Origin of the sequence: Cellulomonas sp. RIT-PI-Y (assembly GCF_025642745.1) — a bacterium.
Taxonomy (GTDB): Bacteria; Actinomycetota; Actinomycetes; order Actinomycetales; family Cellulomonadaceae; genus Cellulomonas.
In genome coordinates, this window is record NZ_JANZKP010000008.1 from 1 (window position 1) to 84763 (window position 84763).

Genomic DNA, 84763 nt, shown 5'->3' on the forward strand with positions numbered 1-84763 from the left:
CGGGCTTGCCGGAGAAGGCCTCGCGGTAGTAGCTGGCGAGCTGCAGGCGGCTGGCGGCGGCGGCGTCGACCAGGACGGTGACGTGCGGGTGGTGCTGCAGGACGGTGCCGGGCCACATCGCGCTGACCGGGCCCTCGGCGAGCTGGTGCACCGCCTCGGCCTTGCCCTTGCCGATGGCCAGCAGGACCAGGTGGCGGGCGGACATGATGGTGGCCAGTCCCTGGGTGAGGCAGTGCTCGGGCACCTGGTCGATGTCGCCGTCGAAGAACCGGGCGTTGTCCTCGCGGGTCTGCCGGGTCAGGGTCTTGATCCGGGTCCGGGACGCGAGTGAGGACCCGGGCTCGTTGAAGGCGACGTGGCCGTCGGTGCCGATGCCGAGGATCTGCACGTCGACGCCGCCCGCGTCCAGGATGGCCTGCTCGTAGGCGGCGCAGGCGGCGGGGATGTCCTCGGCCAGGCCGTCGGGTCCGTGCACGTCGGCGGGGTCGATGTCGATCCGGGAGGCGATCTCCTTGTCGATCACGTTCCGGTACCGCTCCGGGTGGTCGGCGGGCAGTCCGACGTACTCGTCGAGCATGAACGCCTGCACCCCGGCGAAGGAGAGCCCCTCCTCGGTGTGCCGTCGCGCCAGCTCGTCGTAGACGGCCAGCGGGCTGGACCCGGTCGCCAGTCCGATCACCGGGTGGTCCGCGGCGCGCACCACCCGTTCCACCGCATCGGCCGCGATCCGCGCCAGTTCCGGCACGGGGGCGATGATGACCTCCATCAGGGTTCCTTCCGTCCGACCAGCGCTGCGCCGACGGCACCCACCGGTACTCCACGCGGGGCGAGGTCGACCCGCTCCGCCATCCGCATCGAGGCCAGGAACCGTGAGGTCCCGGCCGCGTGGTCCAGCCTGGCACGCACCACCTGGAGCAGGGGAGCCCCCAGTTCGCTCACCCCGCCGCCGATCACCACGTGGGCGACGTCGGTGGTCAGCAGCAGCACCCGCACCGCGGTCGCCACCGCCTCGGCGAAGTCCTGCTGCACACCCAGGGCTGCCGGGTCGCCCGCGGCCGCCGCCTCGAACAGCGCGACCGGTGCGGGGCGGTCCCCCGGGCCGGGCCAGGCCGCTCGCAGCGCGGATCCGGAGGCGTACTGCTCCAGGCAGCCGTGCTGGCCACAGGGGCAGGGTCGTCCCCCGGGCAGGTAGATCAGGTGGCCGATCTCGCCCGCGGCGCCGCCAGCCCCACGGTGCAGGCGGCCGTCCAGCACCAGTCCGGCGGCCAGGCCGGTGCCGAGCGCAAGGAACGCCAAGTCGCCGTCGTCGTCACCGCGCAGGTGCGCCGCGCCGAGCGCCGCGGCGTTCAGGTCGTTCTCCAGCCGGACCGGGACCGGCCCCGAGCCGCGTCGCCCGTTCAGCCGGCCGTCCAGGGCCCGGGAGACCAGGTCGGCCAGCGGGACGCCCGCGGCGATGCCCAGGTTGACCGCGTGCTCGACCCGTCCGGTGCCGGGGTCCACGATGCCGGGCAGACCGATCCCGATCCCGGTGAGCTGGTCGGCTCCCAGGTCGGCCCGGGCCAGCAGGTCGGCGGCGGCGGTCGCGGCGGTGTCCACCACGGCGTCCGCACCCCGCTCGGTGGGCAGCCGGACCTGGGCGCCGGGGGCGCCGGTGGGGTCGAGGAGCACCGCGAGGGTCTTGGTCCCCCCGATGTCCAGCCCCACCGACCAGCCGGTGTCGTCGGTTCTCACGTTCAGCCCTTCACCGCTCCGGAGACCATGCCCGAGGTCATCCGCCCCTGGACGACGAGGAAGAAGATCACGATCGGGATCGAGATCAGCGTCGAGCCCGCCATCACCGTGCCCCAGTCCGTGCCCTTGGTCGCTTCCTGCAGGGCGCGCAGCCAGATCGGCAACGTCTTGTTGCTTTCCATCACGACCAGGGCGAGCACGAACTCGTTCCAGGCCTGGATGAACGCGAACACACCGGTCGAGATCAGACCGGGCGCCACCAACGGGAAGGTGACCCGTACGAAGGCGCCGATCTTCGAGCAGCCGTCGATCTGCGCGGCCTCCTCCAACTCTGCCGGGACACCGGCGACGAAGCCCCGCAGCGTCCAGATCGTGAACGGCAGCACCGACGCGGTGTAGACCAGGATCAGGCCGAACAACTGGTCGAGCAGGTTCCAATCCCGCAGCATGGAGTACAGCGAGATGATCATCGCCTCGCCCGGGATCATCTGGACCGCGAGGATCGTCACGATGAAGACCTTGCGGCCACGCCAGCGGAACCGGGTGGCCGCGAGGGCGGCGAGGAAGCCGAACACGAGCGCGGCGACCAGGACGGCGAGCACGACCAGCAGGCTGACCCGCAGCGCCGGGGCGAACAGGTAGTTGGTCTCCCCGGCGAAGATCTTCCGGTAGTTCTCGAACGTGCCGTCGACCGGGAAGAACGTCGGCGTGGTGCTGCGGATCCGGTTGGTCGGCAGGAAGGAGCTGTTGACCATCCAGTAGACCGGGAAGATCGAGCACAGGAAGACCACGACGGCCGAGAGGGTCAGGAACCAGCCCGGGCGCTCGCGGCGCGACCGGTTGCCGCGCGTGGTGCGGCCGGCCTTGCGGGCGGCCCCGGCGTCGGTGGCGGTGGACCGGCGGGTGCCGAGCGGGGCGGTGGTGTCGACGGTGCTCATCACACGTCCTCGTTCCGGAGCAGCGAACGGATGTAGAAGAAGGCGAGGCCGAGCATGATGAGCGCGAAGATCACCGCGATCGCGCTGGCCTCGGAGTAGTTCCCCTGGGCCACGCCGTAGCGGTAGATGTAGGTCCCGATCACGTCGGTGTTCGCCGCCGCCGACGACTGGCGCAGCGCGTACACCTGGGTGAACACCCGCAGGTCCCAGATGACCTGGAGCATGAGCACCACGGCGATCACCGGCTTGATGAACGGCACGATGACGTGCCGGAAGCGCTGCACCGGGCCGGCGCCGTCCAGCTCCGCGGCCTCCAGCACCTCGCCGGGCACCTGGGTCAGCCCCGCGAACAGGGTGAAGGCGACGAACGGGACGGACTGCCAGGTGACCAGGAAGACCACGACCATGAAGAAGGTCAGCGGCTGGCTGAGCCAGGCGTAGCGGTCGAAGTCCAGCCCGATCGTGGTCAGGACGTAGTTCACGACGCCGTAGGAGGTGTCGAACATCCACTGGAAGATCACGGTGGAGGTCAGGGCGGGCATCGCCCAGGCCAGCAGCAGGCCCACGCTGACCAGCAGTCGCATGCCCTTGCCGAGCCGGTTCATCAGCAGCGCGATCAGCATGCCCAGGGTCATGGTGGCCACGACCAGGACGACCATCAGCGCGAAGGACCGGCCCATCAGCGCCCAGAACTGACCGTCGGTCAGCACCTTCTGGTACTGGTCGAACCCGACCCAGTTCGGCGCCTTGCCGGAGAACAGGTTGTTCTGCCGGGAGAAGTCCTGGAAGGAGAAGATCAGCATCCGCACCAGCGGGTACCCGACGAACACGGCGAGCACGGCGACGGCGGGGACGAGCAGGGCCAGCGCGGACCAGGAGACGCCGCGGTCGCGGGTGTCACGGATCCTGCGCTTCTTGGGGGCCCGGGGTGGCGCCGGCGGCGGCGCGGTGGAGACAGACATCGGCGGTCCTTGGGGCGAGGTACGGCGAGCGGCGGGGGTGCCGCGGGGCCGTCGACGTCGCGACGGCCCCGCGGTACCGGTGATCAGCGGTTCAGTGCGTCCGTGATCTGGTCGTTCGCGGTATCGGCCGCCTCCTGGACGTCCTTGCCCTGCGCGAGCTCGGTGAACAGGGTCTCCATGATCAGGTCGGACTCCACGTTCGACCAGCCCGGTGCGACCGGGGTGAGCTTCACGTTCTCCGCGGCCTTGGCAGCGGCCTGGGCCACCGGGGTGTCACCCATCTCCGAGGCCAGCGAGACCTTGGCCGGGGTCAGACCGGCCTTGGCCAGGATGGTCTGGTACTCGTCGGAGAGCATGATCTGCATCGCCTTGTAGGCCAGGTCCTGGTTCGCGGCCTGGGCCGGGATGGCGATGTTCGAGCCGCCGAGGAACACCGGAGCGGTCTCGTCGGCGGAGGCACCCGGCAGGGCGTAGACGCCGATGTCGGACTCGGAGTCCGGGCAGCCGCCGTTGTCCGCGCTGATCAGGGAGCCCTGCACCCAGCCCGGAGCGGACAGGGTGGCGACCTCACCGGCGCACCACGGGATCTGCGGGTCGGTCTCCTTGGCGTCCGGCGCGGCGCCGTTCGCGTTCAGCATGATGTCCTGGACCTTCTCCAGGCCGGCGACCGACTCGGGGGTGTTGATCGCCCCGACCCACTGACCGTCCTCCTCGACCGCGAGGTCGCCGCCCTCGGACCAGATGAACGGCAGGCCGTTGCGCCAGTCCTGTCCGGGGTACCAGATGCCCGAGTAGTTGGCGGTGTCCGCGTTCGCGGCCTTGAGCGTCTTGCCGTCCTCGATGTACTCGTCGAGGGTGGTCGGGACCTCGACCCCGGCGGCCTCGTAGGCGGACTTCGAGTAGAAGACCAGCCGGGATCCCGCGTAGTAGGGCACGGCGTACAGGGTGTCGTCGTAGGTGCCGATGTCCACGAAGCCGGAGAGCAGGTCGTCGCCGCCCAGCTCCTCGTACTTGTCGTCCAGCGGGGTGAACGCGCCGGCGGAGGTGAAGGTCGTCGACTGGGTGTTGCCGACCTCCACGATCTGCGGCGAGGTCTTCTCGCTGGTCATCGCCTGGGACAGCTTGTCCACCAGGCCGTCCCACTGCTGCTCCTCGATGACGAGCGTGGAGCCCGGGTTCTCGTCCTCGAAGGTGGTCTTCAGGTAGTCACGGGCCTCGTCGGGGGTGTCCGAGCCGACGAGCCACACCTTGACCGTGGCGCCATCGCCACTCGAGGTGCTCTCGCCGCCACCCGATCCACCGGACGAGCATGCGGTCAGCGCGAGCGCCGCCGCCGCACCGACGGCCGCCATACGTACGATCTTCACGTTGGTGTTCCTCCCAGATGCGAGGCGAGCGCCGGTTGGCGTCGCCGGGTTGAAACCAGCACTGCACAAGGCCGGCTCGGAGTGGTCACGTCACTCCGAGCTGGCCGTTCAGGACCAGGGCGGCGGCGCCGGACAGCGCCCCGTCCTCGTCCAACGAGCCCGTCCGGATGATCAGGTCCTGCCCGATCAGGGGCATGGTCCGGTCCCGGACGGTGGCGAGCGCGGCGTCCCTCAGCGGTCCGTCGAGCAGCTCCGGGGGGCCGGAGAGCAGGACCTCGGAGAGGTTCAGCGCACTGACGACGGGGGCCAGGGCCACGCCCAGCTTCCGTCCCACCGACGCCAGCACGGCGTCGGAGTCCTCGATCGCGCGGCCGGTGGTGGCCCGGCGCAGCGCGGACAGGGAGAGCAGCGTCTCCAGGCAGCCGTGCCGCCCGCAGGCGCACAGCAGCGGTTCGGGGTCGCCGGCCCGCAGATCGCGGTCGTCGACCACGGTGACGTGGCCGATCTCCCCGGCGGCGCTGTTCGGGCCACGGACCAGCACGCCGTCCAGCACGATGCCGGCACCGACGCCCTGTCCGACCGTGACCACCATCAGCCCCGCTCCCCCCGCACCGCCGTAGGTGTACTCCCCCAGCGCGCGGGTGTTGGCGTCGTTGGCCACGTAGACCGGCACGCCCAGGGTGGCGGTCAGGTCCGCGGCCAGCGGCAGGTCGTACCAGGCCCGGTTCGGCGCGGAGATCACCACGCCGCGCGGGTCGATCACGCCCGGCGACCCGATCCCGATCCCGATCACGGGCCGGCTCGCGCCGTCGGACAGCAGGTCGCGGCAGAGGTCCTCGAGCACGGTGACCGCGGCGGTGCCGGTGCGGCCGTCCAGCGAGGCGGACCGGCGGGCGACCACGGTGCCGGTCAGAGTCATCACCGCGCCGCGCAGCCTGGCGTCGTCGGCCAGGTCGACCGCCAGCACGTGGAAGTCCTCGGTCCGCATCCCGACCAGCGTGGCGGGCTTGCCGACCCGGCCCTCCGGACGGATGCCGAGCTCGGCGACCAACCCCTCGGAGATCAGCACGGACACCAGGTCGGAGATCGTCACCCGGGTCAGCCCGGTGCTCCGGGCGAGGTCGGCACGGGACGACGGGCCGTTGTGGAAGAGGTGTTGCAGGACCAGCGAGCGGTTGTGCGCGCGGCCGTGCTCCGGGAGCACTTTGCCGGTGGGTCGCAGGGTCCGCCCGACTCCCCGAGGAGCAGGGCGGTCGGCCGACCGCGTCGCTGTGGTCATGTTTGTTAGTGAAGCTTCCTTACAAACTACGACGCAAGGGGTTCAGGCAACCGTGACCGAAGCGTGACCGGGGATTCACCGGGCCGACATCTGACCCCGGGACCTCGTTTCGCGCGCGTTTCCGCAGGTCGTGGCTCCGAGCTGGGCAACGGTGCCCCCGGTGCCCGCCGCACGCTCCCTGAGTGCTCCGCGACCGCCCCCCGGGTGCATCGCGCGACGAACTGGGTGGTGGACCCGGCTCTCAGGCTCGCGTCCACCCCCGCGCGCCGGGGTACCGCACCGATCGCGTCGCCACCTCGACCCCGGCGCGGAGCGCGTCGGCGATCCCGCTCCCCCGGGCCAGTCCGGCCGCCACCGCGCCGTGCAGGACGTCGCCGGCACCGAGGGTGTCCACCACCTCCCGGACCGTGTCGACCGCCACCACCACCGGCGGACCCTCCCGTCCTCGCAGCCGGACGGGGCCGGCGCCCGCCGACCGCGCCGCCGACACCACCGGCCAGCGCACGAGCACGTCGTCCAGCACGTCCCCGTCCGGGTCCGGGTCCGGCAGCGCGAAGTCCGCCGACAGCACCGCGTGGTCGACCTGGGCGAGCAACTCCCCCAGTCCCGGCTTCCACGACCCGCCGTCCAGCACCACCGGGATCCCCCGCCGCCGGGCCCCGGCCGCCAACGGCACCGCCGCACCCAGGTGGTGCCCGTCCACCAGCAGCGCGCTCACCCCGTCCAGCACCGCCCGGTCCGGTGCCGTGAGACCCGGCATCCCGACCGCGTTCACCGACGCGACCGCGCGCTGCCCCGTGGACCGGGTGACCAGCACCGTCGACACCGGCGGCCGGGCGTCCAGCCCCTCGGCCAGGTCCACCGCGGCGACGTCCGCGCCGCGCAGTTCGGCCCGTACCAGGTCGGCCACCGCACCGGTGCCGATCGCGGTCACCAGCCGGGTGGGCACGCCCAGCGCCACCGCCGTCGCCGCCGCGTTCGCCGCCGGGCCGCCGAAGGTCACCTCCAGCCCGTCCGCGACCACCTTCTGGTCCGGGCCGGGCACGGCCTCCACCACCTGCGTCACGTCCAGGGTGACCAATCCGCAGCACAGCAGCATCGCGTCCACCCGCCCAGCCTGCCGTGTCCGGGCGCCAGCGCGCACCGAGGCCGGCTTCTGGGGCTCCGCGGCCGCCGTCGTGCGCCTCGCCCGCCCCGCAGCCCGGGATCGGTCCCGGGCACACCGCACCCGGGCGCGACTACGGTTGACCCCGACGCACTGTGCACTCGAGAGGGACAACTGTGAGCACACCCATCGACGCGACCACCACCGGCGCGTGGACCGCCCTGGCCGCGCACCGCGACGGGCTGACCCCGGATCTGCGCGGCTGGTTCGCCGCCGACGCCGAGCGAGCCGCCCGCTTCAGCCGCCAGGTCGGCGACCTGCACGTCGACCTGTCCAAGAACCTGATCACGGACGAGACGCTGGAGCTGCTGACCCGGCTCGCGGACGAGGTGGACCTGTCCGGTCGCCTGGCCGCGATGTTCGCCGGTGAGCACATCAACGTGACCGAGGACCGCGCGGTGCTGCACACGGCGCTGCGCCGTCCGGCGGACGCGACCCCGGGGCTGGTCGTGGACGGCCAGGACGTCGACCACGACGTGCACGAGGTGCTGGCCAAGGTCTACGCCTTCGCGGACAAGGTGCGCTCCGGCGAGTGGACCGGCGTGACCGGCGAGCGGGTCGCCACCGTGGTGAACATCGGCATCGGCGGGTCCGACCTCGGCCCCGTGATGGCCTACGAGGCGCTCAAGCCCTCCGTCCAGGACGGCCTGGAGCTGCGGTTCGTGTCGAACATCGACCCGACCGACCTGGCGGAGAAGGTCAAGGACCTGGACCCGGCCACCACGCTGTTCATCGTGGCCTCCAAGACGTTCGGCACGCTGGAGACCCTGACGAACGCCCGGCTGGCCCGGGACTGGCTGTGGCGCGAGCTCGCCGCCGCCGGGGCGATCGAGGACACCGAGGACGCCCGCACCGGCGCCGTGGCGAAGCACTTCGTCGCGGTGTCGACCGCGCTGGACAAGGTCGCCGCCTTCGGGATCGATCCCGAGAACGCGTTCGGCTTCTGGGACTGGGTCGGCGGTCGCTACTCGGTGGACTCGGCGATCGGCACCTCGCTGGCGATCGCGATCGGCCCGGAGGGCTTCGCGGACTTCCTGGCCGGCTTCCACGCTGTCGACGAGCACGTCCGCACCACCCCGTTCGCGCAGAACGTGCCGGTGCTGATGGGCCTGCTGAACGTCTGGTACGTCAACTTCCTGGACGCGCACACCCACGCGGTGCTGCCCTACGCCCAGTACCTGCACCGGTTCCCGGCGTACCTGCAGCAGCTGACCATGGAGTCGAACGGCAAGTCGGTCCGCTGGGACGGCACCCCGGTCACCACCGAGACCGGTGAGGTGTTCTGGGGCGAGCCCGGCACGAACGGCCAGCACGCGTTCTACCAGCTGATCCACCAGGGCACCCGGCTGATCCCGGCGGACTTCATCGCGGTGGCCACCCCGGCCCACCCGCTGAAGGACGACGGCACCGACGTGCACGCCCTGTTCCTGGCGAACTACTTCGCGCAGACCAAGGCGCTGGCCTTCGGCAAGACCGCCGACGAGGTCCGGGCCGAGGGCACCCCGGAGGAGATCGTCCCGGCCCGGGTGTTCTCCGGCAACCGACCGACCACCTCGATCCTGGCCCCGGCGCTGACCCCGTCGGTGCTGGGCCAGCTGATCGCGCTCTACGAGCACATCACGTTCGTGCAGGGCGTGGTCTGGGGGATCGACTCCTTCGACCAGTGGGGCGTCGAGCTGGGCAAGAAGCTCGCGCTGGAGATCGCCCCGGCGGTCGAGGGCGACACCGACGCGCTGGCCGGTCAGGACCCGTCCACCCGGGCGCTGATCGCGAAGTACCTGGAGCTGCGCGGCTGAGTCCCGCACCCGCGAGGGGCCCGACCGGACGTCCGGTCGGGCCCCTCGGTCGTCTCAGCGGCTGAACGCCAGGGTGGAGAACGACACCGCGGGCAGGTCGAGCGAGACCACCCCGTCGACCAGCGTCACGTCGTCACGACCCACCGGGACCACGCGCTCCGGGTCGTCCGCGGTGTTGCTGGTGTAGGGGTCGTCGGCATGCAGCGTGGTGGCCGCGGTGATCCGCACGTCGCCGAACCGGGACAGGTCGACGCTCAGCCCGGTGGCCTGCTCCGGGTGCCGGTTGACCACCAGCACCGACCCGGTGCCGGCGGCCTCGTCCCAGGTCGCGACCGCGTCGACCGCGGCGACCTCCCCGTGCTGGGCGGTCGGGAAGGTGATCGAGGTCGGGCGCACGTCCAGCACCTCGCCGGTGGCCAGGGCGGCGATCTGGGCGAACGGGTGGAAGATCGTCTGCTTCCAGGCCCGGCCGCCGGGCTCGGTCATGATCGGGGCGATCACGTTCACCAGCTGAGCCTGGCAGGCGGCGTGCACCCGGTCGTTGTGCCGGAGCAGGCTGATCAGCAGGTTGGCCACCACGACCGCGTCGGCGGCGTTGTACTGGTCCTCCAGCAGCGGCGGGGCGACCGGCCAGTCGTCGCCGGAGGGCACGATCGACTCGGCGCGGGACTGGTACCAGACGTTCCACTCGTCGAAGGACAGCTGGATCCGCTTCTCCCGCTTGAGCGCGGCGCGCACGCCGTCGGCGGTGGCCACCACGTCCTCGATGAAGGCGTCCATGTCGACCGCCGAGCCGAGGAAGCTGGCCAAGTCGCCGTCGGTCTCCTCGTAGTAACGGTGGATCGAGATGTAGTCGACCTGGTCGTAGCACTCGGTGAGCACCTGGCGTTCCCACTCGCCGAAGGTGTCCATGGTCGGGCCCGAGGAGCCGCAGGCGACCAGTTCCAGCCCCGGATCCACCTGGCGCATCGCGCGACCGGCCTCGGCGGCGATCCGGCCGTACTCGTGGGCGGTCTTGTGCCCGGTCTGCCAGGGACCGTCCATCTCGTTCCCGAGGCACCACATCCGCACGCCGTAGGGCTGCTCGCCGCCGTTGGCCCGGCGCTGCTCGGCCAGGGCGGTCGGGGCGGTGCCGTTGCAGTAGTCGAGGAGGTCGACCGCCTCCAGCACGCCCCTGGTGCCCAGGTTCACCGCCATCATCGGCTCGACCCCCGCCTTGGCCGCCCAGCGCATGAACTCGTCGGTGCCGACCCGGTTGGGCTCCATCGAGTGCCACGCCAGGTCGAGCCGGGCCGGACGGTCCTCCTGCGGCCCGACACCGTCCTCCCAGCGATAGCCGGAGACGAAGTTGCCGCCCGGGTACCGGACGGTGGTGACACCCAGCTCGCGGACCAGGTCGATCACGTCCTGGCGGAAGCCGTCGGCGTCGGCGGAGGGATGGGCCGGGTCGTGGATGCCGGTGTAGACGCAGCGCCCCAGGTGCTCGACGAAGGAGCCGAAGGTGCGCGGGCGGACCGGCGAGACGATCAGGGCGGGGTCGACGGTGAGACGTGCGGTGGGTGCGGACACGCTGGGTCCTTCCGTGGTGAAGCCGCGCCGCGACGGTGCGGGGCGGGGGCCGGGGCTCCCGGCGACTTCACTGTGCCGCAGTTCTACATCGATGTAAAGCACTCTGCCGACACGAGGCCGGAGGACGAGGGAGGACCCCGCACCCGGGGGCTGGGTGCGGGGTCCGACGGACGGACGGCGTGGGGAGGGAGGTCGCCCGGCGCCGGCCGGCCGACTCAGGCGGCGGGGCCCTCGATCAGGGTCACCGTCGCGGTCTGGGTGGCACCGGCCGCCGTGGTCCAGGTCAGCGTCACCTGGTCGCCGGGGGCGTACTCGGCCAGCGCGGCGCTCAGCTCGTCGCCGGAGGTCACCGTGGTGCCGTCCACCGCGGTGATGGTGTCACCGGCGACCAGACCGGCCTCCGCGGCCGGGGTGTCCTCGATCACGCCGCCGAGCACGGCACCCGTCCCGGTCGCACCGGGCAGGCCGGTGCTGGACGTCGACAGCTGCACGCCCAGGAAGGCCGGCAGGCCGATGGTGACGGTGTCGGAGGCCTCGCCGGAGACGATCTGCTTGGCCACCGTCAGCGCGTCCTCGATCGGGATCGCGTACCCGGTGATGTCCGAGGAGCCGGAGGACGCCGCGGTGGTGATGCCGACGACCTCGCCCTCGTCGTCCAGCAGCGCGCCGCCGGAGTCACCGGAGACCACGTCGGCGTCCACCTGGATCAGGTTGGTCAGCGACTCGCCCGCGGACACGCCCTCGGACTGGGTGGTGATCGACTGCTCCAGCGCGGTGACCGCGCCGCTGGCGGCCATCAGGGTGCCGCCGCCCTCGGCGTTGCCCACCGCGGTGACGGTGTCGCCCACCGCGGGGTCGCCGTCGTCGTCCACCGTGGCGGTGGTCAGACCGGAGGCGTCCTGCAACTGCAGCACCGCGATGTCCGCGGTGGCGTCGGTGCCGACCACCGTGGCGGTGTAGGTCGCGCCGGTCTCCGGCACGGTGACGGTGATCTCGGTCGAGCCCTCGATCACGTGGTTGTTGGTCAGGATCAGGCCGTCCGAGGTCATCACGATGCCCGAGCCCGCGGCCTCCGCGGAGGCGTAGCCCAGCACCGTGTTGATCAGGACGACGCCCTGGGACTGCTCGGCGGTTGCCTCGGTCACGTCCAGCGAGCTGCTGCCGGAGGTGGAGCCCTGGGACTGCTGGTCCTGCTGCCCCTGCTGGCCGGGCGCCGTCTGCTGACCGAAGGAGCCGTAGCTCGGCAGCTGGTCCTGGGTGGTGCCCTGCTGGGTGTCGGTCCCGGTGTCGGTGCTGGGCGCCACGGTGAGGTCGGTGCCGTTGTGGGCCAGGGCGGCGCCGAGGCCCATCCCGCCGCCGATCAGCCCGAGGGACAGCACGCCGGAGGCGAAGAGCGCGACGGCGGTGCGGCGACGACGCGGCCGGGTGGTCTCCAGGACGGCGACCGGCTGCGGCGCGGCAGAGGGCTGCTGCGGGGCGTACGGCTGCTGCGGGTTGTGCTGCTGCGGCTCCTGCGGCTGCTGCTCCATGGTTCCTACCTCCTGCGGAACGGCGCCCCAGTGGCGTCGACGGCATTCAGTAGACGGCGCGTACCCGAAGAAGCGCTGGGGCTTTCCTGGGAGTCGCCCATGAACGTGAGCGGGGCGGCACAGGATCGCTCCCGCACCGCCCCGCCGCTCCCGGACCGCTCAGCCGGCGAAGCGCTCCGACCGCTCCACGGTGCGTGCGCCCTCGGCCTCGGACCAGGTGAAGACCGTCCGGCCCTCGATCAGCACGTGCTCGGCGCGGGCGTGCACGTCCAGCGGGTCGGTCGACCACACCACGACGTCGCCGTCCCGGCCCGGCTCCAGTGCGCCGATCCGGCCGTCCAGGCCCAGGAACGACGCCGGGTTCACGGTCAGCGCCTCGATCGCCACCTCCGGCGCCAGCCCGTCCTTCACCGCGAGCGTGGCCTGGTGGATCAGGAAGTTGATCGGCACCACCGGGTGGTCGGTGGTGATCGCGACCCGGACGCCGGCCTTGACCATGTCGACCAGGTTCGTGACCGCACGGTCCTTCAGCTCGACCTTGGACCGGGAGGTGAAGGTCGGTCCGTAGATCACCGGGATGTCCTTCTCCGCCAACACGTCGGCGATCTTGTTGCCCTCGGTGCCGTGGTTGACGACCAGCCGGTAGCCGAACTCCTCCGACAGCCGGATCGCCGTGGCGATGTCGTCGTGGCGGTGGGTGTGCTGGTCCCAGACCAGCTCGCCGTCCAGCACCCGGGCCAGGGTGTCCAGGGTCAGGTCCTCCTTGAACGGCTCCCCCTTCGCCTCGGCCGCGGCCTTGGCGGCGCGGTAGTGCTGCGCCTCGGTGAACGCCTGCCGGATGACGTAGGCCACGCCCAGCCGGGTGGAGGGGGTCTGCTTCTTGTCCCCGTACACCCGCTTCGGGTTCTCGCCCAGCGCCGCCTTCACGCTGACCGCGGCCGAGATCACCTGCTCGTCGACCGTCCGGCCGCCCCAGGTCTTGATCGCCACGGTCTGCCCGCCGATCGGGTTGCCCGAGCCCGGCTTCACCACCACCGAGGTGATGCCGCCGGACAGCGCGTCCCGGAAGCCCTCGTCCTCGATGTCGATCGCGTCCAGCGCACGGACCCCGGCCATGTTCGGCCCGGTCATCTCGTTGGTGTCGTTCCCGGCCCAGCCCAGGCCCTCCTCGTGGATGCCGACGTGCCCGTGCGACTCGATGAAGCCGGGCAGCACCCACTTCCCGGTGGCGTCGACCACCCGGGCGTCGGCGGGGACAGCGACGTCGGCGCCGACCGCCTCGATCTTCCCGTCCCGGATCAGGACGGTGCCGCCCTCGATCACGGGTGCGGACACGGGGACGACGCGGCCGCCGGTGACGGCGACGAGGGAGGTGTGAGTCATGGGACCACCGTAGGCCGTCATCCGGGATCGTGATCGCCGCACGACTGTCCTGCGGTCCGGCGCTGTGGCACCGTGACCTGCGTGCGATACGTGATCATCGGCGCCGGCGCGGTCGGCGGGACCATCGGCGGGCTGCTGCACGAGGCGGGACAGGAGGTGCTCCTGGTCGCCCGGGGGGCGCACCTGGCCGCGCTGCGCGAGCAGGGCCTGCACCTGACCACACCGTCCGGCGCCCGGGTGCTGCACGCCCCGACCGCGGGCGGGCCGCAGGAGCTGGAGCTCCGGACCGGCGACGTGCTGGTCCTGGCGGTGAAGAGCCAGGACACGGCGGCGACGCTGGCGGACTGGGCGGACCGGCCGGTGGACGGCGACCCGGAGCGGACGGCGGCGCGGGAGCTGCTGCTGGTGCTGGCGCAGAACGGTGTGGACAACGAGCGGACCGCGCTGCGGCGGTTCGACCGGGTGGCGGGGATGTGCGTCTGGCTGCCCGCGACGTTCCTGGAGCCGGGCCGGGTCTCCGCGGCCGGTGCGCCGGTCGCCGGGGTGCTGACGCTCGGGACGGTGCCGGTGGGCGATCCCACCGACGGCGATCTCGCAACGGTCTCGGAGGACCTGACCGCCGCGGGGTTCCGGGCGCCGGTGGTGCCGGACGTGCTGGCCTGGAAGTACGCCAAGCTGCTGTCGAACCTGGGGAACGCGGTCGAGGCGCTGTGCGGTCCGCTGCGCGGCAACGACGCCGCGCGTGAGCTGCTGACGGCCGCCACCGGGGAGGCGGAGCGGGTGCTGACCGCCGCCGGGATCGCCTGGACCGGTGAGGACGAGCAGGCCGCCGCCCGGGAGGGCTACACGCTGGTGGACCTGCCGGGGCAGCCGCGCGGCGGCGGGTCGACCTGGCAGTCGTTGCAGCGCGGCGCGGGCTCGGTGGAGGTGAACTGGCTGAACGGCGAGGTCGTGCTGCTGGGTCGGTTGCACGGGGTGCCGACCCCGGTGAACGCGGTGCTGCTGCGCCGGGTCGAGCAGGCGGCGGCCTCCGGCGCCGGAGCGGGTGGCCACGACGCGGCGGAGCTGCTGGCCGAGGCCCGATGACCCAGAGCACACCGCCCGTCCCCGCCGTGCCGCCGGGACCGCCCAGCACCCGGGTGGACCGGTGGGTGTGGGCGGTGCGGCTGACCAGGACCCGGGCGGCCGCGGCGAGCGCGTGCCGTGCCGGGCACGTCAAGGTCAACGGGGAGCGCGCCAAACCCGCCACCGGGGTCAAGGTCGGGGACGAGGTCCGGGTCCGCGGTGACGGCCCGGAGCGGATCGTGGTGGTGCGCGCGGTGATCGAGCGCCGGGTCGGTCCGGCGGTGGCGGTGCAGTGCTTCCGCGACGACACCCCGCCCCCGCCGCCCCGGGAGCAGGTGGCGGTGGCGGCACAGCGCGACCGGGGTGCGGGGCGGCCGACCAAGCGCGAGCGCCGGGAGATCGACCGGCTGCGGGGCCGCGAGCGCTAGCGTCCCGCCCGGTCGATCAGTGCCATGGCGTCCCGGGGCGCGCGGACCTTGGTGTCGTTGTCGAAGAACGCCCAGACGTCCAGCCCCTGCCCGGACCACGACCGCACCCGCTCCGCCCAGCGGTCCAGCGCCGGGTCGTCGTAGCCGGAGGCGTACAGCTCGGTGTCGCCGTGCAGCCGGACGTAGACCAGGTCGGCGGTGACGTCCTCCAGGTAGGGCCACCGTCCGGCGGTGTCGGCGACCACGAGCCCGAGACCGAGCTCCCGCAGCAGGGCAGGGAACTCCAGTGTCCGGAACGAGTCGTGCCGGACCTCGATCACGTGCCGCAGCGGCCGGTCCGCCTCGGTCTCGATCCACGCACGGCCCTCGCCGTCGAGCCGCTCGTCGTGCTCCCGGGCCAGGGCGGCGGCCTCGACGGTGGTCCGGGGCAGGTCGGCCGCGAAGGCGCGCAGCCGCTCCGGGTGGTAGCCCAGACTCGGCGGAAGCTGCCAGAGCACCGGCCCGAGGGCGGGTCCGAGCGCGAGCACCCCGGAGGCGAAGAAGTTGGCCAGCGGGGTGCGCGCGTCCGCCAGCTTCTTCAGGTGGGTGATGAAGCGCGGGCCCTTGACGCTGAACCGGAAGCCCGGCGGCACCTGGGTCAGCCACTGCCGGTAGGACGCGGGCTTCTGCAGGGCGTAGAACGAGCCGTTGATCTCGATCGCGGTCATCCGCTCGGCGGCGTACGCCAGCTCGGCGCGCTGTGGCAGCCCGGGCGGGTAGAACTCGCCGCGCCACGGCGCATACCGCCAGCCGGAGATGCCGATGCGGACCTGGCCTGCCATGATCGCCGACGCTAGGCAGCGCAGCCTGGCCCAGCAACCGCACCGGTCAGCCATCCGCTGTTCACCGGCCGGACGGACGGAGGCGGTACACCATGGCCGTGTCCCCTGAAGCAGCAGTCGCCGACGCCCCCGCCATCCCCCGCCGCCGGGTCGCGGCCTGGGCCGCCTGGGACTGGGGGTCCGCGGCGTTCAACGCGGTGGTGACCACCTTCGTCTTCACCCGCTGGCTGACCAGCGACGCCTTCGCCGCACCGGGACTGTCCGGGGACGCGCTGGACCGTGAGCTGGCCCGGCACTCGTCCTGGCTGGGCTGGGGGCTGACCGCGGCCGGCGTCCTGGTCGCGGTGCTGGCCCCCGCGCTGGGCCGCCGGGCGGACGGCACCGGACACCGGCGGCGGGCGCTCGCCTGGCACACCGGCCTGACCGTGCTGGCCTGCGCGGCGATGGCGCTGATCGTGCCGGACCCCGACGCCCTGACCGCGAACCTGCTGGCCGGGATCGCCCTGCTCGCGGTGGGCACCGTGACCTTCGAGCTGGCGTCGGTGCACTACAACGCGCTGCTGTCCACCGTGTCCACCCCGGCGACGGTCGGCCGGGTCAGCGGCCTGGGCTGGGGCGCGGGGTACCTGGGCGGGATCGTGCTGCTGGCGGTGCTGCTGGTCGGGTTCGTGCAGCCGGAGGTCGGCTGGTTCGGGGTGACCGCGGAGGGCGGCGCGAACATCCGGGCGGCCGTGCTGGCGTCGGCGGTCTGGTTCGGCGTGTTCGCGGTGCCGGTCCTGATCGCGGTGCCGGAGCCCGGCGTGGTGGCCGGGGCGCCGAGGGTCGGGCTGATCGAGAGCTACCGCCGGGTGGCCGGGGATCTGCGCGCGCTGTGGCGGGAGGCGGGCGGCCTGCGCGGGACGGTCGGCTTCCTGCTGGCGAGCGCGGTGTACCGGGACGGGCTGACCGGCGTGTTCACCTTCGGCGCGGTGATCGCCTCCGGGACGTTCGGGTTCAGCGCCTCCGGGGTGCTGGTCTTCGCGGTGGCGGCGAACGTGGTGGCGGGGGTCGCGACGCTGGCCTGCGGGCGGTGGGACGACGTGCTGGGCTCGCGCCGGATCGTGCTGGCCGCCCTGGTCGGCCTGGTGCTCACCGGGATCGCGACCTTCGCGCTGGCGGACGTCGGCCAGTCGGCGTTCTGGGTGTGCGGCCTGCTGCTCTGCCTGTTCGTCGGACCGGCGCAGTCCGCGAGCCGGAGCCTGCTGCTGCGGGTCACCCCGGCGGGGCGGGAGAGCGCGATGTTCGGGTTGTACGCCACCACCGGGCGGGCGGCGAGCTTCCTGTCCCCGCTGGCGTTCTCGGTGGCGGTGGGTGTGTCCGGCAGTCAGCGGTGGGGCATCCTGGGCATCGTGCTGGTGATCGCGATCGGGTGCGGGCTGCTGCTCGCGGTGCGTCCCCGGGCCGCCGCGTGAGCCTGGAGTGGCGGCCGGACCCGCTCGGCGACGGGTGGCAGCAGGCCACCCTGCCCGTCTCGGTCCGCGATCCGGAGCTGGTGGCCACCCTGGTCCGGCACGGTGCGCAGGACGCCGGGGCGGCGATGCTGCACGTGCACGGCTTCAACGACTACTTCTTCCAGACCCACCTGGCCCGGGCCGCGGCCGACACGGGGCTGGCGTTCTACGCGCTGGACCTGCGGCGCTGCGGCCGGTCCTGGCGTCCGGGCCAGCTGGCGCACGTGGTGGACGACCTGGCCGAGTACCGGGTGGACCTGGCCCTGGCGACCCGGTGGCTGCGCTCGCTGGGCCACGACCGCGTGGTGCTGCACGGGCACTCCACCGGCGGGTTGACCGCCGCCTTGTGGTCGGCCAGCCCCGCGGGACGGGAGGCGGTGGACGCGCTGGTGCTGGACAGCCCGTGGTTCGACCTGAACGCCCGCTGGTTCCAGCGGGTGGTCTCGACCTGGGTGCTGGACACCCTGGGGCCGCTGGACCGGGACCGGGTGATCGCGGACGGCCCGTCGGCGTACTCGTACCACCTGCATCGTGACCACGGCGGTCGCTGGGACTACGACCTGGGCCTCAAGCCGCCGGACGGGTTCCCGGTCCGCGCGGGCTGGCTGCGGGCGGTCCGGCGTGGCCAGGCACGACTCGCCCGCGGACTCGGGATCGACGCGCCGGTGCTGGTCGCCACCGCGGCGGAGTCCGGCCCGAACCGGTTGGACAACCCGCTGCTGGACGCGCAGGACACCGTGCTGGACGTGCGCCAGATCTGGGCGCGCAGCCCCCGGCTCGGGCCCGACGTGACCGAGCTCCGCGTCCCCGGCGGGATCCACGACCTGACCCTGTCCGCGGACGCCCCGCGCGAGCTCTACCTGACCCGGATGTTCGGCTGGGTGCGGCAGAACCTGGCCGAGCGGGCCGCCTGACCTGCGCGATGTCCCCGGTGTGGGCGGCGTCCGGCATCCTGGCCCCGTGTCCGTGTCATCCGGGGGACCGCTGTCCCGCCGTCACCGGCCGGAGGGTCCGCTCGACCTCCGGCTGACGCTGCTCGCCCTGCGCCGTGGCGGCGGCGACCCGGCGTTCCAGCGCACCGCCGACGGCGCGATCTGGCGCACCGTGCGCACCACGGACGGCCCGGCCACCCTGCGACTGACCGCGGTCCCGGACGAGGTCACCGGCACCGCCTGGGGCCCCGGCGCCGCCCGGGTGCTGGACACCCTGCCCGACCTGCTCGGCCGGCACGACGACCCGCGCACCTTCGACCCGGCCGGTCACCTGGGCCTGCACCGTGCCGCGCGGAGCATGCCGGGCCTGCGGATGACCCGCAGCCTGGACCTGTTCGGTGCGTTGGTGCCCGCCGTCCTGGAGCAGCGCGTGGTCTCCGTCGACGCCCACTCCGCCTGGCGGTTCCTCGTCCGGCGGCACGGGACGATCGCGCCCGGACCGGCGCCGGAGGGGATGCGGGTGCCGCCGGACGCCGCGGGCTGGCGGGAGGTCCCGGTCTGGGACTGGCGGCGTGCCGGGGTGGACGGCGCCCGGACCGGTGCGATCCGCCGGGTCGCCTCGGTGGCGGCCCGGCTGGAGCAGGCGGTGGACCTGGGGTCGACCGCGGAGCTGACCCGCCGGATGTGCGTGGTCCCGGGGATCGGGGTCTGGACCGCCGCGGAGGTCGCCCGCCGGGTGCTCGGCGACCCGGACGCGGTGTCGGTCGGAGACCTGCACCTGCCACGACTCGTCGGCGCGGCGGTCGGTCGCCGGGTCGAGCAGGACGAGGTGCTGGCCGCCCTGTCGCCGTGGGCGCCGCACCGGGGCCGGGTGGTCCGGCTGCTGGAGCTGGTCGAGCACCGGACGGGCGGCCGCGACCGGCCCCGGCCCCGACGGGCGGCGCGGTTCGGCTGATCGGGCGCACGCATGGGGCTGATCGGGCACGCGCATGGACCGGGAATGCCGCCGCAGGTCCGCACGCTGCACAATGGATCGGTCAGTCCCGAGCAGAGGAATCCCACCGTGAACCAGCCCCGCATGAACGTCGAGTCGTTCAACCTGGACCACCGCACCGTCGTCGCGCCGTACATCCGGCTCGCGGACAAGAAGGTGCTGCCGGCCGGTGACGTGATCAGCAAGTTCGACGTGCGCTTCGCGCAGCCGAACCAGGCCCACCTGGAGATGCCGGTGGTGCACTCCCTGGAGCACATGTTCGCCGAGCACTCCCGCAACCACTCCGACCGGGTGATCGACTTCTCCCCGATGGGCTGCCAGACCGGGTTCTACCTGATCCTGCAGGGCGAGTGGGCCCAGGAGGAGGTCGAGGAGCTGGTCGCGTCGACCCTCCAGGACATCACCACCGCCACCGAGGTCCCCGCCGCCAACGAGGTCCAGTGCGGCTGGGGCGCGAACCACACCCTGACCGGCGCGCAGGAGGCGGCGACGACCTTCCTCGCCCACCGCGGCGAGTGGAGCCAGGTCACCGCATGAGCCTGACCCATGTGCGCGCCGTAGTCGCGGTCGCGATGCCGGACGAGGCCGCCCCGTTCCTGGAACGGGCGGACCACATCGCCGAGCCGGTCACCGTCGGCGGTGCCGAGCACCACGAGATCGAGCTCGGCGGCGTGCCGGTGCTGCTGGTGCGCGGCGGGATCGGCCTGGCGAACGCCGCCTCGGCCGCCTCCGCCGCCCTGGTGCTGGTGAACGCGGCCGGGAACCAGGACGCCGTGCTGCTCTCCGCCGGGACCGCCGGCGGAGTGCAGGCCGGGGTGCACGTCGGCGAGGTCGTGATCGGCACCGAGCACCTGTTCACCGGGGCGGACGCCCGGGCGTTCGGCTACGCGCTCGGCCAGGTGCCGGGCATGCCCGCGGTCTACACCGGGGACCCGGAGCTGCGCCGCGCCGCCCTGGCCGCCGAGGTCGGCGACCTGACCCTGCGGACCGGGCTGATGCTCTCCGGGGACCAGTTCGTGGACGCGTCGCTGGTCGGACCGGTGCGGGAGCAGTTCCCGTCCGGGCTGTCCACCGACATGGAGACCACCGCCCTGGCGCAGGTCGCGCACGTCTACGGCGTGCCCTTCCTGGCGGTGCGCGGGATCTCCGACCTGTGCGGCCCCGCGGGCGCGGACGACTTCCTCACCCACGTCGACGACGCCGCGGACCGTTCCGCGACCGTGGTCGCCGGGCTGCTCGCGCGCCTCGCGGAGCGGAGCCCGGTCGCGGGCTGACCCCCGTCGGCGACCGCCCCGGAACCCCGATCGGGAGTTCGGGGCGGTCGCCTCCGGTCACTCCTCGCTGGAGCCCAGGTCCGGCCCGGCCACGAAAGCGACCCGCGGTGCCGCCGTCCCGTGCAGCTCCACCAGCACGATCTCGTTCCCCTCGGCCCGCAGCAGCGGCCCGGGCACGTACATCGTCCCGGTCGGGGAGGCGGACCAGTACCGTCCGAGCAGGAACCCGTTCACCCAGACCAGCCCCTTCCCCCACCCGTCGGTGCGCAGGAAGTGATCCGCCCCGGCGACGGTGTCGAAGACGCCCCGGACCAGGACCGGCCCGGCGAGGGGCGCGTCCGGGACCGGAGCGAGGCCGCCCAGCAGCTCGGGGCTCAACGAGTCCAGCCGCAACGACACCGTCAGCCAGTCGGTCAGCTCCCGGACCGCGGTGCGCGCTCCGCCGATCAGCCCCTTGGGCTCCCCGATCCGGGGTCCGTAGTTGACCCGGCCCTGGTCCTCGACCAGGACGGTGAGCTCCCCCGCCCGGCGGGGCAGTGGCAGCGTGCGGTCGTGCGCGGTCCGGGACAGCACCCCGACCGGTTCCCCGTCCAGCAGCACCAGCGCGCGGTCGCGGACCTCGCCCACGGTGAGGACGGCGTCCTCGGCGGTGATCGTGGTGCGGTAGGCGATCAGGCCGTCCCACTGCTCGGCGTCGTCCATGGTCGGCAGCCGGTCCCAGACCCGCTGCTCCCCCAACGACCCGGCGTCCAGTGCGTCCAGCAGGGACTGTGCGGTGTCCAGTCGCACCACCAGCTCGGGGGCGGCGGGTGCGGGCTCCGGCAGTTCGTCCGGCACCGGTGCGTACCGGGCGATCACCTCCCGCATCGCGTGGTACTTGGCGGTCGGCGCACCGTGCTCGGCCAGCGGGGCGTCGTAGTCGTAGCTGGTGGTGATCGGCAGGTAGGTGCCCTTGTCGTTGGCACCGTTGGTGAAGCCGAAGTTCGTGCCGCCGTGGAACATGTAGAGGTTCACCGACGCGCCCTGGGCCAACAGGTCGTCCAGGTCCTGCGCGTTGGTCTCCGGCGGCGCGACGTGGTGGTGCTGGCCCCAGGAGTCGAACCAGCCGTTCCAGAACTCCATGCACATCAGCGGGCCGGTCGGCTGGTGGCGCCGGAGCAGCGCGAGCCGCTCGGTCGCCCGGGAGCCGAAGGTGATGGTGCGGTGCAGCTCCGGGAGCGACCCGCGCTGCTGCATGACGTCGTCGGCCTGGTCGCAGCTGAGCAGCGGCACCGTGATCCCGTGGCCCTGGACCAGCTTGATCAGCGCGCGCAGGTACTCGGCGTCCTCGCCGTAGGCGCCGTACTCGTTCTCCACCTGGACCGCGATCACCGGACCGCCGCGGGTGATCTGCCGGCCGGCGACCAACGGCAGATGCTGGTCGTAGTACTCCGCGATGGCGGTCAGGTAGCGCGGCTCGTGCCGCCGGACCCCGACCTCCGGGTCCGCCAGCAGCCAGCCGGGCAGCCCGCCGCCGGTCCACTCCGCGCAGATGTACGGGCCCGGCCGGACGATGGCGTACAGCCCCTCGGCGGCGACCAGGTCGAGGAACCGGCCCAGGTCGCGCTGCCCGGTCAGGTCGAACTCCCCCGGCCGCGGCGCGTGGAAGTTCCAGGCGACGTAGGTCTCGATCGTGTTCAGGCCCATCAACCGGGCCTTCCGGATCCGGTCCGCCCACTGGTCGGGGTGGATCCGGAAGTAGTGCAGCGCACCGGAGATGACCTGGAACGGCTCGCCGTCCAGCAGGAAGTCCCGCTCGCCGATCTCGAACCTGCTGCCCATCGGTGTCTCGCTCCTCGGTGTGGCTGGGGTGGGGCCGGCCGCCGTTCCCCGGGCGGCCGGCCCCCTGGGCGTCAGCGGTCAGTCGACCGTGAAGCCCTGCTCGTTGCCGTAGTCGATGGTCTTCTGCTGCCAGTCGGCCAGCCCCTCGCTCAGCGTGGTGCCGGAGACGTAGGCCTGACCGACGGTGTCGTTGAAGATGCTGTTCGCGTACACCTGGTACGGCAGGTACTGCCAGCCCTCGACCACGTCCGCGGCCGACTGGGACAGCACCTCGTTGATCTTCTGGCCGCCGAAGTAGTCGAACTCCTTGTTCAGGAACTCGTCGGACTGCAGGTCGGCGGTGGTGGCCGGGAAGCCGCCCATCTCGATCCGGGTGGCCACGCCGTCGCCGACCGTGGCGTAGTGCAGGAAGTCGTAGGCGAGTTCCTTGTTCGCCGACGCCTCGGTCACCGACAGGCCGGAGCCGCCGTTCTCGGCGGTGGCCGAGTCCCCGGCCTCCCACTGCGGCATCGGGGCCACCCGCCACTGCCCGGAGGCCTGCGCCACGCCGGACTCCAGGTTGCCGGGCATCCAGGCGCCGATGGTCAGGGTGGCGATCGTGCCGTTGCCCAGGCCCTGGTACCACTCGTCGGACCAGGAGCTGATCGGGGCGAGCAGGTCGTCGTCGATCAGCTGCTGCCACAGGTCGGCGAACTTCTGCGAGCCGTCGTCGCTGAAGTCCACCGTGACGTCGGTGTCGTCCACGGTGTACGGCTGACCGCCGGCCTGCCAGATCATGCTGGTGGTGAAGCCCGCGTCGCCGGTGTCGTTGGTGATGTAGACGTTCGGGTCGGCCGCGTGCAGGGCCTGCGCGGCCGCGACGTACTCGTCCCAGGTGGTCGGGATCTCGATGCCGTACTTCTCGAACACCGTGGTGTTGTAGAACAGCGCCATCGGCCCGGAGTCGGCCGGCAGACCGTAGATCCCGCCGCCGGACTGCACCGCGTTCCACGGGCCGGGGCTGAAGGTGCCGTCCAGGTCGGAGGCGCCCAGGTCGGACAGGTCGGCGAGCGCGCCGCCGAGCGCGAACTGCGGCAGCGCGTAGTACTCGATCTGCGCGATGTCCGGCACTCCGGATCCCGCGGCGACCGCGTTCTGCAGCGCGGTGTACTGGTCGTTGCCGGTCCCGGCGTTCACCACGTCGATCGTGACGTCCGGGTTCTCCGCCATGTACTGCTCGGCGATCGGCTCGACCGTGTTGTCCCAGGCCCAGACGGTCAGCGAGCCGCCGTCGGCCGAGTCGCTGGAGTCGCCGCCGGAGTCGGAGCCGCCGGAGCAGGCGGTGAGGCCGAGCGCGAGCGCGCCGACCACGGCGGCGCTGCGCCAGAGAGTGGAAAGGGTCATGACAGGGGTCCTCTCACATCGTTGTCAGAAAGGGGGCAGTGCGGGTGGGGTGTCATTCCTTGACGGACCCGGCCGCCAGGCCGGACTGCCAGTACCGCTGCAGCAGCAGGAAGGCGGCGATCAGCGGCAGGATCGTGAGCAGCGCACCGGTGATCACCAGGTTGAAGATCGCCTGGCCACCGGCGGTGGTGGCCTGCGCGTTCCACGCGTTCAGGCCGAGGGTGAGCGGATACCAGTCCGGGTCCTTGAGCATGATCAGCGGCAGGAAGTAGTTGTTCCAGGTCGCGACCATGGTGAACAGCAGCACCGTGACGATGCCGGGGCCGAGCAGCGGCAGGCTGATCTGGCCGAAGGTCCGGGCCTCGCTGGCGCCGTCGACCCGAGCGGCCTCCATCAGCTCGGTCGGGATCGCCTCTGCCGCGAAGGTCCACATCAGGTACAGCCCGAACGGGGAGATCAGCGAGGGGATGATCACCGACCACGGGGTGTTGGTGATCCCCATCTTGCTGAACATCAGGAAGGTCGGGACCGCCAGAGCGGTGCCGGGCACGGCGACCGCGCCGATCACGGTCGCGAACACCGCCTTCTTGCCCGGGAACCGGAACTTGGCCAGTCCGTAGCCGCCCAGCACGGCGAGCAGGGTGGCTCCCCCGGCGCCGACCACCACGTACAGGATCGTGTTGAGCAGCCAGCGGACGAAGATGCCGCCGGAGTAGGTGAGCGTGTCCGCGATGTTGCTGAACAGCGCGAAGTCGCCGCTGAACCACAGGCCGAACGAGTCGAAGAGCGCGTTCTGGGACTTGGTCGCGTTGATCAGCAGCCACGCCAGCGGGACCAGGCTGTAGAGCAGCACGATCGCGGTGAGCACGGTCAGCAGCGGGCTGCGCCGGGCGCGAGGCTTGTCCGGGCGGAGCTTGGGGGTGCGCAGGGCGGTGGCGCTCATCGTCACGCTTCCTTCCGCATGCCGCGGAGCTGGACGACGTAGGCGATGACCATCGTGAGCAGGCCCATGATGATCGCCACGGTCGCCGAGTAGTTGTACTGCTGGCCGGAGAAGCCCAGCGAGTAGGCGTAGAGGTTCGGGGTGAAGGAGGTCGTGATCGCGTTGGGCGCCAGCGACTGCAGGATGCTCGGCTCGTTGAACAGCTGGAACGACCCGATGATCGAGAAGATGGTCGCGATCACCAGCGCGCCGCGGATCGCCGGGAGCTTGATCGCGGAGATGATCCGCCACTGCCCGGCGCCGTCGATCTCCGCCGCCTCGTACAGGCTGTGCGGGATGACCCGGAGCGCCGAGTAGAAGATCAGCATGTTGTAGCCGACGAACTCCCAGGTCACGATGTTGCCGATCGAGGCCAGCACCAGGTCCGGTGACAGCGGGTTCGGCAGGCTGATCCCGAACGCGTCGTTGATGTTCCCGATCAGGCCGAACCGGGTGCCGTACATGAAGCCCCACATCAGAGTGGCGACCACGGCGGGGACCGCGTAGGGCAGGAAGATCGAGATCCGGAAGAACCCGCTGCCGTACAACCGCCCGGAGTCGATGGCCAGGGCCACCAGCAGCGCGATGCCGAGCATGATCGGCACCTGCACCACGAGGAACAGGGACACCCGCCCGGCCGCCGACCAGAGCTGCGGGTCGCTGAGCGCCCGGCTGTAGTTCTCCAGTCCGACGAACGCGTTGCCGCCGACCAGCTGCTGCCGGAACAGGCTGAGGTAGATCGAATAGGCGATCGGCGCCAGGAAGACCAGCGCGAACACGATCATGAACGGCCCGACGAACCCCCAACCGGTCCAGCGTCGGGCCACGCCGCGACGCCGGGGGCCGGGACGTGTCGAGGCCGCCACGGCGGGGTCCGCCAGGGCGGATGGGACGGTCTGCGTCACGTGAGCCACTCCTTCGGGGCAGATGTTGACGTCAACATCCGGCGCGGCGTCACGCTGCCACAGCCCGCCGAACGGCGTCAACAGCACCGCCGGGATCCACAGGTCACGAAATGATGACGTCACCATTCGGTCGGGGACGCTCGGATGGTGACGTCACCACGGCTACCATCGCCCCATGTCCACCGCCGTGCCCGAGCCGAGCGCCTCCCCGCGCCCGAAGCCCTCCATCGCCGACGTCGCCCGGGTGGCAGGGGTCTCGGCGCAGACCGTCTCCCGGGTCTCCACCGGGGCGGACAACGTCCGCCCCGCCACCCGCGACCGGGTGCTCGCCGCGATGGACCAGCTCGGGTACTCGCCCAACCACGCCGCCCGGGCCCTGCGTTCCGGCAGCTTCGGCACCATCGGGATGATCGCGCACCGACTCGCCCGCACCGGCGAGTCCCGCACCGTCGAGGCCGTGGTCGAGGCCGCGCGCGCCGAGGGGTACACCGTCAGCCTGGTCGACGTGCAGTCCCCGTCCTCCGACGAGGTGACCGAGGCCGCCGCCCGGCTCTCGCACCAGTCCATCGACGGGCTGGTGATCATCCGCGCCGAGACCGCGACCCCCACCAACCTGGCCCTGCCCCCGCGGCTGCCGGTGGTGGTCTCGGACAGCCGGTTCGCCGGACACCACCCGGCGGTGGGCGCCGACCAGGTCACCGGCACCCACCTGGCCGTCCAGCACCTGCTCGACCTCGGGCACCGCACCGTGCACCACCTGGCCGGCCCGGTCAGCTCCGCCCCCGCCGAGATCCGCGTCGAGACCTGGCGCGAGCACCTGACCGGCGCCGGACGCCCGGTGCCCGCCCCCCTGCGCGGCGACTGGTCGGCCCGCTCCGGCTACGACCAGGGCCGGCGGATCGCGGAGTCCGCCCTGCGCGAGGGCATCACCGCCGTGTTCACCGCCAACGACGAGATGGCCGCCGGACTGATCCGTGCCCTGTCCGAGGCGGGCCTCCGGGTGCCGCAGGACGTCTCCGTGGTCGGGTTCGACGACATCCCGCTCGCCGAGTTCCTCTGGCCCCCGCTGACCACCGTCCAGCAGGACTTCCACCTGATCGGGCGGCAACTGATGGACCTGCTGCTGCGCCAGATCCGGGACCGGGAGGTGCTGGCCGACCAGCGGATCGTGGTGCCGACCCGGTTGATCGGACGGGGCAGCACCGCCGCACCGCGCGCGTCGGGGTCCTGACCTAGCGCCGCACGCTCTCCCGCTCGCCGTCGCGCTGGCTCGGCACCACCGCCATCGCGCCGACCGCACGGTGCACCGCCTCCGGGTCCCGGGTGACCAGCACCGGGCAGTGCCCGCGGTGCACCACCGCCCGGCTCACGGACCCCAGCACCAGACTCACGAACCCGCCGCGGCCCCGGGTGCCCACCACCACCAGCGCCGCGTCCGCCGACCGCCGGACCAGCACGTCCTTGGCTCGGCCCTCGACCAGCCGGACCACCGTCCGCAGCTCCGGCCGGGTCTGGCACCACCGGCGCGCCCGGTCCGCCACCTGTGCCGCCGCGAGCCGTGCACCGTCCGCCGTGGACGGGGCTCGCAGCCCGTGCGGGCGCGGCGTCGGCGCCTGCACGGTCGGAGTCCAGGCCACCAGCACCTGCAGTTCCACCCCGAGCGTCTCCGCCGCGGACCGGCCCTCCTCCACCGCCACGAACGACGCCGGCGACCCGTCGAACCCCACCACCACGGGTGCGCGGGTCGACCCCGTCGTCTCCGGCACCACCGCGACCGCCGTCGGCGCGTTCTGCAGCACCCCCGACGTCACCGACCCGATCAGCGGCCCGCCGCTGCGTCCGGCGCCGTGCCGCCCCAGCACGACCAGCGGTGCGTGGATCCCGCGCGCGGCCAGCACCGCCACCGGCGACCCGTGCTCCAGCACCGGCCGCACCTCGACCCCGGGGGCCGCCTCCGCCGCGAGCCGGGCACCCTCCGCGGGCACCTGCCGGACCTGCTCCAGCACCGTGTCCCCGAGCCAGGTCTCCCCCGCACCGCCGTTCGGCCGGCCCGCGAGCCCCCAGGCATGCACCACGTCCAGCGGCCGGCCCTGGACCCGGGCCCGTTCCGCCGCCCACCGCACCGCCGCCACCGCCTGCGGCGACCCGTCGTACCCGACCACGATCGCGCTGCGCATCACGTCCTCCTCGACGTCGCCGTAGTCCAGACTGCGCCGGGATCGCGGCGACACGCCAGGGCCTTGGGTCCCGGGTCAACGCCCGGTCGTCGAGAAGTGCTGCAGATCCACCGGGGAGCTCCAGGCGCCGCCCCACCGCCAGCCCTGCGCCGCGAACGCCGCCACCTGCGCATCCTGCACGACCCCCGGTTCCTGGGGGCGGTCCGCGTAGGGTGCTCCCTCCGGCGGCAGCACCACCGTGCCGCGCAGGTACGGGTTCTCCCGCGGGTTCAGGTCGACCGCCCGCCCATAGGCGTGCTCCGACCACCCCGTGCCGCCCGCCACCGGACGGCAGTTGAACGCGGAGGTGTTGTCCGCCGCCATCGACGCGTCGTCGCTGCCGCCGAACTCGTCCACCAGCCGCATCGAACGGATCGGGAAGCCCTGGTCGTACAGCGCCGCGAACACCGCGACCGCGCTGTCGGCGACCTCGGCGTGCAGGACCAGCTCCCCGGTCGCCTCCGTGCCCTCGAACGTCCAGTGCGTCACGGTCACGGACCGCAGGTCGGACACCGGCACCGGGCAGCCCGGCCGCCAGGAGCTGGTCAGCCGCGCCGCGTCGACCGGTGCCACACTCGACCGGAACCCCGTGATCACCGGCTCCCCCTCCACCGCGTGCAGATCCGGCCAGACCAGGTCGACACTCGTGGTCACCGGAGCCGCGGTCACCAGGGGCGCGGTCACGTGGGCCTCGCCCGACGTGCCGGTGACATCCGGTGACGGGGCCGGGGAAGGCGCCGGGACGGCCGGACCGCACGCCGCCAGCACCCAGCCGGCGGCGACCACCCCGGCCACCCCGATCCCGCGTCCTCGCCCCCGACCGCGCATGCCGCCACGCTAGGCCCCGCGCAGGACGCCCGCCCGGCACCGGCCTATCGTGGGTGGCTCCCGTCCGGTCCCGACCGCCGATCGAGAGGACCCGTGTGTGCGCCGTACGGCCCTGATCCTCGGAGCTGTCGCCCTCGCCGCCGTCGTCGCCGTCCTGCTGGTGCTCGTCCTGCGCGATCCCACGCGCCCCGAGCCCGCGCCCGGCCCCAGCCCGTCCGCGACCGCCCCCGCCGACCTCACCACCGTGCTGTCCACCGGATTCGACGATCCCGAGGAGGGCGTCGCCGGGTGGGAGCCGCTCGGCGACGGCGTCGAGGTCGCACGCTCCGAGGACGTCCCGCACGCCGGCTCCGGATCGCTCCTGGTCACCGGACGCACCGAACCGTGGCACGGCGCCCAGGTGGACGTCACCGGCATGATCTCCCCCGGCGTCGAGCACACCGTCAGCGCCTGGGCCCGGCTCGGTCAGGGCGGCGGCGAGGACACCGGGGCCGACCGCTCCGGCGAGGTCCGGCTCACCCTGCAACGCACCGGCGACGACGAGCAGTTCTGGCACCTCGCCACCGCCCGGGTCACCGCCGACGGGTGGACCGCGCTCACCGGCACCGTCGACCTGCCCGCCGACACCGCCGACGGCGAGTGGCGGCTCTACCTGGAGAGCACCGGCACCCTCGCCGACCTCCGGCTCGACGACGTGCAGGTCGCGCGCCCCACCCCGCCGGTCCAGACCGACATCGCCTCGCTCGCCGACGCCACCGACATCCCGATCGGCACCGCCGTGGCCGAGCAGGACCTCACCGGTCGCCCCGCGGAACTCCTGCTGCGGCACTTCGACCAGCTCACCGCCGAGAACGCGATGAAGCCCGCCGTCGTCCAGCCCGCCGAGGGCGAGTTCGACTTCGCCCCGATGGACGCGATCCTCGACTTCGCGGTCGCGCACGGGCTCACCGTGCACGGCCACACCCTGGTCTGGCACAAGTCGACCCCCGAGTGGTTCTTCACCGCGCCCGACGGGCGCCCGCTCACCGACTCCCCCGCCGACCAGCAGCTGCTCCGCGACCGGATGCGCACCCACATGCAGGCCATCGCCGACCACCTCGCCGAGCGGTACGGCACCGACCAGCCGGTCAGCTCCTGGGACGTGGTGAACGAGCCCCTCGACCCCACCTCGTCCGACGGCCTGCGGCACTCGCCGTGGTACGACGTCCTCGGTCCCGACTACATCGCTCAGGCCTTCACTACCGCCCGCGAGGTCTTCGGCCCGGACATCACCCTGTACCTCAACGACTACGACACCGACGCCCCCGACCGCCGACGCGGACTCGTCTCCCTGCTGACCTCGCTGCAGTCCGCCGGGGTCCCGATCGACGCGGTCGGCCACCAGATGCACCTCCGGCTGGGCTCGTCGGTCGAGCGCGTCGCCGCCACTCTGGACGCCGTGGCCGCCCTGGGCCTGCGCCAGGCCGTCACCGAGCTCGACGTAGCCCTGACCGCGTCCGACCAGCACCTGGACTCGGTCTCCACGGACCAGCTCACCGAACAGGGCGATCTGGTCCGGCAGCTGGTCGAGGTCTTCGTGGCCCACGACCCGGAGTTCCTCAGCGTGTGGGGACTGTACGACACCCGGTCCTGGCTGCGGTCCTGGCCGCGGGAACGTCCGCTGGAGTCGCCGCTGCTGTTCGACGACGACCTCCAGGCGAAGCCGGCGTACCAGGGATTCCTCGCCGGGCTCACCGCGGGTTAGCGGCGCACCGACGCCGTCACGGTGAACTTGCTGTTGCGGGCGATCTGCCGGGTCGGCCCGACGATGCCCTGCAACCGCGGCCGGTAGCCCAGCCCGGAGTTCCACACGCTCCACAGCTCGCCACCGGGCCGCAGCACCCGCGCCGCCGCCGCGAACAGCTCCGGCGCCACCCGGTCCTCCACCGCCGCCCCGACGTGGAACGGCGGGTTCAGCACCACCAGATCCACGGACGCCTCCTCGATCCCGGCGGTGCCGAGGGCCCGCCGCACGCGCACCCGGTCGTCCAGCCCGTTCGCCGCGACCGTCGCCCACGCCGACTCCACCGCCGCCCACGACTCGTCCGTGGCCAGCACGGACAGCTCCGGTCGGCGGGACGCCAGCGTGGCGGCCAGGATGCCGGTGCCGCAGCCCAGGTCCACCGCGGTCCGCGCCTCCGGCAGGGCGGCGTCCAGGTGCTCGACCAGGAACCGGGTCCCGATGTCGACCTTGGTCCCCGCGAACGCCGCGCCGTGCGCGCACACCGTCAGCCCCAGCTCCGGGTGCGTCACCCGCCGCGGCCACTCCGGCCCCGGGGCCGGGACGCCCCGCACCCCGCTCGCGTGCAGCACCCGGGACTTCTGCCGGCCCCGGCTCGCGCGGACCTCGGTGAAGGACCGACCCAGGACCTCGTTCATCGCCCGGGTCAGGTGCTTCTCCCGGCCGCCGGCGACCACCGCGACCTCGGGCGAGGCGTGCCGCGCGATCAGGGCGGCGATCTCGTCCAGCGCGTCCAGGGACCGCGGCAGCCGCAGCAGGACCGCCCTCGCCCCCGTCATCAGCTCCGCGTCGAGACCCCGCACCCGGAATCGACCCGGCACCGTGTCCTCCGGGTCCGCCGGACCGGCGCCGTCCAGTCGGGCCGCGTTGGCGAGCAGCGCCGACTCCCCGGTCAACCGGTCGGTGTGCACCCGCACGTCCCGCAGGCCGTGCCGTCGCACCGCGCCCAGCGTCAGCGCCCCGTAGCGGTCACCGACGACCGCCACCGAGCCCGGCGCCGTACCGGACAGCAGCGGTCCGGCCTCGTCCAGGATCAGCCGGTCGGCGGCGTCCACCGCCACCAGGTCCGGCGACGCGATCTCCGGCTCGCAGCGCAGGGCGGCGAACAGGTCCTCGGTCATCGGTCTCACTCTCGGACGGCGGCAGCTGACCCGTCATTATCGCAGCGGCCGGGGTCGGAGCCGGCCCGCGCCCGGCACCGCTCAGCCCAGGATCGCCCTGGTCACCGCGACCTGCTCGGTCAGCACCCCACCGATGGTCTGCTGGGTCTCGTTGATCCGCTCGACCACCCCGCCGATCTTGGCGAGCGAGTCGATCACGCCGTCGACCTGGAGCTGGATGGTGCGCACCTTCTCGCCGACCTGGGTGGTGGCCTGTGCGGTCTCGGTGGCCAGCTCCTTGACCTCGTGCGCGACCACGGCGAAGCCCCGTCCGGCCTCACCGGCGCGGGCGGCCTCGATGGTGGCGTTCAACGCGAGCAGGTTGGTCTGCGCCGCGATGCCCTGGATCACCGTCACGACCTGGCCGATCTGCGCACTGGACTCACCGAGCCCGGCGACGTCCCGGTTGGCGTCCTGCGCGAGCCGCTGGCCGTCCCCGGCCACCGTGGTCGCCGCGAGGACGTTGCGCTCGACCTCCTGGATCGACATCACCAGCTCCTCACCCGCGGTGCGGAGCTTCCCGGCGGCGTCGTGGCGCTCCAGCGCCTGACCGACCAGGAAGGCCGTGTTGCGCAGGGCCTCCCGGCGACCGTCGGACAGGTCGAGCGTCTCGGTGGCGAAGAAGTCCATGGTGCCGATGACCTGGCCGTCGACGACGATCGGCAGGCAGACCCCGGACTTCACCCCGGCCCGCTGGGCGGCGGGCGCGCGGACGCAGTCGGTGAGCTCCCCGAGGTCCTGAACGAACACCAGGTCGCGGGCACGCCAGGCACGCCCGGCGAGGCCGACCCCCTCGGCGAAGGTGGCGGTGCGGGTGACCTCGCGGAACTCCTCGCCGGCGCTGCCGGACTCCTGGACGAAGCGGAGCACGCCCTGCTGGGGATCGACCCGCCAGAACGAGGCGTACGTCCAGTCGAAACCCTCCCGGATCGCCACCAGCGCGTGGTCCAGGGCCCGGTCGGCCGACGGCGCGCTGGTGACGTCGTGGATCACCCGGTGCACGGCCTCGATGTCGAGCGCCGCATCGGCCTGGTGCTCGGCGGTCGCGATCCGCTCGATGGCCTGGGAGACCAGGACGCCGATGCTGCGCAGGGTCTCGAGCCGCTGCGGGGACGGCGCCAGCGTCTGGGTGGTGAAGAAGTCCAGGGTGCCGGTGATCCGGCCGTTCTCGGCCAACGGGAAGCAGATGCCGGACCGGATCCCGGCCCGCTGGGCCGCCGGGGCGCGCACGCAGTCGGTGAGCTCGCCGAGGTCCTCGACGAACACCAGCCCGCGGCTGTGCCAGGCGCGACCGGACAGGCCCACCCCCTCCGCGAACGACGCCTCCCGGGTGATCCGGCGGAACTCCTCGCCCGCCTCACCCGCCTCGACCACGAAGTGCAGTCGTTGGTCCGGGCCGATCCGCCAGTACGAGCCGTACGCCCAGTCGAAGCGCTCGCGCACCACGTCCAGCGCGATCCGGACCGCCTCCTGCGAGGTCCTCGCCCCGGCGAGCGCGGCGACGACGGCCGTGACGGCCTCCACGTTCTCCCGGGCCTCGGACAGCGCCCGGGGCAGCTCATCGGCGCCGGAGCGCAAGCGGTTCAGCACGGTGGTCCCCCTCGACACTTCTGGACGTGACCCCTCCGATCGGCCGCCGGGCCGCCGAACTGAGCGACCCGGCGGGGCGATCATCCGACGATCGCCTCGGTGACGCCGACCTGCTCGGTCAGCACGTCGCCGATCGCCCGCTGGGTCTCGTTGATCCGGTCCACCGCGGCGCCGATCTCACCGAGGGAGGCGATCACGCCGTTGACCTGCTCCTGGATCAGCTCCACCTTCTCCCCGACGCGGGTGGTGGCCGCGGCGGTCTCGGTGGCCAGCTCTTTGACCTCGTGCGCGACCACGGCGAAGCCCTTGCCGGCCTCCCCGGCCCGCGCCGCCTCGATGGTGGCGTTCAAGGCGAGCAGGTTGGTCTGCGCCGCGATCGACTGGATCACGGTGACGACCTGTCCGATCTCCGCGCTGGATCCGCCGAGCGCCGCGACCTCGCGGTTGGCGCCCTGGGCGAGTCGACGGCCGTCGTCGGCGACCTGGCCGGCCGCGGTGACCTGCCGCTCCACCTCACGGATCGAGCCGAGCAGGTCCCGGCCGGCCGAGCGGAGGCGATCCGCCGCCTCGTGGCGTTCGAGCGCCTGGCCGACCAGGAAGGCCGTGTTGCACAGGGCGTCCCGCCGGCCCGCCGACAGCTCGAGGGTCTCGGTGGCGAAGAAGTCCATCGTGCCGGTGACCCGCCCGTCGACGACGATCGGCAGGCACACCCCGGACCGCACGCCCGCGCGCTGGGCGGCCGGGGCGCGCACGCAGTCGGTCAGCTCGCCGAGGTCGGCGACGAACACCAGGTCCCGCGCACGCCAGGCACGCCCGGCGAGGCCGACCCCCTCGGCGAAGGACGCCGTGTGGGTCACCTCGCGGAACTCGTCGCCCGCGTCCCCCGACTCCTGCACGAAGGTCAGTGCGCGGAGCCCGTCGTCCACCGCCCAGTAGGACGAGTACGCCCAGTCGAAGCCCTGCCGGATCGCCTGCTGCGCCCGAGCCAGCGCCTGCTGAGAGGTCGGGGCCTCGGACACCTCCCGGATCACGCGGTTCACGGCCTCCACGTCCCGGCCCGCCTCGGCCTGATGATCGGCCGCGGTGATCCGCTCGAGCGTCTGCGAGACCAGCACTCCGATGCTCCGCAGCGCGTCCAGCCGCTCGGAAGACGGGTCGAGGGTGTGGGTGGTGAAGAAGTCCATCGTGCCGGTCACCCGACCGCCCTCGATCAGGGGGAAGCAGATCCCGGACCGGACGCCGACCCGCTGGGCGGCCGGGGCGCGCACGCAGTCGGTCAGCTCGCCGAGATCCGGGACGAACACCAGGTCCCGCGCCCGCCATGCGCGTCCGGACAGCCCGACGCCCTCCGCGAACGTCGCCGTCCGCGTCACCTCGCGGAACTCCGCACCCGCACTGCCGGACTCCTGGGCGAAGTGCAGCGCGCGGTCGGGTCCGACCCGCCAGTGCGAGCCGTAGGCCCAGCCGAACCGCTCCCGCACCTCGTCCAGGGCGGTGCCGACCGCCTCAGCGGTGGAGGTCACACCCGCCAGCGCGAGCGCGACGGCCGAGACGGCGTCAAGATTGGCGCGCGACTCGGCGAGATCGGCGGTCACCGCGGCCAGCGCGGTCCGGGCACGAACGCCCATCAGGTCTCCTCCGGGGATTGGCTGTAGCCCATCCGATCGTCCGGCGTCCAGACCCTCTGAGGTTTTTGTCGCGATGATCCCGGTTTCTCACCCGATCAGACCACGCAGGGCGTCCGCGGAGACGTCGGTCTGCTCGGCGATCACCCGGCGGGCGGCGTCCGTGGCGTCCCAGACGTTCCAGAGCAGCACCCCGGCCACCCCCGAGCCGTCCTCGGCCAGGTAGTAGACCACGCCCTCCTCGAACGGGGTCGTCCAGTCCTCGACCGTCGCGAGCGACGAGTCCAGGGCGCCGACCGCCTCGTAGCCCAGCTCGAACAGATCGGAGTAGTAGTACGGGGTGTGGGTGTACGGCTCCCCCGCCCCGGCCAGGTTCCGGCCCGCCACGGTCCCGGACTCCTGGGCGTGGTCGACGTGCTCCACCCGGCGCCGTCCGAGGATCCGGTCCGGGTACTCCGCGGCGTCACCCGCGACCCAGATCCGCTCGTCGGAGCTCCGCAATTGGTCGTCGACCCGGATGCCCGAGTCGCCCAGGGTCAACCCGGCGGCCTCGGCCAGGCCGGTCTCCACGGTGATCCCGGTCCCGATCACCGCGGCGTCGGCCTCGATCACGCGGCCGTCCTCGAGCTCGACCCGCACCCCGTCGGCGGTGGACTCCCCGCCGGAGACCCGGGCACCGGGCAGCAGCTCCACGCCGGCCTCGGTGAACCGGCGCTCGACCCGCTCGGCCAGGGCGGCCGGGAAGGTCGACGCGGTGAGGACCTCGTCCGGGAACACCAGCGTGACCCGGGTGTCGTTCTGCACCAGAGCGGCGGCCAGCTCGGTGCCGATGTATCCGCCGCCGACCACCACCACGTGCCGCCCCTGACCGGACAGCTCCCGCAGCCGCTCGTAGTCGCGGTAGGTGCGGTAGTACAGCACCCGGCCCGACTCGGGCAGCCCCAGCGGCGTCGGGTGCCCGCTGGTGGCGAGCAGCAGCCGGTCGTAGCCGATCACCGCACCGGTGTCGGTGGTGACGGTGCCGGCGTCCCGGTCGATCGCGGTGACGGAGGTGCCCAGGATCAGGTCGGCCCCGGTGTCCGCGGTCGGCAGCCAGATCTGGTCCTCGGTGAACTCCGGGTCGGTCCAGAGCTTCTTGCTCAGCGCGGGCCGGGTGACCGGGGCGGTGGGCTCGCGGCCGATCACCCCGATCGTGCCGTCCGGGTCCCGCTCACGGATGCCGTGGGCGGCGGCGTCGCCCGCCATGCCCGCGCCGACGATCAGATACCGGTAGTGATCACGCATGCCTTCACCGTCGCACCGGGCGGGGCGCCCCGCACCCCGGGATCAGGGCTGCGGCTGCACGGACCAGGAGCCGTCGGTGTCCAGGGCGATCAGCGCCGGGGTGGTGATCGGCATCACCTGGTCGATCGCGGTGTCGGCGCCGGAGGTGGTCGCGGTGCCGTCCGCCTCGGACACCACCCGCAGGACCAGCTCGTCGCCGGTGGCGGCGGGGGTGTAGGTGACCCGCACGTGACTGCCGCCCTCGGTCAGCCGCAGCACGACCGGCCCGGTCCCGGTCTGGTCCCCGGTGACGGCGGTCAGGTCCTCGGAGCTGCTCAGGGTCAGGGTCCAGTCCCCCTCGGCGGCGACGTCGACCCGGTCCGGGACGGCGGGACCGGTCAGGTCGACCAGGTAGGTCGCGGTGAGCGGCGCCGTGCCGGTCCCCCAGGCGGAGCCGCGGTCCGGGCTGCTGAGCGCGATGTCCCCCGTGCAGGCCGAGCAGTCCAGGGTCGCGATCAGCGCGACGTCCTCCGGGGCGTCGAAGCCGACCGAGGCCGATCCGGACTCCCGGGCGGTGACCGGGGCCCCGGTCCCGACGGTGCCGAGGTCCAGATCCGGCGCGGGCAGGTCGAGGGCGCCCGCGGCGGGCAGGGTCGGCAGTGCGGTGTCGACGGGTTCGTCGGCGGCGGGACCGGCACAGGCGGCGAGGAGCAGGACGGCGAGCGACGCGGGAAGAGCGACGCCGCGGAGGGAGCGGCGGGGTGTCACCCGTCCATTGTCACCGACGCGGGACCCGGCTCCGCCCGCCGGACGTCCCGGGCGGGTGCTGCCACCCGTGCCGTCGGTCAGCCGGGCAGTTCCCCGGCGATCAGCACCCCGCGGGACACCACGGCGACGATGTTCTCCACCCGCAGGGCGTCGACGTCCTCCCACGGACGACCGCGCAGCACCACGAAGTCGCTGCCCAGGCCGGCCCGCAGCCGGCCGGTGACCGCCCCCAGACCGATCGCGTCGGCGGCGTCGGACGTCGCGGACGTGAGGGTGCGCTCGGCGGACCACCCGAACATCGAGGCCATCGCGCGCACCTCCTCCATCTGATCGCCGAACTGCACGAACTGCCCGGAGGCGTCGGTGCCGAGCACGAACCGGACCCCGGCCTCGGCAGCGGCGGCGAATCCGGCGTCCCGGATCGCGACCACCTCCTGCGCCTTGGCCTGGGCCTCGGCGGAGACCGGCCGCCGGGCCTCGGCGATGATGTCGTTGATCAGCAGGGTCGGCGCCACCGGCAGGTTCCGCTCGACCAGGGTGGCCAGGTGCCGCTCCTCGATGGCGGTGCCGTGCTCGATCGAGTCGACGCCCTCGGCCAGCGCGATGTCCAGTCCCTCGGCGGAGTGCGTGTGCGCGGCGACCAGCAGGTGGAGCGCATGCGCCTCGTCGACGGTGGTGGCGATCTCCTCGCGGGTCTGATTCCGCCAGCCGACCTTGTCGCCCATCGAGAGCACGCCGCCGGAGGTGTAGATCTTCACCCCGCTCGCCCCGGCCCGGGCCCAGGTGCGCACCAGCTTGCGGCACTCGTCCGGGCTGTCGGCGGTCGGCGGGCGGTGCGGGTAGTGCGGCGGGACGAACAGGTCGCCGTGCCCGGCGGTCATCCCGACCTGGCCGTGCGACAGCAGCCGCGGACCGGTGAGGATCCCGGCGTCGAACGCCCGGCCGACCGCGAGCTGGATCGAGTCGGCGGCCAGGTCGCGCAGGGTGGTCACGCCGCCACGGGCACAGCGCAGCGCGTTCGCGGCCAGGTGCAGCGAGCGCTCCTCCGCCGGGGTGATCAGCGGCCAGGTGGAGGCGTCCTTCGCGGGCTCGCCGGCCGGGTAGCCGAGGTGCACATGGGTGTCGATCAGCCCGGGGATCACCGCCAGGTCGGTGTGCCGCCCGGCCGACTCCTCGACCGCCATGATCCGGTCGCCGGACCAGGTCAGGCGGCTCGGGCCGTGCAGGCGCTCGCCGTCCCAGAGCGGGAGTCCGTCCAGGTGCTGCTCGATGGTCATGCGGGGAGTCTCCCAGGGTCGTGGCATGCGGGCGGGCTACAGGTCGGGATGCACCGTGGCGAGCACGGTGCCGTCCTCGGCCAGGACGGGGATCTCCCGCCAGCGGTCGAAGGCGCCGCACGGATGGCTGATCCCGAACCGCAGCACGGTGCCGGGATCGAGGCGGACACCGGCGGGCAGGCGCAGGAACGCGTGATGGTCGTTGACGCCGGTGATCTCCCAGTCGTCGTGGTCGATCACCACCGGCAGCCGGTCGTCGGTGGGCACCTCGCGGCGGCCGAAGCCCACGATCGCCAGGCCGTCCTCCGGCTGGGACAGCACGCTGGCGCGCAGTTCCAGGGCGGCCCGGAACTCGTGCCGGAGCGGCGAGGTGCGACGGTACACACCGTGGTCGTGGGTCAGGTAGCAGCCGGAGCGCAGCACGACGGTGGTGTCCAGGTCCCCCAGCGCGGCCACCACCTCGTCGAAGTACGACGACCCCCCGGCGGTGACCAACGGCGCCGCGGTGTCCTCGACCAGCGCGCGCACCCGTCGCAGCAGGGCGGCCCGCGGCTCCGGGTCGTGGGTCAGCCCCTCGAAGGCGGCGACCCCGGCCAGCTCGACCAGGTCGCTCGCCCGGACCCGGGCGGCCAGCCGCCGGGCGGCCGCGTCGTCCCGCATCCCGGTGCGACCGCCGGGCGAGCCGAGCTCCAGCAGCAGCTGCAGCGGACGTTCGGGACGGCGCCGGGCCAGCCGGTCCAGCAGCAGGTCCAGGCCGGCGTCCGAGTCGACGTAGGTCAGCAGCTCCGGCGCGCCGGGCACCAGCAGGCGGGTGGCGACCCAGTCGATCGCGTCGGCGTCGACCAGCAGGTTGGCGTGCAGGATCCGCGGCACGCCCCAGGCGGCCAGCGACCGGATCTGCCGGGGGGTGGCGGCGGTGAATCCCCAGGCCCCGGCGGCGATCTGCCGGGCCACCAGCTCCGGGGACATGTGCGTCTTGGCGTGCGGCGCCAGCTCGACCCCGGCGGCGGCGCAGTAGTCCGCCATCACCGCGAGGTTGTGGGCCAGCGCCGACTCGTGCAGCACCAGGGCGGGCAGGATCACTCCGCACGCCCCGCGCGCAGCACCCGGCCGGCCCGCTCGCCGGTGAACTCGCCGTCCACCACCACCGGGACCCCGGCCAGCACGGTCCAGCGCACCCCGGTCGGTCGCAGCCACGGCTGCTGCACGGTGCCGTCGTGACCGACGGTCGCCGGGTCGATCACCGCCAGGTCCGCCACCGCGCCGGGGGCGAGGTAGCCGCGGCCGGGCAGTCCCAGCGCCCGGGCGGGCAGCGAGGTCATCTTGCGCACGGCCTCCGGCCAGGTCAGCACACCGAGCTCGCGGACGTAGCGGCCCAGGACGGTCGGGAAGCAGCCCCAGCCACGCTGGTGCGCATGGCCCACCGGGACCGAGTTGTCCGACCCGATCGCGATCAGCGGATCGGCCAGGATCGCCCGGACGTCGTCCTCGGCCATCAGGCGGTACACCATCATGGCGGCCGGGTCCGCCACGATCAGGTCGCAGAGGGTGTCCCAGGCGTCGCCGCCGGTGGCCGTGAGCTCGGCCAGCGAGCGACCGAGCGTCGCGGTGTCCCGGTGCATCGAGACGTGCACCCCGTCCGGGCTGGTCTGGGACCAGGAACCGGAGCCCGGCCCCCCGGCGGCGCCGCGCTCGGCCAGCGCCCGTCGGCCCTCGGGGGTGGACAACCGCTCGACCAGTGCCTCCCGGCCGCCGATCTGCGCGGCGGCGGGCAGCAGCGCGGTCAGGAAGCTCTCCCCCGTGGTGTACGGGTAGGCGTCGCCCAGCACCTCGACCCCGCGCCCGCGCGCCTCGTGCAGAGTGGCCAGCAGCTCGGCGGACCGGCCGTGGTTCGCCCGGCCCGCAGCCTTGCAGTGCGAGACCTGCACCCGGACCCCGGTCCGCCGTGCGACCTCCAGGGTCTCGGCCAGCGACGCGGTCAGCCCGTCGCCCTCGTCGCGCATGTGCGTGGCGTAGGGGCGGCCCCAGCGCGCGGCGACCGCGGCCAGTGCGGCGACCTCGTCGGTGTCGGCGTAGACGCCCGGGGCGTAGATCAGCCCGGTGGAGAACCCGAAGGCCCCCTCGGCGAACGCCCGGTCGGCGAGCTCGACCATCCGGTCCAGCGCACCGGGTTCCAGCCGCTCGGCCATGCCGTTCGCGCTGATCCGCAGGGTGTGATGGCCGACCAGCGAGGCGACGTGCGTCGTCGGTCCGTGGGCCTGCACCGCGTCCAGGTACTCGCCGAACCCGCGGGGACCGTTCCAGACCGCGTCCACCCCGGCCGCAGCCGTCGAGCTGATCGGCCGGTGCAGTTCCACCGCTCGGTCGTCGACCAGCGGCGCCGCGGAGTTGCCGCAGTTGCCGACCACCTCCGTGGTGACGCCCTGCAGCAGCTTGAACGGTTGCGGCTCGGACATGAACGGCACCACGTCGGAGTGGGTGTGCGGGTCGATGAACCCGGGGGTGACCAGCAGCCCGTCCGCGTCGACGGTCCGGGTCCCGGCCGGGGCGTCCAGACCGGTGCCGATCGCGGTCACCCGGTCACCGGTCACCAGGACGTCGGCGCGCACGCCCTCGGACCCGGTCCCGTCCAGCACCGTCCCGCCACGGATCAGCAGGTTCACGACAGCTGACCCATCCGGTCCAGCACCAGGGTGTCCGCGACGGACACCACCGCGTAGGCCAGCATGGTGACCGCGGCGATCGTGATCGCGGCCGCCCACATCTGGTCGTACCCGAAGGAACCGGCCGCGCGGGAGATCGCGCCGCCCAGCCCCTCGCCGGTGGACAGCCACTCGGCGATCATCGCGCCGGTCACCGCCGCGGGCACCGAGACCCGTGCCGAGGCCAGGGTCGCCGGGATCGCCGCGGGGAGCGCCACCTTGCGCAGCACCGTCCAGGACGAGCCGCCGTAGGCCAGCACCAGGTCGCGGTGGTCGCCGGTCACCGAGCGCAGGCCGAACAGGATGTTCGCCAGCGCGGGCAGGAAGACCACGATCAGCACGATCACGGTGACCCCGGTGACGTCCCGGCCGAAGATCAACGTGATCAGCGGGGTCATCACCACCAGCGGGATGGACCGCAGCACCATCGCGGTGGGCATCACGATCCGCTCCGCCACCGGGGAGATGCAGAACAGCACCGCGAGCACGAAGGCGCCGGCCAGACCGACCAGGTAGCCGATCCCGGCGTCCCGGACCGTGACGGCCAGGTTCTCCGCGATCAGCGCGCGGTTCTCCGCCGCACCGTCGGTGGTGAACAGCCAGTCGGCGACCTGCCAGGGCTGGCGGGCGATCAGCGGGTTCACGTCGAAGGCGAACAGCACCAGGGACCAGATCGCCAGCGCGACCACGACCGCGATCGCCAACGTGCCGATCCGGCGGAGCAGGAAGGTGGTCATCCGCGCTGCTCCTTCGCCCAGGGGGTGGCCAACCGGCCGAGCAGGCCCACCAGGCCGTACCCCGCCAACGAGATCAGACCGGTGAGGATGCTCAGCGCCCACACCCGGTCCGGCATGATCTGCCGCTGCGCCGCGTTCAGCGCCACGCCGATCCCGGAATCGATCCCGCCCAGGTACTCGCCGACGATCGCGCCGAGCAGCGCACCGGGCACCGCGACCTGCAGGGCGGTGGCCAGCGCGGGGAGCGCGGCGATCAGGCGCACCTTGCGGATCTGGGTCCAGCGGCCGCCGCCGTACGCCGCGACCAGGTCCAGCGAGCTGCGGGAGGCCGACGTCATCCCGAGCAGCGCACCGACCAGGGTGGTGAAGAACACCAGCAGCGCGCCGAGGAAGATCGCCGACGCCCGGCCGCCGAACATCGCCATGATGATCGGGCCGATCGCGGTCAGCGGCAGGCAGGAGCTGATCACGCCGACCTGGGTGACCACGCCCTCCAGCTTCGGCGCCACGAGGACCAGGGCGGCGACCACCAGCGCGGCCAGGTTGCCCCACAGGTAGCCCTGTCCGGCCCGGCTCAGGGTGGGCGCGATGTTCGCGGAGTAGAACGACCAGCCGTCCCGGCCGACCGACCGCAGCACGGCGTCCGGGGTCGGGAAGCTGGTGGAGTCGGTCAGCCCGGCGGTCATCGCCCACCACAGGGCGATCAACAGCACGATGCCGACGGTGCCGCCGACCCAGGGCCGGGCCAGCGCGGAGCGGAACGCCGACACCTAGTGCTCCCCGAACAGCAGTCCGGACAGGTGGTCGACCACCTCGTGGAACTCGGGCGTGCGCATCAGCTCCGGCGTGCGCGGCCGCTCGAACGGGATCTCGACGATCTCCACGATCCGGCCCGGACGCGCGGACATCACCGCGACGTAGTCGGACAGCAGCGCGGCCTCGGAGATGCCGTGCGTGACCATCAGCGTGGTGGCCGAGCGCTCGGTCCAGATCCGCTGCAGCTCGAAGTTCAACCGCTGCCGGGTCATGTCGTCCAGCGCGCCGAACGGCTCGTCCAGCAGCAGGAAGTCCGGGTGCACCGCCAGCGCCCGGGCGATGGAGGCCCGCTGGCGCATGCCGCCGGACAGGTGGGCCGGGCGGGCGTTCTCGAACCCGGTCAGACCGACCAGCTCGATCAGCTCGTCCACGATGCCGTCGTCCTTGCGCCCCTGGATCTCCAGCGGCAGCTGGATGTTCTTGCGCACCGAGCGCCACGGCAGCAGCGCAGGGTCCTGGAACGCGATGCCCATCCCGGGTGCGCGCTTCCCGGCGGCGACCGGGGTGCCGTTCACCGCGACGGTCCCGGCGGTCGCGGTCTCCAACCCGGCCAGGATCCGCAGCACGGTCGACTTGCCGCAGCCGGAGGGCCCGAGCAGCGACAGGAAGGACCCGCGCGGGGTGCTCAGGCTGACGTCCGCCAGCGCGTGCACCTCACGACGGCCGGTGCGGAACAGCTTGTCCAGGCCGGTGATCTCGATGCCGGGACGGGAAACGGGCGCACCCGCCCCCGCGTCCGCCGAGGGGGGCGGGGACGCGGAGACGGGTGCGGTCTGGGGGCCGTCGGTCACTTGACGTCCGGGTTCTCGCTGAGGACCTCGTCCAGCAGGCTGAGGTCGAAGAGCTCGTCGGCGGTGATGTCGATCCCGGCGAAGGCCAGCGAGTCGATGGTGCCCTGCTGCAGCTCGTCGGTGATGGTCAGCAGGCCGTTGGCCTCGGTGTCCTCGGTCGAGATCAGCTCGGCCTGCCGGTCGAAGGCCAGGGTCATCGCGTCGCGGTCGTACTCCTGGTCCTTGCCGTACTTGTCGACGGTCAGGGACACGGCGCGCTCCGGGTCGTCCAGCGCACCCTGCCAGCCCTGCACGGTGGCGAGCAGGAAGGCCTTGAGCTCGTCCGGCCGGTCGTCGATGTCCTGCTGGGAGGCGACCAGCACCTCGCCGACGATCGGCAGGCCCTCGTCGGCGAGCAGGAACTCCACCGCGTCGAAGCCCGCCTGCACCAGCGTGGTGGCGCCGGAGGTGGTGTAGCCGATGTAGCCGTCGACCTGGCCGGTGGTCAGCATCGAGGTGTCGGACAGCGGCACGGTGGTGACGTCGGCGGCGTCGATGTCGTTCGCGGCCAGGAACGCGTTCCAGACCAGGGTGTTGGAGTCGGAGACCGCGATCGTCTTGCCGGCCAGGTCGTCCGGGCCCTCGATCGGGGCGGAGGCGGCCGACACCAGCGCGAACGGGTTGCGCTGGTAGGTGGCGCCGATGATCTTCACGTCCGCACCGGCCTGGATCGCCGGGGCGGTGATCAGCGGGGAGGACAGGCCGACCAGCGCCTGCCCGCCGGCGACGGCGGCCTCGGCGGAGGTGGCGGAGGACCCGCCCGCGGTCAGGGTCACGTCCTCGAACCCGGCGTCGGTGTAGAGACCGTCCTCGACGGCGACGTACTCGCCCGCGAACTGGGTGTTCTTCAGCCAGGACAGCTGCACGCTGACGGCGGGGAAACCGCTGTCGCCACTGCCCCCGGTGGCGGACTCGGTGGTGTCGTCGGAGCTGGAGCACGCGGTCAGCAGAAGGCCGGCTGCGGCCACAGCGGAGACCAGACCGGTGAACCGGCGGGCACGGGAGGTGCGGGTCACGTCTACCTCGGATCGGGTTCGGGTGGCCGTCGGACGGGCCACGGGGCGACGGGAATCATGCAACCCTCCGGCGCCGGTGCGCCGCCATGTGGGATCGTCCGAAGTCCACCCCCTCGGATGGTGCGATCCGTTGTGCGACCCACCGAGACCGGTCACATGCCGGACACCTGAGGGCACCGCGCGGGCCGGTCGCTGGCCGATCCTCCAGCGCCCGGGCACCGGCTCCCGGGTGGTCGTTGGGCGATCGTCCGATGATGCGTCCGAGGGCGCTGTGGTGGAGTTGCGGACAACCCGATCCCCGAGCCGAGAGGACCCACACCGCCGTGTGGCCGACCGCTGAACTGCATGTGCACATCGAGGGCACGCTCGAGGCGCCCCTGATCCGCACCCTGGCGCAGCGCAACGGACTGCCCGTCCCGGCCGGGATCGACGACCGTGCGCCCTACGCCGACCTGCAGGCGTTCCTGGACGTCTACTACGCGAACCTCGCCGTGCTGCGCACCGAGCGGGACTTCGCCGATCTCACCACCGCGTATCTGGAGCGGGCGGCCGCCGCCGGGGTCCGGCACGCGGAGATCTTCGTCGACCCGCAGTCGCACACCGATCGTGGCGTGCCGCTGGCCGCGGTGCTGGACGGCGTTCTCGGCGCCCTGGACGCCGGGCGTGAGCGGTTCGGGATCAGCTCCGGTCTGATCGTCTGCTTCCTGCGGCACCTCGGCCCCGAGGCCGCGGCCGAGACCCTGGAGTCGGTGCTGCCCTGGCGGAGCCGGCTGCTGGGCGTCGGGCTGGACTCCTCCGAGGTGGGCTTCCCGCCGTCGCTGTTCCGCGCCGTGTTCGCCCGGGCCGCCGAGCTCGGCCTGCGCCGGGTCGCCCACGCCGGGGAGGAGGGCGGCCCGGACTACGTCTGGGAGGCCCTGGACGTGCTCGGCGCCGAGCGGATCGACCACGGCAACCGTGCCCTGGAGGACGCCGAGCTGGTCGCGGTGCTCCGCGAGCGCCGGATCCCGCTCACCGTCTGCCCGCTGTCCAACCTGGCACTGCGCACCGCCGGCCCCGATCTGGCCGACCACCCGCTGGCCGTGATGCTGGACGAGGGACTGCTCGCCTCCGTGCACTCGGACGACCCGGCCTACTTCGGCGGCTACCTGGACGACAACGTGCGCGCCCTGGTCGCCGCGAACGGCGTGGCCGAGGCCGTGCTCGGGCGCCTCGCGGTGAACGCGGTCCGCTCGGCCTTCGTCGACGAGGGCCGTCGTGCCGAGCTGCTGGCCGCGATCAGCGCGCATGCCACGGAGATCGGCGCCCCCGACCCGGTCGGGGTGGCCGCCTGATGCGCGCCGCCGAGCTCACCGTCGGCCGCCGGTTCGCGGTCGTCCTGGACCCCGGCGACGAGGTGCTGGAGGCCCTGACCAAGCTCTGCGCGGAGCACGGCATCCGCCAGGCGACCATCCCGGTGTTCTCCGGCGCGTTCCGCTCCGCGCGGTTCATCGCGGCCCACACCCCGGTCGACGACCAGGAGCCTCCGCTGCCGCAGGAGGTCACCGTCACGTACACCGAGGGCATCGGCTCCGGCACCGTGATGTGGGACGCCGACGCGGGGCGCGCCGTGCCGCACCTGCACGTGGCCCTCGGTGTGAAGAACACCGGCGCCACCGGCTACGCGGGCCATCTGCTGGGCGGGGAGGTGCACTACACGGCGGAGGTCGTGATCGAGGAGGTGCTGTCCCCCGCCCTGCTCCGGGTGTCCGACCCCCGCGCCTTCGGCATCCCGACGCTGCACTTCAGCTGACCGCCCGGACGCCCACATTCCCCGGCGTGGCCCTCCCCCGACAGGAGGCTCGGCGCGACGGCGTCGAGGCGCGCCGCGGGTTCAGCGGACGGTGAGGGCGTTCGCCTTCGCCTGGGCACCGAGCCACGCCAGGCTCGGCTTCGGCTGCCGGGCGAAGGTCTCGCGGTCCCAGCCGATCAGGCCGAAGGTCGGGCGGTAGCCGCTGGCCCACTCGTAGTTGTCCAGCAGGCTCCAGTGCAGGTAGCCCTCGACCGTGATCCCGTCGGCGATCGCGGCGTGCAGCTCGGCCAGGGCGGCCTCGGTGTAGTCGATCCGGCGCGGGTCGTCGGCGGTGGCGATGCCGTTCTCGGTGACGAACACCGGCACGCCCCCGCTCAGCTCCCAGGCGGAACGGACGCCCTCGGCCATCGCCGCCGGGTAGTACTCCCAGCCGGTCAGCGTGGTCTCGATGCCGTCCGGCACCTGACGCGGGCCGTCGGGGCCGATGATCGTGCGGGTGTAGGCCTGGACGCCGACCCAGTCGTCGCCCCGGGACATCTCCAGGTACCAGTCGTCGCGCGGGTGGCCGTACTCGCGCTTGACGTCCTCGCAGCCGGGCTCGGCCTGGAACGCCTGGGTGGCGATGGTCCAGCCGGAGCGGACGCCGTCGAGGCCGGACAGGATCTCCTGCGCCCGGTGGTGGCAGTCGAGCAGGGTGTCGGCCACCGCCAGGTCGGGGGCGGGCAGACCGTAGGCGACGAGGTTGGCCGGGTCCTCGCCCCCGGCGATCATCGCGGCGATGTTCGGCTCGTTGATGGTGCAGACCCAGGTCACGTCGTCACCGAGCACCGGCAGTGCGGTCTCGACGTAGCGGGCGAACCGGTCCGTGGCGTCGGGGCTGCGCCACATGCCCTCCTGCGCGAACCAGCGCGGCACGGTGAAGTGCATCAGCGTGACCATCGGGGTGATGCCGAGCTCCAGGGCGGTGTCGACCATCCGGCGGTAGTGGGCCAGCTCGGCGCGGGACACGAAGCCCTTCTCCGGCTCGATCCGGGCCCACTCGATGCTGAACCGGTAGGTGTCCAGCCCGGAGTCCTTGAGCAGGCGCATGTCCTCGGCGAACCGGTGGTAGCTGTCCGCCGCGTCGCCCGAGGGCTCGACGATGCTGGTCCCGGCCGCGTGCTCCCGCGGCCACCAGTCGGAGTTGATGTTGTTGCCCTCGATCTGGTGGGCGGCGGTCGCCGCGCCCCAGAGGAAGCCGTCGGGGAACTGCAGAGTGTGTGCCACGGTGTGTCCTCAATCAGTGGGGGGAGGTCCAGAAGTCGGCCAGCAGGTCCGCGGTCGCTTCCGGGGTCTCGAGATTCGGTGAGTGCGCCGCGCCGGGCAGCACCGCGTACCGGCCACCGAGCTGATCGGCGGTGCGGCGCTGCCAGGACTGCGGCCAGGCGGTCAGGTCCAGCTCTCCGTGCGCGACCAGCACCGGCAGCCCGGTGGCGGCCAGCGCGGGGGTGACGTCCGCCGGGTCGGCCAGGATGTCGATCGCGGCGATTAGCTGGGCGGTGCTGGTGGCCAGCGACCGCTGCCGGTGGAACTCGGCCTCGGGGTCGAGTTCCACCGGTTCGCCCTGCGCCAGCGCCCAGGCCAGCGCGGGGTTGTCCAGGCTCCACAGGTCCGCGGCGCCACCGGCGGCCAGCAGCCGTGCCCGGAGGTCGTCCTTGCGTCCGGGCCAGCCGTGCGGCCCGGAGCAGAGCAGGGTCAGTGAGGCGAAGGCCGCCGGCTCGTGCACCGCGGCGGCGGCCGCCACCGTGCCGCCGAACGAGTGCCCGAGCAGGTGCACCGGGCCCCCGACCAGGGCGGCGACCTCGTGCACGTCCTCGGCCAGCAGGTCCAGGGCGTAGTCCTCGACCCGGGGCAGCGACTGCGAGTCGCCCTGTCCGCGCTGGGAGATCGCCCAGGCGTCGATCCCCCGCTCGGCGAGCAGGGGCAGCAGCACCCGGTGGTCCTCCTTGGACCCGGTGAAACCCGGCACCAGCAACGCGGTCGCCCGGGCCTCCCCGGCGGGCCGGGCACGCAACGCGGTCAGCTCCACCGCGGACAGCAGGAGCCGGGACGCCTCGACGCCGTCGGGCAGCGCGAGGCCGCCGAACGGGCTCATGACGCCTCGAACCGGCGCGAGGGCTGCGGCACGGCGGCCAGCAGCTCGGTGGTGTACGCGTCCTCCGGGAACCGGAGCACCTGCACGGTCTCGCCGCGTTCGACCACCCGCCCGTGGTGCAGCACCATGATCTGGTCCGCGATCACCCGGGCCGACAGCAGGTCGTGCGTGATGTAGAGCAGCGACACCCCGGTCTCCCGGCGCAGCTCCTGCAGCAGGGCCAGCACCCCGGCCCGCAGCGACACGTCCAGCATGGACACCGGCTCATCCGCGACCAGCACCTGCGGGTTCGACGCCAGGGCGCGGGCGATGACCACCCGTTGCCGCTGACCGCCGGACAGCTGGTGCGGCAGCTTGGCCGCGAACTGCTCGACCGGGGTCAGCCCCACGGTCTCCAGCAGCTCCAGCACCCGGGCCCGGGCGGCCTCCCCGCGCAGACCGGTGAAGTTCTCCACCGGCCGGGTCAGGGTGTACTCGACCGTGCTCAACGGGTTGAGCGCCGAGTACGGGTCCTGGAAGACCATCTGCATGTCGGCGTGCAGCCCGCGCAGCTTCCGTCGGCTGAGCTTGTCGACCTGCCGGTCACCGAACCGCACCGTCCCGCTGGTCGGCTTCTCCACGCCGGTCAGCATCTTGGCGATCGTCGACTTGCCCGATCCGGACTGCCCGACCAGCGCCAGCGCGCCACCGGGCTCCAGGGTGAACGACACGTCGTCCACCGCCGTGACCGGCTGCTCGCCGCGGCGCGGGGCCGGGTACACCTTGGTCACGTGCTCGACCACCACCGCGTCGTGCGCGGCCTTGGTGTCGGTGACCTCCGGGGCGTCCACGCTGCGCGAGCTCAGGCCCGGCAGCTCGACGACCTCGGCCCGCGGGTCCGCGTAGTGCGAGAGCAGCATCCGGGTGTACTCGTGCCGGGGCCGCAGGAACAGCTCACGGGACGGCGCGTCCTCGACGATCCGGCCGTCGTGCATCACCGCGACCCGCTCGGCCGACTCCAGCACCACACCGAGGTCGTGCGAGATGAGCACCGCGGTGAAGCCCTCCGCCTTCTGCAGCTCCCGGATGGTGTCCATCACGGCGTGCTGCACCAGCACGTCCAGCGCGGTGGTCGGCTCGTCGAAGACCATCAGCCGGGGCTCCAGCGACAGCGCCAGCGCGATCGACACCCGCTGCCGCATCCCACCGGAGAGCTCCCCGGGGAACCGGTCCAGCACGGTGGCGGGCAGCTGCACCTTGTCCAGCAGCTCGATCGCCCGGGCGCGGCGCCTCGGCTTCGGCACGTGCCGGTGCGCCGCGAAGATGTCGCCGAAGTGGTTCCCGATCGACCGCACCGGGTTCAGCGCGTTCATCCCGGACTGCAGCACCATCGCGAAGCCGCCCCGGCGCTGCTCGCGCAGTTCCTCGGCGCCCATCCGCGCGATGTCCACGCCGTCGAACACGATCCGGCCGGAGGCGATCCGGGCCGGCGCCTTGGCCAGCCGGGTCACCGCGAAGCCGAGCGTCGACTTCCCGGAGCCGGACTCCCCGACCAGGCCGATGAACTCGCCCTGCTCCAGGCTCAGGCTCACCCGGTCGACCGCGGTGGTCGGTTCCGCGCCCCGGGGCTCGTAGACGACGGTCAGGTCCTCGATCTGCAGCAGGCTCATCGGCCGGTCCCTTCCCGCAGGCGCGGATTGGACAGACCGTCCACGCCGAAGTTCACCAGGGTCATGGAGGTGGCGAGCAGGGCGATGCACAGGCCGGGGGCGAACAGCAGCACCCACTGACCGGTCAGGATCGCCATCGAGTTCTGGGCCCAGAAGATCATCGAGCCCCAGCTCACGGTCGCCATGTCGCCGAGGCCCAGGAACGACAGCCCGGACTCGGCCAGGATCGCGGAGGTGGCCGCCCCGAAGAACGCCGCCGCGATCATCGAGGTCATGTTCGGCAGGATCTCCCGGAACACCACCCGGGCCGGCCTCTCCCCGGAGAAGACCGCCGCGGTGATGAAGTCCCGGCTGCGCAGCGACTGGGTCTGCGCTCGCAGCACACGGGCGCCCCAGGCCCAGCCGGTGATGACCACCACCAGGATGATCATCGGCAGCCCGCCGTTCTGCAGGTAGGCGGCGATGATGATCATCAGCGGCAGGCCGGGCACCACCAGGAACAGGTTGACCAGGAAGTTGACGACGTCGTTCCCCCAGCCGCGCAGATAGCCCCAGGACAGGCCGATGAGCACGGCGACCACGGTCGACAGCCCACCGGCGATGAAGCCGACCAGCAGCGAGATCCGCGAGCCGTAGATCACCTGGGACAGCACGTCCTCCCCGTTGCCGGTGGTGCCGAGCCAGTGCGCGGAGGACCCGGGCTCGTTGCGGCCGAAGGAGTCGTCGTGCGGGGCGTAGGGCGCCAGCACGGGGGCGAAGACCGCCATGAGGATGAACAGGCCGAGCAGGATCAGTCCGACCCGGGCCTTGGGGTTGGCCCAGACGGTGCCGAACGCGCGGCCGAGCACCTGGAAGGCCCGGCCGATCGTGGTACGGCTCGCGCGGGTGGCCGGCTTCAGCACGACCTCGCGATCGGGCATGGGTGTGGATTCAGTCATGAGTCACCGCCTCGTCCGCGGGTCGAGGACGCCGTAGAGGATCTCGACAAGGAAGTTCGCCACCAGGACGCTGACCGTGATCATCAGGAACACCGCCTGCATCAGCGGGAAGTCCTGATTGGTCACGCCGTTGTAGAGCAGATAGCCGACTCCCGGGTAGGCGAAGACCTGCTCCACCAGGAGCGAGCCGCCGACCACTCCGCCGAGCGCCATCCCGAAGCCGGTCAGGTTCGGCAGGATCGCGTTCCGGGCGGCGTAGCGGATCGCCACGGTCCGGCCGTGCAGACCGTTGGCCTCGGCGAAGGTCACGTAGTCCTCGCCCAGGGTGTTGATCATCGTGTTGCGCATCCCGAGGATCCAGCCGCCGAGTGAGGTGAGGAAGATCGTGATCGCGGGCAGCGCGGCGTGGTAGAGCGCGTCGCCGATGAACTCCAGGGAGAAGTTCGGTGTGGCGGTCGCGGAGTACGCCCCCGAGGTCGGGAACCAGCCGGCCACGTACCCGGTGAAGAACACGATCAGCAGACCGGTCCAGAAGTACGGGAAGGCGGACAGGAAGCTGCCGGTCATGGTCGGCAGGGAGTCGAGCCAGGTGCCGCGCCGCCACGCCGCGCCGATCCCGATCAGGGTGCCGACCGCGAACGAGATGATCGTGACCATCCCGACCATGATCAGCGTCCAGGGCAGCGCGTTGGCCACCAGGTCCGACACCTTCATCGGGAAGAACGTGTAGGAGACCCCGAAGTCCAGGGTGACCACGCTGTGCAGGTAGCTGACGTACTGGTCCCACAGGCTGCCGTCCGGCAGTCCGAGCTGGACCTCGATCGCGCGCTGCACCGCCGGCGAGACCGGCCCGTTCTGGGCCAGGCGGGCGATCGCAGCGTCGGCCGGCGATCCGGGCATCAGGCGGGGCAGGACGAAGTTCATCGTCACCGCCGCCCAGAGGGTCAGCAGGAGCAGACCGAGTTTGCGCAGGGCATAGCGCACCGGGGCCTCCTTCGGTGTGAGGGGTGCCGCCCGGGCCGTCGCCGGCCCGGGCGGCCGGGGATCAGGAAGCGACCGAGAGACTGGTCAGGATGAGCAGCGGGGTCTGGTCCCAGGTCTTGGGCGACGCGTACGGGTCGTCGGCGCTGGGCCACCCGGTGAACGACTTGGTGGAGAACAGGCCCCAGGACCCGCCGTAGAACAGCGAGATCATCGGCATCTGGTCGTAGGTGATCTGCTGCAGTTCCTGCGCGATCTCCACCTGACGGTCCTCGTCGACCGTGGTCTTCAGCTCGGCCAGCAGCGCGTCCGCCTCCGCGGACTGGAAGCGCCCAAAGTTGCCCGAGGCGGTGGTGCCGATCTCGGCGTAGAACTGCTCGCCCATCATCGCCCCGAAGTCCTGGTACGGCTGGCCGGTGCCGCCGACGGTGCCCATCACCATGTCGAAGTCGCCGGAGCGCATCTGCTGCTGGTACGCGGCGGGCTGCGGCTGCACGACCTCGACGTTGATGCCGATCGCGTTCAGCTGGGTCTTCACCTGCTGCACGCCCTGGAGCCAGTCGGACCAGCCGTTCGGGGTGGTGATGTTGATGCTCAGCTGCTGACCGCCGGCGTCCACCAGCTTGCCGCCGGACTGGGTGTACCCGGCCTTGGCGAACGCCGCCAGCGCCGCGTCGGTGTCCTGCTCGACGATGCCCTGGTTCGGCAGGTCGGCGTTCAGGATCTTCTCCTGCGCCGGGAGCATCAGACCGGACTGGCTGGCCTGGTCGACGTAGCCCTGCTCCGCCTTGTCCGCGATCTGCTGCTTGTCCAGCGCGAGCGAGATGCCCTGGCGGAAGTCCAGGTTGTTGTACGGCTCCTTGGTCATGTTCGGGATCAGCGCGATCGTGGCGCCGGCCGGGAACCAGTAGGTGTTGTCGTCCGGGTTCGCGGCGACCCAGGTGTCCTCGACGTCGCTCATGAACGCGTAGGCCCAGTCGTAGCCGTTGTTCACGATGTCCAGCTCGGAGTTGGCGGCGGGCTGGATCAGCTCGTCGGCGGCGACCTTGTCGGCCTGCCAGTAGCTCTCGTTCTTCACCAGGGTGTACTGGTTCGGCGTGAAGTCGCCCAGCGTGTAGGGGCCGGTGCCGATCGGGTCCTCGTTGGTGAACGTGACCGGGTCGTCCACGTCCTTCCAGAGGTGCTCGGGCACGATCATGGTCTGCGCGATGATCACCGCGGCGGGCACGTCCTCGCTCGACAGGTGCACGATCACGTCATCGCCGTCCGCCTCGGTGGACTCGATGTGCTCGCCGATCCCCTTGAGGTCGAGCTGCGGGTTCTGCATCAGCAGGTCGAAGGTGTAGACCACGTCGTCCGCGGTGAAGTCCTCGCCGTCGGACCAGGTCACGCCGTCGCGCAGGTGGAAGACCACCGTGCTGGCGTCGGGCTGCTCGTAGGACTCGGCGAGCCAGGGGGTCTCCTCCCCGGACATCTCGTTCACGATCACCAGCGGCTCGTAGATGTACGACGCGGTGTTGCGCTTGCTCGAGGAGTACGGGTTGAAGTTGCGTTCGAACGTCGGGGACCCGTTGTCCGCGGCGATCAGCATCGAGGTGGTGCCGTCGGCGGCATTGCCACCGCCGGAGGTCTGGACCGGGGCCGCACAGGCCGTGGTCACCAGCACTGCAGCGACGAAGGCGGCAGTCGCGGCACCCGTCTTCCAGCGCGAGCGCGTCATGAGTTGTTCTCCTCCACGTTGAGGCGGCCCGATCGGGCCTGGCGGGTTGACTGTATGCGCATACATCCATGCAGGGCAATCCCGGACCCGGGGCTGTGCGGTGCCTACGCCCCGGCGGTGCAGCCGCAGGAGTGTCGCAGCAGCACCCTGACCGGCAGGTTGATCGTCGCGGGCGGCAACGTGCGGTCGGCCATCCGCCGTCGCAGCCGCTCCACCGCGGCCCGGCCCAATTCCAGCATCGGCTGACGCACCGTGGTCAGCGTCGGCTGCGCGGCCAGTCCCGCGTCGATCCCGTCGAACCCGGTCAGCGCGACCCGGCCCGGCACGTCGATCCCGGCCGCGGTCAGCTCGTCCAGGAAGCCCAGCGCGGTCTGGTCGTTCGAGCACACCAGCGCGCGCGGCAGCTCCCCCGCGGCCAGCATGGTGCGGGCCAGCTCCCGCGCGGTGTCCCGGGTGAAGTCGCCACGCACCGCCGGCCCGGCCGGCACCGGCAGCCCGGCCTCCGCCAGCGCCGCGCAGTAGCCCAGGAATCGCTCCGCGTCGTCGGGCGCGTCCGACGGGCCGCCGATGAACGCCAACTCCCGCAGGCCGTGCTCCGCGATCAGGTGTGCGGTCAGCGCCCGCATCCCGGCCGCGTTGTCCACGCTGATGTGGTCGTGTGCATCGCCCTCGATCCGCGGACCCGCCATCACCACCACGGGGATACGCCGCGCGATGTGGGCCAGCACGTCGTCCGGCACCGTCGCCGACAGCACCGCCAGCCCGTCCACCCGGCCCGCCAGGTCCGAGACCAGCGCCGCGGGCTCCGTCCCCCGGGCCACCGCGATCATCACGGCCAGGCCGGTGCGCCAGGCCTCCAGCTCCGCGCCGCGCATCACCTCGCCCATGTAGAGGTTCCCGGGATGCACCGCGGGCAGCTCGCCCAGGTCGCTGATCACCTCCACGGTCTGGCCCACCGACACCGGGTCGGGCAGATCCGCCGGATCGTCGATGCCGTCCACGTCCGGGAAACAGAGGCCGAGCACGCCGGTCTGCCGCGCGGCGAGCCCGCGGGCGGCCCCGGAGGGCACGTACCCCAGCTCCTGGATCGCGGCGTGCACCAGCGCACGGGTCTCCGCGCGGACCTCGTCCGGTCGGCGCAGCACCCGCGACACCGTGGCGATCGACGTGCCCGCCCGGGCGGCCACGTCGTACACCGTGGGGGTCTTCGGCACCGGTCCTCCCTTGCACTGGCTGCTCGCGACCGTCGGATACCGTAGCCCGCGATCCGCGCCACCTGCGAGTCACCCTCCTCGGCGAGAAGCCACGACGTGTCGCCCCGCGGGCGAATTGTCCGACGCAGATCGGCTTCTCGGTGCGCGCTAGGCCTCGGGGTCCTCCTCGTCGAGGCAGACCATCGCCAGGAACAGGTCGACGCGGTCGGCCATGGTGCTCATGTCGCGGTTGGTGAGCTCCTCGATCCGCGCGATCCGGTAGCGCAGCGTGTTCGTGTGCAGGTGCAGGGTGCGGGCGGTCTCCTGCCAGGCGCCGCCGCCGTCCAGGAACGCGCGCAGGGTGCCGACCAGGTCGGCGTTGTGCCGCTGGTCGTAGGACAGCAGCGGGGCCAGGACCTCCCGGGCGTAGCCGTGCCGGGTGCTCTCGCCCAGCATCCGCAGCAGGGCCCGATGACCCTGCACGTGCAGCGCGGTGGAGACCAGCACCGGCTCGGTGCCCGCCGCGTTCTGGGCCCGCTCCAACGCGGTCGCGAGTGCCGAGTTGAGCCGGCTCACGCCGGACACCGGGTCGCTGATCCCGATCCGCAGCTGCCGGCCCGCCAGCAGCGAGCCGTGTTCGGCGGTCAACTGGTCGGCCAGCGGGAGCTCCCGCTCATCCGCGCCGTTGACCAGCAGGAACACCGTGTCGTCGATCGGCGCGCCCATCACCTTGTGCCCGCGGGCCGCGAGCGTGCGCTGCACCATGTCCTGCACCGCCGCGACCGGGAACCGCGGGTCGTCGACCCGCGCGACCAGCACGGTCTTGTCGTCCTGCGGGGCCAGACCCTCCAGCCGCATCCGGGCCGAGATCGCACCCGGGGACGCCTCCTGGTCCCGGATCGACCGCACCAGCTCCGCCACCTGCGCGTTGCGGGTCTGCCGCCATCGGCTGGTCAGCTCCATCTCCACCCGGAGCGCACCGGCCAGCGCGTCCACCGCCAGGCCCATCTCCTCGGAGAAGCCCCGGTGATCGCCCCAGCACCCGAAGAACCCGGTGCGATCCCGTCCGCCGATCCGGGTGATCGTCGCCGGGCCTCGCTCCCCCGCCACGATCAGCCGCTGCTCGTCCTCCCGGCGCAGCATCGTGTTCCACTGCTCGGCGACCTGGGACCGCTCCGGCACCTGGCCGGAGGACGCCAGCGTGCTCCCGGTCTCGTCGATCACCCAGCAGCCGACCGAGAACTCCGCGCTGAACAGCGCGAGCAGCTCGCTCACCCCGCCGCCGCGGGACACCGTGTCCGCCAGCCGACGGCTGAACCTCATCGACCGCTCGGCCATCCCGCTCGCCGATCCGGGCTGACTGCCCGCGATCACCTCGGAGATCCGCCGGAACGACACCCCCGGGGAGACGGTCAGCAGGGTCAGGCCCGCCTCCCGGCAGCGGGCGATCACCTCGTCCGGGATGACCCCGATCTCGATCAGCCCGAGCACCACCGCCGGCACCTGCTGGCGGGCCAGCGCGGTCAGGAAGGTCTCCGCGCCGTCCTCGCGGCCCAGCCAGAGCCCGCTGGTCAGCACCAGGTCCCCGGTGGACAGGAAGCGCGAGGGATCCGGCAGATCGGTGATGTACGCCGCCGTCACCGGGCGGTCCAGCGCGTCGGGCTCCGCGGTCACCAGGCTCAGACCGAGCTCCGGCGTCGCGAGCAGCTCACGGACGTCCAAGGGTCACCAGCTTCCGTGCGCGCATCGCCCCATCGTAGGTCGCCGCCCTGCCAGACTTCATCGATGACCACCGAGGACCGGGCCGGCATCCGCGACTACTACGACCGGCTCGGTGCCGCGGAGTACGACCGTCTCACCACCGACCCCGCCGGCCGGGTGTCCTACGAGGTGCATCGCCGGTTCCTCACCCGTGCGCTGCGGCCCGGCGACCGGGTGCTGGAGATCGGTGCCGGTCCGGGCCGGTTCACCGAGCTGCTCGCCGACCTGGGGGCTCACGTCGTGGTCACCGACCTGTCCCCCGGGCAGCTGGCCGCCCACCGGGACCGGCTCGGCGACCACCCGGCGATCGAGCGCCGCGAACTGCTCGACGTCTGCGACACCGGCCGCTACGAGGACAGCGAGTTCGACCTGGTGCTCGCCTACGGCGGCCCGCTGTCCTACGCCTTCGAGTCCGACGTCGACGCCCTGCGCGGGCTGCTCCGGATCGTGGCCCCCGGTCGCCCGGTGCTGGCCTCGGTGATGTCCGCGCTCGGCACCTGGCGGCACTCGCTGCCCGGCGTGCTGCGGCTCGCGGAGTCGATCGGTGAGCAGGCCAACGACCTGGTCCTGCGCACCGGGGATCTGCGGCACGTGCCCGGCGCCGCGCACGTCTGCCGGATGTACCGCTCCGCGGAGCTCGCACCGTGGATCGAACGGGCCGGCGGTCGGCTGGTGGCCGTCAGCGCCTCGCACTGGGCCGGACTCGCCGACCCCGCGGTGCTGGAGCCGGTCGAGGCCGACCCGGAGCGGTGGGCGTCGTTCCTCGACCAGGAGGAGCGCGCCTGCGCCGAACCCGGAGCCTGGGACGGCGGCACGCACCTGCTGTTCGCGGCGGTCGCCGCCTAGTCGGCGGCGCCCGCGATGTTCACCAGCCAGGTGACGCCGAACCGGTCGGTGAGCATCCCGAAGGCATCGCCCCAGGGGGCCACCGTCAGCGGCTCGATCGGCGTACTGCCCTGGGAGAGCTTCTCCCAGTAGCCACGCAGCTCAGCGTCGGAGTCGGCGTCCCCGCTCAGCGACACCGAGATCGCGCCGCCCGGGGCGTAGTCCATCGAGTTCGGGGTGTCCGCGGCCATCAGGACCAGGCCGTTCGCCCCGATCAGCTGCGAGTGCATGATCTTGTCCTGCTCGTCCGGGTCCTGGCTGGCACCGAACTCCCCGAACGTGCTCCGGGTCAGCTCGCCGCCGAAGACCGACTGGTAGAAGTCCATCGCCTCGCGAGCGTCGTCGCGGAAGTTCAGATACGGGTTCAGACGGGTGGGCATCGTCGACTCCTCGGTGGACATGTGACCTGGATCACTGTCCTGCGCGGCGCGCACGCTCGTCAAGTGGTCAGACCAGATCGAGCCCGGACGCCGCCGCGAGCAGCTCGTCCACCACCGCCGACACCGCCGGACCGGGCTCGCGGCGGGTCGCCCGGTGCCGCGCCACCAGTCGCCGCGACCCCAGACCCGGCACCGTCGCCACCGTCACCTGCTCCGGCAGATCGCCCTGCAACGCCAGCGCCGGCAGCATGCCGATCCCCTGCCCCGCGGCGACCAGCGCCAGCGCCACGTCGAAGTCGTAGTACACGTGCCGCACCGTCATCGGGCCGAGCGCCCCCGCGATCCGGCCCAGCGCCCGCGCCGCCGCCGTCCCCGGTTCCGCCCCCAGCCAGGTCGCACCGGCCAGGTCGGACAGCTGGGTCGGCGTCGCCACCGTCGGCGGCAGCACCGCGCGCCACGGCTCCTCCAGCAGCACCACGTCCCGCTGCCCGCGCGGCACGTGGCTGTCCGCGTCCTCGTCCCGCTCCAGCAGCACGATGTCCGCGTCCCCCTCGCGCAGCCGCCGCAACGACTCCGCGGGCTCGCGTTCCTCGATCACCAGGTCCAGGCCGGGGTGGTGCTCCGCGATCATCCCCATCGCCGGGGCGATCACCGCTCGGATCGCGGTCTGGAAGCCCGCCACCGTCACCCGGCCGGAGAGCTCGCCCTCCATCGCCGCCAGCGACTTGCGCGCCTCGACCAGCTCCGCCTCGATCCGCTCCGCCGCCTCGGCCAGGATCCGGCCCGCGGCGGTCAGCGTGGCCCCCCGCGGCCCGCGGTCCAGCACCGCGACGCCTTCCTCGGCCTCGAGTCGCTGAATCTGCTGTGACACGGCCGAGGCCGTCACATGCAGCAGATCGGCCGCCGCGAGCACCCCTCCTGCCCGGTGCACGGCCAGCAGCACAGCGAGTCTTCGCGGGTCCGTTGCCAACGCTTTACCTCTTTAGCTCCACTACATCCCTGGTCCAACTTTGTTCGATTGTGCTGAAGGACGCAAACGCGCAGACTGAGGGGGTCGCACCGGCCCCGACCGGCGACAACCCCACCCCCTCGCCCGCCTTCGTCATGCCCGGAGTACGCCCATGTCCGCAGTCATCACCGCCCTCGGTTGGGTCGGCGCGGTCACCTGCCTCATCGCCTATGTGTTCGTCACCCGTGGGAAGTGGGCACCCACCTCCGGGCGCTACCAGCTGGCCAACGTGATCAGCGGCCTGTTCATGGGCCTGGTCGCGGCATCCTCCGGCGTGTGGCCGTCGGTGCTGACCAACCTGGTGTGGATGGTCGTCGGGGCGCACGCGGTGATGGTGGTGCTGCGGGCGCGTCGTCAGCGGGCGCGGGACCGCGTGCCGGCCGCGGCGGCTGCCGTGCTGCCGACCCAGGCCGGGTCACCCGCGCTGGAGTCCGCGCCGGTCTCGCTCGCCGCCTAGAGCTCCACCACGCGCAGGGCGACCTGCACCGGGCTGTGCAGCGTCAGCCCCTCCGCGTCCCGGACCGCGCGCTTGATCGGCAGCGAGTAGCCGTCCTCGCCGGGGAAGATCGACGTCCGCCACGTGGTGCCGCCGACCGTGACCTCCACCCGGACCGACCCGAAGCCGTGGGTGTAGGCGGCGGCGCGGTCGAGGATCTCGTCGGAGATCGCGGCGGGCACGCTGACGAAGGTCCACAGGTCGGGGCGGGAGGACCACTGCCAGAGCGGGGCCTCGAAGGTGACGCGCATGGAGGCATCGTGGCGCACGGCGCCGACACCGGCCCGCTCGGAGCGGTCTACCGCCGCCGCCGTCCGGCCAGCACCGCATGGCCCAGCGGCAGCACCGACGCGACCATCAACCCGGCCCCCAGCGCCCCGTCGTCCGCCCGCAGCAGCGCCCCCGCGATCACCAACCCCGCGAACAGCACCGCCGACACCACGCGTCCCACCGCCCGCTCGACCGCGGCCAGCCGTCGCTCGGTCCCGGGCGAGGCCACCGCCAGCCGCCCGTGCTCGATCTGGGTCAGCACGCCGTCGATCCGTCGCGGCATCCCGGCCAGCGACGCCACGGTCGACATCGCCTGCCGGCCGAGGTCCTGCACGGTGCGCCCGCCCTCGCTGCGCACCAGCGATCCGGCGTAGGGCTCGACGGCCTGCCACATGTTGAAGGCCGGGTTCAGCGTGCTGCACACCCCGGACACCAGCGAGATCGCCCGGATGATCAGCAGGAAGTTCTCCGGCAGCTGCACCGGCAGCGTGCGCAGGGTCTCGCCGAACTCGTCCGCGAAGTCGACCATCTCCCGGCGGTCGACCGCCGCCAGCTCGGAGACGGCCATCCCGCCGAACCGGTCGAAGAGCTCGGTCATCGCCCGTTCCAGCCCCGCGGTGTCCGCGCTGGGCAGCAGGACGCCGATCCGCTGGATCCCGGCCACCATGCCGCGCGCGTCCCGGCCCACGATCGCGATCACCACGTCCCGCAGGCCCGCGCGCAGGTCGTCCGGGATCTGCCCCATCATCCCGAAGTCGACGAACGTCAGCGTCCAGTCGTCCCCGCCCGGGGTCACGAAGATGTTGCCCGGGTGCGGGTCCGCGTGGAAGAAGCCGTGCACGAACAGCTGCTCGAAGGTGACCCGCGCCAGCTCGTCCGCGACCGCGTCCGGGTCCACCCCGGCCGCCCGCAGCGACTCGACGTCGGAGATCTTGATCGCGCTGACGTCCTCCAGGGTGAGCACCCGCCCGGCGGTCCGCTCCCAGGCCACCCGCGGCGTCGCCACCCGCGCGTCCTCGGCGAACCCCTCGGCGAACCGTTCCGCGCTGCCCGCCTCGTGCAGGTAGTCGATCTCCAGCAGGCTGGTGGCGGCGAACTCCTCGACGATGGCCGGCGCGTCCACCCGCGAGGACACGAACCGGACCCGGCTCAGCCAGCCCGCGATCCGGCGCAGCGCCGCCAGGTCGATCCGGACGATCGTGTCGATCCCCGGCCGCTGCACCTTGACCACGACGTCGGCGAAGCCGGCGTCCTCCGCCAGACCCGTCGACAGCCGCGCCCGGTGCGCCTGGCCCAACGACGCCGCGGCGACCGGCACCGGGTCGAAGGACGCGAACGCCCGCTCCAGCGTGACACCCAGGTCGGCCTCGGCCACGGTCCGGATCCCGTCGAAGGGCACCGCGGGCACCTCGTCCTGCAGCCCGTCCAGCTCGGCGGTGATCTCCGGCGGCAGGACGTCCAGCCGGGTCGACATGAACTGACCGACCTTGATCATCAGCCCGCCGAGCTCCAGCGCCAGACCGTGGAAGCGCCGCGCGAACCGCCGCAGCCGTTCGGTCCGCCCCCGGTCCGACACCCCGCCGAGCCCGAACCGGGGCAGCACCAGCTCGAACCACCACTCGACCACCATGAACCGCGCGGCGAACCGCACGATCCGCCGGTACCGGGCCCGCGCCTCCCGCGCGGTCAGCTCGCGGTGCCCAGCCGCCACGCCCTAGCCCTCGGCCAGGATCGTGTAGATCTTGCGGCGGGCGTCGTTCACCACCTGCACCGCCTGGTCGATCTGCTCCGGGGTCGCGTCCCGCCCGAGCTGCGCCAACGCCTGGGCGAGCTTGACCCCCGCCTTCGGCAGCGCGGACGACCGCTCGGTGTCGTGGTGGCGTGTGGACTCCCACGGCAGCGCGTCCAGCGCCTCCGCCGCCTCGGCACCAGCCTCGGTCAGCACGTAGGTCTTCTTCTCCCCCGCGGTCTCGACCCGGACCAGGCCCTCGTCGGCGAGCAGCTGCAGCGTCGGGTACACCGACCCCGGGCTGGGCCGCCAGGTGCCGGCGCTGCGCTTCTCGATCTCGTTGATCAGCTGGTAGCCGTGCATCGGCTCCTCGGCGAGCAGCGCGAGGATCGCGGCCCGGACGTCACCGCGCGGGCGACGGGGCGGACCGGGGTGGCGGTCGAGCATCTCGCGGGCTCCCTCGACCAGGTCACGGAGGCCGGCACCGAGCCGGTCGCCGCTTCGCAGTCCTTCGGTGCTGAATCCGGTGTGCATGGCGATCTCCCGTCGTGAGCGATAGGTAGCGATATATCGTAACGCCGCTCGGGGGTGGAGGCCCGGCGTCGCTCCGCGCGTGGTGCGTCCCGGGACGACGACGCCCCGACCTGCACGGGGCAGGCCGGGGCGTGGCGATCACAGAAGTGGAGGTGGCGGGAATCGAACCCGCGTCCGATGACGAAAAACCAGGGCTTCTCCGGGCGCAGTCCGCAGCTGCTTTTCTCGGCCCCCACCATCACACGGACAAGTAGTGGACGGGCCCAGTCACGTGAAAGTCCCCGCAGCCCCCGTGACCAAGGCTACGAGCAGTGGCTTCCTAGATGACGCCAGGAACTGAGACGGAAGCTAGCTCAGGCTGACGGACTTCGGGACTCGCTCAGGCGGCGAGGGCGAAGTCGGTGCGCTTGGAATCGGCACCTATAGGTTTGCATGGAGCGTTGACGAGATGACCATGCATCCTCGGCCCGCTTCCCCTGGATCGACGATCACCGTCGAAACCGATCACCCCCTGTGAAGTTGTCAAGCACCACGCGAACGTGGCTCGACCAGTCTACCGGTCCAACCGCGCCGGCCGCACCGTGATTCCCGTCGACGCCGGACGACCGCACCGACCATGCTGGGCGGCATGCGCCTGCGCCCCGCCACCGCCGCCGATCGCCCGCTGCTGCTCGCCTGCACGGTCGAGGCGGTGAACTGGACCGGAGAGGACCGCGCCGACCCCACCGACCCGCTGCTGACGACGTACGTGACCGACTTCCCGGACCGTCCCGGGGACGCCGGGATCGTGGCGGAGGACGACGACGGACCGCTCGGCGCGGCGTGGCTGCGGCTGCTGCCCGGCGGATGGGGCCACGTCGCGGACGACGTCCCGGAACTGAGCCTGGCGGTCCTGCCGCGCGGACGGGGCCGGGGCGTGGGCTCCGCGCTGCTGGCCGGCATCCTGGCCGATCCGCCCCGGGTGAGCCTGTCCGTCGAGGACGGCAACGACCGCGCCCGTGGCATGTACGAGCGGGCCGGCTTCACAGTGGTGGGCCGGGTCGGCGGATCGGACACCATGCTGCGGGTGCGGGACGACTCCCCCGGCGGCACGATGCCGCGATGACCGATGTGGACCCCACCGACGGCCGGGACGAGACGCTCACCGAGCGGATGGACCGGAACTGGAACGAGCTGCTGCAGGAGCTGCGGGTCGCCCAGACCGGGGTGCAGATCCTCACCGGGTTCCTGCTGACCGTGCCGTTCCAGTCCCGGTTCACCGAGCTGGACGACTACCAGCGGGCGGTCTACCTGGTCCTGGTGGTGCTGGCGATCACCGCGACCGGACTGATCGTCGCGCCGGTCTCGCTGCACCGGGTGCTGTTCCGGCGGCACCGCAAGGAGTCGCTGGTGTCGCATGCGGACCGGCTGGCCCGGGCGGGGCTGGGCGTGCTGGCACTGGTGCTGGGCGGGTCGGCGCTGCTGTTGTTCGACCTGGTGTGGAACCGGGCGGCGGGGGTCGTCGCGGGGGTGGCCGTGCTGGTGCTGCTGGCCGTGGTGTGGGTGGCGATACCGGTCCGGCTGGCGCGCCGGGCGGAGTGACTCACCCCCGCCGCGACGACCGCAGCCCGGTCAGCTCCACGGCCAGGTCGTGGTCCACGATCAGGTCCGTCACCGCGTGCGCCAGCAGCGCCGCGTGCACGGCGGGGACTTTCGCATGCCCGGTGGCGACCAGGATCCGGCGCGGGATGCGGCGCAGCTGCGGCAGCGGCATCCCGGAGGACCGCTCGTTCAGGTCGATCCCGGTGGTCGTGCCGTCCGAGCGCAGGAAGATCGAGCCGACGTCGCCGACCACGCCCTGTTCCGCGAGCCGTTCGACGTCGGCGCGCTCCAGGTAGCCCGAGCGGTAGAGGTGCCCGGGGACCTCGCTGCCGAGGCTGCCGACCGAGCTGAGCGAGACGTCCGCGTGCCGTTGCATCTGGAGCACCCGCTGCACGGAGCGCTCGCGCCACATCGCCCGGCGGGTGGCCGCGTCGTCGAAGAACGCCGGCACCGGGAAGTGGTGCACCGAGGCGTCGAAGGCCGCGCCGAACAGGTCGATGATGCTGGAGGCGTAGGCGATGCCGGAGCTGTAGGTGTTGCCGGAGCCGTTGAGCTGGACGACCCGGGAGCCGGTGGTGCGGCGCGGGATCAGGTGCCGGGCGACCGCGGCGACGGTGGTGCCCCACGGGATGACCAGGGTCATGTCGCTGCCGAACACCGCCCGGACGTGCTCGGCGCCGCGGAGGGCGACCTGTTCCAGCCGGTCGACCTCGCTGGTGCCGGTCGCCACCGGGACGACCTCGGCGTGCACGCCGTACTGCTCCTCCAGGGTGCGGGCGACCTCGGAGGACCGGCGTTCGCTGTGGTGGACGGCGATCTCGACCACACCCCGCTCGCGGGCCTGGGTGAGCATCCGGGAGACGGTGGACCGGGACACGTGCCGCCGTTCGGCGATCTCCCGCATGGACAGCCCGTCCAGGTGGTACATCTCGGCCACGGCCGCCAGGGCTGCGCGTCGGTCGCGGTGCACGGTCCCCTCCTCAGGTCAGCAGGCGCCGCTCTCGTAGGAGCTGATCGCGTCCACCTTGGCCGCCGACGCCGACGCCGGGTCGAAACGGTAGTCCAGCCACTCGTCGACCAGCTTCTTGGCCAGCTCCAACCCGATCACCCGCTGGCCCATGGTGAGCACCTGGGCGTTGTTCGACTTCACGGCGCGCTCGACGGAGTAGGAGTCGTGGGCGGTGACGGCGCGGATCCCGGCGACCTTGTTGGCGCTGATCGCGACACCGAGGCCGGTGCCGCAGAACAGCAGCGCGCGGTCGGCCTGCCCGGCGACGATCTTCTCCGCGGCGGTCACGGCGACGTGCGGGTAGGCGGTGTCCTCGCCGGCGTGCACCCCCACGTCCTGCACCGAGGCGACCCGCGGGTCGGCGGCCAGCAGGTCGCGCAGGGCGTCCTTGTACTGCAGGCCCGCCTCGTCGCTGCCGACGATGATCCGCAGGGTGTCGCTCATCAGGAGTCCTCTCCGGCGCGCACGGTGCGCGCCATCTCGTCCAGCACGTCCGCCAGGGCGGCGGGGTCGTGCGCGCGGCGGCCCAGGAACAGGCCGTCGACGTGCGGGTGCAGCGCCGCGAAGGTGCCGGGTCCCGCGGTGCCGCCGTACAACAGCCGCACGGTGCGGCCGCGGTGCTGCGCCCAGCGGCGCAACCGGTCGGCGACCTCGGTGACGTGGGTGGCGGGGGCGGGGTCCTCGGCGCCGATCGCCCAGACCGGCTCGTAGGCGACGACCACCGGGACGCTGGGCGCCACGCCGGCCAGCACCGCGTCGAGCTGACGCACGCAGCGCACCGCCGCGTCCACCGGGTCGGTGCGCGGGTCCTCGCCGACGCAGATCAGCGGCTCGACGCCGACGCCCACCGCGGCGCGGGCCTGCGCGGCGAACAGGTCGTCGCTCTCCCCCGCGGCCCGGCGCTCGGCGTGGCCGATCTCCCCGTACCGGACCCCGAGCTCGGCGAGCACCGCCGCGGGGACCTCGCCGGTCGCGGCGCCGGGGTCGGCGACCGAGACGGACTGGGCGCCGACCGCGCAGACGTCTCCGAGCACGGCCACCGCCTCCGGCACCGAGGTGAGCTGCGGCAGCACCGCGACCTCGACCGCGGGCCGGGCGGCGGCGACCGGGCGCACCACGGCCAGCCAGCGGGCGGTCTCGGCATGACCGAGATACGCCTTCAGGCTGACCGCGGCGAGCGGCCTGGCGGCCTGGGTCACAGGTCCACCCCGAGGATCAGGGCCAGGGACACCGCACCGGGGTCCGGGTGTCCGACGCTGCGCTCGGCGAGCGGACGGGCACGGCCGATCCTCGGCGTGAGCTCGGCGGTGGCCCGCGCGGCCTCGTCGGCGACGACGGCCGCGGCGGACCAGGCGTCCCGGAGGCCGTCACCGGCGGCGACCCGGGCGTCGAGCGCGTCGGCGAACGGCGCCAGCGCGTCGATCAGCGTCTTGTCCCCGACGTGCGCCTTGCCGAAGCCGAGCACGTGGTCCAGACCGGCCCGCACGGCGGCGGCCACGTCCTGCGCGCCCGGCGCCGTGGTGTCGGAGAGCCGATCGGCCACCGCCCGCAGCCCGGTGCCCCACAGGGCGCCGGAGGTGCCGCCGGCTCGTTCGCCCCAGGCGTCGCCGGCGTGCCCCAGCGCGGAGGACACCCCGGCTCCGGCCTCGACGGCGGCGCGCAGGGCGGTCAGCGCGGCGGTCATCCCGGCGCTCATCCCCCGGCCGTGGTCCCCATCGCCGGCGATCGCGTCCAGGTGGCCGAGGTCGTCGACCGCCGCCTCCAGCGCCACGTCCGCCCGCTCCGCGAGTGCCAGCAGCCCGGCCGCGGCGGCCCGGGACTCCGGTGCCGCCTCGGCGAATCCGGCCGGACCCGACTCCTCGACCACCCGGCGCTGCCGGTGCGCACCGGTCTCGGTGTGCCCGCGCCGGAACGCCGGGGTGGTGGCCGGCGCGGTCCAGAACCGCTCCAGCTCCTCGTCCAGCCAGGTCAGGGTGAGCGAGCAGCCGGCCATGTCCAGGCTGGTGATCAGCTCGCCCACCTCGGGGGCGACCACCTGCAGGTCGGCCTTGCCGAGCAGACCGGCCACGTCGTTCCAGAGCACGAACAGCTCCTCGTACTTGGTGCCGCCCAGGCCGTTGAGCAGGGCGATCACCCGGCCGTCATGGTCGGCGGGTCGCTCGGCGAGCAGCTTCTCGACCAGCATCGACGCCAGCTCGGCCGACGGCAGCACGTCCTGCTCGGCGATGCCCGGCTCGCCGTGCACCCCCATGCCGACGCCCATCCGCCCCTCGGGGACGGTGAACAGCGGGCCGTCGGCGCCGGGGAGCGTGCACCCGGCGAACGCGATGCCGAAGGACACCGTCCGGGCGTTGGCCCGGCGGGCGACCTCGGTGACCGCGTCCAGGTCGTAGCCCGCCTCGGCGGCTGCCCCGGCGATCTTGAACACCACCAGGTCCCCGGCGGTGCCGCGGCGGCGACCGGCGTCGTCGGCCGGGGCGCTGGTCACGTCGTCCGTGACCGGGATCGAGTGCGCCGGGACGCCCGCCGCCCGGAGCCGGTCCTGCGCCAGGTCGAAGTTCAGCACGTCACCGGCGTAGTTGCCGTAGCTGAACAGCACCCCACCGCCGTTCTCCGCGGCCCGGGCCACCGACTCGATCTGCTGGGTGGACGGGGAGGCGAAGACGTCCCCGCACACCGCGCCGTCGGCCAGCCCGGGGCCGACCCATCCCGCGAAGGCCGGGTAGTGCCCGGAGCCGCCGCCGATCACGACCGCGACCTTGCCGGGTGCGGTCTCGGTGGCCCGGACCACGCCGCCGTGGACCTTCTCCACCAGGTCGGCGTGCAGCCGGGTGAATCCGGAGAGCATGTCGTCCGCGAACCGGGTCGCGTCGTTGAACACCGTGGTCATGGAACTTCTCCTTCGAAGTGGGGGGTCACCAGGCGGCGGAGGCGAGACCGGCGATCGCGCCGCCGACCAGCGGACCGAGCACCGGCGGCCACCAGTACGACCAGTCCGCGGAGCCCTTGCCCTTGATCGGCAGGATGCTGAACGCGATCCTCGCGGACAGGTCACGCGCCGAGTTCAGCGACCAGTTGGTGTTGCCGCCGAGGGTGATGCCGACGCCGATCACGACCAGGCCGACCGCCAGCGGTCCGAGCCCGCTCGGGGTGTCGCCCTGGGACAGGATCACGAACACCAGCACGAAGGTGGCGATGACCTCCACCAGGAAGTTGTGCCCGTGCCGGCGGATCGCCGGGTAGGTCACCATCGACTTCAGCTGGACCGTCTGGTCCTCGGTCTGGTCGAAGTGGTCGCGGTAGACGAACCAGGCCAGCACCGAGCCGACGAACGCGCCCAGGAACTGCGCACCGAGGTAGAGAGCCACCGAGCCGACCGTGGTGGCCACCCCCGGTGCGAGCTCCCCGCTGCCCTCGACGACCTTGCCGATCGTCACCGCGGGGTTGATGTGAGCGCCGGAGACCCCGGCGATGTAGATGGCGCAGAACACGCCGAGACCCCAGCCGAACGCACCCATCAGTGTGGTTCCGCTGCCCCCGTAGGTCCGGACGAGCTGCAGGTTCATGGCCACTCCGAGCCCCATCAGCAGCAGCAGTGCCGTGCCGAAGAACTCCGAGAGGAAGATCGTGCCCAGCGAGACGCCCATGTCCGCCCTGTCTTCCAGGCCCGGGCTGCGTCACCCGGGCGATCCGATCGTGTGTGTCCGAGGTGGACGGCACCGATCGTCGGCGCGGGCCGGAGCCGGTGTCCACGAGAACGCACGGATGCGGCACTGTTCCGCACCCGTGGACCGGGTCGCCCCCGAGGTCACCTGCACGGATGCAGCAACCTGGCGCGTCACCCCAGCTGAGGGCGTTGCCCGGGCGCGACCGGGCGGGCCGGAGCACGATGTGCGCCATGGACCTCCCTGTGCAGCCCCCGGTCAAGCCGATGCTGGCCAAGGCGGTCAGCGCGATCCCGCCCGGTCATGTCGAACCGAAGTGGGACGGCTTCCGCACCATCGTGTTCCGGGACGGCGACGAGGTCGTGCTGGGCAGCCGGAACGAGAAGCCGATGACCCGGTACTTCCCGGAGCTGGTCGAGGCGATCAGGGCGAACACGCCGCAGCGGTGCGTGCTCGACGGGGAGATCGTGCTGGTCTCCGGCGACCGGCTGGACTTCGACGCGCTCCAGCAGCGCATCCATCCCGCCGCCAGCCGGGTGACGCTGCTCAGCGAGCAGACCCCGGTGTCCTTCGTCGGCTTCGACCTGCTGGCGCTCGGCGACGAGGACCTGATGTCCACTCCGTTCGGGGAGCGCCGGTCCCGCCTGCTGGACGCGCTGGGCGACGCGGCGGACCCGATTTTCCTCACCCCCGCGACCACCGACCCGGAACTGGCGCAGGACTGGTTCACCCGGTTCGAGGGCGCCGGGCTGGACGGCGTGGTGGCCAAGCCGCTGGACGGGACGTACCAGCCGGACAAGCGCGCGATGTCCAAGATCAAGCACCAGCGCACCGCGGACTGCGTGGTCGCCGGGTTCCGCTGGCACAAGTCCGGCGACGTGCTCGGGTCGCTGCTGCTCGGCCTGTGGACCGACGACGGTCGGCTGCAGCACGTCGGCGTCGCCGCCTCGTTCCCGATGGCGCGCCGTGCCGCCCTGGTCGAGGAGCTCGCCCCGCTGCGCAGCGACGTGGACGACCACCCGTGGGCGCAGTGGTCCGACCAGGCGGCGCACGAGGGCCAGCGGATGCCGGGCGCGGTCAGTCGGTGGAGCGGCGGCAAGGACCTGTCCTTCGTCCCCCTGCGCCCGGAGCTGGTGGTCGAGGTGTCCTACGACCACATGGAGGGCGACCGGTTCCGGCACACCGCGCAGTTCCAGCGGTGGCGCCCGGACCGTGACCCGGCGAGCTGCACCTACGCCCAGCTGGAGGAGCCGGTGCGCTTCGACCTGGGAGAGATCCTGGGTCGGCGGTGAGCGCATGCTGATCCGCACCCTCACCGCAGACGACGCCGACGCGGTGCGGGACATCTTCACCGCCGGGATCGCGTCCGGGAACGCCACCTTCGAGGTCGAGCCGCCGAGCTGGACCGCCTGGGACGCCGCGCACCACCCCGGCCTGCGCTACCTGGCTGCCGCCGACGACGGCACCGCGCTCGGCTGGGTCTCCGGGACGCCGGTCTCCGCCCGGGCGGTCTACGCCGGCGTGCAGGAGCTCGGGCTGTACGTCGCCGAGCAGGCCCGCGGTCGCGGGGTGGGCACCGCGCTGCTGACCGCCGCGGTGGACCGCGCTCCCGGGCTGGGGCTGTGGACCCTGCAGTCCACGATCTTCCCGGAGAACGCCGGCAGCCTGGCCGTGCACCGGCGGCTGGGCTTCCGCGAGGTCGGCCGTCGCGAGCGGATCGCCCGGATGACGGTCGGCCCGATGGCCGGGCGGTGGCGGGACACCCTGCTGCTGGAGCGGCGGCTGTAGAACGCGCGCGCCGGTCGATGCGCTCCTAGGGTCGAACGCGTCCGTCCCCCGCCCCGGAGGTGCTCTCCCCATGACCCGCACCCGCCCGCACGACGTGGTCGTCATCGGTTCCGGCTTCGGTGGCCTGTTCGCCACCCGCGCCCTGGACGGTGAACCGGACCTGCGCGTCACCGTGATCGACGGCACCGCGCAGCACCTGTTCCAGCCGCTGCTCTACCAGGTCGCCACCGGCGTGCTGTCGATGGGCGAGATCTCCCCCGCCACCCGCGAGGTGCTCAAGCGCCAGCGCAACGCCCGGGTGCTGATGGGCACGGTGACCGACATCGACGTCGAGGCCCGCGAGGTGGTCTCGACCTCCCCGATCGGCGAGCGGCGCACGCCCTACGACAGCCTGATCGTCGCTGCCGGTGCCGGGCAGTCGTACTTCGGCAACGACCGGTTCGCCGACCACGCACCCGGGCTGAAGAGCATCGACGACGCCCTGGAGCTGCGTGGCCGGATCTTCGGCGCCTTCGAGCTGGCCGAGCTGTCCGCCGACCCGGCCGAGCGGGCCATGCTCACCACGTTCGTGGTGGTGGGCGCGGGCCCGACCGGGGTGGAGATGGCCGGGCAGCTGGCCGAGCTCGCGCACCGTTCGCTCCGGCACAACTTCCGCGGGCTCGACCCGGCGCAGGCGCGCATCCTGCTGGTCGATCCGGTGCCCGCGGTGCTGCCCGGCTACCCGCGCGGCCTCCAGCAGGCCGCTGCCCGGACCCTGGAGGGGCTGGGTGTGGAGCTGCTGATGGGCCACAAGGTCGTCGACGTCACCGAGGACGCGGTCGAGGTCGAGGACGGCGACGGGCGGCGCAGCCGGATCGCTAGCCGGGCCAAGGTGTGGGCCGCCGGGGTCGCCGCCTCCCCCCTGGGCAAAGTCCTGGGCGAGCGCACCGGTGCGGAGGTCGACAAGGCCGGCCGGGTGATCGTGGAGCCCAACGGCTCGCTGCCCGGCCACCCCGAGGTGTTCGTGGTCGGCGACCTGGCCTCGCACCAGGACGTCCCGGGCGTCGCCCCCGCCGCCATGCAGACCGGGACCTACGCCGCCGAGGAGATCCTCCGTGCCCACCGCGGCGAGCCCAGCGCCGGACCGTTTGAGTACCACGACAAGGGCAGCCTGGCGACGGTCTCCCGCTTCCAGGCGGTGGCGTCGATCGGGCCGATCCGCACCTCCGGTTTCCTCGCCTGGCTGCTCTGGCTCGGCGTGCACCTGTTCTACCTGGTCGGGTTCAAGAACCGGCTGACCACGCTGCTGCACTGGGCGGTGAGCTTCGTCGGGCGCGGTCGGTCCGAGCGGACGTCGACCTGGCAGCAGGTGGTCGGGCGCACCGCTCTGCGGCAACGGGACGCGGACCGGCCCACCGAGCACGCGGCCGAGCGGACCACGACCTAGCGGTCGCGCTGCTCCCGCATCGCCCGCTGCGCCTCCAGGTTGTCCTGGCGCTCGCGCAGCGACTGCCGCTTGTCCCAGTCCTTCTTGCCCCGGGCCAGCGCGATCTCGACCTTGGCCCGGCCGTCCAGGAAGTACAGCGACAGCGGGACGATGGTCTGACCCTTCTCCCGGGTCTTCGCCTCCCAGCGGTCGATCTCCTGGCGGTGCAGCAGCAGCTTGCGCTTGCGCCGCGGGGCGTGGTTCGTCCAGGTGCCCTGGGCGTACTCGGGGATGTGCACGCCCTCCAGCCACATCTCCCCGCCGTCGATCGTGCACCAGCCGTCGACCAGGGAAGCCCGCCCGGCGCGCAGTGCCTTGACCTCGGTGCCGCTCAGCACGACGCCCGCCTCCATCACGTCCTCGATGAAGTAGTCGTGCCGGGCCTTCTTGTTGGAGGCGACCAGCGCCCGTCCGGTCTGCTTGGCCATCGGCCCCTCCTTCCGCTCGTGGGTCGATCAGCGACGCGACAGCCTATCCGGCCACGTCCGGCGGGGCCGAGCGAATTCGCTACAGGCCGAGCAGCGGCCGCGGGTTGACCGTCGCGCCGTTCACGTACACCTCGAAGTGCAGGTGGCACGCCGCGGACGTCCCGGTGTTGCCCGAGTAGCCGAGCAGCTGCCCCTGGGACACCGCCTGGCCCCCGCTCACCACGAACGAGGTCATGTGGTTGTACGAGGTCATCAAGGAGGACCCGTTGTACAGGCCGTGGTCGACCATCACCTGGTTGCCGAAGCCGTTGCGCCATTGCGCCCACTGCACGGTGCCCGCCTTGGCGGCGTAGATCGGCGTGCCGCAGTACGTGCGCAGGTCGATGCCCGCGTGCAGCCGGTAGTAGCCCAGGATCGGGTGCAGTCGCATCCCGTACTCGCTGGTGACGTGGATCGGGTTGATCGAGGTCGGGTTGCCGAAGATCGCGCCGTTCACCGGTCCGGCGGCGGGGGCGGGCTGCCCGGCGGCGGCCGCCGCGGCCGCCGCACGCTTCTGCTGCTCGGCGCCGATCGCCGCGAGCTGGTCCTCGATCTTCTTGGCCTCGGCGTCGATCGCGGCGATCTGCGACTCGACCGCGGACTTCTGCGACGCGAGCTGGTCCTGCTTCTCCTGCTCCTGGTCGATCAGGTCCTCGACCTCGGCCTTGCGGTCGGCGGCGTCCTGCCGCGCGGTCTCGGCCTGGGCGACCTTGGCGTCGGCCTCGGCCTTGAGCTGGGTGATCCGGTCCTGCACCGCGGTGAGCCGGGCCTGGCTGTTCCGGTTGTTCGCGTCGACGGCGATCAGCTCGTCCAGCACCTGGCTCTGCACCCGCTGGGCGGTGCTGGCCGCCGTGTAGCTCTCGGTCAGCTCCTCGACGCTCTGCGCGCCGATCACCAGGCTCAGCGTGCTGGAGTCGCTGTCGCCGCCCTGGTAGGCCTGGCGGGCCATCTGGGCGACCTGGCTGCGGATCTCGTCCGAGCGCGCCGAGTCCTGCTCGATGGTGGCGTTGATCGTCACCTCCTGGTCCTCGGCGTCCTGGAGCTGGCTGGCGATCAGCGCCTGTTCGCGCTCGTACCCGGCCAGGGTGGACTCGGCGGCGGTCAGCGCCTGCTGCGCCGCCGGCAACTGCTGCTGGACCTGCTGCAGGGCGATCGCGGTGTCCGCGTACTCCGCGTTCAGCCCCTCGAGCGCGGCCTCCGCGTCCGCCTTCTCCTGCGCGTTCGCCGCCTGCTGCCCCTCCGCGGTCGACTTCTGGTCGTCCAGGTCGTCACCGGCGGCAGGACCGGCCAGCACCAGCCCGGCGAGCAGCGCCAGGGTCGCGGCGAACGCGGCCGAGACGGACCGACGGGTGCGGGTCACCGGGCGACCGGCACGACCGCTGCGGAACAGGCGGAGATCGGGCATCGGATCAGACCTTCGTGTAGCGGCTGAGGGTGACCAGGGAGGAGATCGCGGCCAGCAGGATGGCGACGCCGACCAGCACCGGGGCGATCTGCCACACCTCCTGCGTGGTGACGTAGGGCACCCACTGCAGGGTGCCCCCCAACCAGTCGCCGATCACGAACTTCACTGTCGCCCACAGGCCGGCGACCGACAGCACCGCACCGATGGTCGCCGCGATGGCGCCCTCCAGCATGAACGGCAGCTGGATGAACAGGTTGGAGGCACCGACCATCCGCATGATCCCGGTCTCGCGCTTCCGGCTCATCGCGGACAACCGGATGGTCGTGGTGATCAGCAGCACCGCGGCCAGCAGCATCACCCCGGCCAGTCCGACCGACAGCAGCGTGGCCCGGTTGAGCACCAGGAAGAGGGTGTCGTAGATCTGCCGCTGGTCCTGGACCTTCTCCACGCCCTGCCGCCCGGACAGCACGTCCGCGACGACCTGGTACTGCTCGGGGTCGGTCAGCTTGATCCGGAGCGACTCGTTCATGTCCTCCGGGGACTGGACCACCTGCGACCAGAAGCTGCCGGAGAACCGCTCCTGGAACGAGTCGAAGGCCTGCTGCTTGGTCTCGGTGTAGATGTGCTCGATGTACGGCTTGATGTCCGGGGCGTCCAGCGCCTCGGTGATCGCGTCCTTCTGCTCCTGGGTGACCTCGCCGCCGGCACAGGTCGGCTCCGGCGACTCGCCGGCCGGGCAGAGGAAGACCGAGACCTCGACCTTGTCGTACCAGTCGTCCTTCATCTTGCCGATCTGCATCTGCAGCAGCGCGGCCGAGCCGACGAAGGTGAGCGACACGAAGGTCACCAGCACCACGGAGATCGCCATCGACAGGTTCCGGCGCAGGCCGATGCCCATCTCGGAGAGGATGAACTGCAGTCTCATGATCGTCCCCTCACCGGTCCGAGCCGTAGACGCCACGGGACTGGTCGCGGACCAGCTCACCGCCGGACAGCTCGATCACGCGCTTGCGCATCTGGTCCACGATCTCGTCGTCGTGGGTGGCCATCAGTACCGTGGTGCCGGTCCGGTTGATCCGGTCGAGCAGTCGCATGATGCCCAGGGACGTGGTCGGGTCCAGGTTCCCGGTGGGCTCGTCGGCCAGCAGGATCGCCGGGCGGTTCACGAACGCGCGGGCGATCGCCACCCGCTGCTGCTCACCGCCGGACAGCTCGTGCGGGCGCCGCTTCTCCTTGCCGGCCAGGCCGACCATCTCCAGCACGTCCGGGACGGTGGACAGGATGTGGTGCCGCGGCTTGCCGATCACCTGCAGCGCGAAGGCCACGTTCTCGAACACGGTCTTGTTGTGCAGCAGGCGGAAGTCCTGGAACACCGCACCGATCTGGCGGCGCAGCTGGGGCACCTTCCAGTTCGACAGCGTGGTCAGGTCCTTGCCCGCGACGAAGACCTTGCCGCCGGTGGGCCGTTCCTCGCGCAGCACGAGCCGCAGGAAGGTCGACTTCCCGGAGCCGGAGGCCCCGACCAGGAAGACGAACTCCCCGCGTTCGACCTCGAGCGAGATCTGGTCCAGCGCGGGACGGGCGCCCCGGGCGTAGACCTTGGTGACGTTCTCAAGTCTGATCACAAGCGTGGCGGCCGGTTGTCGGGGACGGGAGGGAGGTCATGCGGTCTTCACCAGCCTTCCGGCACGGTACGCAGCCCGGGGCCGTGACCCGACCGTGACACGCCGCCCGGTCCCTGTGAAGCCGGGCACCCGCGCCCGGAATGCCCGGTGTGTCAGTCGACGGCGGCCGAACGGCGCCAGCGGATGCCCGCCTCGATGAAGCCGTCGATGTCCCCGTCGAACACCGCGGAGGTGTTGCCCACCTCGTGCTCGGTGCGCAGGTCCTTGACCATCTGGTACGGGTGCAGGACGTAGGACCGCATCTGGTCGCCCCAGGACGCCTTGATGTCCCCGGCGAGCTCCTTCTTCTTCGCGTCCTCCTCGGCCTTGCGGACCAGGAGGAGGCGGGACTGGAGCACGCGCAGCGCGGCGGCCCGGTTCTGGATCTGCGACTTCTCGTTCTGCATCGAGACCACGATGCCGGTCGGGATGTGGGTCATCCGGACCGCGGAGTCCGTGGTGTTGACCGACTGACCGCCCGGACCGGAGGAGCGGAAGACGTCGACCTTGATCTCCGACTCGGGGATCTCGATGTTGTCGTCGCTCTGCTCGATCAGCGGGATCACCTCGACCGCGGCGAAGGAGGTCTGGCGCCGGCCCTGGTTGTCGAAGGGCGAGATCCGCACCAGGCGGTGGGTGCCGGCCTCGACCGACAGGTGGCCGAAGGCGTACGGCGCCTTCACCTCGAAGGTCGCCGACTTCAGGCCGGCCTCCTCCGCGTAGGAGGTGTCCAGCACCGTGGTCGGGTAGCCGTGCCGCTCCGCCCAGCGCAGGTACATCCGCATCAGCATCTCGGCGAAGTCGGCGGCGTCGACGCCGCCGGCCCCGGCGCGGATGGTCACGACCGCCTCGCGCTGGTCGTACTCGCCGTTCAGCAGGGTGCGGACCTCGAGCTCGCCCAGGTCCTTGGAGATCGCGGCCAGCTCGGCCTCGGCCTCGGCCAGGGTGTCGGCGTCGTCCTCCTCGCCCGCGAGCTCGACCAGGGTCTCCAGGTCGTCGATCCGGGCGCCCAGCTTGTCCACCCGGTCCAGCTCGGACTGCGTGGCCGACAGGGCGCTGGTGACCTTCTGCGCGGCCTCGGGGTCGTCCCAGAGGTCGGGCGCGGAGGCCTGCTCGGTCAGGACGGCGATCTTGGCCTGGAGGGCGGTGGGGTCGGAGACCGCCTGGATCGTGCCCAGCGTGGAACGCAGGTCGCGGATCTCGGCGGGAAAGTCGGTGGCTGCCACGACGGACCAGGCTACCGTCCCGGGGCCGCCCTCGCGGACGGACTACCGTGTGAGCGTGAACATCCCCTTTCCCTCCGGGACTCAGCACACCCTGGCCCTCGGCGATCAGCGGGCCGTCATCGCCGAGGTCGGCGCCAGCGTCCGCGAGTACGCCGTGGGCGGCCGGGACGTGGTGCTGCCGTTCCCCGCCGAGCAGATCCCGCCCGCCTTCTCCGGCGCCGTGCTCGCACCCTGGCCCAACCGCCTGGCCGACGGCCAGTACACCTGGCTCGGCGTCGAGCATCAGGTGCCGCTGACCGAGCCGGACCGCCGCAACGCCCTGCACGGCCTGGCCGCCCAGGTGCGGTGGTCCCCGATCGAGGCCGACGCCTCCTCGGTGAGCCTGCGGCACGATCTGGTGCCGACCTCCGGCTACCCGTTCCCGCTGCGGCTGGAGGCGACCTACACGCTCACCGCCGACCGCGGCCTCACCCTCCGGGTCAGCGCGACCAACCTCGGCGACCGGCCCGCGCCCTACGGCATCGGCTTCCACCCGTGGCTGTCCCCCGGCGACGCCGCCGTCGACGACTGCACCCTGCGGGTGGACGCCGCCACGATCGTCACCGTCGACGACCGCCTGCTGCCCACCGGCACCGCTCCGTTGACCGGTGCCGCGGACCGCCGCACCCCGCAGCCGCTGGCCGGTGTCGCCCTGGACGACGCGTTCCTGGACGTGAACCGGGACGCCGACGGGCTGGCCTGGATCGTGCTGGGCTCCCCCGACGGCCACGGGTCCGCGATCTGGATGGACTCCTCGATGGACACCTGGCAGGTGTGCACCGGCAACGGCATCCCGTCGATCGACCGTCGCGGCGTGGCCGCCGAGCCGATGAGCTGCATCGCCGACGCGTTCCGCACCGGCGAGCGACTGGTCCGGATCGAACCCGGCGCCTCGCACACGGTGACCTGGGGTATGACCTTGGTCTGACCCACCCCGCTCAGCGGAAAGGCCCCCTGGTGATCCAGGGGGCCTTTCCGGTGTCGGGGGCGATCACTCGCCGTAGTAGAACCCGTCGGTCTGCACCTTGGTGTACTCCCAGTGCCAGCGCTCGTACGGTCCCGAGCCGCCGGGCTGCGCCCAGGCCGGGTTCTCCCAGCCGAAGGTGGCCGCGTTCTCGTTCAGCCACTCCCACTGCACGCCGCTGGTCAGGCCGGAGCAGAAGTCGACCGCGAGGCCGAAGCCGTGGTTGGACTTGCCGGTGGCGGCGGCCAGGCTGCCGCGGGCGGCCTTGACGGCGCTCTGCTGGGCCAGGGTGCGGTAGCCCGAGGACAGGCACATGTCCGAACCGAACTTGGCGACGTACATCGCGTTCAGCTCGGCCAGTGCCTCGGCGGCGTCGGCGCGCAGCTGGGTGCCACCGTCCCAGAGGGTGCACAGGTCGGCGGACGGCAGCTGGCCGTTCGACGCGTTGGGGGTGCTGACCTCGCCGGAGCAGCCGGGCAGGATCTCGCGGTCCTCGCTGCGGCTGGCCGCGACCTCGCTGCGGACCGCGGAGGCGTCGGTGGAGAGCAGGGAGGACGGCGGCACCAGCGTGGAGCTGGGCGTGCCGGTCAGGGCCTCGACCGTGCTGGGCAGCACCGCGTCGTCCGCGGCGGACTCCCCGGTGGCGGCCACCGAACGGTCCTCCTGCTGGGTGAGCGGGACGGCGACGGTGACGGCGGCGAGGGTGACGAGCACACCGGTCCGGATGCCCCAGCGGGCGGCGGGGTGGCCGGAGCGGGCCGACTCGGCGACGGCGGTGCCCCCGGCGGCCTGAGGGGTGGGTCGACGACGGGAGCGCCGGTTGCCGGCCTGCTCCGCCTCTCGCAGCTGCCGACGGCTCGCCACGGGGGCGATGTCGGCGGGCGCGATGTGCGACGCCACGGGACCTCCGATGTTCTACGGACAGGGGGCACCCCGGGGGCCCGGACACAGGTCGACCCTGTGGGAGGGATCCGGGGGAACGATCACGGAACAATAACGGCTCCGCGGCCCGCATTCCAAGACCCTCAGGTCCCTTCCGTTCTCAGGGATCTGTGCTAGGCGCCCGGGTGCGCCACGTCTCACCGACGCGGGATGCCCAGGTGACCGCGCTGCATGGCGTCCCGCACCTCGCCGACCAGCTCTTCCAGGATGTCCTCCAGGAAGACCGCGCCGACGATCGCCTTGTGACCGGATTCACCCGTCTGCTCCACCCGGGCGACGTGCACCCCGGAGCGCTGCATCGCCGCGAGGGCCTCCTCGACCTCGTCCCCGGGGGCCACCACCGCGGTGGTGCGCACCCGCCAGGCCGGCACCGGCAGCCGCCGGGACTCCCCGTCGGCGTAGAGCACGTCCTTGACGTGCAGGTACCCGGTCGGCGCGCCGGAACGGTCGAGCACCGGGAACCGGCTGAAGCCGGTCTTGGCGACCAGGCGCTCCACCTCCTCCGGGGTGACGTCCTGCGGCACGGTGACCAGCTGGTCGCGCGGGATCATCACCTCGGCGGCGGTGCGGTCGGAGAACTCCAGCGCACCGGACAGCAGGCCCTGCTCGTCCTCCAGCAGCCCCTCGGCCTGGGACTGCTCGACGATGGACTGCACCTCCTGCGCGGTGAACGCCGAGGCGACCTCGTCCCGGGGATCGACCCGGAACAGCCGGAGCACGTGGTTCGCCAGCCAGTTCAGCGCGGTGATGATCGGCTTGACCACCCGGCCGAGCCAGACCAGCGGCGGGCCGAAGATCAGCACCGCGCGGTCCGGGCCGGAGACCGACAGGTTCTTCGGCACCATCTCGCCCAGCACGACGTGCAGGTAGACCACCAGCAGCAGCGCGACCACGAACCCGATCGGGTGGGTCAGCTCGCTGCCCACGCCGAGCGCGTGCAACGGGGCCTCGATCAGGTGCGCGATCGCCGGTTCGGCCACCACACCGAGGGTGGTGGAGCAGATGGTCACGCCGAGCTGCGCGCAGGCCAGCATCAGCGACACGTGCTCCATCGCCCACAGCACGGTCTGCGCCCGGCGGTCCCCCGCGGCGGCGAGCGGCTCGATGGCGGAACGTCGCGCGGAGATGATCGCGAACTCGGCCGCGACGAAGAACGCGTTCCCGGCCAGCAGCAGGACCGCCAGCACCAGGGCCAGAGTGGCGTTCACCCGGCCACCTCCTCGGCCCGCGGCAGCACGACGACCCGGTCGACCCTGCGGCGCTGCATGGATTCGACGGTCAGGTCGATCCCCGGCAGCCGCACCGAGTCGCCTGCCTCCGGCACCCGGCCCAGCTCGGCCATCACCAGGCCGCCCAGCGTCTCGTAGCGGGCGTCGTCCGGGACGACCAGGCCGGTCTGCTCGGTCAGCTCGTCCGGCCGGAGCAGGCCGGAGACCACCCAGGCGCCGTCCCCCCGCCGGGAGGCCGCGGTCCGGCGCCGGTCGTGCTCGTCCGCGACGTCCCCGACCAGCTCCTCGACCACGTCCTCCAGGGTGACCACGCCGGAGGTGCCGCCGTACTCGTCCACCACCACCGCCATCTGCAGTCCTTGCTCGCGCAGCTCGACCAGCAGCGGACCCAGGTGCACGGTCTCCGGCACCCGGGGCGCCTCGATCATCAGCGCTGCCGCCGGGACCTCGCCGCGGCGCTCGTAGGGCACCGCGATCGCCCGGCGCAGGTGCACCAGGCCGATGATGTCGTCCGAGTCCTCGCCCAGCACCGGGAACCGGGAGTGGCCGGTCTCCCGGGCCAGCCGGATCACCTCGGTGGCGGGGTCCTCACGGTCGACGGTGACCATCCGCTGCCGATCGGTCATCACGTCCACCGCGGAGAGCTCGGAGAACTCGATCGAGTTCGTCAGCAGCGTCGCTGTCGACTCGTCGAGGGTGCCCACCTGCGCGGACCGCTTCACCAGCGCGGCCAGCTCCTGCGGCGAGCGCGCCCCGGACAGCTCCTCGCGCGGCTCGACGCCGAACCGGCGCAGGATCGCGTTCGCGGAAGAGTTGAACAGGCCGATCAGCGGCCGCAGCCCGGTGGTGAACCCGTGCTGCAACGGCGCGACGAACCGCGCGGTGCCCAGCGGCCGGCTGATCGCGAAGTTCTTGGGCACCAGCTCGCCGAACAGCATGGAGAACCCGTTCACCAGGACGACCGTGATCACCCCGGCCACCGCGATCCCGGCGCCACGTCCGAGCGGCCCGGTCAGCGCGCCCCCCAGCAGGCGGCTGACCGCGGGCTGCGTGGTGTAGCCGAGCAGGACGGTGGTCAGCGTGATGCCGACCTGGGCGCCGGAGAGCTCGGTGGACAGCCGGCGCAGCGCCTTTAGGACGGTGTTGCCCCGGCGGTCGTCGGGCCGGGTCTCCTTGGCCACCACCCCGGGGTCGAGCGTCACCAGGGAGAACTCACTGGCGACGAACAGGGCGGTGCCCGCCGTGAGCAGGACGCCGAAGGCGATCAGCAACCACTCGGTCAGCACCGGTCACCACCGGTCGTCGTGCGGGAAGGGGAAGAACGGAGGGGGCCGACTCTGCTCGCACAGGGTCGGCCACGACTTGAGCTGGGCATGGTCGCAGCATCATACGAAAACCTCCACACCCGTGTGCCACGCTGGGCCCATGACCTTTGCCACTCGCCCCGGCTCCCCCGCCGGTCCCACCGGCCAGGGGGCCGTGACCGCCACGGTGCTCGTCGTGGAGGACGAGCCCGCCATCGCCACCGCGGTGGCCCGCCGGCTCGCCGCCGAGGGCTATCAGGTGGAGACCGTCGGCGACGGCCTGGCCGCCGTGGACGCCGCGGCGCGGATCCGGCCGGACGCCGTGGTGCTGGACGTGATGCTGCCCGGGATCGACGGCCTGGAGGTCTGCCGCCGGATCCAGGCCGAGCGCCCGGTGCCGGTGCTGATGCTCACCGCCCGCGACGACGAGACCGACATGCTGATCGGGCTGGGGGTCGGCGCGGACGACTACATGACCAAGCCCTTCTCCATGCGGGAACTGGTCGCCCGGGTGAAGGCGCTGCTGCGCCGTCAGCAGCGCGCCGCCCTGGCCGCCGAGCAGGCCACCACCGCCAGCGGCGCCGAGCCGCCGGTGACGATCGGCGACCTGGTGATCGACCGGGCGCAGCGCCGGGTGCACCGGGCCGGCACCGAGGTGCACCTGACCCCGACGGAGTTCGACCTGCTGCTGGCCCTGGCCGCCAGCCCGCGCACCGTGCTCACCCGCGAGCGCCTGCTGGCCGAGGTCTGGGACTGGGTCGACGCCTCGGGCACCCGGACCGTCGACTCGCACGTCAAGGCGCTGCGGCGCAAGCTCGGCGCCGACCTGATCCGCACCGTGCACGGTGTGGGCTACGCGCTGGAGCCCGCCACCGGCACCGACACCGCGGAGGCGGGCCAGGAGTGACCAGCTCCCCTCGCCGGGACCGCGAACGACCCCTCGCCTCGGCGACCTCCCTGCCCCGCCTGCCGGACGTCCGGCCGCTGGACCGGTTCAAGTCGCTCAAGATCAAACTCGGCGTGCTGGTCGCGGCGTCCTCCGGCGTGGCGGCCCTGCTCACCTGGTTCGGGCTGAACAACACCCTGGGACCGACCCGGACCTTCCCGGTCGTCCTGGTGATCGTGCTGGTCTTCACCCAGCTGCTGGCCCGGGGCATGACCTCCCCGCTGCGGGAGATGACCTCCGCGGTGCGCTCGATGGCCGCGGGCGACTACACCCGGCGGGTCCGGGCGACCTCCCGCGACGAGGTCGGTCAGCTGGCCGAGGCGTTCAACCGGATGGCCGACGAGCTGGAGCAGACCGACACCATCCGGCGCGAGCTGGTCGCGAACGTCTCGCACGAGCTGCGCACGCCGGTGACCGCACTGCAGGCCTCGCTGGAGAACATCGTGGACGGGGTGGACGACCCCGACCCGGAGACCATGAAGGCCGCCCTGGCCCAGACCCAGCGGCTGAGCCGTCTGGTGTCCACACTGCTCGACCTGTCCCGGCTGGAGGCCGGAGCGGTGGAGCTGAACCTGACCGACGTGCCGCTCAGGGAGTTCCTGGAGGAGGCGGCCAGCGAGGGACGACTGGTCGGCGCCAGCAAGGGGCTGACCTTCCCGGTGGTGGTCGAGCCGGAGAACCTGGTGATCCCCGCGGACCGCGAGCGCCTGCACCAGATCCTGGCGAACCTGGTGCAGAACGCCGTGCGGCACTCCCCCGTGGGGGCGCCGGTCCGGCTGGAGGCGCACCGCTCCGGCGGCTGGGTCCGGCTGGACGTGGTGGACCAGGGCCCGGGCATCCAGCCGGATCAGCGCGAGCGGGTGTTCGAACGGTTCGCGCGCGGCAACACCCCGGCGATCACCGGGCAGATCTCCACCGGCGGCACCGGGCTGGGCCTGTCCATCGTCCGGTGGGCGGTCAATCTGCACGGCGGCACGGTCGGGGTGGCGGACACCCCGGCGGGCTGCACGATGCGGGTGATGCTGCCCTCGCGGCGGCAGAGTCGCCGGACCGCGCCGTCCTCCGCGGGCTAGTTCGACTCCTGGGCCTTCGCCACCGCCTCCGGGTAGCCCTCGTCGAGCTGCTCGAAGAAGCTCAGCGAGGTCCCGATCGCCACGTTGAGGTGGTCGGTGAGCTGGTCGTCGGTGACGCCCGAGCGGTAGTTCACGCTCAGCTCCGCGAACACGCCCAGCGTGCCGTCGTCGAACGCGCGCACCACGACCTTGGGCCAGTGGGTGTCGGCGTGCCAGTCGTTCACCCGGATCAGCAGACCGGGCTGCGCGTCGATCGGCAGGTCACGCGCCCAGCGGGCCCGGACGTACAGCGTCTCGCCGTCCTTGCCGGACGTGCTGAACGTGAACGGGTGGTCGTCCCAGGTGCCGTAGGCCTCGGTCCGCTCGTCGTCGGTGCCGTAGTTCCACTCGTTGGCGTCGAGCGCGGCGGTGAGCCGGTCGAAGGTGAAGGCCGCGGGGGCCGCGTTCGGGGTGACGTCCTTGGTGAAGAAGCCCATGGACACAGCCTGCCAGACCCCTTGTTCTATCCAAGGTAGAACAGTTACGGTCGAGGGCATGACCGCTCCCGCGATCGAGATCCGGCACCTGTCCAAGAGCTTCGGACCCGTCCGCGCCGTCGACGACCTGAGCTTCACGGTCGCTCCGGGCCGGGTCACCGGATTCCTCGGCCCGAACGGCGCAGGCAAGACCACGACGTTGCGGATGCTGCTCGGCCTGATCGCCCCCACCTCGGGCACCGCGACCATCGGCGGCCGGCGCTATGCGGACCTGGACCGCCCGCTGCGCACGGTCGGCGCCGCACTGGAGGCGGCCGACTTCCACCCCGGCCGGACCGCTCGGGACCACCTGCGGGTCTCGGCGCCCAAGGCGGGGGCGCCCGACTCCCGGGCGGACGAGCTGCTGGAGCTGGTCGGCCTGCGCGAGGCGGCGAACCGGCGGGTCGGCGGCTTCTCGCTCGGGATGCGTCAGCGACTCGGCCTCGCGGCCACCCTGCTCGGCGATCCGCCCGTCCTGCTGCTGGACGAACCCGCGAACGGTCTCGACCCGGAGGGCATCCGCTGGCTGCGCGACCTGCTCCGCAGCCTGGCCGCGGAGGGCCGGACGGTCCTGGTGTCCAGCCACGTGCTGGCCGAGGTGCAACAGACGGTGGACGACATCGTGGTGATCTCCCGCGGCCGACTGGTGCACTCCTCACCCCTGTCCGAGCTGGTCGCGCTGGCCGAGCACCGGGTGCGGGTCACCACCCCGGACCGCGCCGGACTACTCGCCCTCGCCGAGCGTGCGGGGTGGTCCCTGACGGCAGGGCCGGACGGGAGCGCGGAGCTCAGCGGGGTCGACGCCGCCACCGTCGGTCACGCCGCCTTCACCGCCGGACTGGAACTGCACGAGCTGAGCGCCCGGGGCGCGTCGTTGGAGGACGTATTCCTCCGCCTGACGGCAGTCACCGAGGGAGCGACCCGATGACCGACACGCTGCGCGCCGAGTACCGCAAGCTGGTCACCACCCGGATCTGGTGGGTGCTGCTGCTCGCGATGGCCGGCTACATGCTCTTCATCGCCGCGATCATGGCGTTCGCCCTCACCGTGGACCCGTCCTCCGGCGTGGAGACCGACCTGCCCGCCACCACGATGGACGACGCGACGATCGCGATCACGATCTACACGCTGTCCGCCTCGCTGGGCTTCGTGTTCCCGCTGCTGGTCGGGGTGATGTCCGTGACCGGCGAGTTCCGGCACCACACGATCACGCCGACCCTGCTGGCCGAGCCGGACCGCACCCGGCTGATCGTGGCCAAACTGCTCGCCAGCGTGCCGTTGGGCCTGGTGTTCGGGCTGGTCGGCGCCGTGGCCACCACCGGCACCGGCGCCGCGGTGCTCGCGATGATGGACCACCCCACGCTGCTGACCGACCCGGCGGTGCTGGGCACCGTCGGACGGACCGTCCTGGCCCTGACCGTGTGGTGCGTGCTCGGGGTCGGGCTGGGCTGCGTGCTGACCAACCAGGTGCTCGCGATCGTCGCGGTGCTGGCCTTCACCCAGTTCGTCGAGCCGCTGGCCCGGCTGCTGCTCGGCCAGGTCGAGGCGCTGTCCGGCGTGGGCGCCTATCTCCCCGCGGCCGCCGGGGAGG

At 72.6% G+C, this 84763-nt stretch carries 80 protein-coding genes and 1 other RNA gene; 24 read left to right on the forward strand and 57 right to left on the reverse strand.

Translation table 11 applies throughout. The features are described 5' to 3' along the window. From nagB to OGL89_RS04455, 7 genes are all read right to left on the reverse strand, one after another. Positions 1-766: glucosamine-6-phosphate deaminase (nagB, locus tag OGL89_RS04425; protein ID WP_263118669.1), on the reverse strand; the 766-nt coding region annotated here is incomplete at its 3' end. Further along, complete coding sequence (locus tag OGL89_RS04430; protein ID WP_346770675.1) at positions 766-1731, reverse strand: ROK family protein; 966 nt, start codon at positions 1729-1731, stop codon at positions 766-768. The genes nagB and OGL89_RS04430, both read right to left, overlap by 1 nt. Before the next feature lie 2 nt (positions 1732-1733). After that, positions 1734-2669 carry a carbohydrate ABC transporter permease gene (locus tag OGL89_RS04435; RefSeq protein ID WP_263118670.1) on the reverse strand — a complete coding sequence of 312 codons (936 nt, stop codon included), beginning with the start codon at positions 2667-2669 and terminating at the stop codon, positions 1734-1736. Beyond that, positions 2669-3631 carry a sugar ABC transporter permease gene (locus tag OGL89_RS04440; RefSeq protein WP_263118671.1) on the reverse strand — a complete coding sequence of 321 codons (963 nt, stop codon included), beginning with the start codon at positions 3629-3631 and terminating at the stop codon, positions 2669-2671. Before OGL89_RS04440 ends, OGL89_RS04435 begins: the two co-directional genes overlap by 1 nt. An 83-nt stretch (positions 3632-3714) precedes the next feature. Continuing rightward, complete coding sequence (locus tag OGL89_RS04445; RefSeq protein ID WP_263118672.1) at positions 3715-4998, reverse strand: extracellular solute-binding protein; 1284 nt, start codon at positions 4996-4998, stop codon at positions 3715-3717. 85 nt (positions 4999-5083) lie between these two features. After that, complete coding sequence (locus OGL89_RS04450) at positions 5084-6277, reverse strand: ROK family transcriptional regulator (protein WP_263118673.1); 1194 nt, start codon at positions 6275-6277, stop codon at positions 5084-5086. Positions 6278-6518: 241 nt separating this feature from the next. Continuing rightward, positions 6519-7376: a PfkB family carbohydrate kinase gene (locus OGL89_RS04455; protein WP_263118743.1), complete on the reverse strand. Its 858-nt coding sequence runs from the start codon at positions 7374-7376 to the stop codon at positions 6519-6521. 182 nt (positions 7377-7558) lie between these two features. Between OGL89_RS04455 and pgi the strand changes: the two genes are divergently transcribed. Then, positions 7559-9238, forward strand: a complete 1680-nt coding sequence (gene pgi, locus OGL89_RS04460) for a glucose-6-phosphate isomerase (RefSeq protein WP_263118674.1) — start codon at positions 7559-7561, stop codon at positions 9236-9238. A 54-nt stretch (positions 9239-9292) separates the two neighbouring features. Here pgi and OGL89_RS04465 read toward each other — a convergent pair whose 3' ends face one another. The 3 genes from OGL89_RS04465 to OGL89_RS04475 all read right to left on the reverse strand — a co-directional run bounded on the left by OGL89_RS04465 (position 9293) and on the right by OGL89_RS04475 (position 13719). After that, a complete protein-coding gene (locus tag OGL89_RS04465; RefSeq protein WP_263118675.1) occupies positions 9293-10807 on the reverse strand; it encodes an alpha-N-arabinofuranosidase in 1515 nt (504 codons plus the stop codon). 215 nt (positions 10808-11022) lie between these two features. Beyond that, on the reverse strand, positions 11023-12336 hold the full coding sequence (locus OGL89_RS04470) for a S1C family serine protease (RefSeq protein ID WP_263118676.1): 1314 nt from the start codon (positions 12334-12336) through the stop codon (positions 11023-11025). A 159-nt stretch (positions 12337-12495) separates the two neighbouring features. Then, positions 12496-13719 (reverse strand): amidohydrolase, encoded by a 1224-nt coding sequence (locus OGL89_RS04475; protein WP_263118677.1) that lies wholly within the window; start codon positions 13717-13719, stop codon positions 12496-12498. 81 nt (positions 13720-13800) lie between these two features. Here OGL89_RS04475 and OGL89_RS17110 point away from each other — a divergent pair, with 81 nt between their 5' ends. Both OGL89_RS17110 and OGL89_RS04485 read left to right on the forward strand, forming a co-directional pair. Further along, entirely contained in the window at positions 13801-14805 is a 1005-nt protein-coding gene (locus OGL89_RS17110; RefSeq protein ID WP_263118678.1) for a 2-dehydropantoate 2-reductase N-terminal domain-containing protein, read from the forward strand. Next, the gene (locus OGL89_RS04485; protein WP_263118679.1) at positions 14802-15212 is read left to right on the forward strand and encodes a S4 domain-containing protein; all 411 of its coding nucleotides are present in this window, start codon (positions 14802-14804) and stop codon (positions 15210-15212) included. The genes OGL89_RS17110 and OGL89_RS04485 overlap by 4 nt, the downstream gene beginning before the upstream one ends. Here the strand turns inward: OGL89_RS04485 and OGL89_RS04490 are convergent. Then, a complete protein-coding gene (locus OGL89_RS04490) occupies positions 15209-16033 on the reverse strand; it encodes a DUF72 domain-containing protein (protein ID WP_263118680.1) in 825 nt (274 codons plus the stop codon). The two genes, OGL89_RS04485 and OGL89_RS04490, sit on opposite strands and share 4 nt — an antisense overlap. A 92-nt stretch (positions 16034-16125) precedes the next feature. Between OGL89_RS04490 and OGL89_RS04495 the strand changes: the two genes are divergently transcribed. From OGL89_RS04495 to mtnN, 5 genes are all read left to right on the forward strand, one after another. Then, positions 16126-17484, forward strand: coding sequence for an MFS transporter (locus tag OGL89_RS04495; RefSeq protein ID WP_263118681.1), 1359 nt, complete (start codon positions 16126-16128; stop codon positions 17482-17484). Next, entirely contained in the window at positions 17481-18437 is a 957-nt protein-coding gene (locus OGL89_RS04500) for an alpha/beta hydrolase (RefSeq protein WP_263118682.1), read from the forward strand. The genes OGL89_RS04495 and OGL89_RS04500 overlap by 4 nt, the downstream gene beginning before the upstream one ends. Positions 18438-18483: 46 nt before the next feature. After that, a complete protein-coding gene (locus OGL89_RS04505) occupies positions 18484-19410 on the forward strand; it encodes a DNA-3-methyladenine glycosylase 2 family protein (protein WP_263118684.1) in 927 nt (308 codons plus the stop codon). 123 nt (positions 19411-19533) lie between these two features. Next, positions 19534-19986, forward strand: a complete 453-nt coding sequence (locus OGL89_RS04510; protein WP_263118744.1) for an S-ribosylhomocysteine lyase — start codon at positions 19534-19536, stop codon at positions 19984-19986. Beyond that, positions 19983-20723 (forward strand): 5'-methylthioadenosine/S-adenosylhomocysteine nucleosidase, encoded by a 741-nt coding sequence (gene mtnN, locus OGL89_RS04515; RefSeq protein ID WP_263118685.1) that lies wholly within the window; start codon positions 19983-19985, stop codon positions 20721-20723. Before OGL89_RS04510 ends, mtnN begins: the two co-directional genes overlap by 4 nt. 57 nt (positions 20724-20780) lie before the next feature. On the opposite strand, the gene OGL89_RS04520 is transcribed toward mtnN, so the two are convergent. From OGL89_RS04520 to OGL89_RS04535, 4 genes are all read right to left on the reverse strand, one after another. Further along, positions 20781-22544: a beta-galactosidase family protein gene (locus OGL89_RS04520; RefSeq protein WP_263118686.1), complete on the reverse strand. Its 1764-nt coding sequence runs from the start codon at positions 22542-22544 to the stop codon at positions 20781-20783. Between the two features lie 78 nt (positions 22545-22622). Next, entirely contained in the window at positions 22623-23927 is a 1305-nt protein-coding gene (locus tag OGL89_RS04525; RefSeq protein ID WP_263118687.1) for a sugar ABC transporter substrate-binding protein, read from the reverse strand. Between the two features lie 52 nt (positions 23928-23979). Continuing rightward, entirely contained in the window at positions 23980-24870 is an 891-nt protein-coding gene (locus tag OGL89_RS04530; protein WP_263118688.1) for a carbohydrate ABC transporter permease, read from the reverse strand. A 2-nt stretch (positions 24871-24872) separates the two neighbouring features. Further along, positions 24873-25775 carry a sugar ABC transporter permease gene (locus tag OGL89_RS04535; protein WP_263118745.1) on the reverse strand — a complete coding sequence of 301 codons (903 nt, stop codon included), beginning with the start codon at positions 25773-25775 and terminating at the stop codon, positions 24873-24875. Positions 25776-25989: 214 nt separating this feature from the next. Between OGL89_RS04535 and OGL89_RS04540 the strand changes: the two genes are divergently transcribed. Then, a complete protein-coding gene (locus tag OGL89_RS04540) occupies positions 25990-27045 on the forward strand; it encodes a LacI family DNA-binding transcriptional regulator (protein ID WP_263118689.1) in 1056 nt (351 codons plus the stop codon). 1 nt (position 27046) lies between these two features. Here the strand turns inward: OGL89_RS04540 and OGL89_RS04545 are convergent, their stop codons facing one another. Together OGL89_RS04545 and OGL89_RS04550 are read right to left on the reverse strand one after the other, a co-directional pair. Continuing rightward, positions 27047-28045, reverse strand: a complete 999-nt coding sequence (locus OGL89_RS04545; protein WP_263118690.1) for a universal stress protein — start codon at positions 28043-28045, stop codon at positions 27047-27049. Positions 28046-28066: 21 nt separating this feature from the next. Further along, positions 28067-28858, reverse strand: a complete 792-nt coding sequence (locus tag OGL89_RS04550) for a M15 family metallopeptidase (RefSeq protein WP_263118691.1) — start codon at positions 28856-28858, stop codon at positions 28067-28069. Positions 28859-28955: 97 nt separating this feature from the next. Here OGL89_RS04550 and OGL89_RS04555 point away from each other — a divergent pair, with 97 nt between their 5' ends. After that, complete coding sequence (locus OGL89_RS04555; RefSeq protein ID WP_263118692.1) at positions 28956-30602, forward strand: endo-1,4-beta-xylanase; 1647 nt, start codon at positions 28956-28958, stop codon at positions 30600-30602. Here the strand turns inward: OGL89_RS04555 and OGL89_RS04560 are convergent. The 12 genes from OGL89_RS04560 to OGL89_RS04625 all read right to left on the reverse strand — a co-directional run bounded on the left by OGL89_RS04560 (position 30599) and on the right by OGL89_RS04625 (position 44422). Beyond that, on the reverse strand, positions 30599-31759 hold the full coding sequence (locus OGL89_RS04560) for a class I SAM-dependent methyltransferase (RefSeq protein WP_263118693.1): 1161 nt from the start codon (positions 31757-31759) through the stop codon (positions 30599-30601). The genes OGL89_RS04555 and OGL89_RS04560 overlap by 4 nt on opposite strands. Before the next feature lie 81 nt (positions 31760-31840). Next, the gene (locus OGL89_RS16845; RefSeq protein ID WP_346770676.1) at positions 31841-33388 is read right to left on the reverse strand and encodes a GAF domain-containing protein; all 1548 of its coding nucleotides are present in this window, start codon (positions 33386-33388) and stop codon (positions 31841-31843) included. Positions 33389-33468: 80 nt separating this feature from the next. Next, entirely contained in the window at positions 33469-35016 is a 1548-nt protein-coding gene (locus OGL89_RS04580; RefSeq protein ID WP_276581985.1) for a GAF domain-containing protein, read from the reverse strand. A gap of 87 nt (positions 35017-35103) precedes the next feature. After that, complete coding sequence (locus OGL89_RS04585) at positions 35104-36297, reverse strand: FAD-dependent oxidoreductase (RefSeq protein ID WP_263118694.1); 1194 nt, start codon at positions 36295-36297, stop codon at positions 35104-35106. Positions 36298-36339: 42 nt separating this feature from the next. Then, positions 36340-37044 (reverse strand): hypothetical protein, encoded by a 705-nt coding sequence (locus tag OGL89_RS04590; protein WP_263118695.1) that lies wholly within the window; start codon positions 37042-37044, stop codon positions 36340-36342. A 77-nt stretch (positions 37045-37121) separates the two neighbouring features. Beyond that, positions 37122-38321 carry an amidohydrolase family protein gene (locus OGL89_RS04595; RefSeq protein WP_263118696.1) on the reverse strand — a complete coding sequence of 400 codons (1200 nt, stop codon included), beginning with the start codon at positions 38319-38321 and terminating at the stop codon, positions 37122-37124. Positions 38322-38357: 36 nt separating this feature from the next. After that, positions 38358-39404 carry an alanine racemase gene (locus tag OGL89_RS04600; protein ID WP_263118697.1) on the reverse strand — a complete coding sequence of 349 codons (1047 nt, stop codon included), beginning with the start codon at positions 39402-39404 and terminating at the stop codon, positions 38358-38360. Further along, positions 39401-40984, reverse strand: a complete 1584-nt coding sequence (locus tag OGL89_RS04605; RefSeq protein ID WP_346770677.1) for an amidohydrolase family protein — start codon at positions 40982-40984, stop codon at positions 39401-39403. Before OGL89_RS04605 ends, OGL89_RS04600 begins: the two co-directional genes overlap by 4 nt. Then, positions 40981-41760 carry an ABC transporter permease subunit gene (locus OGL89_RS04610; protein WP_263118698.1) on the reverse strand — a complete coding sequence of 260 codons (780 nt, stop codon included), beginning with the start codon at positions 41758-41760 and terminating at the stop codon, positions 40981-40983. Before OGL89_RS04610 ends, OGL89_RS04605 begins: the two co-directional genes overlap by 4 nt. After that, positions 41757-42530, reverse strand: coding sequence for an ABC transporter permease subunit (locus OGL89_RS04615; RefSeq protein ID WP_263118699.1), 774 nt, complete (start codon positions 42528-42530; stop codon positions 41757-41759). The genes OGL89_RS04610 and OGL89_RS04615 overlap by 4 nt, the downstream gene beginning before the upstream one ends. Further along, a complete protein-coding gene (locus tag OGL89_RS04620) occupies positions 42531-43367 on the reverse strand; it encodes an ABC transporter ATP-binding protein (RefSeq protein WP_263118700.1) in 837 nt (278 codons plus the stop codon). Further along, positions 43364-44422, reverse strand: coding sequence for an ABC transporter substrate-binding protein (locus tag OGL89_RS04625; RefSeq protein ID WP_263118701.1), 1059 nt, complete (start codon positions 44420-44422; stop codon positions 43364-43366). The genes OGL89_RS04620 and OGL89_RS04625 overlap by 4 nt, the downstream gene beginning before the upstream one ends. A 323-nt stretch (positions 44423-44745) precedes the next feature. On the opposite strand from OGL89_RS04625, the gene OGL89_RS04630 reads away from it, so the two are divergent. Together OGL89_RS04630 and OGL89_RS04635 are read left to right on the forward strand one after the other, a co-directional pair. Beyond that, a complete protein-coding gene (locus tag OGL89_RS04630) occupies positions 44746-45753 on the forward strand; it encodes an adenosine deaminase (RefSeq protein WP_263118702.1) in 1008 nt (335 codons plus the stop codon). After that, positions 45753-46211, forward strand: coding sequence for a PPC domain-containing DNA-binding protein (locus tag OGL89_RS04635; protein WP_263118703.1), 459 nt, complete (start codon positions 45753-45755; stop codon positions 46209-46211). Before OGL89_RS04630 ends, OGL89_RS04635 begins: the two co-directional genes overlap by 1 nt. Before the next feature lie 81 nt (positions 46212-46292). Here OGL89_RS04635 and OGL89_RS04640 read toward each other — a convergent pair whose 3' ends face one another. From OGL89_RS04640 to OGL89_RS04675, 8 genes are all read right to left on the reverse strand, one after another. Further along, on the reverse strand, positions 46293-47477 hold the full coding sequence (locus OGL89_RS04640; RefSeq protein WP_263118704.1) for a family 1 glycosylhydrolase: 1185 nt from the start codon (positions 47475-47477) through the stop codon (positions 46293-46295). Positions 47478-47490: 13 nt separating this feature from the next. Continuing rightward, entirely contained in the window at positions 47491-48345 is an 855-nt protein-coding gene (locus OGL89_RS04645) for an alpha/beta hydrolase (protein ID WP_263118705.1), read from the reverse strand. Then, entirely contained in the window at positions 48342-49994 is a 1653-nt protein-coding gene (locus tag OGL89_RS04650) for an ABC transporter ATP-binding protein (RefSeq protein WP_263118706.1), read from the reverse strand. The genes OGL89_RS04645 and OGL89_RS04650 overlap by 4 nt, the downstream gene beginning before the upstream one ends. Beyond that, positions 49991-50914 carry an ABC transporter permease gene (locus tag OGL89_RS04655; protein ID WP_263118707.1) on the reverse strand — a complete coding sequence of 308 codons (924 nt, stop codon included), beginning with the start codon at positions 50912-50914 and terminating at the stop codon, positions 49991-49993. The genes OGL89_RS04650 and OGL89_RS04655 overlap by 4 nt, the downstream gene beginning before the upstream one ends. 21 nt (positions 50915-50935) lie before the next feature. Continuing rightward, positions 50936-51916, reverse strand: a complete 981-nt coding sequence (locus OGL89_RS04660) for an ABC transporter permease (RefSeq protein WP_263118708.1) — start codon at positions 51914-51916, stop codon at positions 50936-50938. A 61-nt stretch (positions 51917-51977) separates the two neighbouring features. Beyond that, a complete protein-coding gene (locus OGL89_RS04665; protein WP_263118709.1) occupies positions 51978-53633 on the reverse strand; it encodes an ABC transporter substrate-binding protein in 1656 nt (551 codons plus the stop codon). Between the two features lie 104 nt (positions 53634-53737). Then, positions 53738-54847, reverse strand: a complete 1110-nt coding sequence (locus tag OGL89_RS04670) for a LacI family DNA-binding transcriptional regulator (protein WP_263118710.1) — start codon at positions 54845-54847, stop codon at positions 53738-53740. A 147-nt stretch (positions 54848-54994) separates the two neighbouring features. Further along, complete coding sequence (locus tag OGL89_RS04675) at positions 54995-56548, reverse strand: PucR family transcriptional regulator (RefSeq protein ID WP_263118711.1); 1554 nt, start codon at positions 56546-56548, stop codon at positions 54995-54997. 63 nt (positions 56549-56611) lie between these two features. Between OGL89_RS04675 and OGL89_RS04680 the strand changes: the two genes are divergently transcribed. After that, complete coding sequence (locus OGL89_RS04680; protein WP_263118712.1) at positions 56612-57433, forward strand: class I SAM-dependent methyltransferase; 822 nt, start codon at positions 56612-56614, stop codon at positions 57431-57433. Here OGL89_RS04680 and OGL89_RS04685 read toward each other — a convergent pair. Together OGL89_RS04685 and OGL89_RS04690 are read right to left on the reverse strand one after the other, a co-directional pair. After that, a complete protein-coding gene (locus OGL89_RS04685) occupies positions 57430-57852 on the reverse strand; it encodes a VOC family protein (protein WP_263118713.1) in 423 nt (140 codons plus the stop codon). The two genes, OGL89_RS04680 and OGL89_RS04685, sit on opposite strands and share 4 nt — an antisense overlap. Positions 57853-57919: 67 nt before the next feature. Then, positions 57920-58795, reverse strand: a complete 876-nt coding sequence (locus OGL89_RS04690; protein WP_263118714.1) for a LysR family transcriptional regulator — start codon at positions 58793-58795, stop codon at positions 57920-57922. A gap of 178 nt (positions 58796-58973) precedes the next feature. Here OGL89_RS04690 and OGL89_RS04695 point away from each other — a divergent pair, with 178 nt between their 5' ends. Continuing rightward, on the forward strand, positions 58974-59318 hold the full coding sequence (locus OGL89_RS04695; RefSeq protein WP_263118715.1) for a hypothetical protein: 345 nt from the start codon (positions 58974-58976) through the stop codon (positions 59316-59318). Here the strand turns inward: OGL89_RS04695 and OGL89_RS04700 are convergent. The 4 genes from OGL89_RS04700 to ssrA form a co-directional block, all read right to left on the reverse strand. Then, positions 59315-59608, reverse strand: coding sequence for a DUF1905 domain-containing protein (locus OGL89_RS04700; protein ID WP_263118716.1), 294 nt, complete (start codon positions 59606-59608; stop codon positions 59315-59317). The genes OGL89_RS04695 and OGL89_RS04700 overlap by 4 nt on opposite strands. Before the next feature lie 47 nt (positions 59609-59655). Next, entirely contained in the window at positions 59656-61257 is a 1602-nt protein-coding gene (locus tag OGL89_RS04705; protein ID WP_263118749.1) for an AarF/UbiB family protein, read from the reverse strand. 84 nt (positions 61258-61341) lie between these two features. Next, positions 61342-61803: a PadR family transcriptional regulator gene (locus OGL89_RS04710; RefSeq protein ID WP_263118717.1), complete on the reverse strand. Its 462-nt coding sequence runs from the start codon at positions 61801-61803 to the stop codon at positions 61342-61344. Positions 61804-62034: 231 nt separating this feature from the next. Beyond that, positions 62035-62402: a transfer-messenger RNA gene (gene ssrA, locus OGL89_RS04715) on the reverse strand. A gap of 116 nt (positions 62403-62518) precedes the next feature. Here ssrA and OGL89_RS04720 point away from each other — a divergent pair. Together OGL89_RS04720 and OGL89_RS04725 are read left to right on the forward strand one after the other, a co-directional pair. Beyond that, positions 62519-62995 (forward strand): GNAT family N-acetyltransferase, encoded by a 477-nt coding sequence (locus OGL89_RS04720; RefSeq protein ID WP_263118718.1) that lies wholly within the window; start codon positions 62519-62521, stop codon positions 62993-62995. After that, on the forward strand, positions 62992-63471 hold the full coding sequence (locus OGL89_RS04725; protein ID WP_263118719.1) for a DUF6328 family protein: 480 nt from the start codon (positions 62992-62994) through the stop codon (positions 63469-63471). Before OGL89_RS04720 ends, OGL89_RS04725 begins: the two co-directional genes overlap by 4 nt. Position 63472: 1 nt before the next feature. Here OGL89_RS04725 and OGL89_RS04730 read toward each other — a convergent pair whose 3' ends face one another. From OGL89_RS04730 to OGL89_RS04750, 5 genes are read right to left on the reverse strand one after another with little or no spacing between them, the layout of a single operon-like run. After that, complete coding sequence (locus OGL89_RS04730) at positions 63473-64441, reverse strand: sugar-binding domain-containing protein (RefSeq protein WP_263118720.1); 969 nt, start codon at positions 64439-64441, stop codon at positions 63473-63475. Between the two features lie 15 nt (positions 64442-64456). After that, positions 64457-64924: a ribose-5-phosphate isomerase gene (locus tag OGL89_RS04735; RefSeq protein WP_263118721.1), complete on the reverse strand. Its 468-nt coding sequence runs from the start codon at positions 64922-64924 to the stop codon at positions 64457-64459. Beyond that, complete coding sequence (locus tag OGL89_RS04740; RefSeq protein ID WP_263118722.1) at positions 64924-65679, reverse strand: triose-phosphate isomerase family protein; 756 nt, start codon at positions 65677-65679, stop codon at positions 64924-64926. The genes OGL89_RS04735 and OGL89_RS04740 overlap by 1 nt, the downstream gene beginning before the upstream one ends. Further along, positions 65676-67370: a dihydroxyacetone kinase family protein gene (locus OGL89_RS04745; RefSeq protein WP_263118723.1), complete on the reverse strand. Its 1695-nt coding sequence runs from the start codon at positions 67368-67370 to the stop codon at positions 65676-65678. Before OGL89_RS04745 ends, OGL89_RS04740 begins: the two co-directional genes overlap by 4 nt. Before the next feature lie 25 nt (positions 67371-67395). Then, positions 67396-68127, reverse strand: a complete 732-nt coding sequence (locus tag OGL89_RS04750; protein WP_263118724.1) for an MIP/aquaporin family protein — start codon at positions 68125-68127, stop codon at positions 67396-67398. A 251-nt stretch (positions 68128-68378) separates the two neighbouring features. Here OGL89_RS04750 and OGL89_RS04755 point away from each other — a divergent pair, with 251 nt between their 5' ends. The 3 genes from OGL89_RS04755 (at position 68379) to OGL89_RS04765 (ending at position 71359) form a co-directional block, all read left to right on the forward strand. Further along, positions 68379-69437 (forward strand): ATP-dependent DNA ligase, encoded by a 1059-nt coding sequence (locus OGL89_RS04755; RefSeq protein WP_263118725.1) that lies wholly within the window; start codon positions 68379-68381, stop codon positions 69435-69437. Positions 69438-69441: 4 nt separating this feature from the next. After that, the gene (locus tag OGL89_RS04760) at positions 69442-69933 is read left to right on the forward strand and encodes a GNAT family N-acetyltransferase (protein ID WP_263118726.1); all 492 of its coding nucleotides are present in this window, start codon (positions 69442-69444) and stop codon (positions 69931-69933) included. A 70-nt stretch (positions 69934-70003) separates the two neighbouring features. Then, complete coding sequence (locus tag OGL89_RS04765) at positions 70004-71359, forward strand: NAD(P)/FAD-dependent oxidoreductase (protein ID WP_263118727.1); 1356 nt, start codon at positions 70004-70006, stop codon at positions 71357-71359. Here the strand turns inward: OGL89_RS04765 and smpB are convergent. From smpB to prfB, 5 genes are all read right to left on the reverse strand, one after another. After that, on the reverse strand, positions 71356-71826 hold the full coding sequence (gene smpB / locus OGL89_RS04770; RefSeq protein ID WP_263118728.1) for an SsrA-binding protein SmpB: 471 nt from the start codon (positions 71824-71826) through the stop codon (positions 71356-71358). The genes OGL89_RS04765 and smpB overlap by 4 nt on opposite strands. 79 nt (positions 71827-71905) lie before the next feature. Next, positions 71906-73270 carry a peptidoglycan DD-metalloendopeptidase family protein gene (locus OGL89_RS04775; RefSeq protein WP_263118729.1) on the reverse strand — a complete coding sequence of 455 codons (1365 nt, stop codon included), beginning with the start codon at positions 73268-73270 and terminating at the stop codon, positions 71906-71908. Positions 73271-73274: 4 nt separating this feature from the next. Next, positions 73275-74195 carry a permease-like cell division protein FtsX gene (gene ftsX, locus OGL89_RS04780; protein ID WP_263118730.1) on the reverse strand — a complete coding sequence of 307 codons (921 nt, stop codon included), beginning with the start codon at positions 74193-74195 and terminating at the stop codon, positions 73275-73277. 10 nt (positions 74196-74205) lie between these two features. Beyond that, entirely contained in the window at positions 74206-74895 is a 690-nt protein-coding gene (gene ftsE, locus OGL89_RS04785; RefSeq protein ID WP_263118731.1) for a cell division ATP-binding protein FtsE, read from the reverse strand. Between the two features lie 152 nt (positions 74896-75047). Beyond that, a complete protein-coding gene (gene prfB, locus OGL89_RS04790; RefSeq protein WP_263118732.1) occupies positions 75048-76160 on the reverse strand; it encodes a peptide chain release factor 2 in 1113 nt (370 codons plus the stop codon). A gap of 55 nt (positions 76161-76215) precedes the next feature. Here prfB and OGL89_RS04795 point away from each other — a divergent pair, with 55 nt between their 5' ends. After that, positions 76216-77127 (forward strand): aldose 1-epimerase family protein, encoded by a 912-nt coding sequence (locus OGL89_RS04795; RefSeq protein WP_263118733.1) that lies wholly within the window; start codon positions 76216-76218, stop codon positions 77125-77127. A gap of 63 nt (positions 77128-77190) precedes the next feature. Here OGL89_RS04795 and OGL89_RS17115 read toward each other — a convergent pair whose 3' ends face one another. The 3 genes from OGL89_RS17115 to OGL89_RS04810 form a co-directional block, all read right to left on the reverse strand. Beyond that, complete coding sequence (locus OGL89_RS17115) at positions 77191-78063, reverse strand: M15 family metallopeptidase (protein ID WP_263118734.1); 873 nt, start codon at positions 78061-78063, stop codon at positions 77191-77193. A 179-nt stretch (positions 78064-78242) separates the two neighbouring features. Beyond that, positions 78243-79313, reverse strand: coding sequence for a hemolysin family protein (locus tag OGL89_RS04805; RefSeq protein ID WP_263118735.1), 1071 nt, complete (start codon positions 79311-79313; stop codon positions 78243-78245). Further along, positions 79310-80620, reverse strand: coding sequence for a hemolysin family protein (locus OGL89_RS04810; RefSeq protein WP_263118736.1), 1311 nt, complete (start codon positions 80618-80620; stop codon positions 79310-79312). The genes OGL89_RS04805 and OGL89_RS04810 overlap by 4 nt, the downstream gene beginning before the upstream one ends. A gap of 139 nt (positions 80621-80759) precedes the next feature. On the opposite strand from OGL89_RS04810, the gene OGL89_RS04815 reads away from it, so the two are divergent. Next, on the forward strand, positions 80760-81545 hold the full coding sequence (locus tag OGL89_RS04815) for a response regulator transcription factor (protein WP_263118737.1): 786 nt from the start codon (positions 80760-80762) through the stop codon (positions 81543-81545). Continuing rightward, the gene (locus OGL89_RS04820) at positions 81542-82657 is read left to right on the forward strand and encodes an ATP-binding protein (RefSeq protein ID WP_263118738.1); all 1116 of its coding nucleotides are present in this window, start codon (positions 81542-81544) and stop codon (positions 82655-82657) included. The genes OGL89_RS04815 and OGL89_RS04820 overlap by 4 nt, the downstream gene beginning before the upstream one ends. Here the strand turns inward: OGL89_RS04820 and OGL89_RS04825 are convergent. After that, positions 82654-83133 carry a YbjN domain-containing protein gene (locus OGL89_RS04825; RefSeq protein ID WP_263118739.1) on the reverse strand — a complete coding sequence of 160 codons (480 nt, stop codon included), beginning with the start codon at positions 83131-83133 and terminating at the stop codon, positions 82654-82656. The two genes, OGL89_RS04820 and OGL89_RS04825, sit on opposite strands and share 4 nt — an antisense overlap. Positions 83134-83191: 58 nt before the next feature. On the opposite strand from OGL89_RS04825, the gene OGL89_RS04830 reads away from it, so the two are divergent. After that, positions 83192-84100 (forward strand): ABC transporter ATP-binding protein, encoded by a 909-nt coding sequence (locus OGL89_RS04830; RefSeq protein ID WP_263118740.1) that lies wholly within the window; start codon positions 83192-83194, stop codon positions 84098-84100. Continuing rightward, positions 84097-84763 (forward strand): ABC transporter permease (locus OGL89_RS04835; RefSeq protein ID WP_263118741.1); only part of this gene is annotated, 667 nt, incomplete at its 3' end. The genes OGL89_RS04830 and OGL89_RS04835, both read left to right, overlap by 4 nt.

Coding starts and splice junctions, on each gene's coding strand:
- OGL89_RS04735 (WP_263118721.1), bottom strand. CDS start 64,924: ATGAGCGACACCCTGCGGATCATCGTCGGCAGCGACGAGGCGGGCCTG.
- OGL89_RS04490 (WP_263118680.1), bottom strand. CDS start 16,033: ATGGCAGGCCAGGTCCGCATCGGCATCTCCGGCTGGCGGTATGCGCCG.
- OGL89_RS04775 (WP_263118729.1), bottom strand. CDS start 73,270: ATGCCCGATCTCCGCCTGTTCCGCAGCGGTCGTGCCGGTCGCCCGGTG.
- OGL89_RS04710 (WP_263118717.1), bottom strand. CDS start 61,803: ATGCTCGACCGCCACCCCGGTCCGCCCCGTCGCCCGCGCGGTGACGTC.
- OGL89_RS04530 (WP_263118688.1), bottom strand. CDS start 24,870: ATGAGCGCCACCGCCCTGCGCACCCCCAAGCTCCGCCCGGACAAGCCT.
- OGL89_RS04755 (WP_263118725.1), top strand. CDS start 68,379: ATGGACCTCCCTGTGCAGCCCCCGGTCAAGCCGATGCTGGCCAAGGCG.
- mtnN (WP_263118685.1), top strand. CDS start 19,983: ATGAGCCTGACCCATGTGCGCGCCGTAGTCGCGGTCGCGATGCCGGAC.
- OGL89_RS04725 (WP_263118719.1), top strand. CDS start 62,992: ATGACCGATGTGGACCCCACCGACGGCCGGGACGAGACGCTCACCGAG.
- OGL89_RS04585 (WP_263118694.1), bottom strand. CDS start 36,297: ATGCGTGATCACTACCGGTATCTGATCGTCGGCGCGGGCATGGCGGGC.
- smpB (WP_263118728.1), bottom strand. CDS start 71,826: ATGGCCAAGCAGACCGGACGGGCGCTGGTCGCCTCCAACAAGAAGGCC.
- OGL89_RS04495 (WP_263118681.1), top strand. CDS start 16,126: ATGGCCGTGTCCCCTGAAGCAGCAGTCGCCGACGCCCCCGCCATCCCC.
- OGL89_RS04765 (WP_263118727.1), top strand. CDS start 70,004: ATGACCCGCACCCGCCCGCACGACGTGGTCGTCATCGGTTCCGGCTTC.
- OGL89_RS04720 (WP_263118718.1), top strand. CDS start 62,519: ATGCGCCTGCGCCCCGCCACCGCCGCCGATCGCCCGCTGCTGCTCGCC.
- OGL89_RS04830 (WP_263118740.1), top strand. CDS start 83,192: ATGACCGCTCCCGCGATCGAGATCCGGCACCTGTCCAAGAGCTTCGGA.
- OGL89_RS04750 (WP_263118724.1), bottom strand. CDS start 68,127: ATGGGCGTCTCGCTGGGCACGATCTTCCTCTCGGAGTTCTTCGGCACG.
- OGL89_RS04745 (WP_263118723.1), bottom strand. CDS start 67,370: ATGACCACGGTGTTCAACGACGCGACCCGGTTCGCGGACGACATGCTC.
- OGL89_RS04595 (WP_263118696.1), bottom strand. CDS start 38,321: ATGACCATCGAGCAGCACCTGGACGGACTCCCGCTCTGGGACGGCGAG.
- OGL89_RS04705 (WP_263118749.1), bottom strand. CDS start 61,257: ATGGTGGTCGAGTGGTGGTTCGAGCTGGTGCTGCCCCGGTTCGGGCTC.
- OGL89_RS04450 (WP_263118673.1), bottom strand. CDS start 6,277: ATGACCACAGCGACGCGGTCGGCCGACCGCCCTGCTCCTCGGGGAGTC.
- ftsX (WP_263118730.1), bottom strand. CDS start 74,195: ATGAGACTGCAGTTCATCCTCTCCGAGATGGGCATCGGCCTGCGCCGG.
- OGL89_RS04520 (WP_263118686.1), bottom strand. CDS start 22,544: ATGGGCAGCAGGTTCGAGATCGGCGAGCGGGACTTCCTGCTGGACGGC.
- OGL89_RS04435 (WP_263118670.1), bottom strand. CDS start 2,669: ATGAGCACCGTCGACACCACCGCCCCGCTCGGCACCCGCCGGTCCACC.
- OGL89_RS04685 (WP_263118713.1), bottom strand. CDS start 57,852: ATGCCCACCCGTCTGAACCCGTATCTGAACTTCCGCGACGACGCTCGC.
- OGL89_RS04485 (WP_263118679.1), top strand. CDS start 14,802: ATGACCCAGAGCACACCGCCCGTCCCCGCCGTGCCGCCGGGACCGCCC.
- OGL89_RS04440 (WP_263118671.1), bottom strand. CDS start 3,631: ATGTCTGTCTCCACCGCGCCGCCGCCGGCGCCACCCCGGGCCCCCAAG.
- OGL89_RS04560 (WP_263118693.1), bottom strand. CDS start 31,759: ATGACCGAGGACCTGTTCGCCGCCCTGCGCTGCGAGCCGGAGATCGCG.
- OGL89_RS04815 (WP_263118737.1), top strand. CDS start 80,760: ATGACCTTTGCCACTCGCCCCGGCTCCCCCGCCGGTCCCACCGGCCAG.
- OGL89_RS04645 (WP_263118705.1), bottom strand. CDS start 48,345: ATGAGCCCGTTCGGCGGCCTCGCGCTGCCCGACGGCGTCGAGGCGTCC.
- OGL89_RS04655 (WP_263118707.1), bottom strand. CDS start 50,914: ATGCCCGATCGCGAGGTCGTGCTGAAGCCGGCCACCCGCGCGAGCCGT.
- OGL89_RS04470 (WP_263118676.1), bottom strand. CDS start 12,336: ATGGAGCAGCAGCCGCAGGAGCCGCAGCAGCACAACCCGCAGCAGCCG.
- OGL89_RS04455 (WP_263118743.1), bottom strand. CDS start 7,376: ATGCTGCTGTGCTGCGGATTGGTCACCCTGGACGTGACGCAGGTGGTG.
- OGL89_RS04540 (WP_263118689.1), top strand. CDS start 25,990: ATGTCCACCGCCGTGCCCGAGCCGAGCGCCTCCCCGCGCCCGAAGCCC.
- OGL89_RS04550 (WP_263118691.1), bottom strand. CDS start 28,858: ATGCGCGGTCGGGGGCGAGGACGCGGGATCGGGGTGGCCGGGGTGGTC.
- OGL89_RS04700 (WP_263118716.1), bottom strand. CDS start 59,608: ATGCGCGTCACCTTCGAGGCCCCGCTCTGGCAGTGGTCCTCCCGCCCC.
- OGL89_RS04650 (WP_263118706.1), bottom strand. CDS start 49,994: ATGAGCCTGCTGCAGATCGAGGACCTGACCGTCGTCTACGAGCCCCGG.
- OGL89_RS04475 (WP_263118677.1), bottom strand. CDS start 13,719: ATGACTCACACCTCCCTCGTCGCCGTCACCGGCGGCCGCGTCGTCCCC.
- OGL89_RS04510 (WP_263118744.1), top strand. CDS start 19,534: ATGAACGTCGAGTCGTTCAACCTGGACCACCGCACCGTCGTCGCGCCG.
- OGL89_RS04580 (WP_276581985.1), bottom strand. CDS start 35,016: ATGGGCGTTCGTGCCCGGACCGCGCTGGCCGCGGTGACCGCCGATCTC.
- OGL89_RS04525 (WP_263118687.1), bottom strand. CDS start 23,927: ATGACCCTTTCCACTCTCTGGCGCAGCGCCGCCGTGGTCGGCGCGCTC.
- OGL89_RS04760 (WP_263118726.1), top strand. CDS start 69,442: ATGCTGATCCGCACCCTCACCGCAGACGACGCCGACGCGGTGCGGGAC.
- OGL89_RS04610 (WP_263118698.1), bottom strand. CDS start 41,760: ATGACCACCTTCCTGCTCCGCCGGATCGGCACGTTGGCGATCGCGGTC.
- OGL89_RS04635 (WP_263118703.1), top strand. CDS start 45,753: ATGCGCGCCGCCGAGCTCACCGTCGGCCGCCGGTTCGCGGTCGTCCTG.
- OGL89_RS04825 (WP_263118739.1), bottom strand. CDS start 83,133: ATGGGCTTCTTCACCAAGGACGTCACCCCGAACGCGGCCCCCGCGGCC.
- OGL89_RS04680 (WP_263118712.1), top strand. CDS start 56,612: ATGACCACCGAGGACCGGGCCGGCATCCGCGACTACTACGACCGGCTC.
- OGL89_RS04695 (WP_263118715.1), top strand. CDS start 58,974: ATGTCCGCAGTCATCACCGCCCTCGGTTGGGTCGGCGCGGTCACCTGC.
- OGL89_RS04665 (WP_263118709.1), bottom strand. CDS start 53,633: ATGACGCGCTCGCGCTGGAAGACGGGTGCCGCGACTGCCGCCTTCGTC.